We start from the raw sequence: 114,790 nt of genomic DNA, 5'->3' as shown, positions 1-114,790 counted from the left end.
AGGCGCTGATGGGAGAACACGATTTTGGTATTGACCCTAAAGTGTTGGATCGTATGGCATTAGAAATCGGCCAGCTGGTCGGTATCGGTGTGCAGGTCGGTATCGTGATTGGTGGTGGCAACCTGTTTCGGGGTGCAGCGCTAAGCGAGGCCGGTATGGATCGGGTCACAGGCGACCACATGGGAATGCTGGCAACGGTAATGAACGCGCTGGCCATGCGCGATGCATTGGAGCGTTCGAATATCCGTTCGCGGGTAATGTCGGCGATTCCCATGAGTGGTGTGGTAGAGCATTATGACCGCCGCACCGCCATCCGCTATTTAACGTCAGGAGATGTGGTGCTGTTCTCGGCAGGAACGGGTAATCCCTTCTTCACAACCGACTCGGCCGCCTGTTTGCGCGGTATCGAAGTCGATGTGGATGTAGTTATCAAGGCCACCAAAGTGGATGGGGTTTATAACAAGGACCCCTTGAAGCACTCTGATGCCGTAAAGTATGACCAGCTCTCCTACGATGACGCTCTGGATCAAAAACTGGGCGTTATGGATTTGACCGCCATCTGCCTGGTACGTGACCATGATATGCCGGTGCGGGTATTTGATATGAATAAGCCTGGTGCCCTGCTGAATCTGGTAGTAGGGGGCAAGGAAGGTACGCTGATAGATAGAGGGTAATGACGTGATCAACGATATTAAGAAAGACGCAGAATCTCGCATGAAAAAAAGCGTTGAAGCGCTGAACAGCAACTTCAACAAAATCCGTACCGGACGAGCACACCCGAGTATTCTGGATGCCGTGACCGTTGATTATTACGGTAGCCAAGTGCCGCTTAGCCAAGTGGCCTCGGTGAACGTTGAAGATGCGCGTACGTTGGCAGTGGCTCCGTGGGAGCAGGGCATGGTGCCTAAGGTTGAAAAGGCCATCATGACCTCTGACCTGGGTCTGAACCCGTCAAGCGCAGGCAACGTTATCCGTGTGCCGATGCCGATGCTGACTGAAGAAACCCGCAAGGGCTATATCAAGCAAGCGCGCTCTGAGGCTGAAAACGCCCGCGTTGCGGTTCGCAACGTACGTCGTGACGCCAACGGTGATTTTAAATCCCTGCTCAAGGATAAAGAAATTACCGAAGACGATCAGCGCCAGGGTGAAGATGAAATCCAGAAGCTGACCGATAAGTATATCGCCGAGATCGACAAGGCGCTGGCTGCCAAAGAACAGGACCTGATGCAGGTATAAAAAAACCTGTTTTTTAATTTAGTCGCGGGTAGCCTGGCTACCCGCTAGGCCTATGGCTTTATTATGACTGAGCTTTTGTGCGAGACCTCATGACGTCGCAGCTTCCTGAAGAACAGCCGGGCGATGCCAGTACGCCATCTCTGACCTGGGATGCAGCAATGCCGTCGCACGTCGCTATCATAATGGATGGCAATAACCGTTGGGCAAAGGCCCGCGGAATGTCGGGTGTGCGCGGCCATCGCGCAGGCGTAGAAGCCGTCAGGGCGGTGATCCAGCGTGCCGCCGAGCGGCAGGTGAAAACGCTTAGCCTGTTTGCCTTTTCGAGTGAAAACTGGAAGCGCCCCGCCGCAGAAGTTCATGCGCTGATGGAGCTTTTTTTGATGGCGCTTAAACGCGAAGTCAAAAAGCTTAACGAGCGTAATATTCGGCTGACAATTATTGGCGAGCAGCGTGGCTTTTCCCACGCTATTCAAAAATATATTCAGCGTGCCGAGGCGCTGACGGCGGATAACACCGGCATGCATCTGATTATTGCAGCCAACTACGGTGGGCAGTGGGATATTGCTCGGGCGGCACGTGAACTCGCAGAACAAGTGTCGGCAGGCGAGTTACAGCCTGAGGATATCGATGAAGCCCGCTTTGATGCAGCGATGGAGTGTCGTCATGTAACGCCCATTGATCTGTGTATTCGAACGAGTGGCGAGCAGCGCTTATCTAACTTTATGCTGTGGCAGCTTGCATATGCTGAGCTGTATTTCTCGCCCTTACTATGGCCAGATTTCGGTGCCGAGGCGCTGGACGTTGCGTTAAATGATTTTTGTCAGCGGCGCCGACGTTTTGGTATGACCGACGAACAAGTAGAGGCGCAAGGTGCTTAGACAGCGGATTATAACCGCAGCCTGGTTGGCGCCCGTGGTGCTGATTGGCCTGTTTGGCTTACAAGGAGGCGCATTTGCGCTTTTTACTGCTTTTATGGTGCTACTCGGTGCCTGGGAGTGGACAAATCTCGCCGGCATAAGTCGGCAGAGCCAGCGTATTCAGCTAGTTGCCGGTGCTGCGGTTTTAATGCTGATCATGTGGTTTGCGGGTGCCGCCTTGGCTGTCTGGCCGTTATGGTGTGCCGCGTTGGGTTGGTTGCTTAACCTCTACTGGGTCACGCATTACCCGGATAGAGGACATCAGTGGCAGGCAACGGGCAGGCGTCTTGCCATGGGTCTATGGGTGCTGATCCCTTGCTGGGTAGGGTTTAATATTCTGCGTGAAAGCGGTGCCGTGTGGCTGCTGTTTGTTCTGCTCCTGGTCTGGGCTGCCGATATTGGCGCCTATTTTGCTGGGCGCCAATGGGGTAAGCGCAAACTTGCCCCGCGTGTTAGTCCCGGCAAATCGTGGGAAGGCGTGATAGGCGGAATGGTAGCCACCACGCTGCTATCCATTGGTTTTGCGCTGTGGCAGTCGCTTGGGCTCGCAGGCGGCATTGCTCTGGTGCTTGTAACGGCGGTAGTCACGCTTACCTCGGTACTGGGCGATCTTCTGGAAAGCATGCTCAAGCGCTATCGGGATGTTAAAGACTCAAGCCAGCTGTTGCCTGGCCACGGCGGCGTATTGGATCGTATCGATAGCCTGACCGCCGCGATTCCGATATTTGCACTGCTGTATTTGCAAGTGCTTCAGGCCCAGGTGCTAGCATCATGAGTCAGGTCTCTTGCCAGCAGGTTACCGTGCTTGGCTCAACGGGCTCAATCGGGGTTAGCACGCTGGATGTGATTGCACGTCACCCCGACCGCTACCATGTTTATGCGCTAACGGCACATACCTCAAAAGAAGCGCTGCTTGACCAGTGCTTAGCTCACCGCCCCCAGGTTGCAGTGCTCGATCATCAAGCCGATGCAGACTGGCTGCGTCAGGCGCTCAATGATGCAGGGCAGTCAACCGAGGTATTAGCGGGACGTGAGGCACTATGTCAGGTTGCCCGTGAGCCGCGTGTGGACGTGGTGATGGCCGCCATCGTAGGCGCGGCAGGTTTGCTGCCTTCGCTTGCGGCGGTAGAAGCGGGCAAGCGGGTACTGTTAGCCAATAAGGAAGCGTTGATCATGAGCGGCGCGCTGTTTATGCAGGCCGTAGAACGCTCCGGGGCAACGTTGCTGCCTATCGATTCTGAACATAATGCTATCTACCAGTGTCTACCCAAGGAGCACCGCGGCGGGCTAGGGCATTACGGTGTCAGTCAGCTGCTGTTGACGGCGTCTGGAGGTCCTTTTCGTACCTGGAGCGCTGCGGATATCGCCAGCGCCACGCCCGATCAGGCCTGTGCCCATCCTAACTGGTCGATGGGACGTAAAATATCCGTCGATAGTGCCACCTTAATGAATAAAGGCCTTGAGCTGATTGAGGCTTGCTGGCTATTTGATGCCGCGCCGGAGCAAATTCAGGTAGTGGTTCATCCTCAGAGTGTGATTCACTCCATGGCAGCCTATGTCGATGGCTCGGTGATTGCGCAGTTAGGTAACCCGGACATGCGCACACCGATTGCCTATGGCCTGGCCTGGCCTGAACGTATTGAGGCGGGCGTGGAGACGTTGGATCTGTTTCAAATCGCCCGACTGGATTTTGAGACCGCGGATGAGGTTCGCTTTCCGTGCCTGCGTCTGGCCCGTGAGTCCATACAGAAAGGCGGCGCTGCGCCCGCCGTTCTTAATGCGGCCAACGAGATTGCGGTAGCGGCTTTTTTGGAAGAGAGAATTGCTTTCAACACCATTGCCGAGATAGTGGCGCATGTGCTGTCACTTCCCTACGACGGTGATGCCGACAGCATCGAGAACGTCCTGGCGGCTGATCAGTGGGCGCGTGAGCAGGCAGCCCAGCTCGTTGAGCAAAAATGGCGCTGAGATTAGGTAATAGCGGTACAGGGTAATAGAAAGATAAGTAGGTCGCTTAAGCATCAGCGGCTGGTAGGCATGGTGCTAAGGAGTTCATTGTGGGCCTGTTACAAAACATTCTAGCGGTACTTGTCGTGTTAGGTTTGCTGATCACCTTTCACGAGTTTGGCCACTTCTGGGTCGCGCGTCGCTGTGGCGTAAAGGTGCTGCGTTTTTCGGTGGGCTTTGGTAAGCCGCTCTGGTCGACAGTGGATCGCCATGGAACAGAATACGCAGTAGCTGCTATTCCGCTGGGCGGCTACGTCAAAATGCTTGATGAGCGTGAAGCTCCGGTTCCTGAAGATCAATTGGATCAAGCATTTAACCGTAAAAGTGTATGGCAGCGTATCGCCATCGTTGCTGCGGGGCCACTTGCGAACTTCCTGTTAGCCATCGTTGCCTATTGGGCCTTGTTTGTAGCGGGCATCACAACGGTTACACCCATGGTTGGTGATGTTACACCTGACTCACCGGCAGCCGAGGCGGGCTTGGCCCACGGTAGTGAAATTACCGCTATCCAGGGTGACGCCGTGCGCTCCTGGGAAGAAATAAATTTAAAGCTTATCTCCATGATCGGCTTTAGCGGTACGCTGACGATTGATGCCTTGCCGGAAGGCAGTAGCCGTGAGCGTCAATATGCGCTCTCGGTTGATAACTACATGACCCGGCAAGACCCGCCACAACCCCTGCAGACATTGGGAATGGCGCCCTGGCAGCCGGAATTTCCAGCGGTTTTGGGGCAGGTGGTTGACGGTGAAGCAGCAGCAAGTGCCGGCTTAAAAGCGGGCGACCGTATTGTGGCGATTGATCAAACGCCAGTGGAAGACTGGATGCAGTTCGTCACTCAGATTCGTCGCAGCGCCGGTGAAACGCTTAGCGTAACCTATGACCGTGGAGGCGAGCAGGGAACGCTTTCGCTTACCCCAAAAAGTAACGTACTGGAGAGTGGCGGCGAGGTTGGGTACATTGGTGCAGGCGTTGAGCCTGTCTCCTGGCCTGAATCCCTGCAGCGTGAAATTCGCTACGGGCCGATTGAGGCGGTGGGTCAGGCATTAGCGCGCACCGGTAATATGGTAGTACTAACCGTTGATTCGATTCGTAAGATGTTGGTAGGGTTGATTTCACCCTCCAACCTTTCAGGTCCCATTACGATTGCGCAAATTTCGGGTGATTCAGCGCGCGCAGGAATGGAAGCATTTGTAGGCTTTCTTGCCTATCTTTCCATCAGCCTCGGCGTGCTAAATTTACTACCTATTCCGGTACTCGATGGTGGACACTTGTTTTATTATTTTGTGGAAATCGTACGTGGGCGGCCGGTCTCTGAGCAAACCCAGGCAATGGGGTTACGCATTGGGCTTGCCATGGTTGGCGGCTTGATGGCGATGGCCTTGTATTTCGATCTGATGCGCCTTTGGTAATGACGCGTGTAGCGCGCAGGATGCCTTGTCATCTGCCTGCACAAATGTATATGGTGCCTGTCTGGAATGACAGGCAGACCAACGCGAGCGAACTGACTGCATGAAAATCAAGACCCTTGGAATGGCGGCACTCTTGCTGGTAGGCGCCAGCGGCGCCCAGGCACAATCCTTTGATGTTTCGGACATTCGTGTGGAAGGACTACAGCGGGTATCCGCCGCCTCGGTCTTCAATGCGTTTCCTGTCAGTGCTAACGATCGGGTTAGCGAACAGCAGCTAGCGTCTGCCGCACGCGATTTATTTGCCACCGGTCTGTTTGAAGACGTGTCGTTAGCCCGTGAAGGCGACGTGCTGATCATTCAGGTCGTCGAGCGACCGACGATTGCGCGCCTGAACCTCACCGGTAACCAAAAGCTTTCCGAAGATGATCTGCGTAACGGTTTGCGCGAATCGGGTCTAGCCGAAGGCCAGGTGCTGCAGCTTTCGACCCTTGAAGAGATTCAGCGTGAGCTGGAAGGCGTTTATCAGTCTCAAGGGCGTTATAGCGCGCGCATTACGACTGAAGTCGAGCAGATCGATGAAGGTCGTGTTCAGGTCAACATCAATATCAATGAAGGCGAAGTGGCTAAAATTCGTCAGATCAATATTGTCGGTAACCAGGACTTCGACGATGAAACGCTGCGTAATGTCTTTGAATTAAACGACAAGCCCGGACGCTTCTTCGGCTGGTTTTCAAGCGATGAATACTCGCGTGAGGCATTGTCCGGTGATATCGAACGCCTGCGCTCGTTCTATCTTGACCGCGGCTATGTGAATTTTGACGTTACCTCCACGCAGGTATCCATTGGGCCCGAGAAATCCGAAATATTCGTGACTCTCAATATCGATGAGGGTAACCAGTATCGCGTAGGTAATGTCCGCTTTGCGGGTGATTTGCAAATCAGCGAAAGCGAAGCGCGCCAACTGGTGGAAATCAAAAGTGGCGATATTTTCTCTCGCGGTCAGGTGAATGCTTCAACCGAAGCGCTGCGCCTGCGTTTGGGCGCCGAAGGCTTTGCCTTTGCCGATATTCAGGGTATTCCTGAAATGGCTGATGACGGCGAGACGGTTGATCTAGTGATCGCGGTTGATCCGGGTCAGCGCACCTACGTTCGACGCATTGAGTTTTACGGTAATACCACCACTCAGGATGAAGTGCTACGCCGTGAAATGATTCAGATGGAAGGTGCGCCGGCATCGACTGAATCAATCACCCAGTCGCGTCAGCGTCTTGAGCGGCTTGGCTTCTTTAGCCAGGTAGAGGTTAACACCCAGCCGGTACCGGGTGAGCCCGATAAGCTGGATGTTACCTATAACGTTGAAGAGCAGCCCTCGGGCTCGGTCTCGGCAAGCGTCGGTTTCTCACAGAGCGCCGGTGTCATCTATGGTGTAGGGCTTGCCCAGAATAACTTCCTGGGTACCGGTAACCGCGTCAACGTCGGTGCGCAGCGCAGCGATACGTTTACCAGCGTCAACTTCGCCTTTACTGACCCTTACTGGACGCTTGACGGTATTTCGCGTGGCTATAACGTGTTCTATCGCGAAACCGATTACGCCGATTCGGATATCTCTACCTATTCAACCGATGCTTACGGTGCGGGTATCAACTTCGGTTACCCGATAAGCGAGCTTTCCCGGTTGAACTTCGGGGCGAGTATCGAAGACATTTCGGTCAAGACCTACAACGATACGGCATCAGAAATTCGCCGTTACGTTGATGACGAAGGCGAAGACGCCCAGAGCTTGAAGCTTACGGCGAGCTGGACGCGTAACAACCTTAACCGCGGCGTCATGCCGACGGCCGGCAACTATCAGCGTTTATCTCTTGAGACCAGCGCGCCGGGTAGCGATGCCGAATACTATAAGCTTCGTGCCCGTGCCCAGCAGCTGTTCCCGATTAATGACGACGAGACCTGGGCGCTCAAATTTAGCGGTAACCTGGGCTACGCTGATACTCTGGGCTCCAACGATCCTTACCCTTTCTATGAAAACTTCTATTCGGGCGGTTTAGGCTCGGTGCGTGGCTTCACATCCAACACCTTGGGTCAGCGCACGACGCCTGCCGTTGAAGGTGGTCGTGACCGTACCATGGGCGGTAACGTGCTGGTGGAGGGTAGTGCTGAAGTTATCTTCCCCATGCCGTTTGTTGAGAACCAGCGCTCCGTTCAGCCGTCTATATTCTTTGATGCCGGTAACACGTTCTTGAGCTCCTGCTACGATGTACTAGAAGCCGACCAAGGGCGCCAGCAATGTAGTTCTGGCGTTGATCTAGGCGACTTACGCTATAGTGTGGGGGTTGGCCTTGCCTGGCTAACGCCAGTTGGCCCGCTGACCTTTAGCATCGCTGAGCCGCTTAATGATGAAAGCGGTGACGACAAGCAGTTCTTCCAGTTCTCACTGGGACAAACGTTCTAACTTTGCTATAGAGCGCACCTTACGGGTGCGCCCCTGCTCGATGACAAGGAGTTAACACGATGCGTAAACTGACAGCGGCTGTGTGTCTGTTCGGTGCGATAGCTTTACCGGCCGCCCATGCCGTAGCCGCAGAAGTGGCTGTGCTGGATTGGCGGGCCGCGTTGATGAATACCCAGTCTGCGCAAGCCTCGTTGAGTCAGTTGGAAGGCCAGATTGGCAGCCAGCAGAGTGAAGCGCAGGGTTTGGGCAATGAGCTTCAGCAGTTGCAGGAGCGCTTGCAGCGCGAAGGCGAAACCATGCCGCAGTCGCAGCGCGATTCACTGATTGCTGAGCTTCAGCAAAAGGGGTCTCGCTTCGAGCAGCTACGCCGTGAAGTGATGCAAGCGCAGCAGAACTCCGAGCAGCAGTTCCTGGAAGGCGCTGAGTCCAAGCTTGAGCAGGCGGTTGAGCAGGTGTTGAGTCGTCACAATATCGATGTGCTGGTTGAGCCTCAGGGCGTACTGCACTCGTCGGTAGATCTGCCTAACGTGACGGACGAAGTTACCCAGATATTTGATTCGCTATAATTAATTTTTAATGACTGTCGGTGTGGCCACGCTGCACCACTGTTTTGTTGGGCTCTCATGACGCACGCATTGCACCACCACACTCTTGCGGACATCGCTCGCCATTTAGGAGTCGCCTTTGCCGGGGACGCCGATAAACCCATTCGTGGGTTGGCAACGCTAAAAGAGGCCAAGCCTGATCAAGTGGCTTTTTTGGCCAATCGGGCTTATCTCAAGGATTTGGCCACTACCCAAGCGGCTGCCGTTCTGCTCCACCCCGAACACGGCAAGAACTGCCCAGTGCCAAAGCTTGAGATGGAAAACCCCTATCTAGGCTATGCCAAACTCTCCCAGCTATTTGATCCCTTGCCTGCGCGTGATAAGCCCGGTGTCCATCCGACGGCTGTTGTTGCCGAAAACGTGACAATGGGCGAGGGCGTCTCGATTCAAGCCCATGCCGTAGTAGAAGAGGGCGTTACGCTTGGCGATCACGTGGTCGTCGGGGCCGGTAGCGTGATAGGTGCGGATAGCATTGTGGGCGACAAAACTCGTCTGCATGCCAATGTCACCGTGTGCCATGGCGTGGTTATCGGCAAGCGGGTGATTCTGCAAAGCGGCTGTGTGATTGGCGGGGATGGCTTTGGGTTTGCCCATGACGGTGAAGGCTGGCACAAAATTGCCCAGCTCGGCGGCGTCGTGCTCGGTGATGATGTCGAGGTGGGTAGTTGCTCAAGTATCGACCGTGGCGCGCTGGGCGACACCCTGATTGGCGATGATGTCAAAATCGATAGCCAGGTGCAGATCGCCCATAACGTGATTATCGGCGCCCATAGTGCGCTTGCCGGCTGTGTGGGCATTGCCGGGTCCACCCAGGTAGGCAAGCACTGTATGCTGGGTGGTGGCGTAGGCTTGTCTGGCCACCTGACGATCTGTGACGGGGTACAGGTAACCGGGATGAGCCTGGTCACCAACTCGATTCACAAGCCGGGCGTGTACTCTTCAGGTACCGGGGCGATGGCTAATTCGCAGTGGCGTAAAAATGCAGTGCGTTTTAAACAGCTGGATGATATTGCCAAACGCTTGTTGCGCATGGAAAAAAATACGCGTGATACGTAAAGGTTCTGTTTATCAAGGTCTTATTAATTAAGGAGCTGTTAATTAAGGGCCTGTTAATTGCCGGGCAAGTAATTTGAGGCTTTAAAGCCTCAGGTTATAATTCACTGCCTTTTAACCAGCTGCGTGCTGGTGCGTGCCTGATACTACTCAGGCCTTTTGTCTTTTTAGAGGTCGTTTCGATGGTTATGGATATTAATGAAATTCGCGAGTACTTGCCCCACCGCTACCCGTTTTTGCTGGTGGATCGAGTAACGGAATTAACCGTGGGCGAATCCATCGTTGCGTTTAAAAATGTTAGCATCAATGAGCCTTTTTTTAATGGTCATTTCCCCCATCACCCCATTATGCCCGGGGTGCTGGTCGTTGAGGCATTGGCTCAAGTGTGCGGTATTTTAGGGTTTAAAACGGTCAACAAACTTCCTGCCGATGGGTATGTTTACTATCTTGTAGGAAGCGACAACGTGCGTTTCAAACGGCCTGTTATGCCCGGTGACCAGCTGGTTCTGCAAGCGAACGTTATCCGCGGCAAGCGTGGAATTTGGAAGTTTGCCTGCCGGGCAACGGTAGGCGGGGAGCTTGCTTGCGAGGCAGAAATCATTTGTGCCGAGAGGAAGGTTGCTTGATACATCCTACTGCTTTGGTCGACCCGACGGCGCAGCTTGCTGATGACGTTGAGGTCGGTCCCTTTAGTGTTATTGGGCCCGATGTCACAATCGGCGAAGGCTCCGTAATTGGCCCACACGTGGTGGTTAAAGGCCCCACGGTGCTAGGTAAACGCACGCGCATTTTTCAGTTCGCCTCGGTGGGCGAGGATTGCCAGGATAAAAAGTATGCTGGCGAACCCACCCGCCTGGTAATGGGCGACGATAACGTGGTGCGTGAAGGCGTCACGCTGCATCGCGGTACGGTGCAGGATCGTAGTGAAACCACGATTGGTTCGCGCAATCTGTTTATGGCGTATGTCCACGTAGGCCACGACTGCGTAATCGGCAATGACTGTATTCTTGCCAACCAGGTAACCTTGGCGGGCCACGTAACGCTGGGTGATTTCGCCATCTTGGGCGGTCTTTCTGCCGTACACCAGTTCTGCCATTTTGGTGATCATGCCATGGCTGGCGGCGGGTCAATCATCACCAAAGATACCCCTGCCTACATAATGATCAACGGTAACCCGGCCGAAGCCCGTGGTCTTAACCTGGTGGGCTTGAAGCGGCGTGGGTTCAGTCGTGAAGCGGTTAATGCCTTAAGCGCTGCCTATAAAATGGTGTATCGCCAGGGGCTTACCGTTGAGCAGGCGCTTGACGAGATGCGCACGCGGTTTGATATCGAGGAAGTGGCCCATTTTGCCGCTTCTATCGAGCGTTCAACTCGCGGTATTACCCGCTAACTATGTCCATTCGGTTATGACGTTGCAGCGCGTTTATCTGGTGGCGGGCGAGCTGTCGGGAGATATCCTCGGCGCTGGCCTGATGCGTGCGCTAAAGGCGCACCACCCCGAGGTTGAGTTTCGAGGCATTGGTGGCCCACGTATGATCGCCGAAGGCATGCAAAGCCGCTTTCCGCTGGAAACGCTTTCGGTCATGGGGATCGTCGAAGTTATCAAACACCTGCCTGAGCTGGTGAGCGTGCGCCGCACGCTACGCCGCGAAGCGCTCGACTGGCAGCCGGATATCATGGTGGGCATCGATGCGCCGGACTTTACCCTGGGCCTGGAAAAACAGCTGCGTAATGCAGGCATCAAGACGGCTCACTATGTCAGCCCCTCCGTTTGGGCGTGGCGTCAGGGACGGGTGAAAGGCATTGCCAAGTCCGTCGATGGCATGCTCACGCTGCTACCCTTTGAGGCGGATTTTTATCGTCACCACAATGTCCCTGTTGTGTTCGTAGGTCATCCGCTTGCCGATGAGCTGCCGCTTGAAAACGACCGCGTCGCAACGCGACAGGCGCTCAGACTTGATCAAGATGCGCCGGTGCTTGCGTTATTGCCAGGCTCCCGCGGCAACGAAATACGTTTTCTGGGCCATACGTTTTTAGCCGCCGCTGAGCTGCTGTGCCAGCGTCATGCCACGCTAAAGGTTTTGATTCCGGCCGCCTCAGCGCTGCGTCATGACGAAATTAAAGTACTTTTGTCTCACTATCCAACGCTTACCGAGCGTGTTGAGCTATTAAATGGTCAGGCGCGGGAGGCGATGGTTGCCAGTGATGCCGTACTTTTGGCGTCCGGGACCGCTGCGCTTGAAGCCATGCTGTGCCACCGGGCAATGCTGGTCGCGTACAAGATGGCGCCCGCTACGCATTGGCTTGCCAAGCGTATGGTGAAAACCCGGTGGGTATCGCTGCCCAATCTGATCGCCCAGCAAAGCGTTGTGCCCGAGCTTATCCAGGAAGCGGCGACGCCTGAGGCCATTGCGGACCAGCTCCATGAATTGCTTAGCGATAATGAAGCACGCCTGGCGTTAGAGGCCCGCTTTGCCACGATGCACGCCAACCTGCAGCGCGATGCCAGCCGCCGCGCCGCTGAGGCGATAACTGCCATTGCGTTCGGCCAGCCTCTAGAGAGTGACCATGCCAGCTAAACCAGACAACTTTCCGCCGCTTGAAATCGCCTATGTGGGCGAGCGCTTAGCCGGAGTAGATGAAGTCGGGCGTGGGCCATTGATCGGTAGCGTCGTGGCGGCGGCGGTGATTCTTGATCCTATGCGCCCGATTAACGGGTTGACCGACTCTAAAAAGCTTACGGCCCGCAAGCGTGAAGCGCTAGACCTGCTGATTCGCGAGCAGGCGTTGGCATTTGTGGTCGCTGAGGCAAGTGCTGCTGAAGTCGACCAGCTCAATATCTACCACGCCACACATTTGGCGATGCGTCGTGCGATCGACGGTTTAGCCCCTGCTGCCGAATATTTGCTGGTAGACGGTAACCGGTTGCCGGGACATATTTTGCCGGGGCAGGCGGTGGTCAAAGGCGATGCGCGCCATCCAGCGATTGCCGCGGCGTCGATTCTTGCCAAGGTCGCGCGCGATGCTCAGATGGTAGCGTTGGATATGCGCTATCCTGAGTATGGTTTTGCGCGCCATAAGGGCTACCCAACCAAACAGCACCTTGAGGCGCTAACGGCCCATGGGCCGCTTGAGGAACATCGCCGAAGCTTTGCTCCCGTCCAGCGTCAGCTGGCGCTGATATAAGCTAATCTGCGTTCATTTCTTTTTACCGAGATTTTACCGAGAGTGTCATGACGGTACCGTTTGTTCATCTACGTTTGCACAGTGAATACTCCCTGGTCGACGGCTTGGTAAAGCTTAAGTCATTGGTCAGTACCACTGCCGAGCGCGCCATGCCCGCGCTTGCGCTCACTGACGAAACCAATTTATTTGGCCTGGTCAAATTTTACAAAGCTGCCCAGGGCGCGGGGCTCAAACCGATCATCGGCAGCGACCTGTGGCTTTTTAATCCTCACGATGAATCTCACCCTTACCGTATAACGCTGCTGGCGATGAATGACGTCGGCTATCGTAACCTGACCGAGCTGATCTCCAAGGGCTGGACCCACGGCCAGCGCCAGGGTAAAGCCATTCTGGACAAGCGCTGGGTACTTGAACAAAGTGAAGGTCTGATTGCACTTTCCGGCGCGCGGGAGGGCGAAATTGGCCGCCATCTGCTTTCCGATCACGAGCGTGAAGCGCGCCAGCTGCTTGAAGAGTGGCAGGCGGCTTTTCCAGATCGTTTCTATCTGGAGCTGATTCGTACCGGGCGTCCGCTTGAAGAGGCGTGCGTGCATGCCAGCGTCAAGCTTGCCATCGAAACCGGCACGCCGGTGGTGGCCACCAACGATGTACGCTTTCTTGAACGGGATGACTTCTGGGCACATGAAACGCGCGTGGCGATCGGTGAAGGCAAGGCGCTGGATGACCCGCGCCGCGAACGCCGCTACACCGAAGAGCAGTATCTGAAAAGCCCTGATGAGATGGCGGCTCTGTTCTCGGATATCCCCGAAGCGCTTGAAAACAGCGTGATGATTGCCGAGCGCTGCAGCGTGGATGTGCGTCTGGGCGAAATATTTTTGCCCGAGTTCGAAATCCCCGAGGGCATGACCCAGGACGAGTTTTTCCGCAAGGTTTCCCACGACGGCCTGACGGATCGCCTGGACTTCCTGTTTCCGGCCGAGCGCTACCCGCGCGACAGCGACGAATACAAGGAAATTGACCAGCGTTACCGCGACCGGCTGGAGTTTGAACTCAACGTTATTATTCAGATGGGCTTCCCCGGCTACTTTCTGATCGTAATGGACTTTATCCAGTGGGCCAAGGACAACAACGTGCCGGTAGGGCCCGGACGGGGTTCCGGTGCAGGCTCCTTGGTCGCCTACGCGCAAAAAATCACCGACCTTGATCCGATCGGCTATGATCTGCTGTTTGAGCGCTTTTTGAATCCCGAACGTGTCTCCATGCCTGACTTTGACGTCGATTTCTGCATGGAAAAACGCGACAAGGTGATCGAATACGTGGCCGAACGCTACGGACGCGATGCGGTATCGCAGATCGTTACCTTCGGCACCATGGCGGCCAAAGCCGTGGTGCGCGACGTGGCGCGTGCCCAGGGGCGGCCCTATTCGCTGGGCGACAAACTCTCCAAGCTGATCCCGTTTGAAGTGGGCATGACGCTTGGCAAGGCGATCGAGCAGGAACCTGCGCTTAAAGAGTTCATTGCTAACGACGAAGAAGCCGAAGAAATCTGGGAAATGGCCCTCAAGCTTGAGGGCACAACGCGCGGCACCGGCAAGCACGCGGGCGGCGTGGTTATCGCGCCTACCAAGCTGACTGATTTTTCGCCGTTATTGTGCGATGAAAACGGCAACGGGCTGGTGGTTCAGTTCGATAAAAACGATATCGAAGACGCCGGGCTGGTCAAATTCGATTTCCTGGGCCTGCGTACGCTGACCATTATCGACTGGGCGCTTGAGATGGTCGATAAGGTTCGCGGCGTGAACGGCCAGGAACCGCTGAACATCGATGCGATTCCGCTGGATGACGGCAAAACGTTTGAGATGCTCAAGCGCGCTGAAACCACGGCCGTTTTCCAGCTGGAATCCCGCGGCATGAAGGAGCTGATCAAGCGTCTTCTGCCGGATTCGCTGGACGACATGATCGCCCTGGTGGCCCTGTTTCGCCCGGGGCCCTTGCAGTCGGGCATGGTCGATGACTTTATCAACCGTAAGCACGGCCGTGCGGAAGTATCTTATCCACACCCGGATTATCAGCACGAGCTGTTAAAGCCGGTGCTATCGCCTACCTACGGCATCATTCTTTACCAAGAGCAGGTCATGCAGATCGCTCAGGTAATGGCCGGTTACTCGCTGGGCCAGGCTGACATGCTGCGCCGAGCGATGGGTAAGAAAAAGCCCGAAGAGATGGCCAAGCAGCGCTCAGGCTTTATGGAAGGTTGCGCTGCCAACGGCATTGATAAAGATCTGGCGGGTAACATCTTCGACTTGGTGGAAAAGTTCGCCGGTTACGGGTTTAACAAGTCGCACTCGGCAGCTTACGCCCTGGTGTCTTACCAGACCGCGTGGCTGAAAGCCCATTATCCGGGGCCGTTTATGGCTGCGGTTATGTCTACCGAGATGGACAACCTGGATAAGGTGGTGCCGTTAATCGAGGAGTGTCGCAATCTCAAGCTGACCGTTACCCCGCCAGACGTTAACGTGGGCGGCTACAAATTTACCGTGGATACCGAAGGGCGCGTCGTTTACGGTCTGGGAGCGATTCGCGGAGTGGGCGAGGGTCCTATCGGGGCGATTGTTGAAGCGCGCCAGACGGGTGGGCCGTTTACCGACCTGTTCGATTTCTGCCGGAGGCTTGACCCCAAACGGATGAACAAGCGCACGCTTGAGGCGCTGATTCGCTCAGGCGCGCTTGATAACCTCGGCCCTAACCGGGCTGTACTGGCAGCCTCTATGGAAGACGCCCTGAAAGCGGCTGCCCAGAATCATGCCAACCAGAGCTTAGGGATGCTGGACATGTTCGGCGAGGCCTTCGCTGAAGCCGAGGATGAAGAGGTCAACGTCTACGCTGAATACCTCGGTGCGCGGGAATGGACCGACCGGGAGCGGCTTTCGGGTGAAAAAGATACCCTGGGGCTTTATCTTACCGGGCATCCCATTGACGAATATGAGCGTGAATTAAAGCGCTTCGTGTCGACCCGGATCAGTGATTTAAAACCCTCTCGCGAACCTCAACGGGTGGCAGGGCTAGTGGTCGCCATGCGTACCATGAAGTCCAAGCGCGGCGATACCATGGCGTTTATCACCCTGGATGACCGCACTGGACGTATTGAGGCCTCGCTGTTTGGTGAAATGTTTGAACAGCTGCGAGGTCAGATTGAGGCTGATCAGGTATTGATTGTTGAGGGCGAAGTCTCAAGCGATGACTTTTCAGGCGGCTTACGCCTGCGCGGTAAAGACGTAACTCCCATGGTGACGGCGCGTATACGCTATGGCCAGGCGGTCGAGCTTGCGCTGGACGCCGGGCGTATCAACGGTCGTTTGGTTGAAACCTTGCGCGATAGTCTGACACCCTATCGTACTAATGAAGGTTTGCCGGTGCGTGTGCAGTATCGTCATGAAGAGGCGGTTGGCTGGCTAGAGCTTGCTGAGGAATGGAAGGTTGCTCCCAGCGATGATCTGCTGCTCGCACTTCGCGAGGTAGAAGGGCAGGCGGGCGTCCAATTACGCTATCGTTAAACCTGATCGTGGGACGTTGGGCAATTTAATTGAACGGGCATTACCTTGCGTGGCAGGGTTAGGATGCGATAATGCTCCTAATTATTTGCTCGTTTCGACAAGAGATGCTCGTTTCGACAAGGCTTATTTTTTTAGGCAGTTTACAGGCAGAGCCGATGAATCCTAATTATCTCGATTTTGAACAGCCCATTGCTGAACTTCAGGCAAAAATTGAGGAGCTGCGTTTAGTCAGCTCCGATAGCGTTAATCTCTCCGATGAGATATCCCGGCTGGAGGAGAAAAGTCGTAAGCTGACAGAATCGATCTTCAAGGATTTGACTCCCTGGCAGGTCTCTCAGCTATCGCGCCACCCTCAGCGCCCTTATACGCTGGACTATCTGGAACACATGTTCAGCGATTTTGACGAGCTGCATGGCGACCGTAATTTCGCTGATGACGCCGCGCTGGTCGGTGGCGTTGCGCGCTTGAACGATAAACCGGTGATGGTAATCGGTCATCAGAAAGGGCGCGATGTAAAAGAGAAGGTGCGCCGTAACTTCGGTATGCCGCGCCCGGAAGGTTACCGTAAAGCGTGCCGTCTGATGGAAATGGCCGAGCGCTTCAAAATGCCGATTCTGACCTTTATCGATACCCCCGGTGCTTATCCGGGTATTGATGCGGAAGAGCGCGGCCAAAGTGAAGCGATTGCCTATAACCTTGCAGTCATGTCGCGCCTGAGAACGCCGATTATCTCTACCGTTGTTGGTGAAGGCGGCTCGGGTGGGGCATTGGCAATCGGGGTGTGTGATGAGCTGAACATGCTTCAGTACTCTACGTACTCGGTTATTTCACCGGAAGGCTGCGCATCTATTCTCTGGAAAAGCGCTGAAAAAGCCTCTGATGCGGCCCAGGCAATGGGGATTACCGCCGAGCGTCTTAAAGAGCTTGGCTTTGTAGATGGGTTGATCAAGGAGCCGCTGGGCGGCGCGCACCGTCATCCGGTAACCACCGCTGAGCGCGTTAGAGAAACCATTACCGCAAGCCTTGACCGTCTACAGGCGCTTGATACCGACGCTCTGCTTGAACGTCGCTACCAGCGGCTGATGAGCTATGGCGCCCCAGCTGCCTGAACGGCTTGAACGCCTACTAAATGACGCCCTGGTGGAAACCCCACCGGGGCGCTCTATTTGGGTAGCACTCTCCGGTGGGTTGGATTCGGCGTTATTGCTGACCCTGGCCGCGCCGGTTTGCCGTTCGGCCAACCGACCGCTAAATGCTATTCATATCAATCATGGCCTACAGGCTGGCGCTGCCGACTTTGAAAGGCACTGTCAGGCGCTGTGTCAGCGCCTGACAGTGCCTTTGGTCGTGGCCAGAGTCACGGTTGACCCACGCGCAGGAGGCACCGAAGCCGCTGCGCGTGACGCCCGCTACCGCGCCTTTCAAACGCACATTCCGGATGGGGATGTTGTTTGGCTGGCCCAGCATCAGGATGACCAGGCGGAAACGCTGCTGCTTGCCGCTCTGCGGGGCAGCGGCATACGCGGGCTGGCGGGAATGCCCTACTGCCGCCACGCATACGGGCTTAGCTTTATTCGGCCCTGGCTAACGGTTGCCCGGCGCTGCCTGGAAAGCCACGCCAGTAAGCTCAAGCTTGCCTGGTGTGAAGATTCCACCAATAGCGATGTCGCGTTTGACCGTAATCGGTTACGCCATGAGGTTATGCCGGTTCTCAAGGCGCGCTGGCCCGAGGCTGCCCAGGCGCTTTCCAGTAGCGCCGCGCATGCCGGGGAAGCCGATGCGTTACTCAGTGAGTATGCCTTGGCGGAGCTGGATACATTGCGCGCGGGTGAGCAATGCATCGATGCTGATGCGTTGGCCACGCGGTCGCGGCCTCGCCAGCGGCTGCTCGTGCGTCGCTGGTGCCAGCATCAGTTATTGCCGACTCCGCCTCAGCGTCGCCTGGATAGCTTGCTTGACCAGCTAACCGCGGCCATGGATGCCAGCGTGCATGTCGCGTGGCCGGGAGCCGAGGCAAGGGTGTGGAAAAGCCGGCTTTACCTGATGGCGCCGCTTGAGCCGCTACCCGCTTGGCAAAGCACGTGGGCAGGCAAGCCTGGGCTTGATACGCCCTTGGGCAGGCTAGAACTCTCTTTGCAATCGGCTATCCCATTAACCCAGCCAGCTACGCCATTAACGCTGCGTTGGCGCCAGGGCGGGGAGGTCATTGCGCTTGCCGGGCGGGGCCGTCGCGATGTCAAGCGCCTGCTTCAGGAGGCGCAGATACCGCCCTGGGAGCGCGAGCGACTTATTATGGTGATGGCGGATGACGTCTGCCTAGGCGTCATCAGGCCGCCAGCCAGCGTGCTCTGGCAGGCGGCTGGGGTCGATTTTAACGGTGTGCAGTGAGTCAGTAAGGGTAGCCAGATTGTTTACCTAGCTCTCCTGAATCACGTTTAAAGTAAGCCCCGCGGCCTGCAGATAGGCCTGCTCCTGCTCAATGTCGGTGCTGAACAGGGTGGGTTCTTCACTAGCAGGTAAGGTCAGCGTCAGGCCTTGCGCGTCAGCGCTGATCGACGGCAGGGGCGGGGCGCTTTCCGGGCGGGAATGATTGAGCAACACCGCCAGGCGCAGCAGTTGGGCGAGCTTGGCGCTATGGGTCTGCTGTGCTTTGAGAAGTGCTTGCCACTCTTTAAGTGGGAATTTGCGGCGGTGGGCGCGCACTAGAAACGCCAGCTGATGCTGCTCAGGGCGCGAGAAGCCCGCCAGGTCGGAATGTTCCAGTAGGTAGGCGCCGTGGCGATGAAACTGGCTATGAGAAATCGCTAGACCAATTTCGTGCACATAGCTTGCCCACTGAAGGTAGTGGCGGTGCTCGTGAGTGAGTGACCAGGCGTCTTGTACCTGTTCAAACAGGCGCAGCGCGGTATCCGCTACGTTATCGGCCTGGCGGGTATCTACGTCGTAGATACGCTGGAGGGCTTCCAGGCTTCTGGAGCGGGTATCCTCGGCGCTATTGCGCCCGGCCATGTCATAAAGCACGCCCTCACGCAGGGCGCCATCGGCAAAACGCATTTGGGGCAGGTCAAAGGCCTCGAAAACGGCACTTAATATCGCAATGCCTGCCGGGAAGACGCGGGCGCGGTCAGGCTTGAGCCCATCCAGCTCTACCTTGTCCAGATGCTTGCACTTAATGAGCCGCTCACGCAGTTTCCTGAGGCCGCTACGGGTAATCACGCCCTCGTTAGACGTGTCGCCGTAGGCGAGCAGAACGCTGGCCGCTGCCTTGATAGTGCCGCTGGAGCCTACCGGGTCCTCCCAGCCCAGGCGCTGGTAGGGGCGCTGAATATGGGCAAGCTCTGAAAGCGCGGCAAGCTCGGCGCGGCGCATGCGTTTTTCGCTGAGTTCACCGTCAGGGAAGAAGCGGCTGGTAAACGTGATGCAGCCCATACGCAGGCTTTCAAGCGCCTTGGGCTCAAACTCTTCGCCAATAATGAATTCTGTCGAGCCGCCGCCAATATCGACAATCAGGCGGCGCCCGTTTTCAGCCAGCGCATGGGCAGCGCCCAGATAGATCAGCCGGGCTTCTTCACGACCCGCGATAATCTCAATGGAGTGGCCCAGCTGCGCTTCGGCGCGCTCAATAAAGGCCTGGCTATTATGTGCATCGCGCAGCGCGTTGGTCCCCACAATGCGTAGATTGGCGCTCTCGATATCGCTTAAAAAAGGCGCAAAACGACCCAGACAATCTAACGCGCGCTGCATGGCAGCTTCGTTAAGCTTGCCGTCTTCATCCAAACCAGCGGCTAGCTGGACTTTTTCGCCCAAGCGGGCAACGACTTGAAGGCGCTCATTTTGATAGTTGGCCACCAGCAAGTGGAAGCTGTTAGAGCCGAGGTCGATCGCGGCTAAACGCTGAGGAGCCGCGCTTTCCAGCTCGCTAGACAGGGCAGTAACTGAGGGTGAAATGTCCTTGGGCATGAGCTATCCTTGGTATTGGCTATGCCAAGGTTGCGGTGCGCTCTGGCTATTGTCAATTGGCAAAGACTTGCGTTTATCGCATGCCTTGACTACCATCGAACAACTGGCTTGATTCGACCTGGTAAATGGCAGTGAACGACAGTATTAATTATTGAACGTAGCGGTTAAAATTCGCACGGTTAACGTTAATTCTGTTACCCAAGCAGCACTGTTGTTCTGAGCGTCGACGTTTTACATGAAACGACATCTAAGGCAGAGTCGCCTTAATGCCATCGGCGTTACCCGTATTTGAAAGTTGTATTTATTTAACGCTGTGCTTACTCAACGCTGTGATTAGTAGTATGCGTGTTGCAGATGTTGATTAAACTATTAGTGTTGACTAAATAGTGCTTATCCAGAATAGTGTTTGTTCATGATGGTACTGGTTCATGAGTACTTATCTAGCATGAGCACTTATCTAGATAGACTTATCCAGATAGCGTCAGCCAGATTTCCAAGTCGTCAGATAACCCGTTGATTGGTTCTTTCCTTATGCTAATCACAGCAAACAACTGCTAGCACTCTCGAACTGAGCAATTAACTCACTGACTCCCGCCATGAGTTAGTAGACGCTCACCGACGTACCTCGAGTATGTGCCTTATCGGGATCTGAACGCATCACACGGCGCCTAGCCATATCATCACGTGCTACGCCTCCTGTCTTATTTTGGCGCTTGCGCCTAGCTTCCATGAGCAATTTTCTAACACACCGATGAATCTCACTGAACTCAAGCAAAAAACCGTTCCCGAGCTGCTCGATATCGCCCGCGAAATGGGTATCGATAATCTGGCCCGTTCGCGCAAGCAGGACATCATTTTCGCCATCCTCAAACGACACGCTAAAAGCGGTGAGGATATCTACGGCGACGGTGTGCTGGAAATTCTTCAGGATGGCTTTGGCTTCCTGCGCAGCGCCGACAGCTCCTATCTCGCCGGACCGGACGATATCTACGTATCGCCCTCGCAGATCCGCCGTTTCAATTTGCGTAAAGGCGACTCCATTTCCGGCAAGATTCGCCCGCCCAAAGAAGGTGAGCGCTATTTTGCCCTGCTCAAAGTTAGCCAGATCAACTTTGACCGTCCGGAAAATGCCAAGCATAAGATTCTCTTCGAGAACCTGACGCCGCTGTTCCCGGATGACCGTATGCGGATGGAAATCGGTAACGGTTCCACCGAAGATCTTACGGCCCGTATCATCGATCTGACCGCGCCGATTGGTAAAGGTCAGCGTGGCCTGCTGGTGTCTCCGCCTAAAGCGGGTAAGACCCTGATGCTGCAGAACATCGCCACCTCGATTACGCGCAACAACCCCGAGTGTCACCTGATCGTACTGCTGATCGATGAACGTCCGGAGGAAGTGACCGAAATGTCGCGTACCGTACGCGGTGAAGTGGTTGCTTCCACCTTTGATGAGCCGCCGGCGCGCCACGTTCAGGTCGCTGAAATGGTCATCGAAAAAGCCAAGCGTCTGGTTGAGCACAAAAAAGACGTGGTCATCCTGCTGGACTCGATTACCCGCTTAGCGCGTGCCTACAACACCGTCGTGCCGAGCTCGGGTAAAGTGCTGACCGGTGGTGTCGACGCTCATGCCCTTGAGAAGCCCAAACGCTTCTTCGGTGCAGCGCGTAATATCGAAGAAGGCGGCAGCCTGACCATTATTGCCACGGCCCTGGTAGATACAGGTTCGAAGATGGATGAAGTCATCTTCGAAGAGTTCAAGGGTACTGGTAATATGGAAGCGCACCTTGACCGCAAACTGGCGGAAAGGCGTGTTTTCCCGGCAATCAATATTCGTCGCAGCGGCACGCGGCGTGAAGATCTGCTGGCGTCCGAGGAAGAGATGCAGCGCATGTGGATTTTGCGCAAGCTGCTCAACCCGATGGAAGACACTGCTGCCACGGAATTCCTGATTGATCGTCTGAAGGATACCAAGACGAATCTTGAGTTCTTTGAAGCGATGAAACGCCGCTAGGATTGAAATATCTATCAGGTTTGATGAATACCTATAGCGGCGCAAGCCTATCGGGGAGTGTGTCTTGAAGTATAACGACTTGCGCGACTTCATCGCGGCGCTGGAAGCGCGCGGTGAACTCAAGCGTATCCAAGCCGAAGTCGATCCTTACCTGGAAATCACCGAAATTTGCGACCGCACGCTGCGTGCCGGTGGCCCAGCGCTTCTTTTCGAGAACGTGAAGGGGCACGACATGCCGCTTTTGGGTAATCTTTTCGGTACACCCAAACGTGTGGCGCTGGGGATGGGGCAGGAGTCGGTCGAAGCGCTGCGTGAAGTAGGTAAGCTGCTGGCCTTTTTAAAAGAGCCAGACCCGCCCAAGGGGTTGAAAGATGCCTGGGATAAGCTGCCCATTTTCAAGCAGGTGCTTAGCATGGGGCCTAAAACCGTTAAGCGGGCGCCTGTGCAGGAAGTCGTTTTTGAAGGTGACGAGGTTGATCTGGATCGACTGCCTATCCAGCACTGCTGGCCGGGCGATGCGGCGCCTTTGGTAACATGGCCACTGGTCATTACTCGAGGCCCGCATAAAAAGCGTCAGAACCTGGGGATTTACCGGCAGCAAAAGATCGGCAAGAATCGCCTAATCATGCGCTGGCTCTCCCACCGTGGCGGGGCATTGGATTTCCAGGAGTTTCAGCAAGCGCATCCTGGCGAGCCTTTCCCCGTTGCCGTGGCGCTGGGTGCTGACCCGGCCACGATCCTGGCTGCCGTGACCCCCGTCCCTGACTCACTCTCCGAATATGCGTTTGCCGGGCTTCTGCGCGGCTCACGTACTGAACTCGTTAAATGTGGTCATTCAGACCTTGAGGTGCCCGCCTCAAGCGAAATCATCTTGGAAGGGGTTATCTATCCTGATGATATGGCGCCGGAAGGCCCATACGGTGATCACACCGGTTATTACAACGAGGTGGATCACTTCCCGGTCTTTACCGTCACGCGCATGACCATGCGTCGCGATGCTATCTATCACTCGACCTATACCGGGCGGCCGCCGGATGAGCCTGCCGTTCTCGGGTTAGCGCTTAACGAAGTGTTTGTACCAATACTCTGCAAGCAGTTTCCTGAAATCGTCGACTTCTATCTGCCGCCGGAAGGGTGTTCGTATCGGATGGCGGTCGTCACCATGAAAAAGCAGTACCCCGGCCACGCCAAGCGCGTAATGATGGGGGTATGGAGCTTCTTGCGTCAGTTCATGTATACCAAGTTTGTGATTGTGCTGGATGACGATGTCGATGCGCGCAACTGGGAAGACGTGATCTGGGCGATCACGACACGCATGGACCCGGCGCGCGATACCGTAATGGTGGAAAACACCCCTATCGACTACCTGGACTTTGCCTCGCCCGTGTCAGGCCTGGGCTCCAAGATGGGCCTGGACGCGACCAATAAATGGCCGGGCGAAACAGACCGTGAGTGGGGGACGCCCATCGTGATGGACGAGACGGTCAAAAACCGCGTTGACGAGCGGTGGGAAGAGTTGGGGATCGGCATTCCTCTACCTGCTCCGCGGCATGGCGGTTAATACAGCGGTGAAGTTTAACGGCGCACGCTAATCGATTTTTTACAAAGAGGTTTTCATGAGCGTAAGGACGTTAACCTGCCAGGTAACGGCCGTTGAGGATTTAAATCCTGACGTATTTGGCGTAACGCTGGAAGGCCGCGCAGAAGCAATGCAGCATGCCCCCGGCCAGTATTTAGAGCTACAGCTGGATGATACGACGTGGGTGCCGTTTTCGATTGCCAGTGCCGAGCAGGGCGATGGCGTGATTGAGCTGCATATTCAGCACTGGCCCGAGCGCGATAACTCGGTGCGGTTGCGCAATCTTCTGCAAGTGGCCAACCAACTGACCCTGCGCTTGCCGGGCGGTGAGTGTGTCGTTGACCCGCAAAGCCAGCGCCCGCTGATGTTGATTGCCGCAGGCACCGGGTTTGCGCAGATGAAAGCCATTGTTGAAGCCACGCTGCGCGATCAGCCCGAGCGACCGATTTCCCTGTGGTGGGCCGCCCGCGAACACCGTGATCTCTACGCTGAAAATCTCGCGTCTGAGTGGGCCCAACGTTACCCCCAGGTCACCTTTCAGGCCGTGACTGAATTCCCGCTGACCGAACCACTGGCAAGCGGTGAGCGAATACATCATCACCAGGGGCGGATCGATCTGGTCCTGGAAAAAGCGGCGCTTACGTTTAGCGATTATGATATTTACCTCTCGGGCTCGCCTGGCATGGTGTACGCCTGCCTGGATATTCTGGAAGCCAAAGGGGTGATCCGCGAGCGTGTCTTCTCAGATGTATTTGCCTACGCGCCGCGCCCTTGATTGATGCAAGGCTAAAAACCTGCCCGCGTTTGCCAAATGCATTGTTTTGCGATGAGCAGTTGTTCGATGAACGGTTTTGCGATAAACAGTTGCCATTTGCCAAGCGTAAGGGCAGGATAAAGTTATAGAGTTTTAAAACGGCTGATTTTTAAAGCGTTCGGTTTTTAAAACAATTGTTTTTTAAGACGATTAGTTTTTTAAGACAATTGCTTCTAAAGAGCTAGCGGTTTACACAATTATATTTCGCAGTGCCTACAGGCTTGCCAATGATCAGGAAAAATATGCACATATACGCGTCTTCTCACACTGCTAACAGTCTGCCCTTGGTGGCGGTTGGCGTGTGCATGAGCGTTATTGCCTATTTTGGATATTGGTTTAGCCACGGTGTGCCCGCGGCCGACGGTTAACGTCGCGCTACCAGGCACACCGACTAGGTTGCCTGCCGAATATAGCCCCGGTTGGTAACCCAATCGGGGCTTTTGCGTTTTAAGGCTTTCGCCATAGGAATGTCATTAAGGAGCTGCACCATGATGTATCGCGCATATAACGTCACTATCGCTACCGGCTATGTGGGCTATGGCTGGCGATTTAGCGACGCGCGGTCGGTGCAAGCTGCCACCTCCGACCGTGCTTGCCTGGGTGGCAACGTCAAACGATGTCATGCGCTACCGGAGAAACCTTTATGAATGCCCCAGCAAGCCTAGCCCTTAGCTCTGAACGTAATATCACTCCCGTTGCTGTCAGCACGCCCAGCACGGAAAAGCTGCTTCCTACACCGGCCGAGCTGCGCCAAAGCGTGGCGATAGACGCCCGCTTAAGCCAGCAGGTGTCCCAGCAGCGCCAGGCGGTTCAAAACATTCTGAGTGGCCAGGATGACCGGCTTCTGGTCGTGGTAGGGCCTTGCTCTATCCATGATCCGGACGCAGCTCTCGAGTACGCTGACCGTCTGGCGGTACTCAGCGAGCAGGTAAGCGAACAGCTTTTACCCGTGATGCGGGTCTACGTTGAAAAACCCCGTACCACCGTGGGCTGGAAAGGGCTCGCCTATGACCCGAATTTAGACGGCAGCGGCGATATGGCCAAGGGCATCACACTCTCCCGAGAGCTGATGCATGCCGTTGCCGCCCGTGGTCTGCCGGTGGCAACCGAGCTGCTTCAGCCCATGCTCGCGCCTTACCTGGACGATCTTTTAAGCTGGGTGGCGATTGGGGCAAGGACCACCGAATCACAGCTGCATCGCGAACTTGCGAGCGATCTGGCCGCCGCGGTCGGGTTTAAAAATGCTACCAGCGGTGATGTGCAGGTCGCGATCGATGCCATGCAGGCGGCGGGCCATGGCCACCAGCGTTTTGCCCAAGACAGCAATGGGCGGCCCATCATGCAGCAAACGGCCGGTAATCCGCATACACACGTGGTGCTGCGCGGCGGGCATGGCGAGCCTAATTACCAGGCAGCGCATGTTCAGGCCGCTATCAAGGCGCTGCATGAGGCCGGCCAGAACCCGCGGTTAATGGTTGATTGCAGCCACGCCAATGCGCGTAAAGATCATCGCCGCCAAAGTGAGGTGATGCTGGATGTACTCGCCCAGCGGCAGGCAGGTAATGCCAATCTGGTTGCCCTGATGCTGGAAAGTCACCTGTTTGAAGGCAAGCAGCCCCTGCAGCCGAATGCCCTGCGCTATGGCGTTTCGGTCACCGATGCCTGCGTTAGCTGGGAGGCAACCGAGCGGTTACTAAAAACAGCCGCCGAGCGATTAAGCTAACGTTTGACCGCTCAGGTTTTTAGTAACCCAGGCTTGTTTGCTTTGGTCACCCCCGTATCATAGAGCGTTCCATTAGATGACGAGGTTGGCCATGGTTTTTACCCTCGAGCAGCATGATTCACATAGCTATCGCCGCAAGGCACGCATGATCAGTTTTGCAATGGCGGGCCAGCTGCTTATTTTTGGAATGCTGTTCTCCATGCTGCTGACATCCACCTTCGGCAATAGCCTCTGGCTATACGCGCTGGGTGTTTTTCTGGGGCTTCTGGCGACCAGTGCGCTATTTGCAGTATTGCGCGAGCGGCCGTGGATGACCGAGATGCGTTACGTCTGGCAATTAAAGCAGCACCTATCGCAAATTAGAGGTTATTTACCGACGCTCCGGCGCGCGGTCGATGACGATAACAAAGCGGCACTGAATGTTTTAACCTTTTACCATCAGGGCATTACTCAACTGGCTGAATTAAATGGCCGGTCGCCTTCTCAGGATACTGCCTGGGTGGCAGAAGCCAATCACATAAAAGCCAAGCGGGAAGCGCTTGGGCTATCGCCCAGGGCTGATACCTTCGACTCGCAGGATCTACACGCTTTCAAGCGAAGCTGAACCACGACACAATAAATCACGCGTGCAGGGAGCATTTGTTAATGACACTGGTGTCCAAACCACTTCCGTTAATCGCTGCGAGCGCACTGTTAGTCGCGCTAGGCGGTTGTGCCTCAACGGCCGCTCCGGTCGGCGAGCCAGGCAAAATGACCGTGAACAGCAGTGCGCCGCTGCTGCCGTCGGTACTTTTTTCCGGGACGGCCGAGCGCTTTCAGGGCTGGCATTGTCAGCCGGCTAATCAGCACTTGGTTACCGCGACGAATACCAGTGATTTACGGCTTTGGTCGTTACATGGTGCCTGGCGTTTACCCCAAGCCGTGGTAGCCAGCGGAGCGCGTTATCAAGACGGCAGTATCAGTTTCTGGAACCGTGGCGATAAGGCCATGGTAGAAACGCCGCGTGGTCAGCTGCAGTGCACGTTGAGTGAAGAGCGAACGGCCATTACCAGAACGGAAAAACCAGGCGTCATGTTCTGGGGGCAGGGCAACGAGCCGGGCTGGACGGTGGCGTTAGCGCACGATGCGCCCACGCTAACCATGCAGCTCAACTATGGGGAAGAGCGTATTGAGCTTCCGTATATGGTGAGCGTAATGGATAACGAAGCGGGCCGTGTGGTGCTTGAAAATGCCCGCGTTGAGCCGTTCTTTCGCCTACGTATTGAAGCCGCCGCCTGTTTTGACGACATGAGCGGCAAGCCTTTTCCTGCCCGTGTAACGCTTACCTATGCTGGCGAGCAATATAGCGGCTGTGGTCAGGGTATTGCCCCGTAACTGTCCATTAAATTAGCGGTTAACAGCGGTAGAGAAAGCGCTCGGCGCGCCAGTGTGAGGCGACAAAATCACTGGCGCACAGCGCTGAAACATTGCCCGAAGCGCGTGCAGCAAGCCGTGACAGCGTGGCAAGGCTTAACCCGTTAGTCGCCGCGACGCCTTCGCTGTTTGCTACCGGTACCCAGCGATTATCCTCAAGAGTGGCAAGCGTAAAGCTAAACGGGTGAAATCCCGGAAAGCCTAGCCGGATATCGGTGGCGACTAGCGTTTCCTTGCCATCAATCCAACGAACTTCGTAGCGTAAAAAAGGGCCGGTAAACCATGTTAACCGCTGGCCTAGCGGGCCGGAAAGCGCCGTGTCTTCCAGCGCCGCATTTCGCCATAAGGGTTCTAGCTGGGGGAGGCGAGGCGCATCGAAGATACTGATAAGACTCTCATAATAGCGGTCTTCATCAATCACCGTGGCCCGCCATAGCACAATGTTAAACGGCGTCGGCTGAACCAATAAAGGGGCCTGCGTTAAGCCCTGTTCAGCAAGAGCCGGGGCCAGACGCTGCTCCACACTCCACTTGGCGCCTGCTGCCAGGGCTAGATACACGCACGATACGGCAAGACCCAGGCCACAGTATTTGCGCACCTGCTGGGATGCCAGCGCCGTTCCCAGGCCTATCAAAAGAGCCAGAGTATAAATCGGGTCAATAATAAAGATGATCGGCCATGCCACCGGCGGCGTATCCAGCGGCCAAAAAAGCTGCGTACCGTAGGTCGTTAGCGCATCCAGCAGCGGGTGGGTCACCAAACATAGCGTAAAAAAGCACCACCAGCGAGATAAAGAAATATCCCGGGCAGGCGCAAAGCGTGTACACAAAAGGGCCAGCAGCGTGGCGAGGCCGGTCAGCACCAGTAGCGAATGAGAAAAGCCGCGGTGCTCGGTTACATTGGCAATAGCATCGCCGTAATCCAGCGCGACATCCAGGTCAGGTAGCGTGCCCAGCAGTGCTCCAACCAGCACAGCTTTACGCCCCAGGCGGCGGCCAAGTACCGTTCCACCTACAGCGGCGCCTAGCGCAGCCTGTGTGATTGAATCCACTGGTTTCTCCTTTTAGCGATACCCGTTAATATGGTTTGCGATTATTTATTGTACAGAGTTATTGGATTGATTGCTGGGTGTCACATTTTTGTCAAGAGATTCTACGCCTATGCTTCTTAAGAAACACTGCCTATGGCGTTAGCAGGCTGGCTGCGTAATCATCACATCTGCGTTATGCAGTAACGAGTACACTGGATTGTTATCACCAAAGGAGTTAAAGCATGCAATATTTACACACCATGGTGCGTGTTAAAGATTTAGACGCCTCACTTCGGTTTTACTGTGATCTGCTGGGACTTAAAGAAGTACGTCGTAAAGAGAATGAAAAAGGCCGCTTCACGCTGATATTTCTTGCCGCCCCAGAAGACGAAGAGCGCTCAGCCCAGTTAACCGCTCCCGAACTCGAGCTGACCTATAACTGGGACCCGGAAGAGTACACGGGCGGACGTAACTTTGGTCATCTGGCTTACCGCGTGGATGACATTTACGCACTCTGCCAAAAATTTCAGGACAACGGTGTCACCGTAAACCGCCCGCCGCGCGACGGCCATATGGCGTTTGTAAAATCGCCTGACGGTATCTCAGTCGAGCTTCTGCAAAAAGGCGATGCTTTGGCACCTCAAGAGCCCTGGGCCTCCATGGAAAACAGCGGTAGCTGGTAAGGGAATAGAACATGCTCATGAAAAAACACCGCGCCCGAGTCTGCCTGCTGCCGTTTCTTGCACTGACCGCTGTATTGCTCAGCGCGTGCAGCAGCACGCCGGACGAACCACAGCTTAACGACACGCCGCGCCATACAGGCTTGTCAGGCCCGATAGTGGATCAGCGCTGGAATCTGCTGCTAATCGGTACCGATGAGCGGCTATCGTTTGCGGAAACGCCGTTTTTTACGATCTCGAAGGATGGGAAAGTGGCAGGCTCTGACGGCTGCAACCGCTTTACCGGCAACGTAAGCCTTGGCGAGAGTCACCGCATCGATTTTGAAGGGCTTGCCACTACACGCATGGCCTGTCCAAATATGGCGGATGCCAAGCGGGTAACGGACATGCTGGATAACGCTTACCGCTACCTGATTGATCATGATCGCCTGGTCTTTTTCGGGCCGGACAGTCGCGTACTGGGTGGCTGGCGCGAAGGTAAATAAAGCCCCTTAATCCTTATTGGGCCTGCCGATACTCGATGGTCAACTCCAGCGAAATGTCGGCAGGCCCATGTTATACGCTGACCGTCTGTAAAGGTGAAATACTGCTCCGCTTCCCACGAAATGCCTGTAAATAGTTGAGTATTATAAATAGGCGGTGTTTGAATTATTGTTCGCCTTGTCTGCTGCTCGCCATCTGTTGAGCGTTTAACAGGCGCCATTGATGTGTAGCAATATCGATTAATGCCTCAATCTCGCGTGCTACTCCTGCACAAGTAGATGGCGGGTATCCAACGTATCCCAGTACCTCATGTTTGTCTTTTAGCACATGATAGTTGAGTGACGAGCTGGAAAACTCCGCAGTGGAGCACATTCGACTGTGCGGCTCAGGCATGTTTTCAAACGGAAAGGCGTAAACCAGATGCAGCTCATCGGTTGGCAAGCGCTGATAGATAACGACCGGGCTGCTTTTCTCTACTAGCATGTAATAAAGCGTTTTAGCTAATTGTTCATAAAGTTCGGCGTGGCTGGAAGCCGATAAGAGCAAAAAACTTTGGCTGTGTTGACCAACCAAACGTCGATTGTGTAAGTAAAATATTTTACTCATGGTGGGCCTCCAGCGGCACCAAGTCTCGCTATATCCAACTCCGCGAAGCTGACATTGTGATGCGAAACTTTAAATTGAATTATCGATTCAATCAAAAAGTGAACTGCTATTCAACTGGTGTTGAATAATCAATTCACATTGGAGGCATGAATGAAAAAATTATGTTTGCGAAGCGTTTAAAATTAGCGATGGAATCAGCTGGTTATGATATCCGTCCGTCAACGCTTGAAAGGGAATTCAATTTACGTTATTGGGGAAAACCTATTACTTTTCAGGCAGTAAGAAGATGGCTGCGTGGCGATTCGATCCCCAATCAAGACAAGCTACAGCTATTGGCGAAGTGGCTATGCATTGACCCCCATTATTTACGTTACGGGGAAGGAAGTATCCATAATGTTAGTAAGCCTTTTATCACTTTTGAGGCATCATCTAATAATGAAGAGCATCAAATATTATCGCTTTACCGCAGTTTGCCTATTGACCAGCGTAAAGTTGTACGCAAGGTATTAGAAACGTTTGCCAAGGCATATTCATTCGATAAGATTGATGATATATAAAGTAAATCTTTCAAAAATATGTAAATTGTTTAGCGCCGCTAATCTGGAAATAACCCTCATACCCGCGTAAGCGGGTATGAGGGTTTTTGTATTGCGTCTAAGTTGCTTAGCTTAAGAGTGGCGCTGTAGCTTATGTAAAGCATTATCGAAAAAAGCAGCCATGCGCTCAATCAGGCGATCGGCAAGGCGCATGAAGCTGGCAAATACTATGGCAAGCCCCTGCAGGTTATAAGGCAGAATACGGCGAATTCCACCATTGCCTCGGTCACTGGCGGGTGACACTTGTGCCTAACGAATTACTCCATACTGCCGTCATTGATAGCGCCGTCATTAATAGCGTTGGCGACAGTAGCGCGGGCATGCGCGAGTACCGAACGCCACTCAGCCGCGGATGGGTCCGCCAAGCCTAGCCCACGCAGTAGAAACAGCCCCTCCATGGCCAGCACGGCTTGGCGAATCTCTTTACTCGCGGTGCTGCCGCCATCGAATAGATCCAGAATCGAGCGATAATACTCCCTTGCCGGGCGCGATTTTTCCGGTGATTGAAGCAGGGCTGTCATAAGATAGGCAGAGCGACGAATAAGGCGGTCATCCTCGGTCAGGGCTTCATCCAGATAAGCCAGCAATCGCTTATGCTTATGTTCCCAATCGTTTCCTGCCCGCGTTTGAACGGCGTGTTGAACGCGGTCGATTTCGCGCTGCAGGACGGCAGCTACCAGGTCATCTTTTGTCGCAAAACTATAGACCAGCCCCCCTTTACTAATACCTGCCCGCTCGGCCACGGCGTCGAGAGTGAACTGACGTCCGCCGCTCTCCATGATGATGGCATCGGCTGCATCCAGAATGCGGTCAAGTGAGATTTCTTTTTTGCGTGCCATAGGGCTCTCTATTGCGTGGAAAGCCGCTCCCTGTAAATGAATGGAGAGGCGGATGAATCTCCCCTCATTTTACCTTATCCACGTTAGATTGCGCCGAAAGCCGTTCAGGCAGGCGGTTACGTTTATTTCCTTCGTTTCACTGCATTGATCGATTGAAACAAAAAAGCCCACTTTTTATTTTCCGACTGAGTAGTCATAATTGCTTTTTAACTCTCAACGTGGCTCCCCAAACGCCGCTTTCGTGCAGGACATTGAAAGGTTTAAGCAATGAAAATATCCAGACGTAATTTTCTACTAGGCGCCGGTACCGGTATTGCTGGCGGCTTAATGGGTGGTTTTTTGGGAGCCACCTATGGCGCTAGGCCAGGATGGCGCCTTGAATCGCAAATTCCCCGCGCAGAAGGGGTGGCTACTTCGGACACCTTACCCGCCGAGACCGATGTCGTGGTGATTGGCGGTGGCATTGCAGGGCTTTCCACGGCGCTATTTCTGAACGAGAAGGGGCTGAATACGGTAGTGCTCGAAAAGGGCGTGGTGGCGGGCGAGCAGTCCAGCCGTGCCTTTGGCTGGGTCTATTCCAACAGCTGGGACTTGGGCAAGCTGGAGCTTGCCAACCGTTCGAAGGCGATCTGGCAGGGTTTTGCCGGCCGCTTCGGCGAAGATATCGGCTTTCGCCAGACCGGTAATTTCTCGCTGTTGGCCACCGACGATGAGGTGAGCGCAAGCCGGGAGTGGCTTGCCGAGGCGCGCCATATCCAGCCGCAGACCGATGCACGACTGGTCACCGGCACCGAGCTTGGTCGGCTGCTGCCCAATGGCGCCGAGCAATACAAGGCGGTACTTCATCAACCCAGCGACGGCACCGCTGAGCCGCGTTACTCGGTTTCGCGAATTGCGCGGGGGGCGATGAATGAAGGCGTGCAGATCGTCTCGCCCTGTGCGGCCCGTACTATCGACCGCCAGGGCGGCAGGATCGTCGGCGTGCATACGGAGAAGGGTTATATCAAGGCTTCCCGGGTAGTGCTGGCGGGTGGCGCCTGGTCGTCGCTGTTTGCCGGGAACCTGGGCATTCATCTGCCCCAGCTGACCATCGCTTCTTCTATGCAGCGCCTGAGCCCAATCGACAACGCCTTGCCCGGCGCCGGATACGGGCCAGACTTCGCCTGGCGCCAGATGGACACCGGGGAAACCGCCGTAGGCGTGTCGACCAACGTCGCGCCCATCACCACCGACAGCTTCCGCATGCTGCTGGACTTCATGCCGGCGTTGAAGCACTCCGGCGATCTGCTCAAGGTGCGCCTGTCGAGCGACTTCTTTGCCTCGCTCAATATGGCCTCGCGCTGGTCCGCCAACGAGATCACACCCTTCGAGCAGGTGCGCATGCTCTCGGGCAGTGTGGATGAGAACGAGGTAAACACAGCGCTTGCGAACCTGCGCCGCGCCTATCCGCAGTATGAAAACGCCCAGGTGCGCGAGCGCTGGGCCGGCATGATCGACGCCACGCCCGACTCTACCCAAGTGATTTCGGAAGTGCCGGACAACGACGGGCTCTTCGTGATTACCGGCTTCTCCGGCAATGGTTTGACCACGGGCCCCGCCTCGGGGGAAATGCTCGCCGAAATGATTGCAGGTGAAGAAACGACCTGCGACCCCTCCATCTATCGTTTCAGCCGCTTCACCGATGGTTCGGAGTACGTCTTCCGCCACTAATGTGTCTAGCTGCTGTTTGAAACACCAACGCCACCCTAAGGTGGCGTTGGTGGTGGGTCGTCGTATCTCGGCGGGTCTACAGTGCTTCGATCTTGGCCTTCTGCTCTTCGAGCAATTTCTTGGCGGATTGGAACTCAGCAAGCTTCCCGCGCTCTTTCTCGATCACGGCGGCCGGAGCCTTGGCGGTGAAGCCTTCATTGGAAAGCTTCTTCTCGATACCGCCAATAAGCTTGTCCTGCTTGTCGATCTCTTTATTCAGGCGGGCAAGCTCGGTGTCTTTGTCGATCAAATCGGCCATCGGCACCAAGACTTCCATATCGCCAACAAGCTGAGTTGCCGAAAGCGGAGCATCGTTAGGGTTTTCAAGCCAGGTGACGCTTTCCAGTTTGGCAAGCTTGGCCAGGAAGTGGCGGTTGCTTTCCAGGCGCTTGGCATCTTCAGGTTGGCCCTTGGTCAGCAGCACATCCAGCGGCTTGCCGGGGGCGATGTTCATCTCAGCACGAATGTTACGCACAGCGATGATCACACCTTTTAGCCACTCGATATCGCGGGTAGCCTGCTCGTCGATCTTGCTCTCGTCAGCTTCGGGCCAGGCCTGCAGCATCAAGGAGGCGCCTTCGCCCATAAACGTACCGGCCAAGGGCGATACGCGCTGCCAGATCTCTTCGGTAATGTAAGGCATCATCGGGTGAGCCAGGCGTAGAATGACTTCCAGAACGCGTACCAGTGTCCGGCGGGTGCCACGTTTGGCTTCAATAGACGCGTTTTCGTCCCATAGCACCGGCTTGGAAAGCTCCAGATACCAATCGCAGTACTCGTTCCAGACGAATTCATACAGCGCTTGAGAGGCATGATCGAAGCGGTACTCGTCCATTGCCTTGGTCACTTGGGCTTCAACTTTCTGCAACTGGGAAATAATCCAGCGATCCGCCAGGGAAAGCTCTACTTCACTGCCATCGCTGCCGCAATCCTCACCTTCAGCATTCATCAGCACGTAGCGCGAAGCGTTCCACAGCTTGTTGCAGAAGTTGCGATAGCCATCCAGACGATTCATATCAAACTTGATATCGCGCCCGGTGGTGGCCTGGGAGAGGAAGGTAAAGCGCAGCGCATCGGTGCCGTGGGCTTCGATACCGTCTTTAAATTCGTCCTTGGTCGCTTTGGCAATCGCCTTGGCCTGTTTCGGCTGCATCATATTGCCGGTGCGCTTTTCAAGCAACGCGTCCAGCGTAATGCCATCGATAAGGTCGATCGGGTCGAGTACGTTGCCCTTGGATTTGGACATCTTCTGGCCCTGGCCGTCGCGCACCAGGCCGTGAACATACACGGTCTTGAAGGGCACTTGGCCAGTGAACTTCAGGGTCATCATAATCATCCGGGCAACCCAGAAGAAGATGATGTCAAAGCCCGTTACAAGAACGCTGGTGGGGTGGAAGGTTTCCAATTCAGGGGTTTTTTCCGGCCAGCCAAGCGTACCGAAGGTCCACAGGCCCGAGCTGAACCAGGTATCCAGAACGTCCTCGTCCTGGGTTAGCACCAGATCGGCATCCAGGCCGTGCTTTTCACGCGCTTCGGCTTCGCTACGTGCAACGTAGACGTTACCTTCGGCGTCATACCAGGCAGGAATGCGGTGACCCCACCACAGCTGGCGGGAAATACACCAGTCCTGCAGATCGCGCATCCAGGCAAAGTACATGTTTTCGTAGTTTTTAGGTACGAACTGGATCTCGCAATCCTCAACCGCTTTAATGGCCGGTTTGGCCAGCGATTCAACGGCCACAAACCACTGGTCGGTCAACAGCGGCTCAATCACATCACCCGAGCGGTCACCATAGGGAAGGGTATTATTAACAGCTTCCACCTGCTCCAGCAGGCCAAGCGCATCCATATCGGCCACGATCTGCTTACGCGCTTCAAAGCGGTCCAGGCCTGCATACTTGGCGGGCAGGCTGGCATCTTCTTCAGGCTGAGGCTGGCCTTTGAGGTTGAAGATTTCCGCCTGCTCAAGAATCGTGGCATCTTTTGAGAAGACGCTAATCAGCAGGTGGTTTTGGCGTTTGCCGACCTCGTAGTCGTTGAAGTCATGAGCCGGGGTGATTTTTACACAGCCCGAGCCTTTTTCCATTACCGCGTGTTCGTCGGCCACGACAGGAATACGCCGACCTACCAGCGGTAGTTCAATAAACTTGCCGACCAGCGAGGCGTAACGCGCATCTTCGGGGTTTACTGCCACGCCGGTATCGCCCAGCAGGGTTTCCGGGCGGGTGGTGGCCACAATCAGATAGTCTTTGCCATCGTCGGTTTTAACCCCGTCGGCCAGCGGGTAGCGGAAGTGCCAGAAGCTGCCCTGCTGCTCCTTGTTTTCCACTTCCAGGTCGGAAATTGCCGTATGCAGGGTCGGGTCCCAGTTGACCAGCCGTTTGCCGCGATAGATCAGCTTCTCTTCGTGCAGGCGCACGAAGACTTCCTGAACGGCTTTGTAGAAGCCGTCGTCCATGGTGAAGCGCTCGCGGCTCCAGTCGACACTCGCGCCCATGCGGCGCAGCTGGCGGGTAATGTGTCCGCCCGACTCTTCCTTCCACTCCCACACTTTATCAATGAACGCATCGCGGCCCAGATCGTGGCGAGTCTTGCCTTCTTCGGCAGCGATCTTGCGCTCAACCAGCATTTGCGTGGCGATACCCGCATGGTCGGTACCTACCTGCCACAGCGTGTTATTGCCCTGCATACGCTTCAAGCGCGTCAGGGTATCCATGATGGTGTCCTGGAACGCGTGGCCCATGTGCAGGCTGCCGGTCACGTTGGGCGGCGGAATCATGATGGAGAAAGGCGCGCCCTTACCCGAAGGGGCAAAGCGGTTATCGGCTTCCCAGCGCTTATACCAGCGGGTTTCGATCTGTTCGGGTTGGTAGGTCTTTTCCATGGGGAGTCGGCTCACAACGTGCAAAAAAATGGTGACAAGTATAGCGCGATAAGGGGCAGAGCGTCAGGCCTTTGCCGAGGGGAGATTTAACCCACGCATCGCGATTAAACCCAACACAGGGCCTGGCAATAACCACCAGATAACCGCCACGCTCTGGCTTGCCCAAAGTGTGGTTACCAAGGCAATTGAAGGAATGGTCAAACCAAAGCCGATAGCGTTCATCATGGCCAAGGCTGCACCTAGCCGCTCGGCGGGTGCGTGGGTCGATGCCAGCGCCGAAAACTGTGCTGAATCGGCTATCACGCTAACGCCCCAAATGCCCAGCAGCGCCAGAAGGAGCCAAGGAGAAAGGCTGCCCAATAGAGGGTAAACCAGGCAAAGTACGCCCGAGGTTAATAGCGCCACAGACGCAACGTGGGCGCTGCCCGCTTTCCGACTCCACCGGCCAGCCCACACGCAGCCAGGCAGGCCAAGGGCAATAATGGCAAAGCTTAGCCACGGCTGAAGGCTTGCTGACGCACTGAGCCGCTCAAGCTCGCGGGTAACCAAAAAGGGCACCAGCGCCCAGAATGCATAAAGCTCCCAACAGTGGCCGAAGTAGCCCAACGCGGCCTTGCGAAACTGGCGCTGCTTGAACGCACTCAGCCCAGCCCACGGGCGGCCGGTACTCGCCTTGGCCGGCAGGTGGGGGCCAACGCCCAAACGGGAAATCATATACGCGGCCACCAGCGCCAAAAGAGATGCCAGCAGTAGCGGCCACTGCCAGGGAAGATGCAGCGTTAATCCGCGCAGTAAATGGGGCGAGGCGATGCCCAGTGTCAGCATGCCGACCAGCCAGCCCAGGGCCGCTCCCGCATGCGAAGGTGTCCAACTCACCACCAGCTTCATGCCCAACGGGTAGATGCCTGCCAGGCATAGGCCGGTGGCAAAGCGTGCCACTGCCGCCAGCGTTATGCTGTCGGCAACGCCAATAAACGCCGCGTTGATAAGTGCACCGAGCACCGCTGACAGTGCAAACAGATGACTTGCCCGCATGCGGTCGGCAAGGCCGGTAATGGCGATTAATAGCGTGCCGGTGATAAACCCAGCCTGCACCGCAATGGTCAGTAAGCCAAGATCACCTTCACTAAGACCCACTGCCTCCTGCAATGCCAAGCCAACGCCATTAACACTGAACCACAGCGAGGTGCCAAACAGCTGGGCAATAACAATCACGGCTAGCGGATGGCGGGATAAAAAAGAGACAGATATCATGCTTTTCCACTAATTAGTTATTATTAATGTTCTGCTTTGTTGGTCATTTGTGCCACAAGGCTTACGCGGTGTTGCTTCTTCTATTTTGACTGATCTTTTATCTCGCCTAGTTCTTGTTCGATCTGCTCAATGCTAGGTAGGCCCGTTTGTAGCTCGGTAGGCAGTGATTCCAACAATTTATATTCGGCAATGCCCATCGGCTGGGACTTATCGCTTAATGCATACTCGGCCACTACCTTATTTTTGCTCTTGCATAGCAAAAGGCCGATGCTGGGATTGTCCTGCTCATCTTTGAGCTGGCGATCAACCGCCGTGAGATAAAAGCCTAGCTGTCCCAGATGTTCTGGCTTGAACTTGCCGGTCTTCAGTTCGATGACCACATAGCAACGCAGCTTAAGATGGTAAAAGAGCAGATCAATAAAAAACTCCTCGCCCCCCACGTCGACGACTACCTGCCGTCCGACAAAGGCAAAGCCAGCGCCTAGCTCCAGTAAAAACTCTGTGACATGGCGCACTAACGCCCCTTACACTTCACGCTCCTGTGACTCGGCAGACAGCCCGAGAAAATCAAAGCGGTAGGGATCTTTAAGCGACTCGCGCGCCAGGTCTGATTGTGGCTTGGGTAAGCGGGTTTCAAAATTGGTAACCGCCGCTCCTTGGCGTTCCAGCAAGCGGGTCTCAATCTGCATCACCAGTACATTGCGTGACCACCCATGCTCCAATGCAGCATGAGCATAAGCCAAGCGCTCAGCGGGCTCTTTTAACTTGCTCAACAGCACCAGGTTGTGGCCCCAGGGTAATTGTCCAACAGCCTGTTGGACAATTTCGGCGTCTGGCCAAGCCTCGGCAAATGCACGCATATACATCAGGTTTGCTCTGGAAAATCCTTTCCCTTCAGGAAAGGCCGTGCGCAAATCATGTGCCAGTCGATCTATTACTTTAGCTCCCCAGCCCTGTTCGGCCTGGCGCTGGAGAATATCCTGTCCAATCTGCCAATAGAGCATCACCAGCTCGCGATTGACCGCCAGTGTCGCCCGCTGCTGGGCGCTATGGATGCGGCTTTTGAGCTCAGCTAGCCAAGCTGCATAGCCGTCCGGCGGTGTTGTCAGTGACGCAGGTTTGTCATTCATAAGGACCGCTCATTTTGGTTAGCCAAGCTTATGCGGCACCACTTCATGCCCAAGCTCTTTATAACGCTGCCAGCAAGCGCGCTTGGCGACCAGAACGTGTTGATGCTGATTGATAATTTCTGCAACGCGCGCATAGCGTTCAACGCCGTCAGGAATATCGGGGTGCAGATTGAGGAGCGCGGTTTCTTCTTTGGGCGTGGGCAGTGTCTGCCAACCCAGCGTTATCGGCACGCTGGCCGCCATCTCGCTGTCTTCAAGCGCGTGGGGCAGGTAGGCGTCCTCACGAAAATTCCACAGGGCTGCGTCCGCCTGTTCGGCAAGGGCCTTGTCTTCGCAGTGAAGGTGCAGGCGATAGCCTTTGCGCCAAATGGTTTCGGCCAGCTTGCAGGCGAATGCCAAACGCGCGTCCAGAGTGGTATCAGGGAGAATATAAAAATCGATGCGCGCCATAGCGGCTCCAGCGTTTGCCAAGCTCTCTGAAAGGGCTTTAAAAGCGCTTCAAAGCCATTCCAAATGAACGTCATCACCGCCGCCATTGCTGGCGGCGGCGGGGGAGACATTACACCAGTTGGGTAAGCCAGCCGTGTTTGTCTTCGCTGCGGCCGTACTGGATATCCAGAAGCGTCTTGCGAATGCGCATGGCGACGTCGTTACCACCGTCGCCGTTCAAGCGAATGCGCTCGTTTTCCGTGACCAGCTCGCCTACCGGCGTGATGACCGCGGCGGTGCCACAGGCGAACACTTCTGTGATCTCGCCGGAAGCCGCGCCGTCACGCCACTCATCAATACTGATCGGGCGCTCTTCCGGGGTCAGACCCATGTCTTTGGCAAGGGTGAGCACCGAGTTACGGGTCACGCCTTCCAGAATGGTATCCGTCAGGCGCGGGGTGACCAGGCGGCCATCCTTGAACACGAAAAACAGGTTCATGCCACCCAGTTCCTCGATCCACTTGCTTTCCGCAGCGTCCAGAAACACTACCTGACCACAGCCGTGAGATTCGGCTTCCTTCTGGGCGGCCAGTGATGCTGCGTAGTTGCCGCCGCACTTGGCAAAGCCGGTGCCGCCCGCGGCTGCCCGCTTGTAATGCGAGGAGAGCCAGATGGATACCGGGCTGATGCCGCCCTTGAAGTAGGACGCCGCCGGGGATGCGATCACGTAGTAATCCACTTCGTGAGCCGGGCGTACTCCCAGGAAAGCTTCCGTGGCGATCATGAACGGGCGAAGGTAAAGGCTGCACTCGTCTGCATCGCTTTGCGGCGTGGGTACCCAGCTATGGTCCTGGGCCAGCAGCGCCTTGATCGAACCGATGAAATCTTCATCCGCTAGCTCCGGCAAGGCTAAACGGCGGGCACTGCGGCGGAAACGCTCGGCGTTTTTCTCCGGGCGGAAGGTCCAGACCGAACCGTCAGCATGACGATAGGCTTTGATACCTTCAAAAATTTCCTGACCGTAATGCAGCACGGAGGCGGCCGGGTCGAGCGTTAGCGGGCCGTAAGGGCGCACCTGGTGGCCGTGCCAATCGGCATCGACCGTCCAGCGGACATTGACCATATGGTCGGTGAAGTACTTGCCAAACCCTGGGTTGGTCAGGATATTGTCACGGATACTATCGGCCGTCGGCTGATTGGACGGCAGGATTTCAAAACGAGTCGTAGAACTAGTGGGCACGGCGTGTTTTCTCCGCTAGAGCCAGGCCCCGAAGGGCGAATGTAAGCATATCGTCAGGAGTAGCGTGTGCCATAAAGGACTGGCACACGCTAATACTTTCAGGTTTAACGGTTGTCGCCCTGAAAGGCAACCATCGAGCGCTCAATCAGGATATTAATTGGTGCTACTTTCTACCTGAGCGTCGGTTTCACGGTCCAGCAGGTATTGCGAAAGCAGGCCGACCGGGCGGCCGGTAGCGCCTTTCTGTTTGCCTGAGTGCCAGGCGGTACCGGCGATATCCAGATGCGCCCAGGGGAAGTGATCGGCAAAGCGCGACAAAAAACACGCCGCGGTAATCGTACCCGCCGGGCGTCCACCGATATTGGCCAGATCCGCGAAGTTGGATTCCAACTGGTCCTGGTACTCATCCCAAAGAGGCAGGTGCCAGGCGCGGTCCCAGGCCGCTTCGCCCGCTTCTAATAAATCGAGCGCCAGATCATCATCATTGGAGAGCAGGCCGGTCGCGTGGTGGCCCAGACCAACAATGACAGCACCAGTAAGCGTGGCAATATCCACGACGCTTGCCGGCTTGAAGCGCTCGGCATACGTCAGCGCGTCGCAAAGTACCAGACGGCCTTCGGCATCGGTATTGAGCACTTCAACCGTCAGGCCTTTAAGCGTCTTGATGATATCGCCGGGCTTGGTGGCCAGGCCGTCCGGCATGTTCTCGGCGGCAGCGACAATAAACACCAGATTGAGCTTGGGCTTGATAGCCAGCATTGTCTTGACGGTACCAAATACGCTGGCGGCGCCGCACATGTCGAATTTCATTTCGTCCATGCCTTCGCCAGGCTTCAACGAAATGCCGCCGGTATCGAAGGTGATACCTTTACCTACCAGAACGTGAGGCGCTTCTTCGCGCTCGTCTGCGCCGTTGTACTTCATCACGATCAAGCGGGTGGGTTGGCTGCTGCCCCGGCCCACGGAAAGCAGCGAGCCTGCGCCCAGCGCTTCCAGCGCGTCTTCATCAAGAATCTCGACGTCCAGCGCGCCGTTGGAAGTCCGGCCCAGCTCTTCGGCCTGCTCGGCAAGATAGCGCGGCGTGCACACATTGCCCGGTAAATTACCCAGCGTACGGGTGTAGTTAATGCCCTGGCCGATGGCCGCGCCAATGCGTGCCCCTTGGCTGGCAAGCTTAGCGTCACCCGCTTCGCTCACCATCAGCGTTAATTCGTTAAGGCTCGCTAAAGGTGCGGGCTGCGACTTAAACTGATCGAAACGGTAAATGGCGCGCTCAGCGGCTTCCAGTACCTTGCGGGCTTTCCAGTTGCTGTCACGGGTTTCAAGCGGCACATCGTCAAATGCGATGCTGGCTTCATCCACCGGCAGTTTGGTAAGTGCTGCCATGGCGGCATCCAGCGCTTTTAAAAACGCGGCTTCCTGGCACTTTTCGCGCTCGCCGAGGCCTACTAACAATAGCCGCTCTGCGCCAAGACCCGGTGCAAACGGAATCATCTGCACGTTGCCAAGCGTTGGATCAAAATCACCGCGCTCAAGCAACTGGCCGATTAAACGCTCGCTGGCGTCGTCTAATCTGGCGGCCGTGGGTAGTAAGTCGCTACCTTTAAAAACGGGGATGACGAGACAAGCCGTTTCGGCTTTAGCCGGATTGGCGGTCTGAACGGAAAATTCCATGACGTCTCCAACAAGACAAGCATCGAGGGATTCGGGATAATGCCCCGTACTGAGTGTTCGTTTAGTGTACCCAAGCCATGGACGCATTGCATGGCATCCTGCACGATTAGCCGGAGAGGGCGTTGATTTTATTTCGGTACTTAACTCGCGAAGTGTTACTCACCATGTCCGCGGTGGCCGGTATTCTATTGCTCGTCATTATGGGCAGTCGTTTTATTCGCTACTTTTCAGATGCAGCGGAGGGTGATTTTCCAGTCACCATTCTGGGCAGCCTGATGATGTTTCATCTGCCCGGCTTTATGGAGCTGGTGCTCCCACTGGCGTTTTTCCTGGGTATTCTGCTGGCCTATGGGCAGCTTTATATGAACAGCGAAATTACCGTCATGGTGGCCTGCGGCATGAGCCCGCTGCGTCTTTTACGGGTCACGCTGCTGCCTGCCTCTATCGTTGCGGTATTGGTCGCTCTTTGCAGCCTGTGGCTAACCCCGGCTGGCGCGCTGCAAACAGCGGCCACGCTTGAAGAGCAGAGCAGCCGCCTGGATGTCTCGGTGCTGGCCCCAGGGCGCTTTCAGGATTTTGGCGGCGGGCGTACGGCGTATATCACTGACTTCAATAGCGAAGGCACTGAAATGCAGGAGGTTCTGGTGCACGAGCTGCCCGGGCCTGAAAGCCCGCATAGTTTTGTGACGCGGGCGGCGTCGGGCCATCAGGAAACCCGGGTTGAAACGGGCAGCCGCTTTCTGGTGCTGGAAAATGGCGAACGTTATGGCGTGGCCCCCGGCCAGATGGATGCGCAGCGGCTTACCTTTGAACGCTATACGATGCGTCTGGGGTTAAGCCGTAGCCGCCAGGAGCTGGATTCGCTTGAATTCGCAACCACCGCAGCGCTTTGGCACGACCCCAACCCGCGTGCTCAGGCGCAGTTTCAGTGGCGTGCAGGGCTGCCGTTCATGGTGTTCGTGCTGGCCCTTCTTGCTCAGCCGCTTTCCCGCGTGAACCCGCGCCAGGGCCGGTTTGCCAAGCTGCTGCCCGCGGTCTTTTTATATGTCGGTTATTTAAGCTTGCTGCTCGCGGCAGTCGATGCCATTGGTAGCGGCAAATTAACGCCGCTGATCGGCGTTTGGCCGGTACATTTACTGTTTTTAGGCCTGGGATTACTGCTTTTATGGCGCTCTCAGCGTAAGGGGATGCGTTAATGCTGAATGTGCTGATAGTTGCGGATCGTTTAGATCGGTATATCGCCCGCAACGTACTGGGGGCGATCATCGTTGTCCAGTTCGTGCTGTTGGGGCTGGATATCACGCTTGCCTACATTGGTGACTTGCGCCACGTACAAGGCAATTACACCGCACTGGATGTGTTCTTCTACCTACTCATGCGTACGCCGTGGCGTTTTTATCAGTATGCCCCGGTGGCGGTCCTGATTGGCGCGCTGATTGGTTTAGGCAGCATGGCGTCCAGTAATGAGCTTACCGTTATGCGCGCCTCTGGGCGTTCACTGGCGCGTATTGTTTGGGGCGTGATGAAGCCGGTGCTGCTGGTGGTGGTTGTGGTGCTGCTGATCGCCGAGTTCGTAAGCCCACGCACCGAGCAGTTTGCCGAAGCGTGGCAGCTTGAGCAGCGCCAGGGCGAAAGCGCCCAGCCCGCCAGTCGCAGCGGCTGGCAGTTTGAAGGTGATAGCGTTTACCGGTTCGGGGCGATTCGCGCCGACGAAGTAGTACTTGATTTAACTCGCTACCGCTTTGATGAAAGGCAGCTGGTCGAAGCCACGCATGCTGCTCGTGCGCATTGGGAAGAGGGCGCCTGGCGGCTTGAAAATGTGACTACCACACGTATTTACGGTGATTATACCGAGTCTGAAAGCTACGACAGCGCCTTCTGGGAAACGCATATTACACCAGTACAGTTGGAGCGCCTGCTACGTGATGTCGAGAGCCAGGCACCCAGTGAGCTGTGGGCCTATGCGCGCTATCTGCAGGCGCAGGGGCTAACCGCGGATCAACCGCTGCTGTACTTCTGGCAAAAGATGCTTATGCCGCTCACCATGGGCTCGCTGGTCTTGATTGCCGCCTCGTTTGTATTTGGCCCGCTGCGTACCGTGGCGGCGGGAACGCGGGTGTTTTATGGTGTGGTCACCGGGCTTGCGTTTAAATATATTCAGGATCTGCTGGCCCCTGCATCAACGATTTTTGGGTTTTCTCCTGTATGGGCGGTACTGGTGCCGACCCTGGCCTGTGCCGCCGTGGGGATTTATTTCCTGCGACGTAATGGCTAGCGTAAGTTTATGGATAACGTAGTTTCAGCCGGGCTGGGCCGCCGGCTGGGCGCCATGGCGTATGATGGCGTATTAGTGCTAGCCCTCTGGCTGCTTATTACGATTATCCATCTAGCGTTTTTCCGGCTGGTACTCAGTCAGCCAGTGGAGGCCGTCGGGGCTTCTGCTTTGGCCGTCTGGAGCCTGCGCGGTTTACTGCTTCTCTCCACCACCGGTTTCTTCTGTTTTTTCTGGCGGCGCGCCGGCATGACGCTGGGCATGCAGGCGTGGGGTCTACGTGTGCAAACGCTTGATGGCGAGACCATTACCCTTAAACAGGGCCTGATACGTTGTGTGGTCGCCTGGCCCTCTTTGGCGGTATTCGGCTTGGGCTATTGGTGGGTACTTTTTGATCGCCAGCAGCGCAGCTGGCCAGATATTGTCTCCAATACGCGCACTAGCGCAGTATCTTTCCGTTAAGCGTACGTATTAGTAAACACGCAACTAAATACTAACTTCCTGTGTTAATTCGACAATTTTATCGTGAAAGGCAATCACTACTAAAAGGCATAGATTTTTACTTGATAAAATGTATGCGAATCATTTACATTCACCTCATGCTATTTATGAGGTGTCGCCATGTACGTTTGCGTGTGCAAGGGAGTAACCGATCATCAGATTCGTCAGCAGGTGAGCGATGGAGCGCGCAGCTGGCGAGAAGTGCGTGAAGCCACCGGCTGTGCCACCCAGTGTGGCAAGTGCGCCTGCTATGCTAAATCGCTTACCAAAGAAGCGTTGTATGAAGCGCGCATGGAAGCCGACATGAGTCTCGCTTACGCTGTGTGACGCGAATCACTCTTGTTAGGGTTATCGTTAGCAAATAACTGATTTGTTTGAATTTTTCCTCACCTTCTCTATACTCTCAGAAAACTGGGAGTATGCCTTTGCATGGCCTATACTCCTTCATTAACGTAACTGCTTGATTGGTTAGATTAACTATCAGCATTACAGCGAGAAAGGTGACGTCATGAAAGGTGATCCCCAGGTAATTCAGCATTTAAACAAAGCGTTGGGCAACGAGCTTATTGCCATCAATCAGTACTTTTTGCATGCCAAAATGTACAAGGATTGGGGTCTTAAAGCGCTCGCCAAGTGGGAATACGACGAGTCTATTGAAGAAATGCAGCACGCTGACAAGCTGATCGAGCGTATCCTGTTCCTGGAAGGCATTCCTAACCTTCAGGATCTGGGCAAGCTGCATATCGGTGAAAACGTCAAAGAGATGCTTGAAAGCGATCTTAGAATCGAGCACGACGGCCGTAACGATTACATTGCCGCGATCACCTACTGCGAAAGCGTGAAAGACTATGTGTCACGCGATCTGCTGCGCGACCTGCTCGCCGATGAAGAAGATCATATTGATCATATCGAAACCGAGCTGAAGCTGATTGATCAGGTAGGTATCCAGAACTACATGCTGCGTCAAATGCAGTTGGCGGGCGACCACGAGTAAGCGCTACGTTAAGAGCAAGGTTTGCCAGCGCGCTGTGTAAACTGCGTTCAAACCAAAATACCCCCGAATGTTTCGGGGGTATTTTTTTGCCTAATCATTTGCGTTAGTCAGTTAACGAGCTGGCTTACTTGAACCCACAAAGCTTGAAAGTGACACTGCCAGTACCGACAGCAGTACCAGCGCCAGCGCAGGAATCAGTACCGCCCAAGGGGCACGCTCGATATAGGGCATGCCTTCTGCCAGCACTAGCCCCCACTCCGGCGAGGGTGGTCGTGGTCCCAGGCCCAAAAAGCCCAGTGCCGCGAGCGCCAGGGCAACTCCAGGCAAGCGCAGCATGGCGTGGCGAAACACTGGGCCAATCACTGCGGGAAGAATATAGCGGCCCATCAGGCGCAGTCGTCCCACCCCAAGAAGTGGCGTTATGCGCACGTGAGGCTGAGCTTTTGCCTCGGTAACCAGCGCCGCCGTATGTGCCGCAAGCGGTGCCCAGGCCACTGCCGTGACTGCAATAATTGCGCCGCTGGTGCTTGGCCCAATCAAACCGGCAACGATAAGGCCCGCAATGGTGGGCGGCGTTGCTTTGGTGATTTCAATGGGGCCCGTGGCAAGCCGGGGCGCTAAGCCAATCAGAAGCCCCAGAATCAGCGTGAAACCTACCACGACAACCGCCATGCCAATCGTGGATAGCGCGCCATGGGCTACCCGGGCCAGAATATCGCGTCCGGTGCCGTCTGCCCCCAAGGGGAGGCCAAAGCTGGGTGTTTCCAAACGCATAAATGCCGAGTTAAATGGATCGCGGGTAATGCCTGCCGCGATCAACACGCAGAGTAGCGTGATGGCAACAACGGGGACGATCCATGCCCTACGCGATACGCTCTGCTCGTTGTGGGCAACAGGCAGCGCGCCCAGCCGAAATGCGCGGCCAAGCAGCAGAGCACGGCCAATATTGGCAAGGCTGCCCAGCACAATAGCAATCACCAGCAGGATAAGAATACCGGTTTGCAGTGCCGGCATGTCCTGGGCCGATGCGGCCCCGAGAGTTGCCCGGCCAAGGCCTGGAATCGAAAACACCTGCTCAACGGCAATTGCACCGCCGGTCAAGCCCACCATGACCATGCCTACCTGAGGCATAAGGCTGGGCAGCGTACGACGCAGAACGGATAGCGTAATACGGCGATGAGAGAAGCCCGCCACACTCCAGGTAGCTACCCAGCGCTCGGTAAAGGTGGCCGACAGGCCGTCGCTAAACAAGCGGCCCAGCAGGCCCCCAGCGGGAAGACCCAGCGCCAATGCTGGAAGCACCACATAGCTCAGGCCTCGCCAGCCATAGGGTGGTAGCCAGTTGAGCCAGGCAGCAAAAACCACCAAGAGTAACGAGGCAAGCAGGAACTCAGGCAGGGCTGTTAATGCTGCGCCCATTGCGCCGGAAGAACGGCTGACCTGGCCGCGTAAACCACGCCGAACGACAGGCAGACAGATAAGCGTTGCGGTGACAATGGCCACCAGCATGGCAAAGCCCATTAGCATCAATGATACCTGCGCGCTTTTCAGCATGCCGGGCAGCACTGGCGCCCCTGAGATCCAGGAGTTGCCCGCATCACCATGAAGAAGCCCCATCAGCCAGCGCTGCAGCATTTCCAGTGGCCCTGATTCCAGGCCCAACTGCGCACGAATAGCGGCTAGCGCTTCAGGCGTTGCCTCCTGCTCGGCAGAGCGCGCCCGCAGAATGCTCAGTGCCGGGTCACGGCCCGAAAGCCACGGCAGCAGACCCACCAGAACCACAACGCCTGCAAGCGTCACCAAGCGTGATAACAGCGGAATAAACGGCTCGGGGCTTAAACTGCGCCAGAGGCGTAGCGGTATTGCGTTAATCATGCGTGGCGCGCCTTCAAGACTCGCTATCGGTATCGATAGCGGTTTTTTCGGTGATCAGCATACGCTCACGCGGGTCGCGTTCGGCGTTGGCAATCCGTGCCGACTCGCCCTGAATGACCCGCTCGTGCAGCATCGGGATCGCCGCATCGGTGCGCAGAATAGCGGCTTCAGCGTCAATAATTGCTTGGCGGCGTGCCTCACCGGTGGGTTGCTGCGACGCGTTAATAAGTGCCTCATCAACGGCGGGGTCGCAAAGCTGGGCGATATTGAAAGAGCCCTCACAGGCGAAGTCGCTATACATGTAGGCCACCGGGTCGCCAGAATCGAGCACGGTGGCACGCGACAGAATAAAGGCATCAAACTCACCGGCCAAGGCGTCAGACTCGATATGCGCGTACTCGCGTACTTCCTGAGTTACCTTGAAACCTGCACGGGTCAATTGCTGCTCAAGCAGGACGGCCACTTCCGGCAGCTCAGCACGATCGGTAAAAGTCGCCAGAGTGATTTCGGCGCCCTCTGGCGCGGTAGGCGCGGTGCGGTCGTCTATCGACGTGCGGTAGTCGCTTGCCCAAGCCAGCGCCGGGCCCAGCAGGCCCTCGGCGATATCGGCACGGCCTTCGTAGACGGTATTCACGATAGCCGGGCGATCGATCGCTTCACGCGCGGCTGCACGCAGGCCAGGGTCGGCCATGGGGCCTGATTGGGTATTCAGATAAAGCGTGTTGGTACGCGGCATGGGCACTTCGTGCACCAGCGCCTGGTCCAGTAGCGCCACTTGCGATACTGGAATGGCTTCTACCACATCGGCAGTGCCAGTTCTTAAGGCTGCGGCGCGCGCCGTACCATCGGAGACGTAATCCGCATCAATACCGGCAATGGCGGCGGGCTCGCCCCAGTAATCATCGAACCGGTCAAGCGTGGCGCTGGTGGTGCCATTGATCTCTTTCAAAACAAAAGGGCCGGTGCCCGCTGCGATAGAATTCACCCGGCCATCGTCGCCATAGGCGCTAGCAGCTAGGATCGCCAACTGCGGGCTGGAAAGCCGGTTAGCAATCAGCGGGTCGGCTTTCTCGGTACGTACCAGCACGGCATTGTCGCCATCGGCTTCAATGGTCATGTTAACGCCGTCCAGAATACGCGGCTTGGGGGCCGCTTGGGTGGCGGCTGTCAGGGAGTTCACCACGTCATCGGCGGTCAGCTCGGTACCATCGTGGAAAGCCACGCCATCACGAATCACAAAGCGCCACGTCTGATCATCCACCTGCTCCCACTCGGTTGCCAGGAATGGCTGTGGGTCACTGTTGGCATCCAGGCGAACCAGGGTTTCAGCGTTACTCCAGCGCGACAGTTTAAACGCGTCGTCGGATAACGGGTTTAAACCTGAGCGCGGCGGCTGAAGCATCGCCACGCTAATGCGCTCATCGGCGTCTGGTGAGGCAGAGGCAGCATCACGTTGGTCATCAAAGCAGCCCGCGAGGAGAAACGGTGTGGCCAAGGCAACGGGTAAAGATAGGCGAAGCTTGCGGCGTAACATTAGAAATGTCTCCATATCAGGAATATAAGTAAAAGCTAAAAGAAAACAGCCGTCAGACGCGCGCAGGCAAAACTTAACCGCCACGCTGGCGAAACGGGGTATCAGTCACGAATGGGTTTATAACAGCCCGCTATAAAAGCGCCTCCACATCGGCCGCATGACAGTGCGGGTAAGCGCAAGTGGGCAACTGAGAGACTGCTTTAATCAAATCAAACGTTATGGGGTGGCGAGGCGCACGCCAAAGCTCTGCGGTGGGGCGGTCTTCAACAATCTTGCCGTCATCCATCACTAGGGTGCGCTTGCAAAGGTTGGCGACCACGGATAAGTCATGGGACACCATCAAAAGCCCCGTACCATTCTCATCGCAGAGCTTTTTAAGCACGTTGATCACCTGAGCGCGCACCGGCAGGTCGAGCCCGCTAAGCGGCTCGTCGGCCAGTAAAAAACGCGGGCGGGTAGCGATTGCCCGAGCAATCGCTACCCGCTGCGCCTGGCCACCGGAAAGCTCATGAGGCTTGCGGTCTAGAAATGCGGCGCCCAAACCCACTTGCTCAAGTGCTTCTTGGGCACGCTCAATCGGGTCGCACGCCACCTTGAGCCGAATCAGCGGTTCGGCAACCAGCGCGCGCACGCTCATTCGTGGGTCAAGCGAGGACGCGGGGTCCTGGGGAATATACTGAACTGCCTGACGGTACCAGCGCAGGCGGGCCGTGGATGCGGGGCGCACGGCGTTATGCTGGCAGGTAATCGACCCGCTATCAGGTGCTTCAATGGCCAGCAGCGAGCGCAACAAGGTGGTTTTTCCCGAGCCGGACAGGCCCACCAGTCCCACGCGTTCGCCGGGGTAAAGCGTGAGGTCAATATCGCGCATTATCCGTTTGCGCTCCCCCGCCCGCCAGAACACTTCGCGCGGCAGCGTAACGCTTTTATTAAGCCCGCGTGCCGATATAAATGCTTCTCTACCCACGAATGCTTCCTGACGACTAAACGGTATGGGGGGTTGCATCAGGCGCTCTTTAAGTAGTCAACGGATAGAGGTTCGGCCGCGCTCGTGAACGCGGCTGGCTGTACGCTGTGCGCAGCGGCGACCAACTCCTGGGTAAAGCGGTGCTGTGGGGCGGTAATCAGGGTATCCAGCTCGCCACTTTCAATCATTTTGCCGCGTTCGATAATCACAGCGCGTTGGCAGAGCTGGGCGGCGGCGTGAAGGTCATGAGTGATAAACAGCAGCGAGGTGGCCGTTTTGCCCGTATGTTCACGCAAGGCGCGAAGTACCTGCGCCTGGGTGACGACATCCAGAGCGGTCGTGGGCTCATCGGCCACGAGCAGTGAGGTTTTACAGGCCATGGCAAGCGCAATACACACGCGCTGACGCTGGCCGCCCGAAAGCTCTGCCGGCGTGCGTTTTATTAAACGCTGCGGGTCAGGAAGACCCATGATCTCAAGTAAAGCAACGGTTGCCTGGACGGCCGCCTTGCGCGATAAGCCGTGGTGGCGTGTGAAGGGCTCGCGCAACTGAGAACCGATAGTCACCAACGGGTTGAGCGCCGAGAGTGAATCCTGAAACACCATGGATACGCGGGTTGCGTTGCGACGCTGTGCAGCAGGGGTATGGATAACTTCCTGGCCAAGAAGACGAATGCTTCCCTGGGCACAGGCATTGGGGGGCAAAAGCCCCAGCACCGCTTTAGCGGTGAACGATTTACCCGACCCGGACGCGCCTAGCAGGCAAACGCGCTCATCAGGCAGCACGTCGAAAGAAAGGCCGTCGACAACCGTTTGTCGGCCGATTTGAATGCGCAGGTCACGCACGGATAAAACAGGATCGCTGCACATTGATAACATCGCTTACGGCGCCACTAAATCGTTAGTAATCGTTATGATATAACGTTTTTAAGTGGGGCGGCAATATGCATGTAAGCAAAACGGGCAGCGACATAAAAAGCTGTATTAATGCGCGACAATCAGCAGGCATAAAAAAAGCGCTGAAAGATCAGCGCTTAATTAATCCCCAGGCAGCGTCTACTGCCCGGTGGAAAATGCCTTATTTAGAGGAGAACGCTAACACTTCGTCATCGGTAAAGTTAGCGGCGGGCTCATCGACCTTGAAGGTCGCACGGCTCAAACGGCGTACACGCTTCATGAACAGGGCGATGCAGATCAGGGTGCCGAGGGCGGCTGCGGCGTAGCTCCACTGTAGCGGCAGGCCAAAACCAATCGGGGCGTAGGCGATATAGGTAAAGGTCGCCATGGTCATGAAGACTGCCGGGATCGAGGTGATCAGGTAAGGCTTACGTGAAAGCACCAGGTACATCGTCGCTACCCACAGCGCAATGACGGCCGTGGTCTGGTTCGCCCAGGAGAAATAGCGCCACAGCAGTGTGAAGTCCATATGCGTCAGAATGTAGGACATCGCAAACAGCGGCAGGGCAATCAGCAGGCGCCTGACGATCGGGCGCTGATCGATTTTCAGATAGTCGGCAATGATCATGCGCGCACTACGAAACGCGGTATCGCCCGAGGTGATCGGTAGCACGATAACACCCAATACTGCCAGCGTACCGCCTACAGCGCCCAGCATGGTGGTGGCAACTTCGTTAACAACGGCAGCAGGGCCGCCGGCTGCCAGCACTGCAGAAAGGCTTTGGTCACCGTGGAACAGGCTCATCGCAGCCGCGGCCCAGATCATGGCAATAACGCCTTCGGTGATCATCATGCCGTAAAAGATTTTGCGTCCGTTGGTTTCGTTCTCAGTGGTGCGCGAAATAATCGGTGTTTGCGTGGCGTGAAAACCCGACAGCGCGCCGCAGGAGATGGTCAAGAACAGCAGCGGGAAGATAGGGGCACCTTCCGGGTGCATGTTCTGGAATGAAAGCTCAGGAATGGGTGCGCCGGTGACCACCATACCGATACCGATACCCGCCGCGCTGAACAGCAGCAGTGCACCGAAGTAGGGGTAGATACGGCCAATCACCTTATCGATGGGCAGCAGCGTGGCAACCAGGTAGTAAGCAAAGATCGCCAAGATGATCACAGTTAGTGAAATCGACGTCATGTTATTTAAAAGCGCTGCGGGCGAGGTCACAAACACCGTGCCCACTAACAGCAGCAGCAATATGGCAAAACCGTTAACCACATGCTTCATGGCTTTACCCAAGAACTTGCCTGCCAGCTGGGGCAAGTGGGCGCCGTGGTTACGAATCGAGATCATACCGGTCAGGTAGTCGTGTACCGCGCCGGCAAAAATGCAGCCGATCACGATCCAAACAAACGCTATCGGACCATACAGAGCACCCAGGATTGGCCCGAAGATAGGCCCGACACCTGCAATATTAAGCAATTGAATTAATGAGTTACGCGTGGTGTTCATCGGTACGTAATCGATGTTATCCCGCATGCTAAACGCGGGTGTCTGACGCTTTCTATTAGTTACAAAAACGCGTTCGACAAATTTGCCATACGTAAAATAGCCCACGATCAGCAGCAGGATCGATACAATAAATGTAATCATTTAGGGCACCAAAGTGGTCAGAAGGATGGAGTTAACGTGACAGGCAGGTTCTGGCATACGCTGGCAGAGCCTTATTTAGCCTTGCAGAATGTACAGAGTCATAAACCGATGCGCTGCTAGACTTTAGTGGGCTATAAGTACCCAGTCGTTAATCCAAAAAAACGAGCAGCCCATTGGCTGCCCGCTGATACACCACTTATTGGCGCCGCTATTGATCAAGCGCTATGACAGAACCCTCAGGATTCTACTATTACGACTCAACTATTATGACTCAACGACGCCACAGGCCATACGACCGCCGCCACCGCCCAGGTGGGGCTCGTCAGAATAGGTGTCGCCACCTTCATGAATCATTAACGACCGGCCCGGCATGTCTTCCATGCTCAAGCGCGGCGCGAGGACGGGCAGGTTAGCTTCGCCATCTTCATTTACGGTTAAGACGGGTAAATCACCCAGGTGACCGTCGCCATAAGGGCCTTGGTGCGTGCCGGTTTCTTCCGGATCATAGTGGCCACCGGCTGCTTGTGCAGCGGTCATTTCGCCTTCATCGTTTTCAGCCGGTTCACAGCTGGCATTCTGGTGAACGTGAAAACCATAGACACCGGGTTCCAGGCCACTTAGCGAGGGTGTGAGCAGTAAGCCATGGTCGGTGGTTTCCAGCGATACGCTACCGATTGACTCTTCAACGCCATCGGTGCTCACCTTGTGCATATCGACCTCAAGGGTCTCATTAGCATGAGCCGCCGATGCCAGCAGTAATGAAGCCGCGATACCGGTTAGTGTGGTTGCAAGACGCATGTGCACTTCTCCTTTCCTGTTCCATGGAAACGCTATGTAAGCGCTGTTATTCAAGGTAGCTGTCTCAAAGCGAGTCCGCCAATCCCGCTTTTGATAAACTGCCCTGCCGATTGGCTGGATAATAAGCGGGCAGTTGATGACATCTGTCGGCCAAGCCGCGACAATAGCGGCTCGTTTTTGCCCCAGGACGCGCTATGTTGCCCCTCAGAATCCTCTACCAGGATGAGCACCTTGTTGTGGTGCATAAGCCCTCCGGGCTTTTGGTACACCGCTCGGCGCTGGCGCGTGGGGAAACCCAATTTTTACTACAGCAGCTGCGCGACCAGTTAGGGCAGCGCGTTTATCCTGTGCACCGGTTGGATAGACCCACGTCAGGCGCCATTGTGTTTGCGCTGTCTTCAACCGTTGCAGGGCTTTTAAGCGAAGCGTTTAGTGAACGGCATGTCGAGAAGGGCTACCTGGCGGTCGTGCGTGGCAAGGCGCCCGAGCAGGACCGGCTGGATTACCCGCTACGCGAAGAGGACGGCACGCGGCCCAAAGCAGAAATGCCTGCGATGCCCGCCATGACCGATATACGCCGCCTGGATAGCGTCGAGCTCCCCGTTCAGGTAGACCGCTATCCGGTTGCGCGCTACTCCTTAGTTGAAGCGAAACCGCTGACCGGGCGGCGGCATCAAATTCGCCGTCATCTATCGCGGCGCGGCTACCCGATTATTGGCGATGCCAAGCACGGCAAAAGTATCCACAACCGGTTTTTTGCTGAAAAGCTGAGCGCGCCACGGCTGTTATTGGCCGCCACCTATCTGGCGTTTGACCATCCGGTGCTGGCCAATCGGATACAGGTGAGCTGTGCACTCGATGACACCATGACCACCTTGTTTCATCATTTGGGTTGGGCGGGGCACCTGCCGCTGGATAGCGTTCGTACGCCGCCGCTAAGCGCGCCATCAGCCTTACCAATGCCTTAAAAGATTGAGTTTGCTATGTCTTCTACGCCTCCGGTTAATTCCGCTGCAACACCAGATGTTGACCCGGCCTCTGCCGGTTCAACCGCTATTAGCTCAGTTGCGAACGACTCTGTCTCTGGAAGCCCAGCTTCGCAGGATTATGAATTTCGCTTTGGCGGCATTCGGCGCCTTTATGGGCAGCGCGCGGCCACCGCGTTTCGTCATGCTCATGTAGTGGTGGTCGGTGTCGGCGGGGTAGGTAGCTGGGCAGTTGAGTCGCTGGCGCGCTCGGGTATCGGCAAGCTCACGTTGATTGATCTGGACGATGTGTGTGTGTCCAACGTTAACCGCCAGCTGCACGCTCTGGACGGCACTATCGGCCAACCCAAGGTAGACGTGCTGGCCGAACGCTGCCGCCTGATCGCGCCGGAAATCGACATCGTCGCCGACACGGCGTTTGTCACGCCCACTAACCTGGCCGAGCGCATTCCCGATGATGCCGATCATGTGGTGGACGCCATCGACAGCGTTATCGCCAAGGCCGCGCTGATCGCCTGGTGCAAGCGGCGCAAGATCCCGATTACCGTGACCGGTGCCGCCGGTGGGCAGGCCGACCCTACGCGTATTCAGGTGGCTGATTTAACCCGCACCGAGCACGACCCGTTGTTATCCAAAGTGCGCTCGCGCCTGCGCCGGGATTACAACTTCTCGCGTAATCCCAAGCGGCGCTTCTCGGTCGAGTGTGTCTACTCCGATGAGCAGCTGGTGTATCCCGGAAGCGACGGCGAAGTGTGCCTGCAAAAGCCCGGCAGCGGCGATGCCACCCGGCTGGACTGCGCCTCGGGCTTCGGCGCGGCCACGTTCGTCACCGGCACGTTCGGTTTTGTAGCGGCCTCCAAAGTGCTCGAACGCCTGGCCAAAAAAGCCAACCAGTCAGCCACTCAAAAGGAAAGCCAATGACCGCCCCCGCTCCCGGTATTTATCGCCACTATAAAGGCGCACTTTACGAAGTGCTCGGCACCGCCCAGCACAGCGAAACCGAAGAACCGCTGGTGGTCTACCGCGCCCTGTATGGAGAGTACGGACTGTGGGTGCGTCCGCTTGAAATGTTTACCGAGACTGTCACTAAAGAAGGCCACACTCAGCCGCGCTTTGCGCTGGAAAAGGCGTTTTAGTAAAAGTTAACTTCGGTTATGTAAGAGATATCTTACAAGCATGTAAGACATTGCCGCCACTTACTGGGCAGGCCTTGTTCTGTCGATCCAGGTCGCTATCCTCATCGTTCCTATTGATGAGATGACGATCCAGGGAGCGGCCGGATGGCAAATGGAAATGGTCTTTACTTCACTCTGACGCTTCCGGGCGAGAGCAGCGTGGCGGTGGTTGACTTCACCTATCGCGAGGCACTCTCACAGCCTTTTGAACTGGTGCTCAATCTGGCTAGCCGTGACGGCAGCCTGGACGCCACCGAGATGCTGGATCGCAACGCCACGCTAACCATCTGGCAGTCGGGTGAAGCGTTGCGCCAGGTGCACGGCATCATTAGCGAATTCGCGCGCGGCGATCGTGGACACCGGCGCACCTTTTACTCCCTGGTGCTTCGCCCCGCCCTGTGGCGGCTTTCGCTGCGCCACAACTCGCGCATTTTTCAGAAACTTGACCCGGTCGCTATCATCACCACGCTGTGCAATGAGCGGGGCATCAGCGATGTCACCTTTACATTAAACCGTGACCTCATCGAGCGTGAGTACTGTGTGCAGTACCGCGAAACCGACCTTGCCTTTATCGAACGCCTGGCCGCTGAAGAGGGGCTTTTCTACTTCCATACGTTCGAAGCGGGCACACACCGGCTGGTATTTACCGACGATCCCAAGTTTCTGCCCACCCTTGGCGAGCGCACCTATCATAATCGGGCTGGCGGCACCGCCCCCACACGCCACGTGCGTAAGCTGCGCCATACCGCCCGCGTGGCCAGCTCATCTGCCACGCTGAAGGATTACACGTTCAAGAACCCCGGTTATGCGCAGCTGCACGAGCATCTAGGGCCGAACGTCGAGCAGCACGGTCAGCGGATGGATTACGAGCATTACGACTACCCCGGCCGCTATAAGCGCGATGCCTCCGGCAAGCCCTTCACCCGGATCCGTCTGGAGCACTTGCGCCGGGAGGCCGTGACCGCCGAGGCACAAAGCGATTTGCCCGAACTCGCCCCCGGCGTTCGTTTTACGCTGAGCGACCACGATGTGGAAAGCCTCAACCGTGACTGGCAGCTGATCGAGGTCATTCACCACGGTGAGCAGCCCCAGGCGCTTGAAGAAGACAGCTTTACGGTAGGCGATTCCGCCGATATGACGCGCTACCACAACACCTTGGTACTGGGGCCAGGCGATGTAGCCTGGCGCGCCACGATCAACCCCAAACCGCGTGTGGATGGCCCCCAGGTAGCCATGGTGGTCGGCCCGCCTGGGGAGGAGATTCACTGCGATGAGCATGGCCGCGTCAAAGTACAGTTCCCTTGGGACCGCTACGCCGAGCCTAACGAGAAAGCCAGCTGCTGGGTGCGCGTGTCGCAAGGCTGGGCAGGCGGTGGCTACGGCAGTATCGCCATTCCCAGGATTGGGCATGAGGTGATTGTTTCGTGTCTTGAAGGTGATCCCGACCAGCCGTTGATTACCGGGCGCACCTACCACGCCGCCAACACCGCGCCGTACCCGCTGCCCGAACACAAGACCCGCACCGCGATCAAGACCCAGACCCACCAGGGCGAAGGCTTCAACGAGCTGTGCTTTGAAGACAAGGCGGGCGAAGAGTTCATCTATATGCACGCTCAGAAGAACATGGAGCTGCATGTACTGAACTCCCGCCAGAAGCGCGTCGAGTTCGATGATACCGCGACCATCGGCAACAACTCACACCTGGCGGTGGCCAAGGACCGTGTCGAGACCATCGATGGCAACCGCGATGTCACCGTACACACCAACCACACCGAGCAGATAGACGGCGACCGCGGCCTCACCGTGGGCGGCAGCTATCAGACCCATGCCAACGGCGATATCACGTTTAAAGCCGACGGCGAGCTGATTCTGGATGCCAGCAAGATCACGCTCGTGGCCGGTGGCGCGGCGCTGGTGGTGTCAGGGGGCAGTGTCGATGTGACGCCGGTATTGAACGTGGGCTCGGCCTCGCCCAGTGCCGCAGCGCTACCCCCCATTCCGGCCGTGTTGGAAGCCGCTGCGGGCGAAGGCAGCCCGTTTGTTTCCCACTGCCCGCTGGAAGGAGCCTGACGCATGGCAACGTCTGACTACTGGGTAGCGCGCTGCCATGTCATGGCCCACACCCCCAGCGCCCGGCGCTGGGAAGAAGACACCGATGAAGCCATCACGGTCGCCGCGGTCCTCGCCAGCAGTGAAGACGAGGTAAGAGCGCACCTGCAACAGCAGTGCCATCAAGACGGCCTGGGGCTGGTGCGCCTGGAGAGTATTGAAACGCTGCTTGCTCGCTGCCGCCGGGAAGGCCTTGTGCAAACGCTGGTCGAACTGGCGCACACGACGTCAACGAAATTCCCGGTCGCCTACGGCGACATGGTACCCCTGTTGCCAGAAAAATCGCCCGAACCGCAAAACGTTCCGCCAGTGATTCCTCCGGTCGGCTACCAGGAAACGACCTGGCAAGCGCTGTTTGCACGAAACCAACCGCCGCTCTGGGCGGTAATTGACGGCGTCAACTGCCGCGAAGCCATGGCGCGCCTGGGCCAGACCGACGCCCAGCACGCCTGCCTTTACGCCACCACCGACACCGCCACCCAGGCCAATGCCCCGTGGCTTGTGCGCATTGAAGCCGACAGCGACATTCGCACCTGGCTTGAAAGCCTGCCCCAGGATCAGCACTGGGGCGTGCTGTTTCACTCCCATGCCACGCTCAAGCACCTGCGCATGCACCTTCGCAAGTTCACCATGCTCTGGACCCCGGCCAACGACCAGGCCCCGGTGTACTTCCGCTTCTACGACCCCCGTGTGGCCCTGGACATGAGTCAGGCGCTCGAGCCCTGGAAGCTGGCGGCCTTCATGGCGCTGCTGGAAGCCGTCTTTATTCCTGCTTCCCCGCTGATGGTGTTTCCGCCTGAGCTAACGTTAATTCCCTCCATCGCGCTAGAGACGCCCGCTCAGCAGGTACAGGGTCGATTGCTGGCGATCTCGCTCAGTGATGATGCCCGCGACGCACGAGGGCAGGGGCGGCAGTTTGCCATCGGTCAGGAAGAGTTTGCGCGGTTTGGTGGCCTGATGCAGCAACGGGCCCAGGCGCGCCTCGCCCTGTCGCTTGGTGAGCAATACCCCCGAACCTTGATTGACCAACGTTTGTCAGCTGTTCAAACCGCCGCACAACTGGGGCAACGCTACGGGCTGGGGTCCAAAAAGCAAGTGCGAACGTTGGCCAAGTGCGTGATCGAGTTCGGTGAAACGTTCCCCGAAGGCCACACTGAGGCTCAGCTCATTCTGGAAAATTCTAAAATGGCTGGCTGGCGAAAGCGTGACCAGTTGGACGCTTGGCTACCGCGAGGACGCATTCGACACACGTTACTTGCACCATATCGTCACGAGGAAGGCAATATGCAGCACGATAATTATCGACCCATTGTCAGTGAGGAGCAGCCATGAGTTACCAGCCTACTCTTGAAGACATGGCTTACTTGGTGCAAGAACAGCCAACGGCTTTTAGGCAGCCTGAAAGGCTACTAAGCAGGATCCAAAATGCGATGGCGAACGACGATAGCCATCCAGGCTCGGCCGTTACTCAGGGGCAAGTCAGCAATAGTATCTATAGTGAATATGTTTCTAGCGGCGCCGACCGGCTCACTGAAAGTCCGATTCCCCAAGAGCCAGCAGACGGCGAGAGCCGCCAGGATCCTGAATTTGGCACAATGTGTGTTATATGCGCCTCGCAAACACCCTGTATCGAAAAGGTTGAGGTTGTTTGTCATTCCGGTAAGAACAATCGTGTAGTGCTGGAAGGCCGCAACGAGCTGGAAGATACTGACTGCAAGATCTATTTTGTAGCCGAAAAGGCGGTAGCGGGAGAGCTGAGTTTTGAAGGATTCCTGAACGGCTCGACGTTTAAGGATGAAGGTACCGTCACCATTACGATTGCCGATGACTGCCCACATCAGGCACACACGCTATATTGGACTGGAGCGTTAAACGGTACGACTATTACCTCGGGTACTGAAATACCTTTTACCGTTGAAACGAATCCCCGTTCTCCTCTGACCAACATTCCCCGGTTAGGCGACTATGGTCTTGCCTTTGAGGCGGCCGTCATTATCCTCGATATCATCATGAATCGAGGCATCATGGCGAAGGAGGAGCAATTCAGGATTAGTTACGATGGCACCAGAGATTTTCTGTTTACCTCTGTCACTGTGCCTAGCCTGAAATTCAAAGGAAAAGTGAGTGTACAACCGCCTCAAATAGGCACCGAGAACATTCCACGAAGTGAGGCTAGGCGATTACGTGTTGAATTGGATATGGGGAGTAACCCCAGGCAGGTTACGCATGAGCAGGGCTGGCAAGTCGATGCTGAAATAGGCGTAACGTGTGGCAGCAATACCAAAAATATCAAAGTAGGCAAATATCGTAGCGCAACCACGACCTACGATAGTGCCCCATCGCTTCGCAGGCAGCAAAATGCTCGTCAGCAAGGGAGTTCAATTGATCGATTTATTGATTCGTTGACAACCAATGCCAAGAGCTTGGCGAAAAGGCTGAGTACTGAACATGATACAGATAAATTAGCCAATATTTTTACGGTAGGCCCAAAGCTAAGTATGCAAGTTGGGACCGAGCAGATTGAGCAGGATGGAGGCCCTGAGCTTACGTGGAAGCTAGATGTAGGCCTTTCGTTGGATTTTGCATTTGGTGTCAAGGTCGATATTTATCTAGCGCTGAAGCGTGCGTTAAGAAGGCTGCCCGTCGTTACTCCTTTAGGAGCAGCGGCTCATACGCTAGTCACATTCTTGGAAGATGCGGAAACAGGAAGAAACCTGCTTGTTGCCCAATATCAAATTGATCCTTCGCTTTTCATGGAAATCTCGCTTGGGGCGGGGTTCAAGGCATCGGAGGATGCTACTGCCGATGAACTGCTTGGAGGCGTTTACGACTTTCATGAGGGGAAATTCGACGAATCAACTGTCAGAGGTCAGGTTGAAGTCAAACTTACCGCTAAGGCTATGGGCGGTATTCTTGGCTATTTTGACTCGATCATCACCGATAGACATGTTTTCAAATACGAGGCTGAAGTCGTTACCGAAGGTGGTATTCGAATCAAAACAGATGATGGTCGTTGGGGGTATCAGCTTTATCATAAAGGAGCTTCTTTAAAGATTAGATCGTATAAAAAGTTAAATGTGAATTCACGTGAGGACCAATCAGGAGCTGGTGGCGAGTCAAGAAGGTCGAGTTCTCGCCAAACTATCCTAAATTCCACTTCAGCTAATTGGGTTGAAGATTCAGAGAATACTAACACTTATCCTCTTGCAGAGGGTTATACCGGGGAGTTCATACCGTTCTCATGAAAAAAATTTTGACGAAACTGCTATTAATATTTCTTTTAATGGAGACGAATGCGATGGCGCAGGAAGCTGAAAACCAAAAATATCAATTCGGCGTTCGCTGGTCCGTAGACGGCGTTCCTAGCTCAATGCGAATTCAAGATATTTTGTTAAATTTCACTGGCACACCAAGCCATTTAGATACTCGACTGCCTGTTTCGCAGTACATTAGAAATGGAAAAAACAAGGTTAATCTTAACTCATGGCCAATGCAATATGAGCCGGATAGCGAGTTGAAAGTTTCACTGTTATATTGGGAACCGGGTCAAAACCCTAATACGGAAGCCAGCACTGCTTTCGATGTAGTCATGAAGCCGGGTCAAAATGATGCTGATCCTGAAGTCGTCTTTTTGGATCCGGGCGCTCCTTTGCAACCATTAGAAAATGATATCGAATTTAAAAGATTTGAAGATTATGACACGTTGGAAGTGGTCTTCGATAATCGTCAGCAAATGCCAACCTGGTGTTGGGAGGAGGGAGATGTATTAAGCGATACGGATGCGGTACGCGATAGCTTAGTCCGAGAGTATCGTCGACTACACGCCCTATTTGAAGCAAGGAATAACGATGCGCTTATGAATGCTTCCAGCACCATGATAGAAGAGCTGGCGCTAGCCTCTGGTGAGCCCGAAGCCTATGTACGTCAGCGAGCAAGCTACGACATGTTCTTTGATAACCCAAATCTCTTTGAACTAGCTCCTCTACCTGAGAAATCGATGACACTAAATTTAGCGGCAGAAAACCGAGTCGCGTGGCTAACTACGGAAGGTGTCAACGAACCTATTCGTTTCAATGAAGTAGGTCAAGAGGGGCGCTCAAGTTACGTCAGTCTCTATTTCATTCGCCGCAACGGCCAGTGGGAAATCTGCCGATGAAACCCGTAGCCCGCAAGGGCGACCTGCACTGCTGCCTCATCCCCGGCCACGGCACCACCGAAATCGTTTCCGGTTCGCCCTCACAAGTAGAGGGCCAGCCCGTGGCGCGGGTGGGTGATAAAACCGGCTGCGGCGCGACCATTATCGAAGGTTCCAGCCACTCCCATCACGATGGCCGCCCCACGGCATATCTTGGCTGCAAGACGGATCATGGCGGTGAAATTATTACCGCTTCGAGCAGTGCCAAGGTTCAGCCTTGAACCCTGGTGTTGGCCTTGCCCTAAACCGCGTGTAGGCCAGTTGCTGGTACACACCAATCACACCGAGCAGATCGATGGCGAGTGCGGGCTAACGGTCGGCGGCAGTTACGGTAATCCCGCCATTTATAACCGGGGCGATTACCAGAGCACGCCTGCAGCAGTGCCATCAATACGGCCTGGGACTGGCGCGCCTGGGCCAGACCGACGCCCAGCACGCCTGCCTTTACGCCACCACCGACACCGCCACCCAGGCCAATGCCCCATGGCTCGTTCGCCTGGAAGCCGACAGCGACATTCGCACCTGGCTTGAAAGCCTGCCCCAGGATCAGCACTGGGGTGTGCTGTTTCACTCCCATGCCACGCTCAAGCAACTGCGCACGTACCTTCGCAAGTTCACCATGCTCTGGACCCCGGCCAACGACCAGGCCCCGGTGTACTTCCGCTTCTACGACCCCCGGGTGGCGCTGGATATGAGCCAGGCGCTCGAATCCTGGAAGCTGGCCGCGTTCATGGCGCCGCTGGAAGCCGTCTTTATTCCCGCTTCCCCGCTGATGGTGTTTCCGGCTGAGTTAACGTTAATCCCCTCCATCGCGCTGGAGGCGCCCGTTCAGCAGGTACAGGGTCGACTGCTGACGATCTCGCTCAGCGATGGCGCCCGTGACGCGCGAGGGCAGGGGCGGCAGTTTGCCATCGGCCAGGAAGAGTTTGCGCGGTTTGGTGGCCTGATGCAGCAACGGGCCCAGGCGGCCCTGGCACTCTCGATGGCCCCACAGTATCCCCAGAAAACGGCCCAGCAGTTGCTGTCTACCGTTCACGCCGCGGTGCAGTTGGGGCAGCGTTACGGCCTCGCCTCAAAAAAACAGACCCGCACCCTGGCGAAGTGCGTGATCGCGTTTGGCGACACCTTTCCCACCCATCAAACCGAAGCACAGCAAATACTCGAAAACCCCACCATGGCCGCCTGGCGCAAGCGTGACCGCCTGGAAGCCTGGTTTCCCCGCGGGCGTATTCAGCAGGCTCTGCTGGCGAAATATTCCGACAAGGAAAGTGATATGCAACACGACAATTTTCGGCCCATCGTTAGCGGGGAGTGGTCATGAGTTATCAGCCGACCTATGAGGATGCTCTCTATTTGCTGACGGAAGAATGGGAAGCGTTCGATAACGGTAACTACGCGGATGGCAATATACGTATTATTGCTGCGAGACGGCACGGAGGGGAGCCGGTAAATGAGGCAGCTGTCGCGGAAGGGGTCTATCAAGCCTACCTCGACAGTGGCGCTGAGCCGTTAACGCGGAGCCCTATTCCCGAGGGGAGGGTGTTAGCGGACGACCCTTATTATCAACAATTGCTGGACCCCAATAAAAGTGCGCTGGTGGGCGCTGGGCCAACGTCTGAGGCAGATGCATGCGATGAAGGGCCTGATACCGCTTTTGGCGCAACTTGCGTCGATTGTGTTCAGGATGACGCTTGCTGTCTCAAGGCCGGGGTCGTCAGCGATAAAAAAGACGAGACTCGCAAGGTCGAATGGCCTCCTGTCAATGGGGCGACCACTTTGCTGGTCATTGCCGAATTGCAGGGCCTTCAGCTCTTGTCTGATGTACTAGTAAGCTGGGAAGGAGAGGAAAGCTGCCTAGCAGGGCTTCCGGATAAGCCTTGTCTAATAACGGGCGGATTGGAGGATGGTCGTCAGAAACTCACTGAGCGCGCCAGCGAGGTATCCGTTGCTTATGAGCAGCACTTGAGTCTGGCCTTGGCGCTAGGGAATTTCATTCCCCGAGATGTTGCACTGACGCTATTTGCGTTTGATAGCCTGATGAGTATCAATGTTTTGAATAATCAGGGAGGGCGAGCAACGTTTCAGCCTAGCCAGTGTTGCCCTGGCAAGGATGTCAGGGGTGCCTTGACGGTTATTCCCTACCCCTGCATCACACTGGATAGTAATTTCACTCTGGCGGTAGAAACCTCCTTCATGACGCATGGCGTATCCGCTCAGGTCGAGGCCAAAGGAACGTTAAGCGGTCAATATGGGCGCTATGAGCTAACGCTGGAAAAAGGAGCAGATGCCACGGCAAACTCGCAAGACACCATCCCTAGAGAGAACGATGCACCAGGACTGATCGGCATAATCGTCAATACCCTTCAAACCATGAATCAGTATTTTGACATGGGGAGCAATAGCACACGTTCTGGAGGCGATCGTACAAGCTCTGAACGAGGTATCCGACGCGATAGTTCGAAGATGGGTTCGGGCATCGTGCTTAGTAAATCCCTGACCTTTAAGGCAGAAGGGTTCAAGCTTGCCGCCGTTGAGGGAAGCCCGGATTTGGAAATCCAGATGGGTGAGCTGGATTCAACATTAAGCCTGGGTATCACTGGGCGAATCGACTTGATCGAGGCTGTTGCAGCAGTTCTTCTATCGCCCGCCAATTTACTCAATGTTCAGAATGCCCGCGCCCGCATAGCGGCGGGTGAAAATGTTAACGCCACCATCGAGGGCTACCTCCAGCTCAGTGCCATGGGCTCGTTAACACATAAGGTAAACGGAGGTGGCGGAGACAGCATCGCCACCTATCGGATCCCCGCCTCTGGCGAAGCGTCTGAGGCCATCTTTAATGGTATCTCACAGGATTTCGACGGCGAGTTAAAGATTATTGGGGTAGCTGAGCTCAAACTGCGTTTAGGAGTACAGATATTTGTACTCTCGGCGCAGGTAGGGGTACGCGGTACCATTCACACATCCTGGACCTGGGAAGTGCAGTCTCGCGATGGCGTACGAGAAAAACGCTATGCCTTTGAGGGCGTTAAGGTTAGTGGGGAGGCCTATGCTGAGGTTGGAATTGAACGTAGCGAAAGGGGAGGCATTACGGTTGAAGCAACAGAGAATATCATGGATTCAAGAGCTGAAGGGGAGGCACAAATATCAGATTTGTTTGATAGGGTAGCTTCAGCTATTGATACCTCAGAATGTAATGCAAAGAATAGTATCGAAGGGTTCAATCCCAACCCAAGAGGAGAAAACGGTGATGGAAAAACTATCTGGGAAGCAGACCCTAAAGAGCCAGAATGGATTCCTTTTTAAGAGGTTATGCTTATTTTTTTTACTCTTTTATTTGTTATTGCAGGAGACAGTAATGGCTCAACCAATTGAAAGAGATTATTGGATAAATATTCATACACAGGGGTCTGCCTGGAGTCTACGTGTAAATGATTTAGTCGTGTATTCCAATGGCGGAACTGGGCATAGAAGTTTTTCATATCCAATAAGTACTAGCATGAAAGAGGGACAAAATACTGTCTCCTTTATTTTTGCACCTATAAAGGGGCAGGATCCTAAAAATGGAGAATATCAACAAGGGCCAAAAGAAGATTTTTGGGTCGATATCTCTATTGAAGCAATTAATACACAAACTAGTGAAAAAGAGCGTCTTAACACTCTATTACTCCGCTATGACATGGACACCGGTGAGCTAGTAAGCTACGACACACCGATGGGTAGCGATGGGCTCGTTCATGATACCGAGCATTTGCATACCAACGGTCAGTTTTATGTAAACTCACCAGACTTGTTGGTTGTTGACACAGGAGAGATTGTTGAAGCAGAACGTGTAGATATGAATTTTCGCGTTTCTGACCCTATTCCCGATTTTACTTGGAAGGGTGAAACGACGGAGCTTCAAGATACACCGCTGCTACGTCATGAGTTGCGTCAAGCTTATCGAAGAATTTACCGGTTATTCGAAGATGGTGATACCGAAGGTATTTTGCGTGAGTTTGGACCTGTGTGGGACCGCGCTGGCCTTCTAATGGCCGGAGGTATGGGTGCCAGAGAGTATATAGAGTCAGCGCCGATCGGTTCACAGTTGGTTGGTATAAGCCAGAAACCTGATGGTCCGAGGTTGAATACATTAAGACTTGCTGATGAGGCCGTAGACGATAGCTTGGAGTTCATGGGAGATGGTCGTTTAGTGCGTATCCTGCCTAGTCCGTTAAATTGGTCTTACCCCGATCAGGCGAACAAAGAGGGTCATGTAATGCCTATTGTATTCTATCGTACCGCTGCAGGAGAGTGGCGCATCGCTGCTGTAGACTCATGAAACCCGTAGCCCGCAAAGGCGACCTCCATCGCTGTCCCATCTCCGGCCACGGCACAACGGAAATCGCCTCCGGTTCGCCCTCTACAGTAGAGGGCCAGCTCGTGGCGCGGGTGGGTGATAAAACCGGCTGCGGCGCGACCATTATCGAAGGTTCCAGCCACTCCAACCATGATGGAAAGCCTACGGCCTACCTGGGCTGTAAAACGGATCACGGCGGCGAGATTATTACGGCGTCGAGCAGTGCCAAGGTTCAGCCGTAGCGCTTATGCGGAACCATGGAGTTACAAGGAGAGATATCTTGAAAGGAGTCGTTAGTCGGTTAGTGGTAGGCGCCTCATTTGGAAAATACAGCACTTGGGGCCTCGTTTGTCTCGTCATCGCTTGCTTGGTCAGCCTATCGACCAGCGCCATGGCGCAGCCAATTGATCGCCAGTACTGGGTGAATATTCACACTCAAGGTGCCGCGTGGGCGTTAAGAATTAATGACTTGCATGTACAGTCTCATAGCACTACAGAGTACTACTCCATTTCATATCCCATTAGCGTTAATTTAACAGAAGGTGCCAATACCGTTTCCTTTATTTATGCGCCGCTGCTTGAGGATGAAGCAGGGAATTTATTACAGGATACTGAAACGGGCGAGTTAATGCAGGGGCCTAAAGATAATTTCTTTGTCAACGTCACCATTGAGGCTATTAACACACAGACCCAAGCGAAGGAGGGAATTCATACGTTGCAACTACGCTACGATATGGAGACAGGTGAGTTGATAGATTTCCCCAAAAACCCTGCCAACGTTATCGGCGAGACGGTACATCAGAGTGAACACTTACGTACCCGTGGAGAGTTTCAAGTAAACTCGCCAGCGCAATTGCTAAACGGCAGTGGTCAATCGCTCGAAGCTGAACGGGTCGATATGAGCTTCCGCTTACTGGATACCATTCCCGATTTTCACTGGGTTAATGATGCGACGCCGTTGCAAGACACCCCACGGCTACGCCATGAGTTACGTCAAGCCTATCAGCGCTTGCACGGCCTATTTGAAGAAGGTAATTCAGACGCTATTGTGCGTGAATTTGAACCTGTCTGGGAGCGCGCTGGGTTATTGATGGCAGGAGGAAAGAGCGCAAGAGATTATATTGAATCGATGCCTATCGGCTCACAGTTAGTAGGTATCCACCAAGAGCCTGACGGCCCCCGTCTCCAGCCTTTGGATTTTGCTGATACCCCGGCTGAGGATAGTTTAGAGTTTATGGGCGAGGGTCGCTTAGTGCGCATTGTGCCTAGCCCTATTTATTGGGCCTATCCCAACCAACCAGATAAAGAAGAGGATGTAATGCCAATGGTGTTTTATCGCACCTCTTCGGGAGATTGGCGGATTGCGGATGTTGATTCATGAAACCCGTTGTTCGCAAAGGCGACCTGCACCGCTGCCCCATCCCCGGCCACGGCACCACGGAAATTGTTACCGGTTCGCCCTCTCAGGTAGAGGGCCAGCCCGTGGCGAGGGTAGGTGATAAAACCGGCTGCGGCGCGACCATTATCGAATGTTCCAGCCACTCCCATCACGATGGCCGCCCCACGGCATATCTTGGCTGCAAGACGGATCATGGTGGTGAGATTATCTCCGCCTCAAGCAGTGCCAACGTCGAGCCTTGATGGAGTGTGGCCGCTTATACAGTTACCAAAGGCATACAACAGAATGAAGAAATGGATAGCTTACAGTTGGCTCGTCGCGCTGACGCTAGTCAGTGCACCATCCATGGCACAGGAAACCGAGTATCACTTCGGGGTTCGCTGGAGCGTTAATGGATTAGCATCTTCGATTGACGCACAAGACATTATGCTTAATTTTTCTGGTACACCGAGCCACCTGGATACACGGTTGCCAATTTCTCAATACATTAAAAATGGCGAGAATGCCGTCAAGTTATATACATGGCCGCTTGAATATGAGGCTGATCATGAGCTACGCGTATCACTGCTGTATTGGGAGCCCGGTCAAAATCCTAACACTGAAGCCAGCACCGCCTTTGAAGTAGTGATGATGCCTGGCCAAGAGGATACAGAACCTGAGATTGTCTCTTTAGATTCCGGGGCGCCTTTGCAGCCATTGCAAAATGACATTAGTTTTAACCGCTATGAAGACAACGATATATTAGAAGTTAGCTTCAATAACCGCCAACCTATGCCTACGTGGTGCTGGGAAGAGGGTGACGCGTTAGGCGATACAGACTCGACACGTGACAGTCTGGCTCGTGAGTATCGCCGACTCTATTCGCTTTTCGAAGCACAAGATAATGATGCTTTAATGAATGCTTCAAGCACTATGATTGAAGAGCTTGCAGTAGCTTCAGGTGAACCTGAGGCTTACGTGCGGCAACGTGCAAGCTTTACCATGTTTTTCGATAATCCCAACCTCTTCCAGTTGGATCCTTTTCCTGAAGAGCCAATGATATTGAACTTGGCAGCGGATAATCGAGTAGCTTGGCTTACACGTGAAGGGGTAGCAGCTCCTATACGGTTTGGGCATGCAGCAAGCGATGAAGACGTATCGAACGTCAGGCTTTACTTCATCAAACGCGACGGCCAATGGGAAATCTGCCGATGAAACCCGTAGCCCGCAAAGGCGACCTCCATAGCTGCCCCATCCCCGGCCACGGCACCACCGAAATCGTCTCCGGTTCGCCCTCTCACGTAGAGTGCCAGCCCGTGGCGCGGGTGGGCGATAAAACCGACTGCGGCGCGACCATCATTCAGGGCTCCAGCCACTCCCATCACGATGGTCGTCCCACGGCGTACCTTGGCTGCAAGACGGATCATGGCGGTGAGATTATTACCGCCTCAAGCAGTGCCAAGGTGGAGCCTTGATGCATCGCACCAGCTTATCGAGTGGCGAGAGGTGTAAAACAGCATGAAGAAATGGATAGCTTACTTTTGGATTGTCACTCTAACGCTGACAAGTGTGCCCTTATTGGCACAGGAAACCGAGTATGAGTTTGGAGTACGCTGGGCTGTAGAAGGTGTTCCTAGTTCAATGCGTATCCACGATATTCTATTGAATTTTACAGGCACTCCTAGCCATTTGGACACTCGCCAACCGATTTCCCAATATGTCAAAGAGGGTAGAAATACGATCAATCTAAATACATGGCCCATGGAGTACGAGCCCGACAGCGAGTTGAAGGTATCATTGTTATATTGGGAACCTGGTCAAAATCCCAACACGGAAGTCCATACTGCTTTCGATGTGATTATGAAGCCCGGTCACAATGATGCCGAACCCGAAGTGGTTGTTGTAGATACTTCAGCCCCCTTGCGGCCGATGCAAAGCAATATTACTTTTAATCGCTTTGAAGAGTACGACACGTTAGAAGTTGTTTTTAACAATAGTCAGCCAATGCCTACTTGGTGCTGGGAAGAAGGTGATGCTTTAAGTGATACCGACGCTGTTCGAGATAGCCTGGCTCGTGAATATCACCGGTTATACTCGCTATTCGAAGCACAAGATAACGACGCCCTCATAGATGGCTCGAAAACCATGATTGAAGAGCTTGCTTTAGCTTCAGGAGAATCCGAAGCCTATGTGCGCCAGCGAGCAAGCTTTACGATGTTCTTTGATAATCCTAACCTATTCCAGCTAGATCCTTTTCCAGAAGAGCCGATGACATTGAATTTGGGAGCGGATAATCGTGTGGCTTGGCTTACCCGTGAGGGGGTAGCGGCGCCGATTCGATTTGGGCACGCAGGAAGTGATGAACAAGTCTCAAACGTAAGACTCTACTTCATCCAACGCGACGGCCAATGGGAAACCTGTCGTTGAAACCCGTTGCACGCAAAGGCGACCTCCACAGCTGCCCCATCCCTGGCCACGGCACCACCGAAATCGTCTCCGGTTCGCCCTCTAAATTAGAGGGCCAGCCCGTGGCACGGGTGGGGGATAAAGCCGGCTGCGGTGCGACCATTATCGAAGGCTCAATCCCGCAACGTTATTAAGTTCGAGAAAAAGCAGAGGCGAAGATAAGAAAGCATATTGCTCACATTATGTGCCTGCTAATACTCATGCAAGTAGCCATCATCTCATAGCCCTTATATTCTTTATGCGGCTATGGTTATAACCCTGTTGGACTAAGTGATAGGCTATTGCGCTATCACTTATTTGGTTCGTCAGGAGACAGCATGAAGACGTTTGCGCGTTCAGCGAGTACGGGTGAGGGGATGCCTGTGGTGGCAGGCTTTTTTGATCCGCGTACGTTTAGCGTTCAATACATCGTCAGTGACCCTGTTTCGCGAGCATGCGCGATTATCGACCCGGTGCTGGATTTCGACGAGAAGTCTGGCGCCACCGCCACGCATCATGCCGATGAGCTGCTTGCCTATGTGGCAAAGCACGATCTTAATGTGGAGTGGATTCTGGATACCCATCCGCATGCGGATCACTTCTCTGCCGCGCAGTATCTGAAAGACAAAACTGGCGCACCCACCGCGATTGGCGAGCACATTACGAAAGTACAGGCGCTGTGGAAGGAGATTTACCACTGGCCGGACATGCCCGCTGATGGTCGCCAGTGGGATAGGCTGTTTGCGGCAGGCGATACGTTCAATATTGGGGAGTTAAGCGCCAAGGTGCTGCATTCCCCAGGCCATACGTTGGCTTCAATTACCTATGTAGTAGGCGATGCGGCGTTTGTACATGACACTCTTTTTCAGCCTGATTTTGGCACCGCGCGGGCTGATTTTCCCGGTGGCAATGCCCAGGCGTTATGGAACTCCATCCAGGCGATTCTTGCGCTGCCAGCGACTACCCGTCTGTTTACTGGCCACGACTATATGCCGGATGGCCGCGAGCCGAAATGGGAAAGTAGCGTGGCTGAACAGCGCGACACCAATCCGCATTTGGTGGGAAACAGTGCCGCGGATTACATTGCCCTGCGCCAAACTCGCGATAGCGAACTGCCCATGCCGAAACTGATGCTTCACGCGCTGCAGGTCAATACCCAGGGCGGGCGCTTGCCAGAGCCCGAAGCCAACGGCACGCGCTATCTGAAAATCCCCCTGGATGCCTTGAAGGGGGCGAAGTGGGACTAGCCTTAGCGCTAGGGCATATCACGTCTTTGATTGGTGAAAACGTCCTGAAACCGGTAGCGTGTTAGTTCAGGACGTAACCCCACTTTAGGACGGCGCATGACTTCCACTTCTCCGCGACAGACGCTGCAATCAGTATTCGGTTTCGATGATTTTCGCGGTGGCCAACAGGCCGTGGTCTCCCGGGTGTTGGAGGGCCACTCCACGGCGGCTATCTTCGCGACCGGTGCGGGGAAGTCACTGTGTTATCAACTGCCCGCGCTGCATCTACCGCACTTGACGCTGGTAGTGTCGCCGCTGCTGGCGTTGATGCAGGATCAGCTCGCCTTTTTAACCCGCCACGGCGTGGCGGCGGCAAGTGTCGATTCCACTCAGGACCGCGATACCGTACGTGATGTAATGGAGCGCGCCAGAAGCGGCGAGCTGAAAATCCTTATGATCTCGGTGGAGCGCCTCAAGAACGAGCGCTTCCGGAATTTTCTGCGTCAGGTTCAAATATCGTTATTGGTCGTCGATGAAGCTCACTGTTTGTCTGAATGGGGGCATAACTTTCGCCCCGACTATCTTAAGTTGCCAGAGTACCAGCGCGAGTTTGCGATCCCTCAGGTATTGCTGCTGACCGCCACGGCCACGCCCGCGGTTATTGCCGATATGGGCGAGAAATTCTCCATTAATCCCAACAATGTGATTACCACGGGCTTCTACCGGCCCAACCTTGAATTGCTGGTGCACCCAGTGATGGGTAATCGCCAGCAGCATTTGATCGATTGGCTAAAGCCCCAAATGCAGCCGGGCAATGAAGCGCCCAGCATCATTTATGTCACCTTGCAGCAAACCGCCGAACAGGTGGCCAGCGCCTTGGCTGCCCAGGGAATCAACGCGCAGGCATATCACGCCGGGCTTGATTCAGCCCGCCGGGATGAGATTCAACGTCAGTTCATGAGCGGGGAGTCGCCGTGCATTGTGGCCACCATCGCGTTTGGTATGGGCATCGATAAAGACAATATCCGCAACGTCGTGCACTTTGATCTGCCCAAATCCATCGAGAACTATAGCCAGGAAATAGGCCGGGCAGGGCGCGATGGCCTGCCTTCCACCTGCTTAACCATGGCAGGGCGGGATGGCCTGCGCGTGCTGGAAAACTTTGTCTACGGTGATACGCCGGAGTACGCGGGCATCGTGCGCCTGCTTGAAGAGATCGCCGCCGCTGGCGCCACGCCAGAACGCCAGTGGGAAGTGCTGCTCAATGTGCTGTCGCGTGATACCAATATTCGCCTGCTACCGCTTAAAACCCTGCTCGTAAGGCTGGAAATGCACGGCATTATTGCACCGCGCTTTGCCTTTCTGGCGGAGTACCGGCTGCGTTATCACACTGATCCCGAGGCGCTAGTCGCGCGCTTTCAGGGCGAGCGAGCAGCCTTTGTGCGCCTGCTGGTCGATAACATTCCGATTGCCCGCACTTGGGGAAGCGTGGACTTTGAACGGTTGCACATGGCAGGCCAGGCGCAACACATCGATGCCACGCGGGCCCGTGTGATCACTGCCCTTGAGTACTTTCAGGATAAGGGCTGGCTGACGCTGGAAGGCAAACGGATGACCGACGTATATGACGTCCGCCAACCCGAACTCAACCTTGAGATGCTGGCGAGCCAGCTGTATGACGAGTGTTTAACGCGAGAGCGGGGCGAGATCGAGCGGCTACAGACCATGCTGGCGCTGTTTGAGTCCGAAACCTGCCTGACCCGGCGTTTAGCCGAGCACTTTGGCGACACCACGTTAAGTGCCAACGAAGATAGCCGGTGCGGGCACTGCTTGGTCTGCTATGGGCATAGCGTTCAACTGCCCGCCGCGCCGCCTTTGCCGGCACTGGAAAACACCGATTTCAACCGTTACGCCGCGCCCTTTATCGAGCGCCATACGGCGCAAACAGGCCAGCCTCCCAACAGTCAGCGGTTAGCCCATTTTTTGTGCGGCCTGAGTATGCCGGTGTTTACACCGCTCAAGGCGCGCAGCCTTGATGGCTTTGGCGTGTTCGAGCAGCGCGCCTACCCCGAGGTGCGGCAGTGGGCCGAGCAGTGCCTTAACCCTGGCGCAGCGTAATACGGGTGAGCTCTGAAGGCTTGCCCAGACGCAGTGCAAACCCAGGCCAGAGCCCGGTGCCGTTGTTCACGTAAAGCGTCATTCCGTCAACATCGTAAAAGCCCGAGACAAAGCCGTTATTGGCCAAGGCCACAATACGATCAAACCCCCAAATCATGCCACCGTGGGTGTGGCCGGAAAGCTGCAAATCAACACCCGCTGCGGCTGCCCTGGCGGCATCAAACGGCTGGTGGTCAAGCAGGATAATTGGTGCGTTGGCGGGGGCGCCAGCAATTGCCTCATCTACATCCGGTGCGGGCCAGCCGGTACGCGGTGCGCGTAAATCGGTGATCCCAGCAAGCACTAAATCGGCGCCGTCTCGCGTTAATACGGCATGCTGGTTGGCCAGTGTCTGCAACCCTAATGATTGGTAGTGCGCCATCCACTGCTCGTAGCCAAAGTAGTATTCGTGATTGCCGGGGCTTGCAAAAACACCATCAGGTGCCGAAAGCGCTTGAAGCGGCGCTACATCAACCCGCCGGGTTTCAAGATCACCGTCGATCAGGTCACCGGTAATCACGATCAAATCAGGTGCCAAAGCGTTGGTTTTGGCGACCACCGCTTCAACCCAGGGCGCCTCGAATAGCCGGCTGATATGCAGGTCGGTTAAATGAATAATTTGATACCCGTCAAACTGGGCGGGCAGTCCGGCAATGGTCACTTCGACTTCCTTCATGGGCGGTACGCGCGCCGCCTGATTGACCGCAAATGCCGCGATTCCCAGCGCGAATACCCCGATGGCGTAACGTAGAAAGGCAGGGATCGCGAGCCGACGCCTCTTTACCGCCATTAATAGGGCCGTCACCAGGTCAACGACTAGCTGTAACACGGCGAGTAAAAGCACGGTGCCGAACAGCCAATTAATGGCCAGCACCATACTTCTGGGCACCTCGGGAGAAAACATGCTGCCGAAGGCCAGGTACGTCAGCAAGTGGTGCTGTGAGATGATCAGGAGTAAGGCGCTGAGTACAATCTTGAACCAGAGAGGCCAGCGGAGCGGCGCCAGGTAGCGGGCGATAACAATCAGGCAGGGTATGGCAACGACGAAGTGAAACATCAATGGCGCTCGCGTAAAGGGATGGGCGTAGTTATATAGATAAAAGACTAAATTAGCTATTCGGCAAAAAGCGAGTGATTGCCTGGTTAGAAGCTAAGTGCTGTCTCTAAGTGCTGTCTCTAAGTACTTTCACCAGACAGGCGTTTTTCACGCCAGTTATCCCACTCGGGGGTTGGCCCGACCACTTCGAACAGGTGATCCAGAAAAGCGCTTACCTTGCGCGTATGCAGGCGCCGCTGTGCATACAGCACATGAATATCGCGCTTGCCGGGGGCGACCTCGCAGCGCCACGCTTCAAGTACCGGCAGTAGTTTTTTTGAAGCCAACTCATCGGCGATTAACCAGGTAGGAAACATGACGAAACCCTGGCCCATGAGCGCTGCTTGCACCAAGCTCCCGGCATCGTTGCTATGCAGGGGGCCATCGACTTTGCAGGTAATGGGTTGCGGCTGCTCAGGGTGGTGAAAGTACCAGCGCTGGCGGCCCATTTCGCCCTGGTACAGCAAGCAGCTGTGCTGGCCCAGATCATCAGGCGTATTCGGCGTGCCTGCATGCTGCAAATAGCTCGGCGCGGCGGCCACCACGTAATTCATCGGGGCCAGACGGCGTGCTACCAGCGTGGTGTCGGCCAGCTCACCAACGCGAAACGTGATATCGATGCCCTCGCGTACCGGGTCGGTCAATTGATCGGTCAGCATCAGCTCGACCTTGATGGCCGGATAGCGCTGCTGAAAGCGATGCAGAATCGGCACGATTTGGCGCTGGCCGAAAGCGACCGGCGCATTTAAGCGCAGCACACCTGAAGGCTCGGGATCCGGCGCCGTCAGCGCTTCGGTCGCCAGGTCGAGCTGTTCCAGAATCTCGCGCACGTCCTGGTAATAGCGCAAACCTGCCTCGGTTAGCGTGACCGCCCGCGTGTGACGGTAGAGCAACTGCTGGCCTAGCGACTCTTCCAGCGACGCGATTTGGCGCGAGATGGACGACACCGCACGATGAAAATGACGGGCTGTGGCAGTAAAGCTGCCGGTCGCGGCAACGCGCTCAAAAACGCGTAATGCATTGAGATCCATTGAGTTGCGCCTGAGACAATAAAGATTTGCGATTTTTCCAATTGTAGCAACTATCTTGACTGTCCAGAATAAGCATCAATCGCTACGAACACAGCGTTCGTAGTTTTTCTGAGTTATCTCGATGTGTAACTGGATTGAGTATCTCGTCTGGTTAAGGAGTCAACAATGCGTAAAGGCAATGCTCTTGTAGTCGGTGCTACCGGTATTACTGGCGGCAACCTGGCAAGCTATCTCAATGCCAGTGGCTGGACCGTTTATGGCTTATCACGCCGCCCGACAATCCAGACGGGCATTATTCCGGTTGCCGCTGATCTGCTGGATCGCGAAGCCACCGAGAAAGCGCTGGCCGGTTTACCCATCACGCACGTGTTCTACTGCACCTGGATCAAACGCGATAGTGAAAAGGCCAACGTCGAGGCCAACGGCGCGATGATGCAGAACCTGCTGGATGCCCTGCAGGGCGCCAAAATCAAGCATGTCTCGCTGGTAACCGGCACCAAGCAGTACCTGGGCTCTTTTGAGAGCTACGGAAGCGGCAAGACCGAAACGCCGTTTCGTGAATCCGCGCCGCGCGTACCCGGTGAGAACTTCTACTATGCCCTTGAAGACACCATGTTCGCCGCCGCCGAGCGTGACGGCTTTAGCTGGAACGTGCACCGCCCGCATACCGTGATCGGCTATGCCTTGGGTAACGCCATGAATATGGGTGTGACGCTGGCGGTTTACGCATCTATCTGCAAGGCGACCGGCAAGCCGTTTACCTTCCCGGGTTCGCAGACTCAGTGGAATGCGCTAACCGACCTGACCGATGCGCTGGTGCTGGCGCGCCAGCTGGAGTGGGCGGCCACCACCCCGGGTGCGCATAACGAAGCGTTCAACACGGTTAACGGTGACGTTTTCCGCTGGCGCCGGATGTGGCGCGAAATTGGCGAGTTCTTCGAACTGGAAATCGCCGACTGTCCGGAAACGCCGTTGCCGCTGGAAACACAAATGGCGGATAGCGCGCCTATCTGGGCCGACATTGCTGAGAAGCATGACCTTGTTGAAGCCGATGTCACCAAGCTGGCTTCCTGGTGGCACTCCGATGCCGACCTTGGTCGTGAGCTTGAGTGCGTCAACGATGTGACCAAATCGCGCGATTTCGGCTTTGATCATTTTCGCGAAACCCGCGGCGCGTTTTTCGATCTGTTCACCCGCTTACGCGCAGAACGCATCATTCCTTAAATAACGCGCTGTTCAAAGTAGAACGACTACCGGGGTGCTTGATAGGCACCCCGGCTTGCGTTTGCTGCCCTGAAAATATTGCGGGCTTAGGGAAGCACTGCTGAGTGAAGCTTTAAGTGCAGCAACTCAGCGGCATTTTTCCCGGCGACTGCCCCTAGCACGACCGCGCTGAGCAAACCGTTACCCGAAAGGTAGCCGCTGTCGTTGGAGCCTGAGACGCCGCGAGCCGCCCCGCCTGCCGCAAACAGGTTGGGCAGCGCCTGACCCTGTTGATCGAGTACGCGCGCCTGCACATTGATCTCAAGCCCGCCTTGGGTGTGAAACAGAGCGCCGGTGACGCGAATGGCGTAGTAGGGCGGCTTGAGCAGGTTCATAGGTTCAAACAAGCGGCCAAATGAATCCGCTGTTTGCTGCTCTGCATGCTGTTGCATTTCGATGAAGGTGGCTTGTAGCGCGGCTAACGGCAGGTTCAGGCCAGCGGCCATCGTTTCCAGGTTTTCAAAGCAGCGTACGGCGCCGGTATCAAACGCATTGTGATAGTCCTCAAACGCCAGTACCGACTGGTGAATGCGCTCGTCAAAGAGGTTCCAGGCAATTTTTTCCGGCTGGGCCAGTACCTTGGCAGCTTGCTCGGAGTAGCCTCCGTGCTCATTGGAAAACCGCTCGCCGCGCACGTTAACCTGAATGCCCCCTTGCATCATCACCGCCCAGCTGATCAGGGTTTGATGGGGCGTGGCAAGTGACCCGTGGCCTTGGCAGGCACCTAGATCCTTGGTGCTGGCTCCCATTGCCTGGCCCCAAAGCAGTGCATCGCCCTGGTTGCCCTCATGGCCGTAGTACAGCGCGTGTTTAAGCGATGGAATATACCGGTCCACCAGTTCAGGATTACCACCATAGCCGTTACACGCCAATATCAGCGCATCGCAGCTGATGCTTTCGCGACTGCCATCCGGGCGCTTAAGCGTTACGCCTCGAACCCTTTGGGTGGAATCCACGTAAAGATCTACTACTCGGGCCTGGGTAAGAATATCAATGCCAGCCGTTTCAGCGGCGCTTAACAGGGCGCCCATCAGCTCTTCCCCCGTGCGTCTGGGAGTGGCGTGCATGCGCAAATGGGTATGGCCGGGGTATAGAAAGCCCTCGACCAGTTCAAAGGGCAACTGATATTGGTCAGCCAGCCACTCGATTACTGGCCCTGACGACGTCGCCAGTAGGTCGACAATTGCGGGATCGGCTTCATGGCCATTTTTATGCTGAATATCCTCGGCCATGGCGGCGGGTGTGTCGTTTACGCCAAGGGCTTTTTGAAACCGCGTATTGGCGGCCGGAATAAAGCCTGATGACATGGCGGTACTTCCGCGGGGCAGCGCATCGCGCTCCAGTACGGCAAGTTCAACACCCGCTTCATGCGCGGCCAGTGCCGCTACCAGGCCACAGGCACCGGCGCCAATGATTAAAAGCGGCAAATGCGCATCAAAGGTGTGGTGCTGCGTGTAGGGAACGATGGCCATTATGTTTGCTCCGTTGCCGTACTAAATGCATCGAGAATCTCGCCTGCCGGTGCCTGCCACACCTCGCTATGCCCACTGATATGCGCCAGTACTTCTTCCAGGCAGGCAATTCGGTGAGGCTGACCCACAAGCCAGGGGTGCAGGTTCAAGGCAAACAGACGCCCGCCGTGCTCGCGAGACTCTTCCAGCAGAAAATCAAAGGCATCTTTTACCTGAGTCACCCACGAATCTTCCGAATGCAGGTTCTGGCTCATCACAAACTGATCTTCAATTTCGGTCGCCAGCGGCATCATGGCCAAGCGGCCCGCTTTGCCATGGGACTGGGCACGGCAAAAATAGGGCATATCGTCGTTGACCCAGTCGGCGCAGTATTCAATGCCGTTCTCGGCGAGTAGATTCAGCGTGTTAAAGCTTTGGTGCTTGGCGGGGCTAAGCCAGCCGCGAACGGGTTGGCCGGTAACGCGACGCAGGGTCTCAACCGAGCGCTTAACCAGCTCGGCTTCTTCTTTAAGAGGCTGGCCGCCGTAGTGCAGGTGATCCATGTTCCAGCCGTGAGCGATAAATTCGCCGCCGTGCTCTTTCAAGCGCTGAATCAGATAAGGCGTTTGCTCCGCCAGCTGTGCGTTGATGGCAAAGGTAGGGGTAATGTTGTGTGCCGCCAGTGCCTTGAGCACCCGATAGATGCCCACGCGGTTGCCGTAATCGCGCAGCGAAAAGTGGCGCAGGTCTGGGTAGGGCATGGTCATGCCGTTAGGTACCTTGAACGGCTCGCCGCGTTGGTTAAGCGGATAGAACTGCAGCGAAATATTGATCCATACCGCTAGGGTCTTGCCTTCCGGCCAGGTGATGGGCGGGCGTTGGCTCAGCATCGACCACTCAAAATGCTCATGGTCGTAGCCGTGACGGCGCAAAGGGTAGTCGAGGTAGTTATCGTTAAGCGCCATGGCATTACCCCTCTCTGCGTGCGGTAGTAGCTTGAGCCGCGATGCTCTCAAGCGCGGCGTCGTAATAGTGAGCCGTGTAGTACTCGGCAATTTCACGTCCTGTGGCGACCCAGACATCCGGGTGGCCGGTAATGTACTCCAGGGCTTCTTCAAATGCCTTGATGCGGTGCGGGCAGCTCACCTGGTAGTTGTGAGTGGGAATGCACATTACCGTGCCGGACTCAGCGCCCTCTAGATACAGGCGGTCAAAGTGGCGTTTGAGCATGGTCGAATACTGGCGCGGCTCCACCTTGTTTACCGCATACACGATGGTATCGTTCATCTCCAGCGAATAGGGCATGGAGATAAACCGCTTGCCGGAACGCACCCTGACCGGGGTGGGCTGGTCGTCGTGGAACAGATCGCAGGTGTAAAGCCCGCCCTTGGCGCCAAACAGCTCTTCGCCCACCTCGGCAAACAGATCCAATGTGCGCTCCGAGTGGGAAAGCGCTGGGGCCAGATAGCCCGCGCAGGCTTGCCCCGTATGGCGATGAATGGTTTCCATGCTATCGCGGATCATCGCCCGCTCTTGCGCTTCACTTAAGCCGTAGGTATAGCGTGTGTTGTAAATGCCGTGGCTGAAGAACTCCCATTCGCGCTCACGGCACATGTCGATAATCTCAGGATGGTGCTCGCATAGCGCCGTTGACAGCGATATCGATCCGCGAATGCCGTACTTGTCCAACAGCGCCATCTGGCGCTGGTGACCGACCCGATTACCGTAATCGCGGATGCTATAACCCGGCACCGCAGGGTGCGGGTGAGGCCAGGGTTTGCGGCTGGGGTTCTGTGGCGGGTCGAGTTCGTAATATTCAATATTGGGCGCGACCCAGAAGGCGACCTTGGCGCCGCCCGGCCACTCTATCTTGGGGCGCTGGTCGTAGGCCCAGTAGTCGTATACGTCTAAGCTCTCTTTTAAGGACGCTTTCAAGTTCTCTTTCAAGTGCTCTTTCATTACCGGCTCCTCGCTGCCCTGGGTATGCGTTACGCGTTGCCGTCAAGCCAGGCCAAAACATCGGCCACTGACATCACATCGGCATATTTGAGGTGCAGATCGGTCAGGTTGGCGTAGTGGTAGCTTTCGTGTTTATCAGAGACGCACTCCATGGGCACAATCGTGCGATACCCTCGCGAGAGGCTTTCTACGGCGGTGGCGCGAATGCAGCCAGACGTAGAACCCCCGGTAATAATTACGGTATCGACCTGGTGCCAGACCAGCAGCGATTGCAGCGGCGTTTCAAAAAACGCTGAGGGCATGCGCTTGGTGTAGATAACGTCGCGGCTGCGGTCGATCTCACAGCGCTCATCGAATTCGGCGCGCTCCGAGTCATACTTGATGTTCTGCAATGAATCCGGCGTATCGGTACGCGTGCCCCACACGCCTGCGTCCTCGGCCGAGTCCAGGAAAGCGACGTGTGTCCAGACCACCGGCCAACCTTTCTCCCGAAAACCACGTGCCAGCTGGTTGGTGTAGTCCAGCTGTTTTGGGTCGGTTTCATAAGCGGTCTTGAAAAGATCGGTGCGGGTGTAGGCTTTTTGCGGGTCCACGTTGACCAAAACGGCCTTTTTGCCAAAGCCGAACGGCACCCGCTGGGGGGTGGCCATGACGTCAAAAAAGATCTCTTTGGCTGTTTTATCGGTGGTCTGCATTGTCGTCTCCTGAATTTTATTTATTGAAACTTATTACTAGCCACGCCCATTAATGATCAAGGTCTTAGCGGTTGTCGTACTGCTCGCCAAGCTCCAGCATCGCCTGAGTGCCCAGGTAGTCGTTAAGCTGTTTGAAATCGAGCATCTGGTCGCGGAAGGCATCGGTGGTGCCATCCTGCTTGAGCGTGGCAAAGAAGCGGCTGGCCATATGGGTGATCGCTCGCACTAAAGCACCGGGGAAAATGACCAGCGAAAAGCCCAACGCTTCGAGCGCCTGGGCATTCTGCAGCGGCGTATCGCCACCCTCTACCATGTTGGCCATGATGGGCACTTTGCCTTTGAACTGCGCCATGATTTTCTGGATATCGTCATCGCTGCGGATGCCTTCGATAAACAGCATATCCACGCCGGCTTCGAAATAGGCCTGGGCACGCTCGATGGCGCTATCGGTGCCTTCCACGCCTAGGGCGTCGGTTCGGCCAATGATCAGCGTCTTATCACTCTCCCGAGCGTCCAGGGCTGCATGCAATTTTCCGACCATTTCGCTTTTGGAAACCAGCGTCTTGCCGCGCAGATGGCCGCAGCGCTTGGGGTAGGTCTGGTCTTCAAGCTGAATAGCGTTGGCGCCTGAGCGCTCCAGCATATGTACACTGCGCATCACGTTCATGGCGTTACCGAAACCGGTATCGCAATCCACGACCACCGACAGATTAGTGCGCTCGCGAATATGCGCCATGGCGGTGCAAATTTCGGTGATGCTTAAAAGGCCGATATCGGGGCGACCCAACTGGGTGTAGGCAAGACTCGCACCCGAAAGGTACACCGTATCAAATCCTGCCTGCTCGGCCAGTGACGCACCCAAGGCATCGAACACGCCAGGCGCTACGACAATGGGCTTTTCATGGAGCAGTTGCTTGAGCTGCGTTGGCTGGTATGTAGCGGGTTGTTGGCGTGTCATAAACGTCTCGTTATTTTCCAGTGAAGCGTTAGCGATTGAGTCGAAGCATCAACAATGAATCAGGGCGTTAGCGAGAAATCAGCGCCAAATCGTTCCAAACGTCCTGACGGGTAATCAGGCCATCGATTAGTTCAAAGCGGTCGATAAAACGCACGCCGGTTGATGTCGTGCCGTTCAGCCATTCCACGCTCAGTTCGCCGTGGCAAAACACGATGGTGTGGTTTTCCTTGCTGACGCTGTCGATGGCGTGAAAGGTCTTGCGAACGTGGCGGTAACGGGTTTTGGCCCACTCCACCAGCTCACTTAGCCGGTACATGGGCGGCGCATCGGGAAAACGCATGACCGCGCCTGGCGCAAGAAACGGTTCCGCTTCTGCCAGATTGCGCATTTCAAGCGCGTTTAAAAAAGCGCGCACTCGCTGCGAATCGTTGTCTGTTACGTTAGCTGGTGCTGCGTTAGCCATCGTTAAATTTCCATACGGTTGGCCGCTCGTTTAAAGCCTCGCCAGCTGCGCTACTGGCAGGGCGGTGATTCTGCAATAATGACGTTAAACGACAGCAGTTGTGTTATTAGTTGTCTGTCTATATGTATTATATGTAATACATTTTTATGTCTATTATTATCCCCGCGTCAAGCTTGGCGTGTTTTTTTAACAACAGCAAAAGGAGCGGCATGAATGAGTGAGGCGCAGCCTTCGGCGATGGGCGGTACAAAATCGCACCGAATTTATCTGCTGCTGAAAGATGCCATTCTCAGCGGCCGATTGCCGACAGGCAGTAAGCTGCCGGGCGAAAACAAGCTGGCCGAGCAGCATGGCGTATCGCGCGTTACCGTTCGGCGTGCCATGGAAGCGCTGCAGTCGTCAGGACTGGTTGAGCGCAAGGCGGGGGTGGGTACGGTAGTGCTGGAACACCCGCTGGACGCCACGGTAATGACAGCCAGCGTGTCAAACCTGTTGCCCAACATGGTCAAGATGAGCCAAGCGTCTCAGGTGCGGCTGCTTGAGTTTGCCTATGTGCTGCCACCGGAAATGATTCGCGAGCTTCTGGGTATGGCTCATGGCGGTAAAGTGCAGCGCTCGGTGCGGGTGCGTATGGTCAATGACAAGCCGTTTTCCTATCTGGTGACCCACGTGCCGGAGTCGGTGGCGCTGCACTATAACGAAATGGATCTGGCCAATACGCCCCTGTTCGTATTGCTGGAGCGCAGCGGCGTAAAGGTCGACCATGCTTCTCAATCCATTTCCGCTACCTTGGCCAATCATGAGGTTGCCGAAGCGTTAGACGTGGCCGTAGGCTCGCCGCTGATTTCATTGACCCGCGTGGTGTACGACGAACAGGGGCGTGGCGTGGAGCATCTGGAGGCGCTGTATCGCCCTGACCGCTACCGCTTCCAGATTGACCTGGAGCGAAACGGCGACGACCACTCACGCTACTGGGAGCCCAAAGTGGGCGGAATGCCTACGCAGAGTGAAGGGTAGCGACGAAGCAGGATCCTCGATTTTAATGTATTATTTTTAATACAGATTTAAAAATACAAAAAATACATTTGACCTGTGTTGTGATAGTGCGCTAGTTGTATTGGGGTGAGGTAAGGCAGCTCGATAATGAAGGTTTATCAAACGCTAAGAATAATTGTCTGAAAATGATTCCAACGTAGACCGTGCCGATACAACGAGTTAATACAATGAGTACACCCACAACGCTGTTTGATAAGGTTTGGCGTGCCCACGAGATTCATCGCAGCGAGAGCGGGCAAAGCCTTTTATGGATTGATCGCCACTTCGTCCACGAAGGCTCCTTTCATGCGTTCAACAAGTTAGGCGAACGCCAGCTGCCCGTGGCCCGGCCCGACCTGACCTTCGGTATCGCGGATCACTATGTGCCCACTCTGTCTCGCGACCTTGAAAGCGTGGCGGACCCAAAAGTGCGCTCCATGATCGAACAGCTGTCGGACAATACCCAGCGTCATGGGGTCACTCTGTTTGGCCTGGATGATCCGCGACAAGGCATTGTTCACGTGATGGGGCCCGAACAAGGGCTAACTCAGCCCGGATTGGTAATGGTCTGTGGTGACAGCCACACCGCCACCCATGGCGCATTCGGCAGCATCGCCTTTGGCATTGGCGCCTCAGAAGTGGCGCATGTGCTGGCAACGCAAACCCTCTGGCAAACCAAGCCTAAGGTAATGCGCATCACCGTTGAGGGTAAGCTTGCTCCAGGAACGACTGCGAAAGATATCGCGCTTACCTGGATTGCCCGACTGGGTGCCGACGGCGCTCGCGGTTACGCGATTGAGTACGCCGGTGAAGCAATCCGCTCACTCTCCATGGAAGCCCGTCTAACGCTGTGTAACCTTTCGATTGAAGGGGGCGGACGCTGCGGCATGATCGCCCCGGATCAAACCACGCTTGACTACCTGCGCGACAAGCCCTGGAGCCCGAAAGGCGAAGCCTTTGAGCAGGCATGTGCTTATTGGTCAACGCTGCACAGCGACCCGGAAGCCCGCTTTGATCTTGAAGTAACGCTACATGCCGATGAAATTGCTCCCACCGTGACCTGGGGCGTTTCTCCTGAGGAGGCGTTGCCGATTGATCAGGCGGTACCCGAACCCGAGCAGATTAGCGACCCTGCCAAAGCGCGCCAGGCTCGCGAAAGCTTAGCGTATATGGGGTTAACGGCCGGTCAGAAACTCACCGACATTGTGATTGACCGGGTGTTTATCGGCTCGTGTACCAATGCGCGTATTGAAGATTTACGCGCGGCGGCCAGCGTGTTGGCAGGCCACAAAAGCCGCGTGCCCGGCATGGTGTCGCCGGGATCAACGCTAGTAAAAATTCAGGCCGAAGCCGAAGGTTTAGACCGCATCTTTATCGAGGCGGGCCTTGAATGGCGCCATTCAGGATGCTCCATGTGCGTAGGCATGAACGGTGACCTAGTCGCCAGTGGTGAGCGCTGTGCATCGACTACCAACCGCAACTTTAAAGGCCGCCAAGGGCCTGGCGCACGTACCCATTTGATGTCGCCTGCCATGGTGGCTGCCGCCGCCATACGCGGACAGCTCACGGATATACGCACGCTGTCTTCTCAGGCCGACACAACAGGAGCCCACTAATGCAACCTTTAACCGTATTAGAAGCCCTGGGCTGTGCGCTACCGGCCGCCAATGTGGATACCGACCAACTGATCCCCGCCCGCTTTATGAAAGAGCCGCGCAGCGTGGGTTACGGTCAGTTCCTGCTTTATGACGTTCGCCACAACGAGCAGGGCACGCCTGATCCTGAGTTTATCCTGCACCGGCCGGGCGCTGATGATGCCGAGGTGCTGGTAAGCCGCCGCAACTTTGGCGCGGGTTCCTCTCGTGAGGCCGCGGTCTATGCGCTGGTCGATTACGGCTTTCGGTGTGTTATCGCGCCCAGCTTTGGCGATATTTTTGCATCCAATGCGGTGAATAACGGTTTATTGCCCGCCGTGGTGGAAGAGGACGATGCCGAACGGCTGCTCGCTGCGCTGGGTGATCATCCCGCCAATATTCAGGTAGATCTGGTAGAGCAGCGTATTCGCGTCGCCGAAGTCGATGTTCAGTTTACCGTTAGCTCCGTTTGGCGCACCAAGCTTCTTAACGGCTGGGACGATATTGATATGACCCGTCAGCACGCAGAAACGATTGCCTGTTTTGCCGACGACTACGCAAGAAAGTTTTCATGGGCAGCGCCACAGCCGCCGGAAACGAACATTATCAGCAAAGGGTAGCGAGACTACCTCAGGTTTACCCACTTATAACAACAGTAAGCACGCTTGCCGCAATGGATCCGAAACAATAACGACCCTATAAAAGACCACCTTGTGCAGGAGACACACCATGAAAAAAACAGCGATAACCTTTAGCGTGCTGGCGGCCATGGCCTCAAGCCAGGCAATGGCGATGGATCAGATTACGGCCGTGCATGCGTTTCCTCCTTCCCTGATTTATACCCAGAGCTTTTTAGAGTTCGTTGATAAGGTCAACGAGCGCGGCGAAGGCGTTGTGCAGATCAACGTGCGCGGTGGCCCTGAAGTCATTGGCCTGTCCGAGCAGCCTGATGCCGTGCGCAATGGTGTGGTGGATATGGCCTATACCGCCGCGAGTTTTTATGCCGGTACCGTGCCTGAGCGCGACGCCATGGTCGCCTCCAACACCAACGCGATTTATGCCCGTGAGAATGGCGGGATTGACCTGCTAAATGAAATCCACCAGCAAAAAATGGGTACTTATTACCTGGGATGGTTCGACAGTGGAGTGAGCTACAACTTATATACCATAGACGAACCAAAAGTGGATGCTGAGGGCAATCTAAGCATCTCTGGTCTGCGACTGCGCAGTAACCCTGTGTATGACGCCTTCTTCCAGGATTATCTGGGCGCCCAGCCCATTAGCCTGCCGACTACCGATGTTTACGCCGCCCTTGAGCGTGGTGTGGTTAACGCCACGGGCTGGACTCAGATTGGTCTTAAAGACCTCAACTGGGACCGCTTCTTAAACTACCGCGTTGATCCAGCGTTCTTCTCCACCGACATGGGCGTCATCGTTAACCTGAATAAGTGGAACCAGCTAAGCGAAGAGGCTCAGCAGATTCTTCAGGAAGTCGCGATTGAGCACGAACGTGAAAGCGCTGAAAAACTTGAGGAGCGCTCCCTGGAGCAGCAGGCTCAGCTGGAAGCCGATGGCATACAGGTCATCACGCTAGAAGGCGAAGCCAGTCAACGCTATGCCGATGCTGCCCGCGATGCCACCTGGGAACGCATGCGCCGTCAAATGGAGCGCCATCCCATGGGGCTTGAGCACTACGACGAGCTGCTGGAAAAATTTAACGATTTATAAAACGCATGAATCTGTAAAACATATGGGGCGCCGGTTTTAGGGCGCCTCTGATTCGGGCAGTTACTGAGTTAGGTTTTTCTATGCGCTACGTACAACGTGGTTATCTGCTGCTGCTTAACGGCATGGCGCTACTGGCGGGCATCATGCTGGTTTGGCTGATGGTAGCGGTGGTGCTTTCAGTGGTAATTCGTAATTTAGGGCTTCAGCCTTCGGCTTGGTATTTTCTTTCGACCGAGTACGCCATGTTCTACCTCACGCTCTTGGGCGCTCCTTGGCTGGTGCGCCAGAAAGGGCATGTGCATATCGAACTTCTGACCGCCGCGCTACCTCTGCCGGTACTTAACGTGTTAAGCCGCGGTGTATCGCTTATCTGTGTGGTGGTGTGCGGCGTTCTGGCGTGGAAAGGACTGGATCTTTTCCTGCTTAACCTAGAGCGCAACGACTACGATGTGCGCGCCTTTTTCGTGCCCAAGTGGATGCTGACCATTGTGTTTCCGATCAGCTTTACCCTGATGGCCATTGAGTTTGGCCGCTTTGTAGTAGGTCACGATATTCTTCACAGCGGCGAAGCGGGGATTAAAGAATAATGGAATGGTACTTTGCACTCGCTTTTCTACTTTCGCTCATTCTACTTTTTATGGCCATTGGTACCCCGATTGCCCTGGCCTTTTTAGCCGCCAACGTGATTGGGGCCTGGCACTTCATGGGTGGCCAGGCGGGCATTATTCAAATGCTCAACAACGGGTTCGGCGCGCTTTCCAGCTTTAACCTGGTGCCTATTCCGCTGTTTCTGCTGATGGGGGAGCTGTTTTTCCGTACTGGGCTTGGCATGAAGATGTTTAACGCCATTGACCAGCTGATGGGTAAAGTGCCTGGCCGGTTGTCTTACGTCACGGTAGTGGGTGGAACGGCGTTTTCGACCTTAAGCGGCTCTTCCATGGGGTCGACTGCCCTGATGGGGTCGCTTCTGGTGCCGGAAATGGAGCGGCGTGGTTATAAAAAGAAAATGGCGATTGGCCCTATTCTGGGTACTGGTGGTCTGGCCATTATTATCCCTCCTTCGGCGCTGGCGGTGCTTCTGGCCACGCTTGCCAAGGTGGATATCGGGGCTTTGTTGATCGCCGGTATACTGCCCGGGCTAACGCTTGCCGGTTTTTATATTGTGACGATTTTCATTCAAACAAAGCTGGACCCTGATGCAGCACCCAATTACGAGTTGGAACCCGTTCCGTTAGCCACCAAGCTGCGCCTTATCGTGACCGATATTCTACCGATGCTCAGCGTGATGGTAATTATCGTCGGGCTGATGCTCGTTGGGTTTGCCACTCCGTCAGAAGCTGCTGCATTCGGGGCGCTGGGTGTGATCATTTTAGGGTTTATCTTTCGCTGCATGACCTGGGATGCATTCAAGCTTTCCGTTATCGGCGCGCTAAAAGTTACCCTGATGGCCTACCTGATCGTGTTTGGTTCGGCCACGTTCAGCCAGCTTCTGGGCTTTTCTGGCGCTTCAGGTGGCCTGATTCAATGGGCAACTAGTTTTGATTTGTCACCCATACTGATGCTTCTGGCAATGTTTGCAGTACTGCTGGTGCTAGGCACGTTTATGGAGCAGATCTCTATCATGATGCTTACCGTGCCGATTTTCTTCCCGCTGGCGCAGGCGCTGGGGTTTGATCTTGTCTGGTTTGGCGTAGTGGTTCTGTTGGCTTTGGAAATCAGCTTTTCGACACCGCCGCTTGGGCTCTTGCTGTTTGTCATGAAAGGCGTTGCCCCGCCCGGCACCACCATGCGCGAAATCTACTCAGCAGCCATTCCGTATATTGTCTGTTCCATGCTGCTGGTGGCCTTGCTGGTAGTGTTCCCCAGCCTGGCAACATGGCTTCCCAGTATGGTGCGGTAAGCATAGTTTCAAGAAGACACACCTAAATGAGTGTCTTTTGAAAGTCCAACTTAGGATTATCTTTATAGCCAGCGCTTAGCTGGCTTTTTTATTACTTTTAATACCTTTTTTAAGAGTGATTAAACGGATATGACATAAACATTGAGAGGAAGTGTTCAAGATATATTGAAAAAAACGTTTATAGATAAATTAAAAGCGCACTAAAGCCGAGCCTTGTTATGCTTTAGAAAAGCTTAACAGCCCTATTTCTTTTTTACTATTACGCGTTACTATCAATACTGTTCGCGTATAATGTTTTAAGCAGCCATAGATAAAAGAGGGCGGCCCGCGGGTTAATGCATGCGGGTAGTTATACTGAAAAAGCGCCCCAGCTTTAGGCGCAAGAAACTCACCACCAAGTGCTAAAAAAGCGTCATTGGCAATGGCAGGTAACGCGATTGAAAGCGACGGGCTGTGTTGCCACAGCTCACAGTAGCCGCACAGATTGTGCCAATCCGATAAGGCGTTTGACGGAGATAGACCAAGAGCCTTATTCATCGGACTGATAGTGGGCTCGGCTTGGTGGGCTACAGGATGACCTGCATGCTCATCAGCAGAGTGGCCATAATGTTCGTCGCCAGTCGGATGCCCATGGCTGTGGGCATGCTGAATATGCGTATGACCATGATGGCCGTGAGCGTTATGACTGGCCTGCAACTGAGAAATGAGCGGGCCCGCAAATAACAGACACATGGCTGCCCACGCCATCGCTAACGTAAAGCGATAGTAGAGCAAGCGTGCTGAGCGAGACAGCGCCATCAAATTCAACCCTCAGGGCATTCATTAGTGGCGTTATTGTAGCAGCCCTGCGGATGGTCGCTATTACATTATGAAATAAATGATTGGCTGGTTTATAACGTCTGAAAGTGCTGAATCTTATGCGACATAGCACCACATACTTTACGCCCGGTGTTTGAAAAGCTGTTTAACATGCTGCTTATAGTTATTTAGGCAGATTTTAAATGGCTAAGAATTTTGCACACTGTGTATTTATAGAAACCTGCTCTAAACCCTTAGGGAAAGTTAAAAGATGCTAAAGAAAGAATCCCACCCAGCACCGCCTAGGCGAAGTGGAAAAATTCTCTTTGCACTATTAATGCGAATGCACTTCTATGTAAGCTTACTGATAGGACCTTTTATACTGGTAGCGGCCTTGACCGGCATCATATACGTGTTAACACCTTCGGTAGAAACATGGCTTTACCGTGATGCGTTAACCGCTACTACGCCTGGCACCGCGCAGCCACTGGCTAGGCAAATTGAGACCGCCCAGCTAGCTACCGGTCAGGATACATTACCGGCAGCAGTTCGCCCCGCGCCGGATGCATACAGCACCACGCGGGTCATGTTTGCCGATCCAGCGCTTGGCCCTTCCGAGCATCGTGCCATTTTTGTTGACCCGGCAACGCTTGAAGTGAAAGGCGATATGACGGTTTACGGCACCAGCGGCATATTGCCTTTTCGTACCGCCATTGATCAATTTCACCGAGGCCTGCTGCTAGGCGATACGGGGCGACTTTACAGCGAGCTGGCCGCCTCGTGGCTATGGATTATTGCCCTGCTGGGGCTAATGCTTTGGGTCGCGCGCCGTAAAGCGCTGAGCGGCCAAAGCCCACGCATGAAACCCAGGCGCCACCACGCCACCGTGGGTGCGTTGGCATTCGTCGGACTGCTGTTCTTTTCGGCCACCGGGCTTACCTGGTCTCAGTGGGCTGGAGGCAATATCGGCGAGCTAAGGCAGGCCTGGGGATGGGGTACGCCTAGTGTGTCTACCGTACTCGAGGTGTCCGGCAATGCGACGAGTCATGACCCTCATGCCCATCACGATATGCATGCCGACCACGGCGTGAGTAGCGCCCCCGAAGTGGGTGAGTACGCAAGCCCTGAAGGGTTTGATCAGGCGCTGTTGGTGGCTAGAGGTGCTGGGTTAATGGCGGATAGGATTCAGATAGAGCCACCTGCCAGTGAAGGCCGAGCGTGGCGTGTGGCTGAAGTTGACCGCCGCTGGCCAACTCAGGTAGATCAGGTCGCCCTGAACCCCGGCGATATGCAGATTCTCGATCAAACGGATTTTTCTACCTTCCCTCTGGCGGCAAAGCTGACGCGTTGGGGCATCGATTTGCATATGGGCGTCCTCTTTGGGCTGATCAATCAGCTGGTGTTGGCTCTGTTTGCCGCCGCCCTGGTTTTCCTGATTGTCTGGGGTTATCGGATGTGGTGGCAGCGCATCAAAAGCACCACGGTTAACCAGGCACAGACCATGACGGCACTGTTTATCATGTTGCCCCTATCCACTCAACTGGGCTTGATTGCCATTATGGTGGGGCTAGGACTCGCCTTGCCGGTACTGGGCAGCAGCCTGATCGTCATTGCGCTGATTGATACGCTACGCTGGTTGATCTCGAAGAAAGCTCAAAAGGTCTAGGCACAAGCGCTGCTATTACGCTTTAACTGAAAAGCCCCAGGTCGTACCTGAGGCTTTTTGGCTAACTCAAAAGCGGGCTTATTCCCACGTGGGGAAGGGGTCAGGAAGCGTTTTCCAGACCTCCATGCCTTCCAATAATTCGGCTTCGCTAAGCAGGCAATCATCCAGCGCTTGGCGCATCCGCGCCTGATCCAGCCCCTGGCCGATAAACACCAGCTCCTGGCGCATATCGCCAAACGGCTCCTGCCATTTTTCCTGAATAAACGCGCGGTATTCGGCATCTTCCGGCCAGCGCTCTTCCGGAATGGCTTTCCAGAACATGCCCGCTACGCCGTGGTGGGCAATGCCGCCTGCCTGGCTCCATTGTCCGGCCCACTGAGGGCGAGTGGCCAGCCAGAAAAAGCCTTTGGAGCGCAATAGGCCCTCGCCGAACCACTCGGAATGGAGCAGATCGTGAAACTTCGCTGGATGAAATGGGCGCCGGGCATGATAAGCGAAACTGCCAATGCCGTACTCCTCGGTTTCGGGCACGTGCTCGCCGCGCATCTCTTTCAACCAGCCGGGCGCCTGCTGGGCACGTTCAAAGTCAAATCTGCCGGTATTTAGCACCTTATCCAGCGGCACGCCGCCCCGACTAATCGGTACCAGCTCGGCATCCGGATTAAGCGAGCGCAGAATAGCCTTTAATGAGGCAAGCTCTTTATCGCTGATCAGGTCCGTTTTACTGATTAATAGCACATCGCAAAACTCGATCTGATCGACCAGCAGGTCGGCCACGTTACGCTCGTCTTCATCGTTCAGGCTCTCGCCGGCCTCTTCCAGGCTTTGCGCTTCGCGGTACTGCTTAAGGAAGTTGGCGCCGTCCACGACTGTTACCAGCGTATCCAGCCGGGCCACGTGAGAAAGGCTCTGGCCGCTTTCATCCTCAAAGGTAAAGGTTTCCGCCACGGGCAGCGGCTCGGAAACCCCGGTGGATTCAATTACCAGATAATCAAACTTGCCCTCTTTGGCGAGCTGATTGACCTCGATAAGCAAATCTTCACGCAAGGTGCAGCAAATGCAGCCGTTGCTCATCTCCACCAGGCGCTCTTCAGATCGGTTGAGCGCCACTTCGCTCTCAAGCGTCGACTCACCGGGGCCACCGCGCACCAGTGCGGCGTCAATATTCACCTCGCTCATATCGTTGACGATCACCGCCACGCGCAGGCCTTCACGGTTGGCGAGAATATGATTGAGCACGGTGGTTTTACCGGCACCCAGAAAGCCCGACAGCACGGTAACGGGCAGGGGAGAAAACGCAGTCATTGCTAGCACGCCTCTAAACGGGTTTATGTTATGTGATAATATAACAATTCGGAGGCGATTAAAAAGCGTGTGTTGCGTCAGACAGGAAAAATCTCAGCGCTTATATTGGGTAGGGCAGTAGCCGCGCAGCACATTTGGCGAGCGCAAAGCGCGATGCTTGGTAGTGCGGCCGGTGACGCGCCTGCGCCAAAGCCGAAACGAGGCGGGCTTTAGCTGTTGGCGCATTACATCAATAACATCGGGTTCTGAAAGACCAAACAGCGTTTCGATGGCTTCAAACGGCGTGCGGTCTTCCCAAGCCATTTCAATCACGCGGGACTGCTCATCATCCGGCAGGCAGCGAAAACGTTTTACCGATGCGTTGGGCATATTGGCACCTTACAGGGAAATAAATGAGAGGCGACGTAACGACGCCATTATAGGGCATCAAAATCGGCCAGTGGTTCAGGTGAGCTTAAAATTGGTACGAAATGTGCTTATAGAATATTGGGTGTTAGGGCAGCAGCCTATGCACACCGGGCGTAGCTATCGTAAAAGCGCTATGGTTAAACCCAATAACTTTCTATTTCGTATCGCCTAGGCGTTAGGAAAATAAATACAAGGAAACACCATGGCCCAGACCTTTCAAACGACGCTAGGCAGCCGCCACTATCGCTTTAGAAGCCTTGCCGAACTGATGGCCAAAGCGACTCCGGCTCGCTCGGGCGACCGGCTGGCGGGTGTAATCGCCGAAAGCGCGGAAGAGCGCGTGGTCGCGCAGATGGTACTGGCGGACCTACCGCTCACCACTTTTCTAAACGAAGCGCTGGTGCCTTATGAGCAGGATGAAATCACCCGGCTGATTATTGATGACCATGACGCCGAGGCCTTTGCGCCCATCCGGCACTTAACGGTGGGGGATTTTCGTAACTGGTTGCTTTCGGACCAGGCAACTTCGGAAGCCCTTAGCGACGTTCGCTCTGGCATTACCCCGGAAATGGCTGCGGCGGTAAGCAAGTTGATGCGCAATCAGGATTTGATTCTGGTGGGCAAGAAATGCCGGGTCGTTACGGCGTTTCGTAACACCATCGGCCTGCCGGGGCGGCTTTCTACTCGACTACAGCCCAATCACCCGACGGATGATGTTACCGGCATTGCCGCGAGCATTCTGGATGGTCTTTTATACGGCAGCGGTGACGCTGTGATCGGGATCAATCCCGCGACTGATAACGTCGCCCAGAGCGTGAAGTTGATGCGCCTGATGGATGACGTGATTCAGAAGTATCAGATTCCCACCCAGTCCTGCGTGCTTACCCATGTGACCAATACGTTGGAGGCTATCGAGCAGGACGCCCCGGTGGATCTGGTGTTTCAGTCAGTTGGCGGTACCGAAGCGACTAACCGCAGCTTTGGATTCGATTTAAGCATTCTGGCCGAGGCTGAAGCAGCGGCTCAGTCGCTGAACCGGGGTACGGTGGGGCGCAACGTCATGTACTTTGAAACAGGCCAGGGTAGCGCGCTTTCTGCCGATGCTCATCACGGGCTTGATCAGCAGACCTGCGAGGCCCGCGCCTATGCGGTCGCGCGTAAATTCAACCCGTTGCTGGTCAATACGGTCGTCGGTTTTATCGGCCCCGAGTACTTATTCGATGGTAAAGAGATCACCCGAGCCGGGCTTGAGGATCATTTCTGCGGCAAGCTTTTGGGCGTGCCCATGGGCTGTGATGTCTGCTATACCAACCACGCCGAGGCCGACCAGAACGATATGGATAACCTGCTGACCCTGTTGGGCGTGGCGGGCTGCAATTTCGTAATGGGCATTCCGGGGTCTGACGACATCATGCTCAATTATCAGACCACCTCGTTTCACGATGCGCTCTACGCCCGTCGGGTGCTCCGGCTCAAAGCCGCGCCCGAATTCGAGCGCTGGCTTACCGAGATGCAGATTTTCCAAGATGTGAAAACGCATCAGCTAAACGACCAGCTGCCCGCCGCGTTTGCCAACAGCCTGCGCCACCTGCCCAAGGAGCCGCGTCATGACGTCTAACAAGCCTATCGTGGTTGAAAACCCCTGGGAGCGGCTGCGCGCGTTTACTGATGCGCGCATTGGCTTGGGCCGGGCTGGTGTCAGCCTGCCCACCGGCAAGCTGCTGGAGTTTCAGCTGGCCCACGCCCAGGCACAGGACGCGGTGCACTGCCCGCTGGATGTCGAGGCGCTGGCTCAGCAGTTGCAAGAAGCCTTTGCGCTTGAACATGAGCCGCTTCGCTTGCACAGCCAAGTGGAGGATCGCGCCATGTATCTCCAACGCCCCGATTTTGGCCGCCGTTTGAATGACGATTCGCGCGAGCGTTTGGAAGCCGTAGCTTCGCAGTCCCGCGTGGACTTGGCCGTGGTGGTCGTCGATGGGCTTTCCGCTTTGGCAGTCCAGCAGAACAGCCAGCCGTTTTTAAAAGCCCTCTATCAACAGTTTGAGCAGGATAGTGCTGAATGGCAGCTGGCACCGCTCACTATTGTCGAGCAGGGCCGGGTGGCGATTGGCGATGAAATTGGCGCGCTGCTCAATGCCGATGCGGTATTGGTGATGATTGGCGAGCGCCCGGGACTTAGCTCACCGGATAGCCTGGGGCTTTATATGACCTGGGCACCCGAGCCCGGGCTCAAGGATGACCGGCGCAACTGTATTTCCAACGTGCGCCCTGCCGGGCTGCAAATGGATGAAGCTGCCAGACGGCTATTTCTGCTCTTGAAAGAGGCGCGTCAGAAAAAGCTTTCCGGCGTCAAACTCAAAGACCGCAGCGAGGATAATGTGCTGGAAGGCGACTCCGCTGCGCCGGGCTCAACGCAGAATTTTTTGGTTTCTGATTAAACTCAAACGTATCACTACTAACAATAATTGAGGACTTGGCATAACAGCCTGACAGCACGCCGCTGACATTCGCTTCGTTCCTCACTAAAAGGGCAAGACAATGACACAATCTTCTGTTAATCAGGCGTACCTGGCCAAGCGCCAGCTGCGTAAAGGCACCGCTGGCTGGCTACTTCTGGCAGGGCTTGGGGTGTCCTACGTTATATCGGGTGATTTCGCGGGGTGGAACTTCGGCATCGCCGAGGCCGGGTGGGGCGGGTTTGCGATTGCCGCCTGTTTAATGGCCTTGATGTATCTGGCGCTGGTGCTGTCATTGGCGGAGATGTCCGCCGCTATTCCCGCCGCCGGAGGCGGCTACAGCTTTGCCCGCCAGGCGATGGGCCCCGCCGGGGGCTATTTAACCGGGCTGGCGGTACTGATCGAGTACGCTCTGGCGCCCGCCGCGATCGTGATTTTTATTGGCTCCGCGGTGGAAGCCCTCACCGGCCTGGATGGGCCGCTGGTGTATCTGCTGTTTTACGCGGCCTTTATCGGCATTCATCTGGCAGGGGTTGGGGAAGCGCTAAAGGTAATGATGGTGATCAGCGGCTTGGCCGTGTTTGCCATTTTGGCCACGGCGGTGGCGCTGATCGGCAGTTTTGATGCGGACAATCTATTCGATATTGCGCCCACTGACGCGGCAGGCGCCAGCACCTTTATGCCCTTTGGCTGGTACGGCATTTGGGCGGCGCTGCCGTTTGGCATGTGGCTTTTTTTAGCCGTGGAAGGCGTACCGCTTGCCGCAGAAGAGGCCAAAGACCCTGCCCGTGATATGCCCAGGGGGATTATTGCTGCGATGCTGTTTTTGCTCTTCACGGCCTTGCTGGTCGTAGTATTGCTGGCCGGGGCAGCCGGGGCTGAAATGATTGGCCAAAGCGGTGTGCCGCTGGTGGATGCACTCAGCGCGGCGGGTAACCCAACGCTTGCTACGCTGGTTAACGTGTTGGGGCTGGCGGGTCTGATCGCCTCGTTCTTCTCGATTATTTATGGCTATAGCCGCCTGGTGTTTGCGCTTTCCCGCGCGGGTTACCTACCGAAAAAGCTGTCGCTGACCAGTCGCCGTAAAGTGCCGTATCTGGCGCTGATCGTGCCGGGCATCTTCGGCTTTCTGGCCTCGCTAAGCGGCGAGGGCGATCTGATCCTGGCGATGGCCGTGGTGGGCGCCACGCTTTCTTATGCATTGATGGCACTTAGCCATATTCTGCTGCGCCTTAAGCGCCCCGACCTGCCGCGCCCCTATAAAACACCTGGGGGTATCATCACGTCTTCCATCGCCCTGGTGCTGGCGCTGGTCGCCCTCACCGGCGTTTACGCGTTTGATCCGCGCGCGTTTAATTACACCATCGTGCTGTTTATCATCGGGGCGGCGTATTACTTCCTGTACAGCAAGAACAAGCTGGTGGCGAAAACTGCCGAGGAGGAGTTTGCGCTGGTCATCGCCGAGCCGGAGGTGACGCCCGCCACGCCAGAGCCGGCAATATCTGGCGCAAAACCGTAACGCGGCCGCCTTGTTGATAAAGCCCCCGCGCTCAATAGCCCGGGGGCTTTTCATCGTATAGGCTGGGGAAAACGCCAAGAGATTCGCCTGTGAAAACCACGCCCGCCGACCGCCTGGCCGCCACCATTCTGCATGGTTTTGAAGCGTATCGAACGCGCTTTAAAGCCATTACCCAAGACGCCCATCGGCGATTTCGCGAGGGCGCCTGGCGTGAAGGGCAGCGGGCCTCGGTTGATCGCATTAACCTCTATCAACAGAAGGTCCAGGAGGGGCTGGCGAGCCTCAAACAGGCGTTTTCAGAAGACACGTTGGCCCACTGCGATCTGTGGCGCGAGGCGCTCGATCAGTATGCCGAGCGGATCAGTCAGCGGCTGGATTACGAGCTGGCCGAGACGTTCTTCAATTCACTGTTTTGCGCCGTGTTCAAGCATCGCCATATCCGCAACGATTGGATGTTTATAGAAAGCTCGCGCACCGACGCCGCGCATCGCTCGGGGATCGAACTATGTCGCCGCCACCGAGTAGGCGGCGATTGGCAAAACGCTTTGACCTGGGCGCTGGAGGGCACCGGGCTTGAAAACCCTTTCGCCGATATGGCCCGCGATACACGCCTGGGCGCGGCGCGTCTGGCAGAGCTTTTGCCAGCCGCCATCGCTCACGCCGAAGACGTCGAGCTTGAGCTGCTCAACAGCGTTTTCTACCGCAATAAGGGCGCCTATCTGGTGGGGCGGATAAGCGGGGGCGGCCAATACGTACCGCTGGTACTGCCTATCCGTCATAGCGAACGCTTTGAAGAAAAAACGGGTGACGATGCCGGCCTGCATCTGGATACCGTGCTGATCGACCCCGACGATGTGGCGATTGTTTTCTCGTTCACCCGCGCCTACTTTCAAGTAGACGTAGCGGTGCCCGGCGAGTTTGTCGACTACCTTCAGACGCTGATGCCCCACAAGCCCGCTGGTGAACTGTATGCGGCCATCGGTTTTTTCAAGCACGGCAAAACCGAGTTCTTTCGTGCCCTGAATCGCCAGGTCGCCAAGCGCGAAGACCGGTTTGTTATCGCCCCGGGCGTGCGCGGCATGGTGATGGCGGTGTTTGTGCTGCCGAGTTTTCGCACGGTATTCAAGATCATCAAGGACAAGTTCGACCCCGCCAAGGACGTGACTCATACCGTGGTGCGCGAAAAGTACCGCCTGGTAAAACGCCACGACAGGGTGGGGCGCATGGCCGATACCCAGGAGTTTTCCAACTTTACGGTCCGCAAAGATCATTTCGACCCCGAGTGTCTGGCCCACCTGCTGGACGTTGCGCCCTCTACGGTTTATTTAAAAGGCGAGAAAGTCATCATCAAGCACTGCTATACAGAGCGCATGATGACGCCGCTGAATATTTATCTGGAGCAGTGTGATGATGAGGCGCAGTTAGCGGTGCTCAAGGATTACGGTGATGCTATCAAGCAAATGGCCGCTGCCAATATTTTTCCCGGCGATATGCTGCTTAAAAACTTTGGCATTACGCGCCAGGGGCGGGTGATCTTCTACGACTACGATGAAGTGTGCTATCTCACCGAATGCCACTTTCGCGCCATTCCTGTCTCAAGCGGTGGTGATTACCTGAGCGGTGGAAATGAAAGCTTCTCCATTGGCCCGAACGATATCTTTCCCGAGGAGTTTGGCCCGTTCATGTTTGCCAACCCGGAGCGGCTGCGGGTGTTTAAAACGTTTCACCCGGAGCTCTTCGAGGTCAGCTACTGGCAGGGCTTGCAGCAGGCCATTGTCGATGGGCGAATCATTGACGTGTACCCTTATGGGAACGAGCAGCGCTTTGTAGACGCTGAACAGTAACCGCGGTAAAGCAGCGAGGTAACCATGACGACAGCGCGCCATCTGGTGGTATTTACCGGCTCGGGGATCAGCGCCGAAAGTGGTATCAAGACCTTTCGCGCAAGCGACGGGCTATGGGAAGACCACCCGGTTGAAGAGGTGGCTACGCCGCAAGGCTGGCAGCGCGACCCCGAGCGCGTATTGGGTTTTTATAACCAGCGCCGCGATCAAATCCGCAAGGCCCAGCCCAATGCGGCGCACAAAGCGTTGGCAAGCCTTGAGCAGGCAGGCTTCAAGGTCACCATCATCACCCAGAACATCGATGACCTGCACGAGCGGGCTGGCTCCAGCCAGGTGATCCACCTGCATGGCGAGATTTTAAATGCCCGTTCAAGCGTGGATGAGCGCATGCGCTATCCGCTGAAAGGCAATATTGCGCTGGGCGATGTGTGTGATAAAGGCAGCCAGCTGCGCCCGGATGTGGTCTGGTTTGGTGAGGGCGTACCGCTGTTTGAAGAGGCCTGCGAGATTGCCGCCCAGGCGGATTTTCTACTGGTCGTGGGCACGTCGCTTGCGGTGATGCCCGCAGCCTCACTGCTGTCGTATATCGACTACGACACGCCCTGCGCGCTGGTTGACCCGGATGCCAATGCGCTAAGCCCACCCGGCGTGGCGGCCATCAACGCCACCGCCGGGGAGGGCGTGCCTGCCTTGGTGGAACAATGGAAAGCACGCGGTAAGCTGGTGCTACGGTAAGTTCAGGTGATCCATCGGTTTAGGTAATTAAGAGACGCTAATCCTCTGTAAACCAGGCCTTCATGACATCAGTAATTTGGGTCATCTCCGCAGGCGATGTGATATAGGCAGGCATGGTGTAAAGCCAGCGGCCAAACGGGCGCAGCCATACGCCGCGCTGGCGGGCAAAGCTCGCCACGCCGGCAAGCGCATCTGCCGTGTGCGTTTCGATGACTGCCGTGGCGCCAAGAACACGCACGTCGGCCACCGCCGGGTGAGCGTTTAACGCGCGGTCATCGAGTAGCTCGCGTTTTAGCGTCTGGTTGAGCGTGGCGATTTTGCCTAGATAATCCTCTTCTTCAAATACCCGCAAGCTCTCGAGTGCGACGCGGCAGGCCAGTGGGTTTCCCATAAAGGTAGGGCCGTGCATAAAGGCATGCTGCGCGCTGTCGCCGATAAAAGCGGCGTGAACGCGGTCCGTGGCAAGCGTTGCCGCATGACCCAGGTAGCCGCCGGTCAACCCCTTGGAAAGCACCATGATATCCGGCGTGACGCCTGCATGGTCGGCGGCAAACAGCTTGCCGGTGCGCCCGAAGCCGGTGGCTACTTCGTCAAACACCAGCAATACGCCAAACTCATCGCACAACGCTCGCGCACCGCGCAGGTACTCAGGTGAGGTCATGTTCAGCCCGCCGGCGGCTTGCAGCAGCGGCTCCATCAGCAGAGCGGCGATCTCGGCATGGTGGCGCTCAAGAATGCTGCGCAAGGCGTCAAGGTCCGCTTCGACCTGCTCAGGCGAGGCATCAAAAGGGGCAGTAGGCGCGGGTGCAAAGTGATGCTTTGGCAACAGGCTGGCAAACAGGCTGTGCATGCCCTCTTCGGGGTCGCAGACCGCCATGCAGCCAGCGGTGTCGCCGTGGTACGCCTTCATCAACGACAGCATCTTGCATTTGCCGGGGTGGCCGCTCAGCACCTGGTATTGAAGCGCCATCTTCATCGCCACTTCCATGCCCACCGAGCCGCTGTCGGAGTAGAAAACGTGATTAAGCCCCGCGGGGGTGATGCGTACCAGCTCACGGGCTAGCTGATCGGCGGGTTCGTGGGTCAGGCCGCCTAGCATCACATGGCACAGCGTGCCCGCCTGCTCGCGAATGGCTGCCACCAGGCGTGGGTGGCTGTAACCGTGAATCATGCACCACCAGGAACAGGTGGCATCCAGCAGGCGCTCGCCGCTTTCAAGCTCAAAATGAGCGCCGCTGCCGCCGACCACTATGGGAGCGGGCGTTTGGGTTTTAATATGCGCATAGGGATGCCAGACCGGCGAACTCATAAGGCCTCCAGAGAGAGATAGCGATGGGCGGTAGCGGCATCGGGGTTTGCCAAATGAGGGATGATGCCCAGGCAGGGCGCCGTCAGCTTGGCCTCAAGATGGGCGATATTACTCGCAAAGCGAGCAGGCTGAGCCTCAAAGGCAGGATCAACCACGCTGCCTGCCCAGCCCGCAAGCGTCAGGCCATCGGCGCGAATAGCTTCGGCTGTTAAACGCGCGTGATTCAGGCAGCCGAGTTTTAAACCAACCACCAGGATGACTGGGAGCCCCAACGCGATCGCAATGTCAGCAAAGTCCTCCTGCTCGTTGAGCGGTACGCGCCAGCCGCCTGCGCCCTCGATCAACATGAAGTCCCGGGCCGTCTGGTTAAGCGTTTCGTGCAGCAGGCGGGTGATATCACTCACACTTAGTGACTTGCCCGCTTCCAGCGCGGCCAGATGAGGCGCGATGGCAGGTTCAAAGGCGAGCGGGTTAACCGTGGCGTAGTCGACCGGTGGCTCGCATTGGCGTTGCAGCGCCAGGGCATCACTATTGCGCAGCCCATCAGGCGTTCGCATGCTGCCAGAGGCGATGGGTTTGAGTCCCAGCGTACTTAGCTGTTGGCGTTGAGCCGCATGGAGTAGCGCGCCGGTAACGAGCGTTTTGCCCGCATCGGTATCGGTGCCGGTGACGAAGAAACACGTCATCGAGGTTTCTCCAGCTGCAAGCTTAGGCAGTGGTAGCTGACCGGCAGCCCCCGTGGCTCGCGAAGCTGCTCAAAGCGCGCTGCTGCCGCTGCCAGGTCAGCCCGGGTGAGCGTAGCATTGGGTTTGGCCACTTGGGCACCCACCCCCTTGATGGAGGCCATGACCGCCTTGAAATCAGGGTAAAAAAACGTCTCCACCCAAGTCGACTGCTTCAATGAGAGCAGGCCACTTTTGCTGATAGCGGCTTCAAGCACGCAACATGCTGGCGTTTTTAGCACAGCGTCTGGCCGCTGCCAGGCGAAGGCAATTTCGCTGAGCGTGCCGGGCAGCAGTGTAGTAATGAACGCCTGGCCGCCCGGGGCCAGCACGCGATAAAGCGCCTCCATGACAGCCAGGCTGTCGCGGCACCACTGGATCGCCAGATTGGAAAATACCAGGTCCAACGATTCTGCGGGCAGGGGTAACGATTCGGCACTGCCCAGTTGCCAGGTAATCGTATCGCCATGGCGCGCCCGGGCGTGTTCCAGCATACCCGGTGCAATATCCAGCCCCGTCACGTGCGCGGTGGGGTAACGAGCGGCCAGCCGCTGCGACCAGTAGCCGGTGCCGCACCCTAGGTCGAGTATGTGCTGGGCGGTGCCTGGCAGGCCGCGCCACAGCGACTCGCCGATATGCCGCTGGGCGCTGGCCAGAGTGTCATAACGAGACGCCGCCCGAGAGAAGGCGCGGGCTACTTTGGCCGGCCAGTCAGCCTCGGGCGGTAGCAGCGGTTGAGCGGTACTAAGACTCATGCTATCTCCTCTACGGATAACGCAGTGGCCTTAGCGGCGAGCAGGGAGGCCAAATGCGCTGGCTGCGAAAGCATCGGACCATGGCCACAGTGCTCAAGCGTCAGCGCCTCGTGGCGTGCAGTTTGGCTTGCCAGCGGGTCGTGCTCTCCTACCAGGTGAACCACCGGACAGGGAGGTGTTTTGAGGCGCCGGCGGTTATCCAGCGTGGCCAGCCAGTGAAGGCCCGTGGCCAGGGTCGTGTGATCTGCAACAGGCGTCTTGCCCAATAACTCGCGAAGCTGCGTATGAGCGTGATGGGGCGTGGGCTCGCCCTGGGCCTGCCAGTGCAGGAAGTGCCGCCAAGCGGCATCAGGGCGGTGCGCAAACACTGCCTGGAAGTCGGCAAGCTCTGCGGCAAGCGCGCTACCCGGCACACAGAATCGGGCGCCTGCTCCCAGCAGCACTAGACCCCGCGGCGCGGGCAGGTAATCAAGCAGGGCGGTCGCCAGCAGGCCGCCCAACGACCATCCCACCCACACGGCATCGCTTGGCAGATGGTTCGCCATGGCCGCGGCAAGCGTCTCCATGGTGGCGTTGCCAGATAGAGAGGGCGTCTTGCCGTAGCCCGGCCAGTCAACGGTGACGACATCAACGTTGTCTGGCCAGTGGGGCTCAAGCGGCTGCCAGATGCGCTGGTCAATTCCCCAGCCGGAAAGCATTACCAGGCGTGTCATGAAATCTCCCGACGGCAGGCGTCCAATGTCTCAAGCAACTGATCAATATCGCCGCGCGAATGGCGGGCGCTCAGCGTGATCCGCAGGCGCGACTCACCCTTTGGCACTGTCGGTGGACGAATCGCGCCAACGTCGATGCCCGCATGGTGCAGGCGTTCGGCCCATTGTAGCAGGCGCGATTCGCTTTTCAGGAGCAATGGCTGAATGGGCGTGCGTGATTCGCCTAGCGGCAGGTTGAGCCGCAAGGCCTCCTCACGGAAGTAACTGATACGCCGCTCAAGGCGCTCGCGGTGCTCGGGTTCACGCTGAATAATGGTGAGCGCTTGAAGCGTCGCGGCGGCAACACCGGGCGGCTGCGCGGTGGTGTAAACATAGCTTCTGGCGAACTGGGTCAGGTGGTCAATGAGCAGCGCATCGCCCGCGACGAACGCACCGCCAGTACCTAGCGCCTTGCCTAGCGTGCCCACCAGAATGGGCACTTGCTGGCTACTCCAGCGAGGCCCGACGCAACCGCTACCGTTAACGCCCATAACGCCCATGCCATGGGCATCATCGATCATCAGCCAGGCGTCATGCTGTTGGCTTACCTGCGCCAGAGCGGCAATATCGGCCACATCGCCGTCCATGCTGAAGACACCGTCGCTTACCACCAACTTGTGCGTACAGGCGCTGCGCGCCATCAGGCGGGTCAAATCGTCAATATCGTTATGGTGGTAGCGCCGCGAGCGAGCGCCGCTTAGCGCACTGCCGTCCAGCAGCGAGGCGTGATTGAGTCGATCGTGAAAGATGGCTGTATCAGTATCGGCAAGCGCTTGGAGTACGCCTAGATTCGCCATATAACCGGTGGAGAACAGCAGCGCGCGCTCGCGCCCCGTCCAGGTGGCCAATGCCTCTTCCAAGGCTTCATGAATCGCCAGATGACCGTTTACCAGATGCGATGCGCCGGCACCCGCGCCAAACCGGCGGGCACCTTCGGCCTGAGCGTTCTGGACCCGCGGGTCTTTCGCCAGGCCGAGGTAGTCATTGCCTGCGAAATCCAACAACGCTGGCTGCCTGATGCGCCGAGCGCGCCACTGCTGAGCATGCTGGCGTGTATCATGAGCATTGCCTAGCCGCTCACGCCACGCTTTAGACACTGGCATCCACCGCAAGCTCGGCGGCGCGTTCATTAAGCTGTTGCTGTTGCGCCTGCTGGGCAAGGCGTGCGGCCTGGGTGTCTTCGCTTTCACAAGTCTCGCGCTTCTCAGGGTGCAGGCCCAGCTTGGCAAACAGGGCACGGTCGCGGTCAGCCTGGGGATTGCCGGTGGTCAGCAGCTTGTCACCGTAGAAGATCGAGTTGGCGCCCGCCAGAAACGCCAGCGCCTGGGTAGATTCGCTCATCTGCTCGCGCCCGGCCGAAAGGCGCACGTGGCTTTGCGGCATCATGATACGGGCAACGGCGATGGCGCGGATAAATTCGAGAGGGTCCATGTCGTCTGCATTTTCCAGCGGCGTACCGGGCACTTTTACCAGCATATTGATCGGCACTGATTCTGGGTGGGGAGTGAGTTTCGCCAGCTGTTGCAGCAGGGCGCTTCTATCCTGGGCGTCTTCGCCCATGCCCAGAATGCCACCCGAACATACCTTCATGCCCGCGTCGCGCACCGTGGCCAGGGTCTCCAGGCGGTCGCTATAGGTGCGTGTGGTGATGATCTCGCCGTAGTAGTCGGGCGATGTATCCAGGTTGTGGTTGTAATAATCAAGCCCAGCGGCCGCCAGGCGGCTGGCCTGAAGAGTGTCCACCATGCCCAGCGTCATGCAGGTTTCAAGCCCCAAGGCTTTTACCTGACGCACCATCTCTTCAACCAGCACTAAATCATTGTCGCGCGGGCTGCGCCATGCAGCGCCCATGCAGAAACGGCTGGCGCCTGCCGCTTTTGCCGCCTGAGCCTGCTCAACGACCTTTTCGATCTCCAGCAGCTTCTCTTTTTCGAGCTGGGTGTTGTAGTGGCCGGACTGCGGGCAGTACTTGCAGTCTTCCGGGCAGGCGCCGGTTTTTATCGATAGTAGCGTGGATATTTGCACGGCGTTGGCGTCAAAGTGCGCCCGGTGAACCTGCTGGGCCTGAAACAGCAGATCATTGAACGGCAGCGCAAAAAGCGCATTGATTTCGTCTAACGTCCAGTCATGGCGGGGGGCGGCAGTCGCAGTCATCGGTAAACCATTTTAATTTAATAAGTTGACTAGACTTTATCGGCGCCAAGAGTGTTATGTCAACTTCAAGAATTTTTCTGGTTTACATGGTTGGGTTCGTCATTCGGGATGCCCTGCTTTATACTCTGCGCCCTTTTCTTCTGTCTGGAGCGCGGATGTCTGCCTCTGATACTTCCCCTGAGTGTGATCCGGCTACCGGCCATTCGCGCCCGCCACGGCGTGAGTTCAAGGCGCGGGGCAGTTTTGTCATACGCTGCGAAGGCTGCAATCTACCCAAGCTGAACTGCCTGTGCCCGTATCAGGTAAAGGCGGAAAGTGACGCCCAGGTATGGCTGATCACCCACTCACTGGAGCACTACAAACCGACCAATACCGGCCGGTTGATTAGTGATGTGCTGGCGCAAACCCAGGTGTTTACCTGGTATCGCACGGCGCCCGATGCACAGTTGACTGCTCTGCTGGCAGACCCGCGCTATGCGCCGTTTTTGATTTTCCCTGATGATCAGCCGGACTATGCGGATCGCGTGGTGGGGATGGATGCGGTACATAGTGCCAAGCAAGATTCACGCATCCCGGTGTTTATCATTCTGGATGGCACCTGGCGTCAGGCGCGGCGCATGTTCCGCAAAAGTGCCTACCTGGATAGCTTGCCGGTACTGCCTTTACGTACCGAGCGCGAAACCCGTTACCGGCTGCGCAAGCCTGCTTCTAAAGCGCATTTATGCACGGCAGAAGTGGCTATTGAGTTGCTGCGCCAGGGCGGGGATGAGAACGCGGCGGCGGTGCTGGATGACTACTTTGACGTGTTCAACGATAGCTACGCCGCCAGCCGGTTCTACAAGAAAATTGCCGAACCCACCGAGGCAATGACGCGCCTGTTGGCACGTCAGGAAGTGTTGGAAGACTAAAGCCTAGCGGGCAGCGCCGGGTAACCAGCGCAGCAGTATTTTCCGCACCCAATACCAGCGGTTAATCAGCAGGGCGGTAAAAATCAGCCCACAGCCGAGCAGCTGAAGCGGTGCCATGGTTTCGCCAAACCACCAGGCGGCGAATAACGCCGTCCATACCGCTTCCAGCATCAAAACGACCGAGGCATGGCTGGGCGTGGTCATTCCCTGGGCGGTGATCTGCAGGAAAAACCGCGCAGAGCTTGCGAGCAGCACACTGGCGATAAACCAGCCTAAAATGGACGTATTAAGCGCCACGGGCTGACGTTCAAACGTAAACGACACGATGGTTAACACGGTACCCACCGATAATAGCTGCAGCGTGGTCAGCGGCAGGGCGGGTACATTACGCACCACGCGGGTATTAACGTTAATCAGGAACGCAAAGCAGAGCGCTGCGCATACCATCAATAGCTGGCTGGTTTCTACTCTAAAGCCCGCATTGAGCGAGAGTAGGGCAAAACCCAGCAGGGCAACGGGCAGGGCTATCCAGGTGGTGCGTGGCGGGCGGTCGCCAAACAGTAGCTTGGCGACCACAGGAACCAGCAGTATCCCCAGGCTATTGATAAACGCGCTTTCGCCCAGGTGGTTGGACGTTTTAAGCCCCATGATCCAGAAGCCAATCGCGACGCTAAACAGCAGGCCTACGAAAATACCGCGCCGAATACGGCGGGCGGGCATACGGCTTAGCGCAGGCCAGGCAAACCCCAGCAGGATCAGCCCGGCCAGCAAAAAACGCGTGCCAATAAACAGCAGCGGCGGCATCCCGGCAAGGGCTTCTTTGGAGAAAATCCACCCGCCTGCCGCCAGTATGGTTACCAGCAGCAGCAGGGCATCCGCCTGCCAGGGCGCGCGTTTGAGCGTACTCACGCGGCGTCGCCACCAAACAGAGCGCCGGCAATTCTGAAACCCGCGACCCAGGTGCCTATCGCCGAGCCCAGCGTTGCCAGGATAAACACCAGCAGCGTGCGCGACACGCGGTTTTTCCACCAGCCTTTAAGGTGGGTAACGTCTTTACGCAGCGATGAGAAGTCACGCACTTTGGGCTTACGCATGTAAAGCTCGACCCCGGCGGCGACAAAGCCTGCGCCAATGGTCGGGTTAAGCGAGGTCAGCGGGGCGGCAAAAAAGGTGGCGATGACCGTTACCGGGTGGGCAAGGGCAATAATGGTCGCACCGCCGGATAAGATGCCGTTGATCAAAAACCACTCCAGCACCAGCTGCCAACCGAGATCCGTATTGCGTGAAAAGCCAATCGCAAAGCCGGTAATCACCAGAATGGTAATCAGCCAGGGCAGAGCCTTCCACAGCTTGGAGGGCGGCGGTGTTGCTTCCAGGGCTGCGCGCTCAACCGTGGGATTTTCGGGAAGCGGGGCCTCCAGGTGCTCAACGGTACCTTTGAGGTGCCCGGCGCCCAGCACCACCAATACGTTTTTGAAGCGCCCGGGTGGGGCCTGTTCGGCAAGGCGCAGGGCCATATAGCGGTCGCGTTCGCGAATCAGCGGGGTATACAGCGCTTCCGACTCGGCGGCAAACTCGCTGAACGTGGCTTCCAGCATGTCGCCTTCTTTAAGCTTTTCGATCTCTTCCTTGGACACGTCCTGGCGCGATAGCACGCTGCCAATCAAGCCGGAAAAAAGCGAAAACCGCTGCCACCAGGGCACGTTACGGTAGATGCGCTTAAGCGTTACGCCCACATCGCGGTCGACCAGCAGCAGCGGTAGATTGCGGCTGCGGCACTCTTCAAGGGCTGCACGCATCTCCGCGCCCGGCTCTATACCCGACTGCTCGGCGATGCGCTGCTGGAAAGCGCCCAGCGCCAAGCTTGCCGCTACCATACCGGCCTTACCCTGCTTGAATACCTGAAACAGGTCCTGCTCGCCCATGGCATCAGGGTTGGTCATGCTGTGGTGGCGGGCATCGCAGAGTTCGATGGCGATAGCGTCAAAATGGCCGCTATCGGCAAGGCTGCGCACGTCATCAGCACTTTGCGCCGAAACGTGTGCCGTGCCCAATAGCGTATAGGTGGTGTCGCCAACGGTAACCGTTTTCAGTGGCCCGCTGATCGCTGGTAACGCCTCAGGCGCTGCCGGCGGTAGGGTTGTATCGTCTTGATTCATTAAAGGATCTCAACTCAAATAATAAAGCGGGTGCTAGCGTCGCCAGAAGGCCGGGGTAAACAACACTAACACGGTAAAAATTTCCAGGCGGCCCAAGAGCATCGCAAGTACCAATATCCATTTTGCAAGATCAGGTAGCTCGCCGTAGTGGCTGCTGGCTTCGCCAAGCGCCGGGCCCAGGTTATTAAGCGCGGAACCCACCGATGACCAGGCTGTGATCTGATCCACGCCGGTGGCCATCACGCCGACCATCATTAAAAAGAACAGCATGACGTAGGCGGAGAAAAATCCCCAAACCGCCTGGGCGATGCTGTCCGGTACGCTTACTTTGCCGACCTTGACCGCAATCACTGCGTTGGGGTGAATCAAGCGCATGACTTCACGCATGCCCTGCTTGAGGATCAGGATAATACGGATAACCTTCATGCCGCCCGCGGTTGACCCTGAGCAGCCACCCACAAACGCTGCAATGAAGAGTAAAAAGGGCAGGGCGCCGGGCCAGGCTGAGAAGTCGGCCACTGAAAAGCCTGCCGTGGTGGCAACCGACACCACCTCGAACAGACCGTAGCGTAAGCCGCTCATCGTATCGTAGGTTTGCGTCAGCCACAGGGTGATCACGGCAATGGTGACCAGCCCCGCCAGAAACAGCATTAAAAAGCGCGCTTCAGGGTCCTGGAAGTAATGCAGCAAGCGCTTTTCGCGCCAGGCTATAAAGTGCAAGCTGAAGCTGAACGCCGAAATTAGCATAAAGCCCACGCAGATCAGCTCGATAGACGGGCTATTGAAGTAGCCGATGCTGGCATCGTGGGTTGAGAAGCCGCCAATCGCCACGGTCGAAAAGCTGTGCCCGAGCGCATCGAACCAGTTCATGCCGGCGAGCATATAGGCCACCATGCAGGCAATGGTCAGCGTGGCGTAGATATACCACAGCGCCTTGGCCGTTTCGGTAATCCTGGGGGTTAGCTTGGAATCCTTTAGCGGCCCCGGGATCTCGGTGCGGTAGAGAGCCATCCCGCCGACGCCCAGCATGGGCAGAATCGCCACGGCCAGCACCACGATCCCCATTCCGCCTAGCCACTGGAGCTGCTGACGATAGTAGCGAATCGATTCGGGTAGAAAGTCGATCCCGGTAATCACCGTGGCACCCGTCGTGGTCAAGCCGGAAAACGATTCAAACACTGCGTCGGTAATGCTCAGCGCGGTATCGCCAAACAGCATCAAGGGCAGCGAACCGAACAGGGCCAGTACCGTCCAGAACATGGCCGCAATTAAAAACCCATCGCGGATGCGCAGCTCTTTACGGGCTTTTCGGTTAGGCAGGTAAATGATCAAGCCGGTCACCACTGTAATGGCGAGACCGATCATGAAGGCGTGCCAGACCCCATCGCGAAACCATAGGGAAATTAACATGGGGGGGAGCATGGTCAGGCTAAACAGCATCAGCAGTAGCCCTAAAATGCGTGAAATGACCCGCAGACTCATGGTTGTTGCATGCTCCTAAAAGAACGTCAAACCGACCTGGAATAGGCGTTCCACATCACGGATGCGGCGCTTGTCGATCACAAACAGAATCACGTGGTCACCGCTTTCCACCAGGACATCGCCGTGGGCGATAATGACTTCCTTGCCGCGCACAATCGCGCCGATGGTAGTGCCGTCCGGCAGATTGATCTCGCGGATGGTACGGCCCACCACCTTGGAGGACTGCTTGTCGCCGTGGGCGATAGCCTCAATGGCTTCCGCCGCCCCACGGCGCAGCGAGTGCACGTTGACTATATCGCCGCGGCGCACGTGGGTTAAGAGGCTGCCGATGGTCGCCTGCTGGGGAGAAATCGCGATATCGATATCGCCGCCCTGCACCAGATCCACATAGGCGGCGTTGTTGATCAGCGTCAGAACCTTCTTGGCCCCCAGGCGCTTGGCGAGCAGCGACGACATGATATTGACCTCGTCGTCGTTGGTCAGCGCGCAGAAAATATCGCAGTCTTCAATGTTCTCTTCTTCGAGCAGCCGCTTACTGGTGGCACTGCCGTGCAGCACCACGGTGCGGTTCAGCCGCTCGGACAGCGTGGTGCAGCGCTCAAGGCTGTGTTCAATGATCTTGACCTGGTGGCTATGCTCCAGGTGTTCGGCCAGGCGCTCGCCGATATTCCCGCCCCCGGCAATCACCACCCGGCGAAAGCCACGTTCGATACGCCTAAGCTCGCTCATCACCGCGCGAATATCGCGCCGGGCGGCGAGAAAGAACACCTCGTCGTCGGCCTCAATGACCGTATCGCCGCGCGGAATAATCGGCCGGTTGCGCCGATAAATTGCCGCCACGCGGGTATCCACGTTGGGCATATGGTGGCGCAAGAACGCCAAATCCTGACCCACCAGCGGGCCGCCAAACACCGCTTTCACCGCGACCAGCTGCACCAAGCCTCCGGCAAAATCCAATACCTGCAGGGCACCGGGGTGTTCAATCAAACGGCGCACGTGATCCGTGACCACCTGCTCGGGGCTGATCAGCACATCGATGGGGATAGCTTCGTGGGCGAATAGCCCCTTGCGGGTCAAATAGGGGGTGGCGCGCACCCGGGCAATTTTGGTGGGCGTACGAAACAGGGTATGCGCGACCTGACAGGCGATCATGTTGACTTCGTCGGAGTTGGTGACCGCAATCAACATATCGGCATCTTCACAGCCGGCCTGGCGCAGAACGTTAGGATAAGAAGCCGCGCCGGTCACGGTGCGAATATCGAGCTTGGTATGCAGCTCGCGCAGTTTATTGGCGTTGGTATCGACCACGGTGATGTCGTTTTCCTCGCGGGCGAGGTGCTCCGCCAGGGTGCCGCCGACCTGGCCGGCGCCGAGAATGATGATTTTCATTACTGAGCATCGGTTCCATTGAAAGCGCCAGCGCAATGTCTAACGTGAAGTTCTAGTATAAAGTTCTGATATAAGGTTCTTATATACAGTTCTTATGGACAGTTCTTATGGACAGTTCTTATAGACAGTTATAACGTAATGCGCTGCAATAAAGACGGCGGCCAGTGTAAACCAGCCGCCGTCGAAAAGCAGGTGAGGATTTATTCCAGCGTGAAGCCAACTTTGACGGTAACCTGCCAGTGAGCAACGCGGCCATCTTCAATATGACCACGGGTATCGGTCACTTCCAGCCAGCGCATGTGCTGGATGGTTTCTGATGCCTTGGCGAGTGCGTTCTGCACGGCATCCTCGATACCTTTCTCGGAAGAGCCGGTGATTTCTACGTGCTTGTAGGTATGTTGAGTCATGTTATCTCCATCCTTAGTCATGAATTCACTACTTACGTTTAAGCAGTATGCTTCTCTAGTCTGGCATAAAAAAAGCCATCGTGACGTCCCTGTTCGGGAAACAGCTGACGACCTTGGCCGCTCGGTACTCCCCAGGCAACGTCATTGGGCGTGGTTACCTTGGCATCCGGCGTACGCGCTAAAAACGCATCGATCTGCTTGGCGTTCTCTTCAGGTAGTACTGAACAGGTGGCATAGAGCAGCGTGCCGCCTTCGCGTAACAGAGGCCATAAGTTATCCAGCAGCTGCTGTTGCAGCTTGGCTAACTGGCGGATGTCCTCTTTACGGCGCAACGCCTTGATATCTGGATGGCGCCGGATAACCCCGGTGCCGGAGCAAGGGGCATCCAGAAGAATAGCTTCAAACGGCGTGCCGTTCCACCAGTCACGCTCGGCGGCATCGGCATGCTGCAATTCAGCGGATAAGCCTAACCGGTTGAGGGTGTCTTCAACACGCGACAGGCGGTGGTTGTCGCTATCCAGAGCGGTCAGGGCAATATCGAACTGCTCAAGCAAGTGAGCGGTTTTACCGCCGGGGGCGCTACACGCATCCAGCACATGGGCGCCTGCTCGGGGAGCAAGCGCTGGGCCCAGCAGTGCTGCGCTAAGCTGAGCCGCCTCATCCTGCACGCTGACGTGGCCTTCGGCAAACCCAGGCAGGGCCGTCACGTCACACGGGGTATGCAGCGTAATGCCATCCGGCGAGTGGGTGCATAGCTCGCCATTCAGGCCGGCCTCAACGAGCTTTTCCAGGTACGCTTCACGGTCGTTATAGCGCTGATTAACGCGAAGGGTCATGGGGCCGGGCTCATTATTGGCCTCGACGATGGCACGCCACTGCTCGGGCCAGGCGTTGCGCAGCGTATCCAGCAACCAGCGAGGATGTGACAGCGCAACGCTTTCATCGCGGTCGACCGCTTCCTGAAGCGTGTCGGATTCTCGCTGCAGGCGGCGCAGGCAGCCATTTAACACGCGGGTTGCCCACTCTTTACCCAGTAAACGCGCGGCGCCCGCCGTTTCACCTACCGCCGCGTGGGCGGGAATGCGCATATACAGCAGCTGATAAATACCCACCAGCAGCAGGGCATGGATATCGCTGTCACGCTTTTTAAAAGGCTGTTTCAGCAACGTGGCGGCAAGAGCCTCCAGGCGTGGAAGACGGCGGCAGGTGCCAAAGCAGAGCTCTTTTAGAAGCCCTCGGTCGCGGGCAACCACGCTGTGTTCATCCAGGCTTGAAAGTGAGCCTTGCTGGCTAATCACCGGTGCCAGAGCGCGAGCGGCGGCGGCGCGAACGTCTTGGCCGCTATTGGCTGACGGGCGCCCGCGTTGCGCTGAACGTTGTTGGCTCATAAAGAGTCTCCTTGCTGGGGTTGCTGACCAAGGCGGGTGCCGGTGGTAAGGCGTGCGTGGCGGGCATTGAGTAAGTCGCGCACCGCCATGGCTTTGCCGCCGGGAAGTTGGGCGCTGCTGATGCAGAGGACCTCGCGGCCTTCAGCGCCGCAGGCGATGCGCAGATGATCTTCGCCATGCTCCAAAAGCATGCCGGGAAGCTGCGAAGCATGCTCGCCGCTCTCAACGCTTGCCATCAGCAAGCGCAGGCGATCATCGCCCAACTGACACCAGGCGACCGGCCAGGGGTTAAAGGCGCGAATTTTACGCGCAAGCTCCTCGGCGGGCCGGGTAAAGTCCAGCTCGGCTTCGGCTTTGCTAAGTTTGGTGGCGTAGGTAACGCCTTCTGCAGGCTGAGGTGTGGCGCTTGCCTTGCCTTGGGCGATATCGTCCAACACGCTCATCAACGCACCGGCGCCTTGAATAGCCAGGCGGTCGTGAAGGTCACCGCCGGTGGTGCGCTCGGTAATCGGGGTGCGTACTTCGTGCAGCATCGCCCCGGTATCCAGCCCCGCATCCATTTGCATGATGGTTACGCCTGAGGCGGAGTCGCCCGCCTCAATTGCGCGCTGAATGGGTGCCGCGCCACGCCAGCGGGGCAGTAGCGATGCATGCACGTTAATGCAGCCCAGACGCGGCGTGTCGAGCACCGCTTGGGGGAGCAATAACCCGTAAGCAACCACCACCATGATATCCGCGTTAAGTGCCGCCAATTCGGCCTGGGCATCGGCACTTTTAAGCGTCTGGGGCTGGTAAACCGGCAGATCGTGTTCAAGGGCAAGCTTTTTCACAGGGCTGGGCGTAAGTTTGCGTCCGCGCCCCGCAGGGCGGTCAGGCTGGGTATACACCGCCACCACCTCATGGTCGCCATCCAGTAGAGCCGCAAGGCTCGAGGCTGCGAAATCAGGCGTGCCAGCAAAAACAACGCGCAACTGTGACATGACAATAGCTACCTAATAACAGGGAAAAAGAGAAAGCCCAGACCAACAATAAAGGCCGAGAAGCGAAGGCATACAACAACTGTTGTGATCACCGGGCTTCTCGGCCTTAAGCGTTGTCATCACGCTTGTCGCAAACGTTTCAGCAAAACTTTCTTGCGAATTTTTTTGCGAAAACCGAAGTAAACTATGATAAAAACGAGGCTATGCAAAACTTAGCTAGCCGTTGTCCTGCATCAGCTTATGGCGTTTCTGCATTTTTTTCATAATGCGATCACGCTTAAGCGGCGACAGGTAATCAACAAACAGTACGCCTTCCAGGTGGTCGTACTCGTGCTGAATACAGTGTGCCAGCAGGCCGTCAGCCTCAATTTCGTAAGCATCGCCGTTGCGGTCAAGGGCGTTGAGTTGGACCTTCAGGTAACGCGGCACTTCGGCG

Annotated in this window: 109 protein-coding genes (2 of these 109 only partly in view); 66 read left to right on the top strand and 43 right to left on the bottom strand. The window is 56.0% G+C overall.

The window, feature by feature from the left end; translation table 11 throughout:
- The 16 genes from pyrH to tilS form a co-directional block, all read left to right on the top strand.
- Positions 1-674, top strand: partial view of a UMP kinase gene (gene pyrH / locus D467_RS0114520; protein ID WP_018918258.1) — the 3' portion only. The gene continues 100 nt to the left of window position 1, outside the view; the window shows 674 of its 774 coding nt (coding positions 101-774); its start codon lies beyond the left edge, outside the window; the stop codon is at positions 672-674.
- Between the two features lie 4 nt (positions 675-678).
- Positions 679-1,236, top strand: a complete 558-nt coding sequence (frr, locus tag D467_RS0114515) for a ribosome recycling factor (protein ID WP_018918257.1) — start codon at positions 679-681, stop codon at positions 1,234-1,236.
- Between the two features lie 89 nt (positions 1,237-1,325).
- Positions 1,326-2,114 (top strand): polyprenyl diphosphate synthase, encoded by a 789-nt coding sequence (gene uppS, locus D467_RS0114510; RefSeq protein WP_018918256.1) that lies wholly within the window; start codon positions 1,326-1,328, stop codon positions 2,112-2,114.
- Entirely contained in the window at positions 2,107-2,928 is an 822-nt protein-coding gene (locus D467_RS0114505) for a phosphatidate cytidylyltransferase (RefSeq protein ID WP_018918255.1), read from the top strand. The genes uppS and D467_RS0114505 overlap by 8 nt, the downstream gene beginning before the upstream one ends.
- Positions 2,925-4,121, top strand: coding sequence for a 1-deoxy-D-xylulose-5-phosphate reductoisomerase (gene ispC / locus D467_RS0114500; RefSeq protein WP_018918254.1), 1,197 nt, complete (start codon positions 2,925-2,927; stop codon positions 4,119-4,121). Before D467_RS0114505 ends, ispC begins: the two co-directional genes overlap by 4 nt.
- Before the next feature lie 89 nt (positions 4,122-4,210).
- On the top strand, positions 4,211-5,569 hold the full coding sequence (gene rseP, locus D467_RS0114495; protein ID WP_018918253.1) for an RIP metalloprotease RseP: 1,359 nt from the start codon (positions 4,211-4,213) through the stop codon (positions 5,567-5,569).
- A gap of 100 nt (positions 5,570-5,669) precedes the next feature.
- Positions 5,670-8,021 (top strand): outer membrane protein assembly factor BamA, encoded by a 2,352-nt coding sequence (gene bamA / locus D467_RS0114490; protein ID WP_371827763.1) that lies wholly within the window; start codon positions 5,670-5,672, stop codon positions 8,019-8,021.
- Positions 8,022-8,080: 59 nt separating this feature from the next.
- Entirely contained in the window at positions 8,081-8,587 is a 507-nt protein-coding gene (locus D467_RS0114485) for an OmpH/Skp family outer membrane protein (protein WP_018918251.1), read from the top strand.
- Positions 8,588-8,644: 57 nt separating this feature from the next.
- On the top strand, positions 8,645-9,682 hold the full coding sequence (gene lpxD, locus D467_RS0114480; protein WP_018918250.1) for a UDP-3-O-(3-hydroxymyristoyl)glucosamine N-acyltransferase: 1,038 nt from the start codon (positions 8,645-8,647) through the stop codon (positions 9,680-9,682).
- Between the two features lie 179 nt (positions 9,683-9,861).
- On the top strand, positions 9,862-10,305 hold the full coding sequence (fabZ, locus tag D467_RS0114475) for a 3-hydroxyacyl-ACP dehydratase FabZ (RefSeq protein ID WP_018918249.1): 444 nt from the start codon (positions 9,862-9,864) through the stop codon (positions 10,303-10,305).
- Positions 10,302-11,069: an acyl-ACP--UDP-N-acetylglucosamine O-acyltransferase gene (lpxA, locus tag D467_RS0114470; protein ID WP_018918248.1), complete on the top strand. Its 768-nt coding sequence runs from the start codon at positions 10,302-10,304 to the stop codon at positions 11,067-11,069. Before fabZ ends, lpxA begins: the two co-directional genes overlap by 4 nt.
- 16 nt (positions 11,070-11,085) lie before the next feature.
- Positions 11,086-12,258: a lipid-A-disaccharide synthase gene (gene lpxB / locus D467_RS0114465; RefSeq protein ID WP_018918247.1), complete on the top strand. Its 1,173-nt coding sequence runs from the start codon at positions 11,086-11,088 to the stop codon at positions 12,256-12,258.
- Positions 12,248-12,865 (top strand): ribonuclease HII, encoded by a 618-nt coding sequence (gene rnhB / locus D467_RS0114460; protein ID WP_018918246.1) that lies wholly within the window; start codon positions 12,248-12,250, stop codon positions 12,863-12,865. The genes lpxB and rnhB overlap by 11 nt, the downstream gene beginning before the upstream one ends.
- Positions 12,866-12,912: 47 nt before the next feature.
- Positions 12,913-16,419 carry a DNA polymerase III subunit alpha gene (dnaE, locus tag D467_RS0114455; RefSeq protein WP_018918245.1) on the top strand — a complete coding sequence of 1,169 codons (3,507 nt, stop codon included), beginning with the start codon at positions 12,913-12,915 and terminating at the stop codon, positions 16,417-16,419.
- Positions 16,420-16,574: 155 nt separating this feature from the next.
- Positions 16,575-17,528 carry an acetyl-CoA carboxylase carboxyl transferase subunit alpha gene (accA, locus tag D467_RS0114450; RefSeq protein WP_018918244.1) on the top strand — a complete coding sequence of 318 codons (954 nt, stop codon included), beginning with the start codon at positions 16,575-16,577 and terminating at the stop codon, positions 17,526-17,528.
- The gene (gene tilS / locus D467_RS0114445; RefSeq protein ID WP_018918243.1) at positions 17,509-18,807 is read left to right on the top strand and encodes a tRNA lysidine(34) synthetase TilS; all 1,299 of its coding nucleotides are present in this window, start codon (positions 17,509-17,511) and stop codon (positions 18,805-18,807) included. Before accA ends, tilS begins: the two co-directional genes overlap by 20 nt.
- 27 nt (positions 18,808-18,834) lie before the next feature.
- On the opposite strand, the gene ppx is transcribed toward tilS, so the two are convergent.
- Positions 18,835-20,379 (bottom strand): exopolyphosphatase, encoded by a 1,545-nt coding sequence (gene ppx, locus D467_RS0114440; RefSeq protein ID WP_018918242.1) that lies wholly within the window; start codon positions 20,377-20,379, stop codon positions 18,835-18,837.
- Positions 20,380-21,130: 751 nt separating this feature from the next.
- Here ppx and rho point away from each other — a divergent pair.
- From rho to D467_RS0114400, 7 genes are all read left to right on the top strand, one after another.
- Positions 21,131-22,390: a transcription termination factor Rho gene (gene rho, locus D467_RS0114435; RefSeq protein ID WP_018918241.1), complete on the top strand. Its 1,260-nt coding sequence runs from the start codon at positions 21,131-21,133 to the stop codon at positions 22,388-22,390.
- Positions 22,391-22,454: 64 nt separating this feature from the next.
- Positions 22,455-23,951 carry a 4-hydroxy-3-polyprenylbenzoate decarboxylase gene (gene ubiD / locus D467_RS0114430; protein WP_018918240.1) on the top strand — a complete coding sequence of 499 codons (1,497 nt, stop codon included), beginning with the start codon at positions 22,455-22,457 and terminating at the stop codon, positions 23,949-23,951.
- Positions 23,952-24,006: 55 nt separating this feature from the next.
- On the top strand, positions 24,007-24,744 hold the full coding sequence (locus D467_RS0114425) for an NAD(P)H-flavin reductase (RefSeq protein ID WP_018918239.1): 738 nt from the start codon (positions 24,007-24,009) through the stop codon (positions 24,742-24,744).
- Between the two features lie 527 nt (positions 24,745-25,271).
- Complete coding sequence (locus D467_RS19940; protein WP_018918237.1) at positions 25,272-25,430, top strand: hypothetical protein; 159 nt, start codon at positions 25,272-25,274, stop codon at positions 25,428-25,430.
- The gene (locus D467_RS0114410) at positions 25,427-26,506 is read left to right on the top strand and encodes a 3-deoxy-7-phosphoheptulonate synthase (RefSeq protein ID WP_018918236.1); all 1,080 of its coding nucleotides are present in this window, start codon (positions 25,427-25,429) and stop codon (positions 26,504-26,506) included. The genes D467_RS19940 and D467_RS0114410 overlap by 4 nt, the downstream gene beginning before the upstream one ends.
- Positions 26,507-26,597: 91 nt before the next feature.
- Positions 26,598-27,110 carry a DUF3087 family protein gene (locus D467_RS0114405; RefSeq protein ID WP_018918235.1) on the top strand — a complete coding sequence of 171 codons (513 nt, stop codon included), beginning with the start codon at positions 26,598-26,600 and terminating at the stop codon, positions 27,108-27,110.
- Between the two features lie 41 nt (positions 27,111-27,151).
- Positions 27,152-27,880, top strand: coding sequence for an MliC family protein (locus D467_RS0114400; RefSeq protein WP_018918234.1), 729 nt, complete (start codon positions 27,152-27,154; stop codon positions 27,878-27,880).
- Between the two features lie 19 nt (positions 27,881-27,899).
- Here the strand turns inward: D467_RS0114400 and D467_RS0114395 are convergent, their stop codons facing one another.
- A complete protein-coding gene (locus tag D467_RS0114395) occupies positions 27,900-28,970 on the bottom strand; it encodes a metal-dependent hydrolase (RefSeq protein ID WP_018918233.1) in 1,071 nt (356 codons plus the stop codon).
- Positions 28,971-29,191: 221 nt separating this feature from the next.
- On the opposite strand from D467_RS0114395, the gene gloA reads away from it, so the two are divergent.
- Both gloA and D467_RS0114385 read left to right on the top strand, forming a co-directional pair.
- Positions 29,192-29,632 (top strand): lactoylglutathione lyase, encoded by a 441-nt coding sequence (gene gloA / locus D467_RS0114390; RefSeq protein WP_018918232.1) that lies wholly within the window; start codon positions 29,192-29,194, stop codon positions 29,630-29,632.
- 11 nt (positions 29,633-29,643) lie between these two features.
- Positions 29,644-30,114, top strand: coding sequence for an META domain-containing protein (locus tag D467_RS0114385; protein WP_018918231.1), 471 nt, complete (start codon positions 29,644-29,646; stop codon positions 30,112-30,114).
- 163 nt (positions 30,115-30,277) lie between these two features.
- Here D467_RS0114385 and D467_RS0114380 read toward each other — a convergent pair whose 3' ends face one another.
- Entirely contained in the window at positions 30,278-30,718 is a 441-nt protein-coding gene (locus tag D467_RS0114380; protein WP_018918230.1) for a hypothetical protein, read from the bottom strand.
- A 146-nt stretch (positions 30,719-30,864) separates the two neighbouring features.
- On the opposite strand from D467_RS0114380, the gene D467_RS0114375 reads away from it, so the two are divergent.
- Positions 30,865-31,275 carry a transcriptional regulator gene (locus tag D467_RS0114375; protein WP_018918229.1) on the top strand — a complete coding sequence of 137 codons (411 nt, stop codon included), beginning with the start codon at positions 30,865-30,867 and terminating at the stop codon, positions 31,273-31,275.
- Positions 31,276-31,386: 111 nt separating this feature from the next.
- Here the strand turns inward: D467_RS0114375 and D467_RS19865 are convergent, their stop codons facing one another.
- Positions 31,387-31,557: a hypothetical protein gene (locus D467_RS19865; protein ID WP_018918228.1), complete on the bottom strand. Its 171-nt coding sequence runs from the start codon at positions 31,555-31,557 to the stop codon at positions 31,387-31,389.
- Positions 31,558-31,571: 14 nt separating this feature from the next.
- Positions 31,572-32,153 carry a TetR/AcrR family transcriptional regulator gene (locus D467_RS19290; RefSeq protein WP_018918227.1) on the bottom strand — a complete coding sequence of 194 codons (582 nt, stop codon included), beginning with the start codon at positions 32,151-32,153 and terminating at the stop codon, positions 31,572-31,574.
- Between the two features lie 267 nt (positions 32,154-32,420).
- On the opposite strand from D467_RS19290, the gene D467_RS0114360 reads away from it, so the two are divergent.
- Positions 32,421-33,863 carry an NAD(P)/FAD-dependent oxidoreductase gene (locus tag D467_RS0114360; protein ID WP_018918226.1) on the top strand — a complete coding sequence of 481 codons (1,443 nt, stop codon included), beginning with the start codon at positions 32,421-32,423 and terminating at the stop codon, positions 33,861-33,863.
- 76 nt (positions 33,864-33,939) lie between these two features.
- Here D467_RS0114360 and D467_RS0114355 read toward each other — a convergent pair whose 3' ends face one another.
- From D467_RS0114355 to D467_RS0114330, 7 genes are all read right to left on the bottom strand, one after another.
- On the bottom strand, positions 33,940-36,786 hold the full coding sequence (locus D467_RS0114355) for a valine--tRNA ligase (RefSeq protein WP_018918225.1): 2,847 nt from the start codon (positions 36,784-36,786) through the stop codon (positions 33,940-33,942).
- 63 nt (positions 36,787-36,849) lie between these two features.
- A complete protein-coding gene (locus tag D467_RS0114350) occupies positions 36,850-38,040 on the bottom strand; it encodes an MFS transporter (RefSeq protein WP_018918224.1) in 1,191 nt (396 codons plus the stop codon).
- Positions 38,041-38,120: 80 nt separating this feature from the next.
- Positions 38,121-38,555, bottom strand: coding sequence for a PDDEXK nuclease domain-containing protein (locus tag D467_RS20020; RefSeq protein ID WP_018918223.1), 435 nt, complete (start codon positions 38,553-38,555; stop codon positions 38,121-38,123).
- A gap of 9 nt (positions 38,556-38,564) precedes the next feature.
- Positions 38,565-39,170: a DUF1016 N-terminal domain-containing protein gene (locus D467_RS20015; protein WP_018918222.1), complete on the bottom strand. Its 606-nt coding sequence runs from the start codon at positions 39,168-39,170 to the stop codon at positions 38,565-38,567.
- A gap of 18 nt (positions 39,171-39,188) precedes the next feature.
- Positions 39,189-39,620 (bottom strand): DNA polymerase III subunit chi, encoded by a 432-nt coding sequence (locus tag D467_RS0114340; protein ID WP_018918221.1) that lies wholly within the window; start codon positions 39,618-39,620, stop codon positions 39,189-39,191.
- Between the two features lie 109 nt (positions 39,621-39,729).
- Positions 39,730-40,839 carry a branched-chain amino acid aminotransferase gene (locus tag D467_RS0114335; RefSeq protein ID WP_018918220.1) on the bottom strand — a complete coding sequence of 370 codons (1,110 nt, stop codon included), beginning with the start codon at positions 40,837-40,839 and terminating at the stop codon, positions 39,730-39,732.
- Between the two features lie 153 nt (positions 40,840-40,992).
- The gene (locus D467_RS0114330; RefSeq protein ID WP_018918219.1) at positions 40,993-42,513 is read right to left on the bottom strand and encodes a leucyl aminopeptidase; all 1,521 of its coding nucleotides are present in this window, start codon (positions 42,511-42,513) and stop codon (positions 40,993-40,995) included.
- A 122-nt stretch (positions 42,514-42,635) separates the two neighbouring features.
- On the opposite strand from D467_RS0114330, the gene lptF reads away from it, so the two are divergent.
- The 5 genes from lptF to bfr all read left to right on the top strand — a co-directional run bounded on the left by lptF (position 42,636) and on the right by bfr (position 46,280).
- A complete protein-coding gene (lptF, locus tag D467_RS0114325) occupies positions 42,636-43,709 on the top strand; it encodes an LPS export ABC transporter permease LptF (protein ID WP_018918218.1) in 1,074 nt (357 codons plus the stop codon).
- Positions 43,709-44,788: an LPS export ABC transporter permease LptG gene (lptG, locus tag D467_RS0114320; protein ID WP_018918217.1), complete on the top strand. Its 1,080-nt coding sequence runs from the start codon at positions 43,709-43,711 to the stop codon at positions 44,786-44,788. Before lptF ends, lptG begins: the two co-directional genes overlap by 1 nt.
- A gap of 9 nt (positions 44,789-44,797) precedes the next feature.
- Positions 44,798-45,247: an RDD family protein gene (locus D467_RS0114315; RefSeq protein ID WP_018918216.1), complete on the top strand. Its 450-nt coding sequence runs from the start codon at positions 44,798-44,800 to the stop codon at positions 45,245-45,247.
- 159 nt (positions 45,248-45,406) lie between these two features.
- On the top strand, positions 45,407-45,613 hold the full coding sequence (locus D467_RS0114310; protein WP_018918215.1) for a bacterioferritin-associated ferredoxin: 207 nt from the start codon (positions 45,407-45,409) through the stop codon (positions 45,611-45,613).
- Positions 45,614-45,794: 181 nt separating this feature from the next.
- Positions 45,795-46,280: a bacterioferritin gene (gene bfr, locus D467_RS0114305; protein WP_018918214.1), complete on the top strand. Its 486-nt coding sequence runs from the start codon at positions 45,795-45,797 to the stop codon at positions 46,278-46,280.
- A gap of 111 nt (positions 46,281-46,391) precedes the next feature.
- Here bfr and D467_RS0114300 read toward each other — a convergent pair whose 3' ends face one another.
- From D467_RS0114300 to sodC, 6 genes are all read right to left on the bottom strand, one after another.
- Complete coding sequence (locus D467_RS0114300) at positions 46,392-48,155, bottom strand: ABC transporter permease subunit (protein ID WP_018918213.1); 1,764 nt, start codon at positions 48,153-48,155, stop codon at positions 46,392-46,394.
- 13 nt (positions 48,156-48,168) lie between these two features.
- A complete protein-coding gene (locus tag D467_RS0114295) occupies positions 48,169-49,689 on the bottom strand; it encodes an ABC transporter substrate-binding protein (protein WP_018918212.1) in 1,521 nt (506 codons plus the stop codon).
- A gap of 130 nt (positions 49,690-49,819) precedes the next feature.
- Positions 49,820-50,695 carry an ABC transporter ATP-binding protein gene (locus D467_RS0114290; protein WP_018918211.1) on the bottom strand — a complete coding sequence of 292 codons (876 nt, stop codon included), beginning with the start codon at positions 50,693-50,695 and terminating at the stop codon, positions 49,820-49,822.
- A complete protein-coding gene (locus tag D467_RS19280; RefSeq protein WP_018918210.1) occupies positions 50,695-51,525 on the bottom strand; it encodes an ATP-binding cassette domain-containing protein in 831 nt (276 codons plus the stop codon). Before D467_RS19280 ends, D467_RS0114290 begins: the two co-directional genes overlap by 1 nt.
- 208 nt (positions 51,526-51,733) lie before the next feature.
- A complete protein-coding gene (locus D467_RS0114280) occupies positions 51,734-53,200 on the bottom strand; it encodes a carbon starvation CstA family protein (RefSeq protein ID WP_018918209.1) in 1,467 nt (488 codons plus the stop codon).
- Between the two features lie 264 nt (positions 53,201-53,464).
- On the bottom strand, positions 53,465-53,998 hold the full coding sequence (gene sodC / locus D467_RS0114275; RefSeq protein ID WP_018918208.1) for a superoxide dismutase family protein: 534 nt from the start codon (positions 53,996-53,998) through the stop codon (positions 53,465-53,467).
- A 194-nt stretch (positions 53,999-54,192) separates the two neighbouring features.
- Here sodC and D467_RS0114270 point away from each other — a divergent pair, with 194 nt between their 5' ends.
- From D467_RS0114270 to D467_RS0114165, 20 genes are all read left to right on the top strand, one after another.
- The gene (locus D467_RS0114270; protein ID WP_018918207.1) at positions 54,193-54,966 is read left to right on the top strand and encodes a pseudouridine synthase; all 774 of its coding nucleotides are present in this window, start codon (positions 54,193-54,195) and stop codon (positions 54,964-54,966) included.
- A gap of 15 nt (positions 54,967-54,981) precedes the next feature.
- Complete coding sequence (tcdA, locus tag D467_RS0114265; RefSeq protein WP_018918206.1) at positions 54,982-55,905, top strand: tRNA cyclic N6-threonylcarbamoyladenosine(37) synthase TcdA; 924 nt, start codon at positions 54,982-54,984, stop codon at positions 55,903-55,905.
- Positions 55,902-56,120, top strand: coding sequence for a DUF1653 domain-containing protein (locus D467_RS0114260; protein WP_018918205.1), 219 nt, complete (start codon positions 55,902-55,904; stop codon positions 56,118-56,120). The genes tcdA and D467_RS0114260 overlap by 4 nt, the downstream gene beginning before the upstream one ends.
- Before the next feature lie 144 nt (positions 56,121-56,264).
- Positions 56,265-58,229 (top strand): type VI secretion system Vgr family protein, encoded by a 1,965-nt coding sequence (locus D467_RS0114255; protein WP_018918204.1) that lies wholly within the window; start codon positions 56,265-56,267, stop codon positions 58,227-58,229.
- Positions 58,230-58,232: 3 nt separating this feature from the next.
- The gene (locus D467_RS0114250) at positions 58,233-59,600 is read left to right on the top strand and encodes a DUF4123 domain-containing protein (RefSeq protein ID WP_018918203.1); all 1,368 of its coding nucleotides are present in this window, start codon (positions 58,233-58,235) and stop codon (positions 59,598-59,600) included.
- The gene (locus D467_RS0114245) at positions 59,597-61,513 is read left to right on the top strand and encodes a hypothetical protein (protein WP_018918202.1); all 1,917 of its coding nucleotides are present in this window, start codon (positions 59,597-59,599) and stop codon (positions 61,511-61,513) included. The genes D467_RS0114250 and D467_RS0114245 overlap by 4 nt, the downstream gene beginning before the upstream one ends.
- Entirely contained in the window at positions 61,510-62,424 is a 915-nt protein-coding gene (locus D467_RS0114240; protein WP_040460532.1) for a hypothetical protein, read from the top strand. Before D467_RS0114245 ends, D467_RS0114240 begins: the two co-directional genes overlap by 4 nt.
- Complete coding sequence (locus tag D467_RS19275) at positions 62,421-62,684, top strand: PAAR domain-containing protein (RefSeq protein ID WP_018918200.1); 264 nt, start codon at positions 62,421-62,423, stop codon at positions 62,682-62,684. The genes D467_RS0114240 and D467_RS19275 overlap by 4 nt, the downstream gene beginning before the upstream one ends.
- A 113-nt stretch (positions 62,685-62,797) precedes the next feature.
- Complete coding sequence (locus tag D467_RS0114225; protein ID WP_081621243.1) at positions 62,798-63,784, top strand: DUF4123 domain-containing protein; 987 nt, start codon at positions 62,798-62,800, stop codon at positions 63,782-63,784.
- Positions 63,781-65,766: a hypothetical protein gene (locus D467_RS0114220; RefSeq protein WP_018918197.1), complete on the top strand. Its 1,986-nt coding sequence runs from the start codon at positions 63,781-63,783 to the stop codon at positions 65,764-65,766. The genes D467_RS0114225 and D467_RS0114220 overlap by 4 nt, the downstream gene beginning before the upstream one ends.
- Positions 65,711-66,781, top strand: coding sequence for a hypothetical protein (locus D467_RS19860; RefSeq protein WP_155826502.1), 1,071 nt, complete (start codon positions 65,711-65,713; stop codon positions 66,779-66,781). Before D467_RS0114220 ends, D467_RS19860 begins: the two co-directional genes overlap by 56 nt.
- Entirely contained in the window at positions 66,778-67,041 is a 264-nt protein-coding gene (locus tag D467_RS0114205; protein WP_018918194.1) for a PAAR domain-containing protein, read from the top strand. The genes D467_RS19860 and D467_RS0114205 overlap by 4 nt, the downstream gene beginning before the upstream one ends.
- A 38-nt stretch (positions 67,042-67,079) precedes the next feature.
- The gene (locus tag D467_RS0114200; RefSeq protein ID WP_155826501.1) at positions 67,080-68,180 is read left to right on the top strand and encodes a hypothetical protein; all 1,101 of its coding nucleotides are present in this window, start codon (positions 67,080-67,082) and stop codon (positions 68,178-68,180) included.
- Complete coding sequence (locus D467_RS0114195; protein ID WP_018918192.1) at positions 68,177-68,440, top strand: PAAR domain-containing protein; 264 nt, start codon at positions 68,177-68,179, stop codon at positions 68,438-68,440. Before D467_RS0114200 ends, D467_RS0114195 begins: the two co-directional genes overlap by 4 nt.
- Before the next feature lie 43 nt (positions 68,441-68,483).
- On the top strand, positions 68,484-69,392 hold the full coding sequence (locus D467_RS0114190) for a hypothetical protein (RefSeq protein WP_018918191.1): 909 nt from the start codon (positions 68,484-68,486) through the stop codon (positions 69,390-69,392).
- A complete protein-coding gene (locus tag D467_RS19270) occupies positions 69,389-69,652 on the top strand; it encodes a PAAR domain-containing protein (protein WP_018918190.1) in 264 nt (87 codons plus the stop codon). The genes D467_RS0114190 and D467_RS19270 overlap by 4 nt, the downstream gene beginning before the upstream one ends.
- 43 nt (positions 69,653-69,695) lie before the next feature.
- Positions 69,696-70,604: a hypothetical protein gene (locus D467_RS0114180; RefSeq protein WP_081621242.1), complete on the top strand. Its 909-nt coding sequence runs from the start codon at positions 69,696-69,698 to the stop codon at positions 70,602-70,604.
- The gene (locus D467_RS19265; RefSeq protein ID WP_244147838.1) at positions 70,601-70,777 is read left to right on the top strand and encodes a PAAR domain-containing protein; all 177 of its coding nucleotides are present in this window, start codon (positions 70,601-70,603) and stop codon (positions 70,775-70,777) included. The genes D467_RS0114180 and D467_RS19265 overlap by 4 nt, the downstream gene beginning before the upstream one ends.
- Before the next feature lie 183 nt (positions 70,778-70,960).
- Complete coding sequence (locus D467_RS0114170; RefSeq protein WP_018918187.1) at positions 70,961-71,869, top strand: MBL fold metallo-hydrolase; 909 nt, start codon at positions 70,961-70,963, stop codon at positions 71,867-71,869.
- A 96-nt stretch (positions 71,870-71,965) separates the two neighbouring features.
- Positions 71,966-73,966, top strand: coding sequence for a RecQ family ATP-dependent DNA helicase (locus D467_RS0114165; RefSeq protein WP_018918186.1), 2,001 nt, complete (start codon positions 71,966-71,968; stop codon positions 73,964-73,966).
- Here the strand turns inward: D467_RS0114165 and D467_RS0114160 are convergent.
- Positions 73,947-75,062: a metallophosphoesterase gene (locus tag D467_RS0114160; RefSeq protein WP_018918185.1), complete on the bottom strand. Its 1,116-nt coding sequence runs from the start codon at positions 75,060-75,062 to the stop codon at positions 73,947-73,949. The genes D467_RS0114165 and D467_RS0114160 overlap by 20 nt on opposite strands.
- Positions 75,063-75,181: 119 nt before the next feature.
- Positions 75,182-76,132 carry a LysR family transcriptional regulator gene (locus D467_RS0114155; protein WP_018918184.1) on the bottom strand — a complete coding sequence of 317 codons (951 nt, stop codon included), beginning with the start codon at positions 76,130-76,132 and terminating at the stop codon, positions 75,182-75,184.
- Positions 76,133-76,297: 165 nt separating this feature from the next.
- Here D467_RS0114155 and D467_RS0114150 point away from each other — a divergent pair, with 165 nt between their 5' ends.
- A complete protein-coding gene (locus D467_RS0114150) occupies positions 76,298-77,356 on the top strand; it encodes an SDR family oxidoreductase (RefSeq protein WP_018918183.1) in 1,059 nt (352 codons plus the stop codon).
- An 86-nt stretch (positions 77,357-77,442) separates the two neighbouring features.
- On the opposite strand, the gene D467_RS0114145 is transcribed toward D467_RS0114150, so the two are convergent.
- The 6 genes from D467_RS0114145 to D467_RS0114120 form a co-directional block, all read right to left on the bottom strand.
- Complete coding sequence (locus D467_RS0114145; protein ID WP_018918182.1) at positions 77,443-78,867, bottom strand: FAD-dependent oxidoreductase; 1,425 nt, start codon at positions 78,865-78,867, stop codon at positions 77,443-77,445.
- The gene (locus D467_RS0114140; RefSeq protein WP_018918181.1) at positions 78,867-79,811 is read right to left on the bottom strand and encodes a polysaccharide deacetylase family protein; all 945 of its coding nucleotides are present in this window, start codon (positions 79,809-79,811) and stop codon (positions 78,867-78,869) included. Before D467_RS0114140 ends, D467_RS0114145 begins: the two co-directional genes overlap by 1 nt.
- A gap of 4 nt (positions 79,812-79,815) precedes the next feature.
- Positions 79,816-80,805: a polysaccharide deacetylase family protein gene (locus D467_RS0114135; RefSeq protein ID WP_018918180.1), complete on the bottom strand. Its 990-nt coding sequence runs from the start codon at positions 80,803-80,805 to the stop codon at positions 79,816-79,818.
- 29 nt (positions 80,806-80,834) lie between these two features.
- The gene (locus D467_RS0114130; RefSeq protein WP_018918179.1) at positions 80,835-81,500 is read right to left on the bottom strand and encodes an isochorismatase family protein; all 666 of its coding nucleotides are present in this window, start codon (positions 81,498-81,500) and stop codon (positions 80,835-80,837) included.
- 64 nt (positions 81,501-81,564) lie between these two features.
- The gene (locus tag D467_RS0114125) at positions 81,565-82,458 is read right to left on the bottom strand and encodes an isocitrate lyase/PEP mutase family protein (protein WP_018918178.1); all 894 of its coding nucleotides are present in this window, start codon (positions 82,456-82,458) and stop codon (positions 81,565-81,567) included.
- Positions 82,459-82,525: 67 nt separating this feature from the next.
- Positions 82,526-82,921 carry a nuclear transport factor 2 family protein gene (locus D467_RS0114120; protein ID WP_018918177.1) on the bottom strand — a complete coding sequence of 132 codons (396 nt, stop codon included), beginning with the start codon at positions 82,919-82,921 and terminating at the stop codon, positions 82,526-82,528.
- A gap of 213 nt (positions 82,922-83,134) precedes the next feature.
- Between D467_RS0114120 and D467_RS0114115 the strand changes: the two genes are divergently transcribed.
- The 6 genes from D467_RS0114115 to D467_RS0114090 all read left to right on the top strand — a co-directional run bounded on the left by D467_RS0114115 (position 83,135) and on the right by D467_RS0114090 (position 89,218).
- On the top strand, positions 83,135-83,938 hold the full coding sequence (locus D467_RS0114115) for a GntR family transcriptional regulator (protein ID WP_018918176.1): 804 nt from the start codon (positions 83,135-83,137) through the stop codon (positions 83,936-83,938).
- 206 nt (positions 83,939-84,144) lie between these two features.
- Positions 84,145-85,572: a 3-isopropylmalate dehydratase large subunit gene (leuC, locus tag D467_RS0114110; RefSeq protein WP_018918175.1), complete on the top strand. Its 1,428-nt coding sequence runs from the start codon at positions 84,145-84,147 to the stop codon at positions 85,570-85,572.
- Positions 85,572-86,210: a 3-isopropylmalate dehydratase small subunit gene (gene leuD / locus D467_RS0114105; RefSeq protein ID WP_018918174.1), complete on the top strand. Its 639-nt coding sequence runs from the start codon at positions 85,572-85,574 to the stop codon at positions 86,208-86,210. Before leuC ends, leuD begins: the two co-directional genes overlap by 1 nt.
- A 109-nt stretch (positions 86,211-86,319) precedes the next feature.
- The gene (gene dctP, locus D467_RS0114100) at positions 86,320-87,318 is read left to right on the top strand and encodes a TRAP transporter substrate-binding protein DctP (RefSeq protein ID WP_018918173.1); all 999 of its coding nucleotides are present in this window, start codon (positions 86,320-86,322) and stop codon (positions 87,316-87,318) included.
- 80 nt (positions 87,319-87,398) lie between these two features.
- A complete protein-coding gene (locus tag D467_RS0114095) occupies positions 87,399-87,905 on the top strand; it encodes a TRAP transporter small permease (protein ID WP_018918172.1) in 507 nt (168 codons plus the stop codon).
- Positions 87,905-89,218 (top strand): TRAP transporter large permease, encoded by a 1,314-nt coding sequence (locus D467_RS0114090; RefSeq protein ID WP_018918171.1) that lies wholly within the window; start codon positions 87,905-87,907, stop codon positions 89,216-89,218. Before D467_RS0114095 ends, D467_RS0114090 begins: the two co-directional genes overlap by 1 nt.
- Positions 89,219-89,434: 216 nt before the next feature.
- Here D467_RS0114090 and D467_RS0114085 read toward each other — a convergent pair whose 3' ends face one another.
- Positions 89,435-89,950, bottom strand: coding sequence for a DUF2946 domain-containing protein (locus D467_RS0114085; RefSeq protein WP_155826500.1), 516 nt, complete (start codon positions 89,948-89,950; stop codon positions 89,435-89,437).
- Positions 89,951-90,287: 337 nt separating this feature from the next.
- Between D467_RS0114085 and D467_RS0114080 the strand changes: the two genes are divergently transcribed.
- Positions 90,288-91,682 carry a PepSY-associated TM helix domain-containing protein gene (locus D467_RS0114080; protein ID WP_340139694.1) on the top strand — a complete coding sequence of 465 codons (1,395 nt, stop codon included), beginning with the start codon at positions 90,288-90,290 and terminating at the stop codon, positions 91,680-91,682.
- Between the two features lie 78 nt (positions 91,683-91,760).
- On the opposite strand, the gene zigA is transcribed toward D467_RS0114080, so the two are convergent.
- The gene (zigA, locus tag D467_RS0114075; RefSeq protein ID WP_018918168.1) at positions 91,761-92,987 is read right to left on the bottom strand and encodes a zinc metallochaperone GTPase ZigA; all 1,227 of its coding nucleotides are present in this window, start codon (positions 92,985-92,987) and stop codon (positions 91,761-91,763) included.
- A 93-nt stretch (positions 92,988-93,080) separates the two neighbouring features.
- Entirely contained in the window at positions 93,081-93,356 is a 276-nt protein-coding gene (locus D467_RS0114070) for a TIGR03643 family protein (RefSeq protein WP_018918167.1), read from the bottom strand.
- Between the two features lie 241 nt (positions 93,357-93,597).
- On the opposite strand from D467_RS0114070, the gene D467_RS0114065 reads away from it, so the two are divergent.
- The 5 genes from D467_RS0114065 to D467_RS0114045 all read left to right on the top strand — a co-directional run bounded on the left by D467_RS0114065 (position 93,598) and on the right by D467_RS0114045 (position 99,949).
- Complete coding sequence (locus D467_RS0114065) at positions 93,598-95,013, top strand: ethanolamine ammonia-lyase subunit EutB (protein WP_018918166.1); 1,416 nt, start codon at positions 93,598-93,600, stop codon at positions 95,011-95,013.
- Positions 95,003-95,833 carry an ethanolamine ammonia-lyase subunit EutC gene (gene eutC / locus D467_RS0114060; RefSeq protein WP_018918165.1) on the top strand — a complete coding sequence of 277 codons (831 nt, stop codon included), beginning with the start codon at positions 95,003-95,005 and terminating at the stop codon, positions 95,831-95,833. The genes D467_RS0114065 and eutC overlap by 11 nt, the downstream gene beginning before the upstream one ends.
- A 100-nt stretch (positions 95,834-95,933) precedes the next feature.
- The gene (eat, locus tag D467_RS0114055) at positions 95,934-97,370 is read left to right on the top strand and encodes an ethanolamine permease (RefSeq protein WP_018918164.1); all 1,437 of its coding nucleotides are present in this window, start codon (positions 95,934-95,936) and stop codon (positions 97,368-97,370) included.
- An 89-nt stretch (positions 97,371-97,459) separates the two neighbouring features.
- On the top strand, positions 97,460-99,214 hold the full coding sequence (gene aceK / locus D467_RS0114050; protein WP_018918163.1) for a bifunctional isocitrate dehydrogenase kinase/phosphatase: 1,755 nt from the start codon (positions 97,460-97,462) through the stop codon (positions 99,212-99,214).
- A gap of 24 nt (positions 99,215-99,238) precedes the next feature.
- On the top strand, positions 99,239-99,949 hold the full coding sequence (locus tag D467_RS0114045; RefSeq protein WP_018918162.1) for an SIR2 family NAD-dependent protein deacylase: 711 nt from the start codon (positions 99,239-99,241) through the stop codon (positions 99,947-99,949).
- Positions 99,950-99,986: 37 nt separating this feature from the next.
- On the opposite strand, the gene bioA is transcribed toward D467_RS0114045, so the two are convergent.
- Genes bioA through bioB form a run of 6 tightly spaced genes read right to left on the bottom strand, consistent with a single transcriptional unit; the run spans position 99,987 to position 105,641 of the window.
- A complete protein-coding gene (gene bioA / locus D467_RS0114040; RefSeq protein ID WP_018918161.1) occupies positions 99,987-101,258 on the bottom strand; it encodes an adenosylmethionine--8-amino-7-oxononanoate transaminase in 1,272 nt (423 codons plus the stop codon).
- Positions 101,255-101,944 (bottom strand): dethiobiotin synthase, encoded by a 690-nt coding sequence (bioD, locus tag D467_RS0114035; protein WP_018918160.1) that lies wholly within the window; start codon positions 101,942-101,944, stop codon positions 101,255-101,257. Before bioD ends, bioA begins: the two co-directional genes overlap by 4 nt.
- Positions 101,941-102,735 (bottom strand): methyltransferase domain-containing protein, encoded by a 795-nt coding sequence (locus D467_RS0114030; protein ID WP_018918159.1) that lies wholly within the window; start codon positions 102,733-102,735, stop codon positions 101,941-101,943. Before D467_RS0114030 ends, bioD begins: the two co-directional genes overlap by 4 nt.
- Positions 102,732-103,448, bottom strand: coding sequence for an alpha/beta fold hydrolase (locus D467_RS0114025; protein WP_018918158.1), 717 nt, complete (start codon positions 103,446-103,448; stop codon positions 102,732-102,734). The genes D467_RS0114030 and D467_RS0114025 overlap by 4 nt, the downstream gene beginning before the upstream one ends.
- Complete coding sequence (bioF, locus tag D467_RS0114020) at positions 103,445-104,590, bottom strand: 8-amino-7-oxononanoate synthase (protein WP_018918157.1); 1,146 nt, start codon at positions 104,588-104,590, stop codon at positions 103,445-103,447. The genes D467_RS0114025 and bioF overlap by 4 nt, the downstream gene beginning before the upstream one ends.
- Positions 104,577-105,641, bottom strand: coding sequence for a biotin synthase BioB (gene bioB / locus D467_RS0114015; protein WP_018918156.1), 1,065 nt, complete (start codon positions 105,639-105,641; stop codon positions 104,577-104,579). Before bioB ends, bioF begins: the two co-directional genes overlap by 14 nt.
- A gap of 155 nt (positions 105,642-105,796) precedes the next feature.
- Between bioB and D467_RS0114010 the strand changes: the two genes are divergently transcribed.
- Positions 105,797-106,549 (top strand): tRNA-uridine aminocarboxypropyltransferase, encoded by a 753-nt coding sequence (locus D467_RS0114010; protein ID WP_018918155.1) that lies wholly within the window; start codon positions 105,797-105,799, stop codon positions 106,547-106,549.
- A gap of 3 nt (positions 106,550-106,552) precedes the next feature.
- Here the strand turns inward: D467_RS0114010 and D467_RS0114005 are convergent, their stop codons facing one another.
- The 8 genes from D467_RS0114005 to def form a co-directional block, all read right to left on the bottom strand.
- Positions 106,553-107,458, bottom strand: a complete 906-nt coding sequence (locus D467_RS0114005) for a DMT family transporter (RefSeq protein WP_018918154.1) — start codon at positions 107,456-107,458, stop codon at positions 106,553-106,555.
- On the bottom strand, positions 107,455-108,708 hold the full coding sequence (locus D467_RS0114000; RefSeq protein WP_018918153.1) for a TraB/GumN family protein: 1,254 nt from the start codon (positions 108,706-108,708) through the stop codon (positions 107,455-107,457). Before D467_RS0114000 ends, D467_RS0114005 begins: the two co-directional genes overlap by 4 nt.
- 33 nt (positions 108,709-108,741) lie before the next feature.
- Entirely contained in the window at positions 108,742-110,190 is a 1,449-nt protein-coding gene (locus tag D467_RS0113995) for a TrkH family potassium uptake protein (protein ID WP_018918152.1), read from the bottom strand.
- A gap of 15 nt (positions 110,191-110,205) precedes the next feature.
- Positions 110,206-111,579 (bottom strand): Trk system potassium transporter TrkA, encoded by a 1,374-nt coding sequence (gene trkA, locus D467_RS0113990; RefSeq protein WP_018917433.1) that lies wholly within the window; start codon positions 111,577-111,579, stop codon positions 110,206-110,208.
- A 200-nt stretch (positions 111,580-111,779) separates the two neighbouring features.
- On the bottom strand, positions 111,780-111,986 hold the full coding sequence (locus D467_RS0113985; RefSeq protein ID WP_018918151.1) for a dodecin: 207 nt from the start codon (positions 111,984-111,986) through the stop codon (positions 111,780-111,782).
- 38 nt (positions 111,987-112,024) lie between these two features.
- Positions 112,025-113,374 carry a 16S rRNA (cytosine(967)-C(5))-methyltransferase RsmB gene (gene rsmB / locus D467_RS0113980; RefSeq protein WP_018918150.1) on the bottom strand — a complete coding sequence of 450 codons (1,350 nt, stop codon included), beginning with the start codon at positions 113,372-113,374 and terminating at the stop codon, positions 112,025-112,027.
- Positions 113,371-114,354, bottom strand: a complete 984-nt coding sequence (gene fmt, locus D467_RS0113975; protein ID WP_018918149.1) for a methionyl-tRNA formyltransferase — start codon at positions 114,352-114,354, stop codon at positions 113,371-113,373. The genes rsmB and fmt overlap by 4 nt, the downstream gene beginning before the upstream one ends.
- A gap of 216 nt (positions 114,355-114,570) precedes the next feature.
- Positions 114,571-114,790, bottom strand: the 3' portion of a protein-coding gene (def, locus tag D467_RS0113970; RefSeq protein ID WP_018918148.1) for a peptide deformylase. 296 nt of this gene lie beyond the right edge of the window; only the last 220 of its 516 coding nucleotides appear in the window; its start codon lies off the right edge, out of view; the stop codon is at positions 114,571-114,573.

The organism is Vreelandella zhanjiangensis DSM 21076 (genome assembly GCF_000377665.1).
Classification (GTDB): Bacteria; Pseudomonadota; Gammaproteobacteria; order Pseudomonadales; family Halomonadaceae; genus Vreelandella; species Vreelandella zhanjiangensis.
The sequence above is the reverse complement of the archived record's forward strand: the minus strand, read 5'-3'. Positions and strand labels throughout refer to the sequence as shown.

What these genes read in the sequence shown, in the direction of transcription:
- uppS (WP_018918256.1), top strand. Translation starts at nt 1,326, where the DNA reads ATGACGTCGCAGCTTCCTGAAGAACAGCCGGGCGATGCCAGTACGCCA.
- ispC (WP_018918254.1), top strand. Translation starts at nt 2,925, where the DNA reads ATGAGTCAGGTCTCTTGCCAGCAGGTTACCGTGCTTGGCTCAACGGGC.
- bamA (WP_371827763.1), top strand. Translation starts at nt 5,670, where the DNA reads ATGAAAATCAAGACCCTTGGAATGGCGGCACTCTTGCTGGTAGGCGCC.
- D467_RS0114485 (WP_018918251.1), top strand. Translation starts at nt 8,081, where the DNA reads ATGCGTAAACTGACAGCGGCTGTGTGTCTGTTCGGTGCGATAGCTTTA.
- lpxD (WP_018918250.1), top strand. Translation starts at nt 8,645, where the DNA reads ATGACGCACGCATTGCACCACCACACTCTTGCGGACATCGCTCGCCAT.
- fabZ (WP_018918249.1), top strand. Translation starts at nt 9,862, where the DNA reads ATGGTTATGGATATTAATGAAATTCGCGAGTACTTGCCCCACCGCTAC.
- lpxB (WP_018918247.1), top strand. Translation starts at nt 11,086, where the DNA reads ATGACGTTGCAGCGCGTTTATCTGGTGGCGGGCGAGCTGTCGGGAGAT.
- rnhB (WP_018918246.1), top strand. Translation starts at nt 12,248, where the DNA reads ATGCCAGCTAAACCAGACAACTTTCCGCCGCTTGAAATCGCCTATGTG.
- dnaE (WP_018918245.1), top strand. Translation starts at nt 12,913, where the DNA reads ATGACGGTACCGTTTGTTCATCTACGTTTGCACAGTGAATACTCCCTG.
- accA (WP_018918244.1), top strand. Translation starts at nt 16,575, where the DNA reads ATGAATCCTAATTATCTCGATTTTGAACAGCCCATTGCTGAACTTCAG.
- tilS (WP_018918243.1), top strand. Translation starts at nt 17,509, where the DNA reads ATGGCGCCCCAGCTGCCTGAACGGCTTGAACGCCTACTAAATGACGCC.
- ppx (WP_018918242.1), bottom strand. Translation starts at nt 20,379, where the DNA reads ATGCCCAAGGACATTTCACCCTCAGTTACTGCCCTGTCTAGCGAGCTG.
- rho (WP_018918241.1), top strand. Translation starts at nt 21,131, where the DNA reads ATGAATCTCACTGAACTCAAGCAAAAAACCGTTCCCGAGCTGCTCGAT.
- D467_RS0114425 (WP_018918239.1), top strand. Translation starts at nt 24,007, where the DNA reads ATGAGCGTAAGGACGTTAACCTGCCAGGTAACGGCCGTTGAGGATTTA.
- D467_RS19940 (WP_018918237.1), top strand. Translation starts at nt 25,272, where the DNA reads ATGATGTATCGCGCATATAACGTCACTATCGCTACCGGCTATGTGGGC.
- D467_RS0114410 (WP_018918236.1), top strand. Translation starts at nt 25,427, where the DNA reads ATGAATGCCCCAGCAAGCCTAGCCCTTAGCTCTGAACGTAATATCACT.
- D467_RS0114405 (WP_018918235.1), top strand. Translation starts at nt 26,598, where the DNA reads ATGGTTTTTACCCTCGAGCAGCATGATTCACATAGCTATCGCCGCAAG.
- D467_RS0114400 (WP_018918234.1), top strand. Translation starts at nt 27,152, where the DNA reads ATGACACTGGTGTCCAAACCACTTCCGTTAATCGCTGCGAGCGCACTG.
- gloA (WP_018918232.1), top strand. Translation starts at nt 29,192, where the DNA reads ATGCAATATTTACACACCATGGTGCGTGTTAAAGATTTAGACGCCTCA.
- D467_RS0114385 (WP_018918231.1), top strand. Translation starts at nt 29,644, where the DNA reads ATGCTCATGAAAAAACACCGCGCCCGAGTCTGCCTGCTGCCGTTTCTT.
- D467_RS0114380 (WP_018918230.1), bottom strand. Translation starts at nt 30,718, where the DNA reads ATGAGTAAAATATTTTACTTACACAATCGACGTTTGGTTGGTCAACAC.
- D467_RS0114375 (WP_018918229.1), top strand. Translation starts at nt 30,865, where the DNA reads ATGAATGAAAAAATTATGTTTGCGAAGCGTTTAAAATTAGCGATGGAA.
- D467_RS19290 (WP_018918227.1), bottom strand. Translation starts at nt 32,153, where the DNA reads ATGGCACGCAAAAAAGAAATCTCACTTGACCGCATTCTGGATGCAGCC.
- D467_RS0114360 (WP_018918226.1), top strand. Translation starts at nt 32,421, where the DNA reads ATGAAAATATCCAGACGTAATTTTCTACTAGGCGCCGGTACCGGTATT.
- D467_RS0114355 (WP_018918225.1), bottom strand. Translation starts at nt 36,786, where the DNA reads ATGGAAAAGACCTACCAACCCGAACAGATCGAAACCCGCTGGTATAAG.
- D467_RS0114350 (WP_018918224.1), bottom strand. Translation starts at nt 38,040, where the DNA reads ATGATATCTGTCTCTTTTTTATCCCGCCATCCGCTAGCCGTGATTGTT.
- D467_RS20015 (WP_018918222.1), bottom strand. Translation starts at nt 39,170, where the DNA reads ATGAATGACAAACCTGCGTCACTGACAACACCGCCGGACGGCTATGCA.
- D467_RS0114340 (WP_018918221.1), bottom strand. Translation starts at nt 39,620, where the DNA reads ATGGCGCGCATCGATTTTTATATTCTCCCTGATACCACTCTGGACGCG.
- D467_RS0114330 (WP_018918219.1), bottom strand. Translation starts at nt 42,513, where the DNA reads ATGGAATTTTCCGTTCAGACCGCCAATCCGGCTAAAGCCGAAACGGCT.
- lptG (WP_018918217.1), top strand. Translation starts at nt 43,709, where the DNA reads ATGCTGAATGTGCTGATAGTTGCGGATCGTTTAGATCGGTATATCGCC.
- D467_RS0114315 (WP_018918216.1), top strand. Translation starts at nt 44,798, where the DNA reads ATGGATAACGTAGTTTCAGCCGGGCTGGGCCGCCGGCTGGGCGCCATG.
- D467_RS0114310 (WP_018918215.1), top strand. Translation starts at nt 45,407, where the DNA reads ATGTACGTTTGCGTGTGCAAGGGAGTAACCGATCATCAGATTCGTCAG.
- bfr (WP_018918214.1), top strand. Translation starts at nt 45,795, where the DNA reads ATGAAAGGTGATCCCCAGGTAATTCAGCATTTAAACAAAGCGTTGGGC.
- D467_RS0114300 (WP_018918213.1), bottom strand. Translation starts at nt 48,155, where the DNA reads ATGATTAACGCAATACCGCTACGCCTCTGGCGCAGTTTAAGCCCCGAG.
- D467_RS0114295 (WP_018918212.1), bottom strand. Translation starts at nt 49,689, where the DNA reads ATGTTACGCCGCAAGCTTCGCCTATCTTTACCCGTTGCCTTGGCCACA.
- D467_RS0114290 (WP_018918211.1), bottom strand. Translation starts at nt 50,695, where the DNA reads ATGCAACCCCCCATACCGTTTAGTCGTCAGGAAGCATTCGTGGGTAGA.
- D467_RS19280 (WP_018918210.1), bottom strand. Translation starts at nt 51,525, where the DNA reads ATGTGCAGCGATCCTGTTTTATCCGTGCGTGACCTGCGCATTCAAATC.
- D467_RS0114280 (WP_018918209.1), bottom strand. Translation starts at nt 53,200, where the DNA reads ATGATTACATTTATTGTATCGATCCTGCTGCTGATCGTGGGCTATTTT.
- sodC (WP_018918208.1), bottom strand. Translation starts at nt 53,998, where the DNA reads ATGCGTCTTGCAACCACACTAACCGGTATCGCGGCTTCATTACTGCTG.
- D467_RS0114270 (WP_018918207.1), top strand. Translation starts at nt 54,193, where the DNA reads ATGTTGCCCCTCAGAATCCTCTACCAGGATGAGCACCTTGTTGTGGTG.
- tcdA (WP_018918206.1), top strand. Translation starts at nt 54,982, where the DNA reads ATGTCTTCTACGCCTCCGGTTAATTCCGCTGCAACACCAGATGTTGAC.
- D467_RS0114260 (WP_018918205.1), top strand. Translation starts at nt 55,902, where the DNA reads ATGACCGCCCCCGCTCCCGGTATTTATCGCCACTATAAAGGCGCACTT.
- D467_RS0114255 (WP_018918204.1), top strand. Translation starts at nt 56,265, where the DNA reads ATGGCAAATGGAAATGGTCTTTACTTCACTCTGACGCTTCCGGGCGAG.
- D467_RS0114250 (WP_018918203.1), top strand. Translation starts at nt 58,233, where the DNA reads ATGGCAACGTCTGACTACTGGGTAGCGCGCTGCCATGTCATGGCCCAC.
- D467_RS0114245 (WP_018918202.1), top strand. Translation starts at nt 59,597, where the DNA reads ATGAGTTACCAGCCTACTCTTGAAGACATGGCTTACTTGGTGCAAGAA.
- D467_RS0114240 (WP_040460532.1), top strand. Translation starts at nt 61,510, where the DNA reads ATGAAAAAAATTTTGACGAAACTGCTATTAATATTTCTTTTAATGGAG.
- D467_RS19275 (WP_018918200.1), top strand. Translation starts at nt 62,421, where the DNA reads ATGAAACCCGTAGCCCGCAAGGGCGACCTGCACTGCTGCCTCATCCCC.
- D467_RS0114220 (WP_018918197.1), top strand. Translation starts at nt 63,781, where the DNA reads ATGAGTTATCAGCCGACCTATGAGGATGCTCTCTATTTGCTGACGGAA.
- D467_RS19860 (WP_155826502.1), top strand. Translation starts at nt 65,711, where the DNA reads ATGGAAAAACTATCTGGGAAGCAGACCCTAAAGAGCCAGAATGGATTC.
- D467_RS0114205 (WP_018918194.1), top strand. Translation starts at nt 66,778, where the DNA reads ATGAAACCCGTAGCCCGCAAAGGCGACCTCCATCGCTGTCCCATCTCC.
- D467_RS0114195 (WP_018918192.1), top strand. Translation starts at nt 68,177, where the DNA reads ATGAAACCCGTTGTTCGCAAAGGCGACCTGCACCGCTGCCCCATCCCC.
- D467_RS0114190 (WP_018918191.1), top strand. Translation starts at nt 68,484, where the DNA reads ATGAAGAAATGGATAGCTTACAGTTGGCTCGTCGCGCTGACGCTAGTC.
- D467_RS19270 (WP_018918190.1), top strand. Translation starts at nt 69,389, where the DNA reads ATGAAACCCGTAGCCCGCAAAGGCGACCTCCATAGCTGCCCCATCCCC.
- D467_RS0114180 (WP_081621242.1), top strand. Translation starts at nt 69,696, where the DNA reads ATGAAGAAATGGATAGCTTACTTTTGGATTGTCACTCTAACGCTGACA.
- D467_RS0114170 (WP_018918187.1), top strand. Translation starts at nt 70,961, where the DNA reads ATGAAGACGTTTGCGCGTTCAGCGAGTACGGGTGAGGGGATGCCTGTG.
- D467_RS0114165 (WP_018918186.1), top strand. Translation starts at nt 71,966, where the DNA reads ATGACTTCCACTTCTCCGCGACAGACGCTGCAATCAGTATTCGGTTTC.
- D467_RS0114160 (WP_018918185.1), bottom strand. Translation starts at nt 75,062, where the DNA reads ATGTTTCACTTCGTCGTTGCCATACCCTGCCTGATTGTTATCGCCCGC.
- D467_RS0114155 (WP_018918184.1), bottom strand. Translation starts at nt 76,132, where the DNA reads ATGGATCTCAATGCATTACGCGTTTTTGAGCGCGTTGCCGCGACCGGC.
- D467_RS0114150 (WP_018918183.1), top strand. Translation starts at nt 76,298, where the DNA reads ATGCGTAAAGGCAATGCTCTTGTAGTCGGTGCTACCGGTATTACTGGC.
- D467_RS0114145 (WP_018918182.1), bottom strand. Translation starts at nt 78,867, where the DNA reads ATGGCCATCGTTCCCTACACGCAGCACCACACCTTTGATGCGCATTTG.
- D467_RS0114140 (WP_018918181.1), bottom strand. Translation starts at nt 79,811, where the DNA reads ATGGCGCTTAACGATAACTACCTCGACTACCCTTTGCGCCGTCACGGC.
- D467_RS0114135 (WP_018918180.1), bottom strand. Translation starts at nt 80,805, where the DNA reads ATGAAAGAGCACTTGAAAGAGAACTTGAAAGCGTCCTTAAAAGAGAGC.
- D467_RS0114130 (WP_018918179.1), bottom strand. Translation starts at nt 81,500, where the DNA reads ATGCAGACCACCGATAAAACAGCCAAAGAGATCTTTTTTGACGTCATG.
- D467_RS0114125 (WP_018918178.1), bottom strand. Translation starts at nt 82,458, where the DNA reads ATGACACGCCAACAACCCGCTACATACCAGCCAACGCAGCTCAAGCAA.
- D467_RS0114120 (WP_018918177.1), bottom strand. Translation starts at nt 82,921, where the DNA reads ATGGCTAACGCAGCACCAGCTAACGTAACAGACAACGATTCGCAGCGA.
- D467_RS0114115 (WP_018918176.1), top strand. Translation starts at nt 83,135, where the DNA reads ATGAGTGAGGCGCAGCCTTCGGCGATGGGCGGTACAAAATCGCACCGA.
- leuC (WP_018918175.1), top strand. Translation starts at nt 84,145, where the DNA reads ATGAGTACACCCACAACGCTGTTTGATAAGGTTTGGCGTGCCCACGAG.
- leuD (WP_018918174.1), top strand. Translation starts at nt 85,572, where the DNA reads ATGCAACCTTTAACCGTATTAGAAGCCCTGGGCTGTGCGCTACCGGCC.
- dctP (WP_018918173.1), top strand. Translation starts at nt 86,320, where the DNA reads ATGAAAAAAACAGCGATAACCTTTAGCGTGCTGGCGGCCATGGCCTCA.
- D467_RS0114095 (WP_018918172.1), top strand. Translation starts at nt 87,399, where the DNA reads ATGCGCTACGTACAACGTGGTTATCTGCTGCTGCTTAACGGCATGGCG.
- D467_RS0114090 (WP_018918171.1), top strand. Translation starts at nt 87,905, where the DNA reads ATGGAATGGTACTTTGCACTCGCTTTTCTACTTTCGCTCATTCTACTT.
- D467_RS0114085 (WP_155826500.1), bottom strand. Translation starts at nt 89,950, where the DNA reads ATGTGTCTGTTATTTGCGGGCCCGCTCATTTCTCAGTTGCAGGCCAGT.
- D467_RS0114080 (WP_340139694.1), top strand. Translation starts at nt 90,288, where the DNA reads ATGCTAAAGAAAGAATCCCACCCAGCACCGCCTAGGCGAAGTGGAAAA.
- zigA (WP_018918168.1), bottom strand. Translation starts at nt 92,987, where the DNA reads ATGACTGCGTTTTCTCCCCTGCCCGTTACCGTGCTGTCGGGCTTTCTG.
- D467_RS0114070 (WP_018918167.1), bottom strand. Translation starts at nt 93,356, where the DNA reads ATGCCCAACGCATCGGTAAAACGTTTTCGCTGCCTGCCGGATGATGAG.
- D467_RS0114065 (WP_018918166.1), top strand. Translation starts at nt 93,598, where the DNA reads ATGGCCCAGACCTTTCAAACGACGCTAGGCAGCCGCCACTATCGCTTT.
- eutC (WP_018918165.1), top strand. Translation starts at nt 95,003, where the DNA reads ATGACGTCTAACAAGCCTATCGTGGTTGAAAACCCCTGGGAGCGGCTG.
- eat (WP_018918164.1), top strand. Translation starts at nt 95,934, where the DNA reads ATGACACAATCTTCTGTTAATCAGGCGTACCTGGCCAAGCGCCAGCTG.
- D467_RS0114045 (WP_018918162.1), top strand. Translation starts at nt 99,239, where the DNA reads ATGACGACAGCGCGCCATCTGGTGGTATTTACCGGCTCGGGGATCAGC.
- bioA (WP_018918161.1), bottom strand. Translation starts at nt 101,258, where the DNA reads ATGAGTTCGCCGGTCTGGCATCCCTATGCGCATATTAAAACCCAAACG.
- bioD (WP_018918160.1), bottom strand. Translation starts at nt 101,944, where the DNA reads ATGACGTGTTTCTTCGTCACCGGCACCGATACCGATGCGGGCAAAACG.
- D467_RS0114030 (WP_018918159.1), bottom strand. Translation starts at nt 102,735, where the DNA reads ATGAGTCTTAGTACCGCTCAACCGCTGCTACCGCCCGAGGCTGACTGG.
- D467_RS0114025 (WP_018918158.1), bottom strand. Translation starts at nt 103,448, where the DNA reads ATGACACGCCTGGTAATGCTTTCCGGCTGGGGAATTGACCAGCGCATC.
- bioF (WP_018918157.1), bottom strand. Translation starts at nt 104,590, where the DNA reads ATGCCAGTGTCTAAAGCGTGGCGTGAGCGGCTAGGCAATGCTCATGAT.
- bioB (WP_018918156.1), bottom strand. Translation starts at nt 105,641, where the DNA reads ATGACTGCGACTGCCGCCCCCCGCCATGACTGGACGTTAGACGAAATC.
- D467_RS0114010 (WP_018918155.1), top strand. Translation starts at nt 105,797, where the DNA reads ATGTCTGCCTCTGATACTTCCCCTGAGTGTGATCCGGCTACCGGCCAT.
- D467_RS0114000 (WP_018918153.1), bottom strand. Translation starts at nt 108,708, where the DNA reads ATGAATCAAGACGATACAACCCTACCGCCGGCAGCGCCTGAGGCGTTA.
- D467_RS0113995 (WP_018918152.1), bottom strand. Translation starts at nt 110,190, where the DNA reads ATGAGTCTGCGGGTCATTTCACGCATTTTAGGGCTACTGCTGATGCTG.
- trkA (WP_018917433.1), bottom strand. Translation starts at nt 111,579, where the DNA reads ATGAAAATCATCATTCTCGGCGCCGGCCAGGTCGGCGGCACCCTGGCG.
- D467_RS0113985 (WP_018918151.1), bottom strand. Translation starts at nt 111,986, where the DNA reads ATGACTCAACATACCTACAAGCACGTAGAAATCACCGGCTCTTCCGAG.
- rsmB (WP_018918150.1), bottom strand. Translation starts at nt 113,374, where the DNA reads ATGAGCCAACAACGTTCAGCGCAACGCGGGCGCCCGTCAGCCAATAGC.
- fmt (WP_018918149.1), bottom strand. Translation starts at nt 114,354, where the DNA reads ATGTCACAGTTGCGCGTTGTTTTTGCTGGCACGCCTGATTTCGCAGCC.